The following is a 112,274-nucleotide window of genomic DNA, read 5'->3' on the forward strand; positions in this document are numbered from 1 at the left end:
CCGCGCCCAGGCCCACCGACTTCTCGTCGCCGCTGAACGCGCCGCCGATGGTCAGCGTGGCGCGCTCGCTGATCGCGCGCTGGTAGCCGACCGACAGCGCGCTTTCGCCGCCCTGGAAGCCGATGCCCACGCCGACCCGGTTCTGGGTGCGGATGCCCGCGGCGCTGGTGGCCATGTTGAGCATCGCCGCGCCCATCGCACCTTGGCGGTCGATGCGGCGGTCCTGGTCGGTGAACCGCCGCTCCAGTTCGGTCTGGTAGGCGGCGAAGCTGTCGCTCCAGGCGTTGAAGCGCTGGTCGGTGTACGCGTTGGCCTCGTTCACCGCGCGGGTGGCGGTGGACTCGAGCTGGGCGACATTGACCGCGTCGGTGGCCTGGGTACCGGCCGCGACGTGGGTGACCTGGCGCTCGTTGCCCGCGCTGCCCACCGACACCGTGTTGGCACGGTCGGCGACCGAGCCGTGGCCGAGCGCCACCGAGTTGGCCGCGCTCGCGCTGGCGCCCTCGCCGATCGCGGTCGCGTCAGGCTGGGCGGCCACCGCGCCCTGGCCCATGGCCAGGGCGGTGCCCGCCGCGCTGCCGGCCGGGACCGCGCTGCCCGCTTGCGCCGCGCCGGCGCCCGTGGCCACCGCCGCCGGCCCGGCGGCGGCGCGGCCGTCTCCATGCGCGCGACCGGCATCGCCGGTGCCAAGCCGGCGCCCGGCAGCAGCCGCACCCGTGGCCATGCCGCCGCCCTCGAGCGCGGTGAGGCGGCTGCCGAGCAGGCTGATCTCGGCATCCACCGCACCCAGCGCATCGCCGACGCTGAAGTAGGTGCTGCCCTGGATCATGAACGCCGGCGCGGACACCGTGCCGAACGCCGTCACCTCCGCGCCGCCGCCCAGGACCTGGGCAACGCTGTCGAGCGCGTCGTAGAACTGGCCGCCGTTGGTGGCATCGGTGCTGCCCGACGCGATCCGGCCAGCGGCGACATGGGTGATCTGGCGCTCGCCGCCCGCGCTGCCCACCGACACGGTGCCGGCGCGGTCGGCGACCGATCCCTGGCCCAGCGCCACCGACCCCGCCGCCGCGGCGACCGAATCGGCGCCCAGCGCCACCGCGTCGTCGCCCGAGGCGGTAGACCAAGCACCCAGCGCCGTCGAGTTGAAGCCGGGAGCCCAGGCCGCCGCGCCCAGCGCCGTGGCGTAGTCCCCGCTGGCCTCGGTCGGCAACAGGCCGAAGAAGCTTGCACCGCCTACCGCAACCGCGTTGTAGCCGCTGGCGATGGCGCTGTCGCCCACCGCGACCGACGATTCGCCGCCCGCATCGGCGGCGAAGCCGGCCGACACCGCGTACGGGCCGCTGGCACCTGCGCCGTAGCCCAGCGCGGTCGCCCCGTCGGCGTCCGCCGCGCTGAAAGCGCCAACCGCGGTCGCGGCGCTGGCCGAGGCCGCGCTGCTGTAACCGTAGGCCGTGGCCTGCACGCCATCGGCGGTGGACGCCGCGCCGGTCGCGGTGCTGAACGCGCCGTTGGCCTGCGCGCCGGCGCCGAACGCACTCGCACCGACTTCCGACGCGGTCGTGGTCTGGTCGAGCAGCACCTCGCCCGTGGCCGGATCCTCGTAGTACAGGCTGCCGCCCACCGCCGTCGCGCTGTCGGCCGTCGCCGTCGCGTTGAAGCCCGACGCGGTGGCGTTCTGGCCGTCGGCGTACGCGCCGCTGCCGTAGGCCGAGGCACCCTGGCCGAACGCGTTCGCCGCCTCGCCCGAGGCGGTCGCATACGCGCCTTCGGCGTACGCGCCCACGTCGTCGCCCGGATCGTCGTCGTTGCCCGTGGCCTGGAAGTAGCGGTTGCCCGCGGTCGCCCGCTCCAGCTGCGACAGATTCACCGCGTCGGTCGCTTCGGTGCCCGCGGCCACGTTGGTGATCTGGCGCTCCGCGCCGTCGGCGCCCACCGAGACGGTGTTCTCGCGATCGGCCACCGAGTCGGCACCGAGCGCCACGCTGTTGTCGGCATCCGCGAACGCATTGGGGCCCAGCGCCGTGCTGTAGGCGCCGAACGCGGTGCTGTAGAAGCCCAGCGCCACGCTGTCGGCGCCACTGGCCCAGGCCTGCGCACCCACCGCGGTGGCCTGGTCGGCCTGGGCGTAGGCGAAGTAGCCGGTCGCGGTGGCCTGGTCGCCGTCGGCCTGCGCCAGCGCACCGGCAGCAGTGCTGTAGTCGCCCCAGGCCCCGGCACCGGCGCCGAACGCGGCCGCTTCGGTACCGGTGGCCGCCGCCGGCACCAGGAACCCGAGACCGGGCACGAGGTCGGCATAGCCGCCGACCGCGGTGGCACCCTGGCCGGTCGCGCTCGCATCCACGCCCACTGCGGTGGCGTAGCCGTTGTTCGCCATCGCGCCATAGCCCAGGGCGGTGGCCGCATAACCGGAGGCGTCGCTGAAGCCACCGGCGGCGGTGGCGTAGTTGCCCGCCGCGCCGCTGCTGTAGCCCAGCGCGGTCGACTGCAGCCCATCGGCGGTCGACGCCGCGCCGGTCGCGGTGCTGAACGCGCCGTTGGCCTGCGCGCCGGCGCCGAACGCACTCGCACCGACTTCCGACGCGGTCGTGGTCTGGTCGAGCAGCACCTCGCCCGTGGCCGGATCCTCGTAGTACAGGCTGCCGCCCACCGCCGTCGCGCTGTCGGCCGTCGCCGTCGCGTTGAAGCCCGACGCGGTGGCGTTCTGGCCGTCGGCGTACGCGCCGCTGCCGTAGGCCGAGGCACCCTGGCCGAACGCGTTCGTCGCCTCGCCCGAGGCGGTCGCATACGCACCTTCGGCGTACGCGCCGATGTCGTCGCCCGGATCCCCGTCGTCGCCGGTCGCCTGGAAGTAGCGGTTGCTCGCCGTGGCGTCTTCCAGCTGCGCCAGGTTCACCGCGTCCGTCGCCTCGGTGCCCGCGGCCACGTTGGTGATCTGGCGTTCGGCGCCCGCGCTGCCCACCGACACCGTGTCGTCGCGGTCGGCTTCCGAGTTCACGCCCAGCGCCACGCTGTTGCTCGCGGCGGCGAAGCTGCCCGCGCCCAGCGCCGTGCTGTCCTCGCCCATCGCGGTGCTGAAGTTGCCCAGCGCGGTACTGTTGGTTCCGGTCGCCCAGGCACCGGCGCCGACCGCCGTGGAGTAGTCGCCCGATGCCTCGGCCGGGAACAGTCCGAAGAACGAGCTGCCGCCGATCGCCACGCTTTCGACGCCGCTCGCCGTGGCCGCCTGGCCCACCGCCACGCTGTCGTCGCCCGATGCGATGCTGTCCGCACCCAGCGCCGTGGCGTTGTAGCCCGACGCCGTGCTCCAGCTGCCGACCGAGGTGCTGTTGAAGCCCGATGCCACCGCCTCGCCGCCGATCGCGGTCGAGAAGTTGCCGGTGGCCTGCGACAGCGCACCGAACGCCGACGACTCCGTCCCCGAGGCCACCGCCTCGGCGCCCACCGCCGTCGACACGTCGCCCGTCGCCTCGGCGAACGCTCCCAGCGCGGTGGCCTCGATGCCCTCGGCCGTCGACAGCGCCCCCGACGCGGTCGCGCCGTCGCCGTTGGCCAGCGCACCGGCGCCCGTGGCGGTCGCCGCGAAGCCGTCGGCCACCGCCTCGCCACCCACGGCCACCGCGTACTCGCCGTAGGCCTGGCTCATCGCGCCCACGGCCACCGAGCTGGCCTGTTCGGCCACCGCGTTGAAGCCCACCGCGGTCGCGAACCCGTCCAGCGCGAACGCGCCGCTGCCCAGCGCCGTCGCACCCGTGCCCAGCGCCGTCGCCGACTCGCCCGCGGCGGTCGCGTACTCGCCTTCGACATACGCCTCGTTGTCGGTCCCGCCGCCGCTGGCCTGGAAGTAGCGGCTGGTCTGCTCCGCCACGTCGGCCACGGCGTCGAGCTGCGCCAGGTTCACCGCGTCCGTCGCCTCGGTGCCTGCCGCCACGTGGGTGATCTGGCGCTCGGCACCCACGTCGCCCACGGACACGGTATTGTCGCGATCGGCCTGCGAGCCGGCGCCCAGGGCGACGCTGTTGGCGCCGGTGGCGCCGGCGAGGAAGCCGACGGCGGTCGAGTCTTCACCGCTGGCCAGGCTGCCGCTGCCCAGGGCGCTGGCGCCATCGGCGGTCGCGTAGGCCAGGGTGCCCAGCGACGTCGACTGCACGCCGGTCGCCTCGGCCAGGGTGCCGACCGAGGTCGCGCCCAGACCGGTTGCCCAGGCGCCATTGCCGATCGCGGTGGAAGCGATACCGCTGGCCTCGGTGACCTGCAGGATCAGGCCCGGCCACCCGATCAGCAGGTCGCCGTAGTCGGCGATGCCGCCCACTGCCAGGCCGTAATCGCCGCTGGCCACGCTGCCGTAGCCTACCGCCGTGGCGTAACCGCCGGTCGCCTCACTGAAGGCACCGAGGGCACTGGAAGCAGGCGTGGTCGCCGTGCTGCTGTAGCCGTAGGCGGAGGCCTGCACGCCATCGGCGGTGGACGCCGCGCCGGTCGCGGTGCTGAACGCGCCGTTGGCCTGCGCGCCGGCGCCGAACGCACTCGCGCCGACTTCCGACGCGGTCGTGGTCTGGTCGAGCAGCACCTCGCCCGTGGCCGGATCCTCGTAGTACAGGCTGCCGCCCACCGCCGTCGCGCTGTCCGCGGTCGCGGTCGCGTTGAAGCCCGAGGCGGTCGCGTACTGGCCGTCGGCGTACGCGCCGCTGCCGTAGGCCGAGGCACCCTGGCCGAACGCGTTCGTCGCCTCGCCCGAGGCGGTCGCATACGCGCCTTCGGCGTACGCGCCCACGTCGTCGCCCGGATCGTCGTCGTTGCCCGTGGCCTGGAAGTAGCGGTTGCCCGCGGTCGCCTGCTCCAGCTGCGACAGATTCACCGCGTCGGTCGCTTCGGTGCCCGCGGCCACGTTGGTGATCTGGCGCTCCGCGCCGTCGGCGCCCACCGACACGCTGCCTTCGCGGTCGGCCACCGAGCCCACGCCGATTGCCACGCTGTCGTCCGCGGCGGCGAAGCTGCCCACGCCCAGCGCGGTGCTGTCCTGGCCTGCGGCGGTGCTGAGGTTGCCCAGCGCGGTGCTGTTGGTTCCGGTCGCCCACGCGCCCGCGCCCACCGCAGTGGAGTAATCGCCCGAAGCCTCGGCCGGGAACAGGCCGAAGAACGAGCTGCCGCCCACCGCCACGCTCTCCGCGCCGCTGGCGACCGCCGCCTGTCCCAGCGCCACGCTGTCGTCGCCCGACGCCATGCTGTCGGCGCCCAGCGCCGTGGCGTTGCCGCCCGAGGCCGTGCTCCAGCTGCCCACCGAGGTGGTGTTGAAGCCCGAGGCCTGCGCCTGGCCGCCCACGGCCGTGGCGTAGCTGCCCGAGGCCTCCGACAGCGCGCCGAAGGCCGAGGATTCGAAACCGGTGGCCGCGCTCCCGACGCCCACCGCCGTGGCGTCGTTCGCACCGGCAAGCGCACGCGCGCCATAGGCCGAGGCGCCGTCGCCGTCGGCCACGGCGCCGGCACCGGCCGCCACCGCGCCCTCGCCGTCGACAGTGGCATCGTCGCTGCCGTCGTCGGCGCCGTCGGCCTTGAAGTAGCGGTCGGTGTGTTCGGCGACGGCCGCGACCTCGTCGACCGCCCCCGCCAGCGTGTCCACGGCGCCGGCCAGTTCGCCCACCGAGCCGGCCACCGCGTCGACCTGCCCGACCGTGGCCGCATCGCTCGCGGCGACGCCGTCGGCGACATTGACGATCCTGCGCGTGGCCGGGCCGAGGCCGCCCGCGCCGCCACCGTTGCCCACCGACACGACGCCGGCCTCGGTGGCGCGCGCGCCGTAGCCCAGGGCCACGCTGCCACCCGCCGCGGGGGCAACGTAGGCATTGAAGCCCATCGCCACCGCGCCTTCGGAATGGGCCTGCGCGCCCTGGCCGGCCGCGGTGCTGCGCAGTCCCAGCGCCTGGGTGGCGCTGCCCAGCGCGGTGGACGCGGTGCCCGAGGCCAGCGCGTTGGAGCCGACCGCCGTCGCGTTGGACTGCAGGGCCCGCGCGTTGTTGCCCAACGCGCTGGCGCTGGTGTGGGTCGCGCGCGCCGCGTTGCCGAGCGCGGTGGAGCCGGCGCCGCTGGCGATCGCGCCGTCGCCGCAGGCCAGTGACGCGGTGCCCGTGGCCGCCGCGGTGCCGCAGGCGTCGGCCACGTCCGCCGGCCCCTTCCCGGGCGGCGGCTTGGGCCCGGGCTTGTCCTGGCCGGGCGCGGGCGCATGCGCCGGAGGCCCGTGCCCGTCCCCCGGCTTCTTGCCGCCACCCGGGCCCTGCGCCAGCGCGCCGGCCGATACGGCGAGCGCCGCGGTGGCCACCACCGCCTGCAGCAGGCGCGCGCCCTTGCCCTTACCCCTGGCCCGCGCGTGCTCCGAAGCCACGACCACCTGGCCGCTCGACTGGTTCCAGATCCGGGTGTAGATGCGATTCATCGAAAAGCTCCCTCTTGACGTGAAGTGCGGCGGAATCCGACGGGAAGGCCCGCGGTCGCGCTGCGGCCGGCGGGCCGGTGATCGTCAGGGGAAGGAGGCGGGCGTATCGGAACGCCGACAGACTGGTGCGGGCCCACTTCCCTGTGTGATTCGGTAGCGCGTCCTGAACGCTCCTCGAATGCTTGCGTCTGTGACGATACTCACCGCGGTTGACGAAATTTGTCAATCGCTTCCGACGCAAAGCGTCACTATCTGCCCTGAGCGGGCAACATTCGACCCTACTATCAACAGGTTGCAGGCCAAAGCGGTCGCTGGACCTTCAGACCGGCGTCCAAGTGACCCTTTCCCGGGAATGCTGCATCGCCGCAACGACCCGCCATCGCGCAGGCGCCACCCGCGGCAGGGCGGCTGCGGGCGACGGCGAAGAAGCGTCCAGGACTTCGGGCAGGCGCGGCGTGACCGGAAGGTCGACACCGCGCGCGGGCATGCCCGCGCCGGGGCTCAGCCCACCAGCGCGCGGGCGTTGCGGAACATGCGCATCCAGGGCGATTCGTCCGGCCAGTCGGCCGGTGCCCAGCTGAAGTTGATCCGGCGCAGGGTGCGCTCGGGATGCGGCATCAGGATCGTGACCCGGCCATCGTCGCTGGTGACGCCCGCGATCGCGTCGGTCGAGCCGTTGGGGTTGGCCGGATAGTGCGTCGCCGGCGTGCCGTCGCCGCGGACGTAGCGCAGCGCGACCTGCACCTGCGCGCGGTCGCCCTCGGCGGCGAACGCCGCCCTGCCTTCGCCATGGGCAACCACCACCGGAATCCGCGAACCGGCCATGCCGGCCAGCAGCAGCGACGGTGACGCGGGCACTTCGAGCATGCCCAGGCGGCCCTCGAACTGCTCGCTGCGGTTGCGCAGGAAGCGCGGCCAGTGCGCCGCGCCAGGGATGATGTCGCGCAGCTGCGACAGCATCTGGCAGCCGTTGCACACGCCCAGCGTGAACGTGTCGCGATGCGCGAAGAACGCGGCGAACTGGCCGCGCAGTTCGGCGTGTTCCAGGATCGAAGTGGCCCAGCCGCGGCCCGCGCCGAGCACGTCGCCATAGCTGAAGCCGCCGCAGGCCACCAGTCCGGCGAAGCCGTCCAGGCGCACGCGCCCGGACAGCAGGTCGGTCATGTGCACGTCGACCGCGGTGAATCCGGCGCGGTCGAAGCCGGCCGCCATCTCGACCTGGCTGTTGACGCCCTGCTCGCGCAGGATCGCGACCCTGGGGCGCGCGCCCGAGGCGATGTACGGCGCGGCGACGTCCTCGGCCGGATCGAACGAAAGCACCGGCGCCAGGCCGGGGGCGTCGAACGCGCGCGCGGCCTCGCGTTCCTCGTCGGCGCATTCGGGGTTGTCGCGCAGGCGCTGCATGGCGTGCGACACCGACCACCAGGCGTCGAACAGCTCCTCCCAGCGCCACTCGGCGAGCAGCTGCTCGCCGTGCAGCACGCGGATGCGGCCACTGCCGGTGGGCCGGGCGATGCGCTGCGCGCACTCGACCAGGCCGTGGCGCGCGACCAGGTCGGCGAACTCGGCACGGTCCTTCGCCGCGATCTGCACCACCGCGCCCAGTTCCTCGGAGAACAGCATGCGCAGCGCATCCTCGGCGCGGTCCTCACCCCAGCCATCAAGGTCGACGTCGAGCCCACGGTGCGAGCAGAACGCCATCTCGCACAGGGTGGCGAACGTGCCGCCGTCGGAACGATCGTGGTAGGCGCGCAGCAACCCGGCCTCGCGCGCGTCGCGCACCAGTTCGAAGAAACTGCGCAGGCGCGCCGGGTCGTCGAGGTCGGGGCAGGCCCCGCCGAAGGCGCCGTAGCACTGGGCCAGGATCGAACCGCCCAGGCGCTGTTTGCCCGCGCCCAGGCCGATCAGCCACAGCTCGCTCTCGATCCCGTCCTCCAGCAGTGGCGTGAGCTGCGCGTTCACGTCGGGCACCGGCGCGAACGCGGTCACCACCAGCGACACCGGCGAGACCGACTTGTGCTGGGTGGTCGCGGCCGGATCCTGCCACTGCACCTGCATCGACAGCGAATCCTTGCCGACCGGGATGCTCAGGCCCAGCTCCGGGCACAGCTCCATGCCCACCGCCCGCACCGCGTCGAACAGCTTCGCGTCCTCGCCGGCGTGAGCGGCCGCGGCCATCCAGTTGGCCGACAGCTTGACCCGCTCCAGTGACTCCACCGGCGCGGCGCAGAGGTTGGTGATCGCCTCGCCCACGGCCATGCGCGCGGCGGCGGCGGAGTCGATCAGCGCCAGCGGCGTGCGCTCGCCGATCGCCATCGCCTCGCCGGCGACGCCGTCGTAGCCGGACAGGGTGAGGGCGCAGTCGGCCACCGGCATCTGCCACGGGCCGACCAGCTGGTCGCGCGCGGTCAGGCCACCGACCGCGCGGTCGCCGATCGTGACCAGGAACTGCTTGGCGGCGACGGTGGGATGCGCCAGCACCCGCAGCCCCGCCTCGCGCAGGTCGACCACGTTGGTGTTGAGCATGCGCCAGCGCACCGGCGCCGGGCGCGTCGCGTCGCGGTGCATCTTCGGCGGCTTGCCGAACAGCACGTCCATCGGCAGGTCGATCGGGTGCGGGCCGTCGGCCTGCACGGGTTCCACCCGCGGATCCTGCGCGCCCTGCCCGGCATCGGCCAGGGTGCCGTAGCCGACGGTGAGGCGCTGCTCGGCGGTGGCCACGCCGACCACGGCGAACGGGCAGCGCTCGCGCGCGCACAGCGCCGCGAATTCGGCCAGCCGGTCCTGCGCCACGCCCAGCACGTAGCGCTCCTGCGATTCGTTGCACCACAGCTGCATCGGCGACAGCGACGGGTCGTCACTGGGCACGCGGTCCAGGTCGACCACCCCACCCACGTTCGAATCGTGCAGCAGCTCGGGGATCGCGTTGGACAGGCCGCCCGCGCCAACGTCGTGGATCGAGCGGATCGGGTTGCCGTCGCCCATCGCCACGCAGCGGTCGATCACTTCCTGGCAGCGGCGCTCCATCTCCGGGTTCTCGCGCTGCACCGAGGCGAAATCCAGGTCCTCGGAGCTCTCGCCCGAGGCGACCGAACTGGCCGCCCCGCCACCCAGCCCGATCAGCATCGCCGGGCCACCCAGCACCACCACCGCGTCGCCCGGGCGCAGGGCGAGCTTGGAAACCATCGGCCGGTCCATCGTGCCCAGGCCGCCAGCGAGCATGATCGGCTTGTCGTAGGCGCGCACCGGCTCGCCGTCGTGCTGCAGCTCGAAGCTGCGGAAATAGCCGAGCAGGTTCGGGCGCCCGAACTCGTTGTTGAACGCGGCGCCGCCCAGCGGGCCGTCGAGCATGATCTCCAGTGCCGGCGCCATGCGCGGGTTGAGCGCGCGCGGCGATTCCCATGGCTGCGGCAGGGTCGGGATCCGCAGGTGCGAGACGCTGAAGCCGGTCAGTCCCGCCTTGGGGCGGCCGCCGCGCCCGGTCGCGCCCTCGTCGCGGATCTCGCCGCCCGCGCCCGTGCTGGCACCGGAGAACGGCGAGATCGCGGTCGGGTGGTTGTGGGTCTCGACCTTGATGCAGAACGCGCTTTCGGCCACCGGCTCGCTGCGGTACTCGCCGCTGTGCGGATCCGGCCGGAAGCGCCTGGCCGGATAGCCCTCGACCACCGCGGCGTTGTCGCTGTAGGCCGAGAGCGTGTGCTGCGGCGTGCGCGCGTGGGTGTTGCGGATCATCCGGAACAGCGACAGCGGCTGTTCCTCGCCGTCCACGGTCCAGGACGCGTTGAAGATCTTGTGCCGGCAGTGCTCGGAATTCGCCTGCGCGAACATCATCAGCTCGACGTCGGACGGCTCGCGGCCCAGCGCGCCGAAGCGCTCGCGCAGGTACTCGATCTCGTCGTCGGCCAGCGCCAGGCCCAGGCGCGCGTTCGCCTCCTCCAGCCCGTCGAGCGCGATGCGCTCGACCTCGCCGCGGCGCGGCACCGCGAACAGCCCGGCCGCCTCTTCGTGCGAGCCGAGCAGCGACTGGGTCATCGGATCGTGCAGGTGCCGGGCCAACGCGACCCCGGCGCCCGGGGCCTCGGGCCAGCCGAGCAGGTCGATCCGCATGCCCCGCTCCACCCGCCGCACCGGCTGTCCGGCGCCACGCAGGATGTCGGTGGCCTTGCTCGACCACGGCGAGATCGTGCCCAGGCGCGGCGACACGAACCGGCTCCTGGCACCGGCCTGCGCCGGATGGCGGTCCTGCCCGGCCTCCAGCACGCGCTCCAGGACCCGCCGGTCCGGCGCCGCACCGGGTTCGGGCTCGATCCAGTACACGTGCCAGGCGCCGGCGATCCGGACTTCGGGCGCGATCGACTGCAGGCGGGACTCAAGCCGTTCGCGGCGGAACGGCGACAGGGCCGGCAGGCCCTCGAGGACGATCATGTCCGGACGATACTGGGAGCGGGCCGCCTATTGTAATGGGCTTTGCGGCGCGCCGCCCGGCCCCGGCCGCGGCGGGGGTTCAGCCGCCCCGGTCGGCGTCGGCGGCCTCGGCCGCCTCGACCTGCTGCAGCATCGACAGCAGCGCGTCGGGCGGCAGGTAGCCCGGCATCTGCACCCCGCTCCGGGTGACGATCATCGGGGTGCCGGTCAGGCCCACGCGCTGGCCCAGCTCGTAGTGCCGCGCGACCGGGTTGTCGCAGCTGCGCGGCGGCACCGGCCGCCCGTTCTTGGCGTCGGTAAGCGCCTTGCGGCGGTCGGGGGCGCACCAGACCGCCTCCATCAGGGCGAAGTCGGCGGTGTCCGGGCCCATGCGCGGGAACGCCAGGTACTCGACCGCGATGCCGCGGCGGTTGTACTCGGCGATCTCCTGGTGGAGCTTGCGGCAATAGCCGCATTCGACGTCGGTGAACACCGAGACGGTGTAGCGCGGGTTGGGCGGCGCGAACACGATGCGCTCCTCGTCGGGCACCTCGGCCAGCAGGCGCCGGCGGACCGCGGCCACCCCGGCGCGGCTGACGTCGCGCCGCGCCTCCACGTCGAACAGGCTGCCCTGCAGCAGGTACTTGCCATCGTCGCTGACGTAGAGCGTCTGCCCGGACACGATCACCTCGCGGAAGCCGGCCAGGGGCGCCGGCCCGATCGCGTCGATCTGGATGTCCGGGCTGATCGACTCGATCGCCTGGCGCGCGCGGTCCTCGGGCGTGCCCGGGACCGTGCGGATCTGCCCGACCGGGGCCGCGGCCTCCGCGACGGCGGTCCCTGCCGGCGCCCCGGCCTCGCCGGAGTCCGGGGCCTGGGCGCAAGCCGACAGGCTGGCCACGCACAGCGCGGAGAACAGGAGGCTGGAATGCAGGGACATCGGCTGGGCGCGCGGACGCGTTCGGCGGGTGGGCCCCGATTGTCGCACGAGGCGCCGTCGCGGCCGCCCGCGGGGCGTCCCCGGCGGGCGGCCGTTCAAGTCCGGTAGAACTTGCCGGTGCCCCCGCGTCGTTCAGGCCGCCGGCAGCGCCTGCGCGTGCACACCCGCGACCGCGCGCCCCGACGGATCGGCCATCGCCGCGAAACTGGTGTCCCAGGCGATCGCCGCGGGCGAGGAGCAGGCGATGGACTTGCCGCCTGGCACGGTCTGGGCACAGGCCGGGCCCGGATAGAACTGTTCGAACAGCGCCCGGTAGTAGTACGCCTCCTTGGTCTGCGGCGGGTTGTGCGGGAAGCGCCGCTCGGCCGCCGCCAGCTCCCGGTCCGAGACCTGGGCCTCGGCGTGCGCCTTGAGCCCGTCGATCCAGCCGTAGCCCACGCCGTCGCTGAACTGTTCCTTCTGCCGCCACAGGATCGAGTCGGGCAGGTAGCCGTCGAAGGCCTGGCGCAGCACGCCCTTCTCCATGCGCTGGGCGTCGGCGCGGGCCGGGTCGACCATCTTGTACTTCGCGTCCATGCGCATCGCCACGTCCAGGAACTCGCGGTCCAGGAACGGCACCCGCGGCTCCACGCCCCAGGCCATCATCGACTTGTTGGCGCGCAGGCAGTCGTAGTTGTGCAGGGCGTCGAGCTTGCGCACCAGCTCCTCGTGGAACTCGCGCGGGTTCGGCGCCTTGTGGAAGTACAGGTAGCCGCCGAAGATCTCGTCGCTGCCCTCGCCCGAGAGCACCATCTTCACCCCCATCGCCTTGATCCGCCGCGCCAGCAGGTACATCGGCGTGGAGGCGCGGATGGTAGTGACGTCGTAGGTCTCGATGTGCCGGATCACCTCCGGCAGCGCGTCCAGGCCTTCCTGGAAGGTGTAGGTGAAGCCATGGTGCACGGTGCCGAGCGCTTCGGCCGCGATCTCGGCCGCGGCCAGGTCGGGCGAGCCCTCCAGGCCGATCGCGAACGAGTGCAGGCGCGGCCACCAGGCCTCGCTGCGGTCGTCATCCTCGACCCGGCGCCGGGCGTAGCGGGCGGCCACCGCCGCCACCAGCGACGAATCCAGCCCGCCCGACAGCAGCACGCCATAGGGCACATCGCTCATCAGCTGGCGGTGCACCGCCGCCTCGAACGCCTCGCGCAGCGCGGCCGGGCCGACCTCGACCCCTTCGACCGCCGCGTAATCCCGCCACGGCCGGTCGTAGTAGCGCACCAGCGCGCCGCTGGCCGAGTCGTAGTAGTGGCCCGGCGGGAACTGCGCCACGTCGGCACAGATCGGCGCCAGCGCCTTCATCTCCGAGGCCACGCACAGGCGGCCGGCGCGGTCGTGGCCCCAGTACAGCGGCACCACCCCGATCGGATCGCGCGCCACCAGCGCGCGGCCGCGCCCGGCGTCCCACAGCGCGAACGCGAAGATGCCGTTGAGCCGGTTGAGGAACGAAGCGGGCGCGTCCTCGCGGTAGAGGGCGTTGATCACCTCGCAGTCCGAGCCGGTCTGGAAGGCATAGCCGCCGGCCAGTTCGCTCCGGAGTTCGCGGTGGTTGTAGATCTCGCCGTTGACCGCCAGCACCAAGCCGCCGTCGGCCGAACGCAGCGGCTGCGAACCGCCGGCCGGGTCGACGATCGCCAGCCGCTCGTGGACCAGGATCGCGCCGGCGTCGTGGTGGACACCGCTCCAGTCCGGGCCACGGTGGCGCTGCAACTGCGACAGTTCCAGCGCCTGCCGCCGCAGCGCCTGGACGTCGTCTCCGGGCTGCAGCCCGAACATGCCGAAAATCGAACACATCGATCACGCACTCCTGGTCGGCCCGGCCATCCCGGGCGCACACGAAAAAGGCCCGCACCTTGCGATGCGGGCCTGCATTGGCGGCGTTGTAGGAAGTACTACGCCAGGTTGCAGCCCGCTTCGCGCACGCGATTGTTCGCCGCGCGGTTGCGGTTGCGGACGTTCGCGTTGCGGAAGGACTGCAGGGCCATGGCGCGACGGTACCGCGGCGCGCCCGGGGCTTGCAACAGTTGCAGACACAACCGTCACCAGCGCGGCGGAATACTCGCCGGGGGCCGGTCGCCGGCCCGGGGATCCATCCGGAGGCACGACCTTGAGCGAGACCATGCAGCGGCTGTCGAGAACGTCCCAGGTGGTCGCGATGCTCGCGCGCTACCGGCGCGCCGGCATCCTTACCGGCTTCGACCTCAGCGAGGCGGAGGAAGACCCCGTCGACGGCGAGACCGACGAACTGGCCGAGCGCTTCGTCGCCGACCTCGAGGCGATGGGGCCGGCCTTCGTCAAGCTCGGCCAGGCGCTGTCCACCCGGCCGGACCTGGTCCCGGCCAGCTGGATCACCGCGCTCGAGCGCACCCAGGACGACGCCACGCCGGCGCCGGTCGACGACATCGAGGCGCTGCTGGAGAAGGAGCTGGGCGTGCGCGCCAGCAAGGTGTTCTCCGAGATCGACCCCGAGCCCATGGCCGCCGCGTCGCTGGCCCAGGTGCACCGCGCGGTGCTGCGCGACGGCCGGGTGGTGGCGCTGAAGATCCAGCGCCCGGACGTGGCCTGCGCCTGCCGCGTGGACCTCGACGTGCTGGCGGGCCTGGCCGGCACCGCCGACGCGCTCACCGACGCCGGCCGCCGCATGCGCCTGGCCGACTGGATCGCCGAATTCCGCAAGGCGATGCTCGACGAGCTCGACTACCGGATCGAGGCCGAGAACCTGGAGCGTTTCGCGCGCCACCTCGCCGGCTACGAGCGGCTGCGCGTGCCGCGCCCGCTGTGGGACTACGTCACCCCGCGGCTGCTGGTGATGGAATGGATCGACGGCATCAACGTCACCAGGATCAGCGGTCTGCGGCGCACCGAGGAGGACACCGCCCCGGCGACCGTGGAGCTGCTGCGCGCCTACCTCGACCAGGTGTTCGTGCACGGCGACATCCATGCCGATCCGCATCCCGGCAACGTGCTGCTGTGCCCGGACGGACGCATCGCCCTGATCGACCTGGGCATGGTCGCGACCATCCCGCCGCGCCAGCGCGAGCGGCTGCTCAAGCTGGTGTTCGCCGCGGTCGACAGCCGCGGCGAGGACGTGGCGCGCGAGCTGGTGGCGCTGGGCACGCGGCTGGAGGACTTCGACGAGTCGGCCTGCGTGCGCGAGGTGTCGCAGGTGGTGGCGCGCTATTCCGGCTCCGCCCGCCGCACGTCCGAGGGCCGGATGGTGCTGGAACTGGTGCGCCGCTCCACCGAGTGCGGGCTGCGCACGCCGCCGGAGATCAGCCTGCTGGGCAAGACCCTGCTCAACCTCGAACGCGTCGTCGACGCGCTGGCGCCGGACGTGGACGTGCGCCGCGAGATTGAATCGCACCTGCAGTCGCTGATGCGCGAGCGCCTGCGCCAGTCGCTCTCGCCGACCAACCTCGCCGCCGAGGCGATGGAGCTGCAGGAGCTGGTGCGCGAAGCGCCGCGCAAGCTGTCCGACGCGCTGTCGCTGGTCGCGGCCAACCGCCTGCAGGTGCGCCTGGCGGGCCTGGACGATTCGCGACTGATGGAAAACCTGCAGAAGATCGCCAACCGCATTGCCTCGGCGGTGGTGATCGCCGCCCTGCTGCTGTCCTCGACCCAGCTGATGAGGATGGAGGCGGGCCCGACCCTGCTGGGCTATCCCGCGCTCGCCGTGGTGATGTTCCTGGTCGCCGCGGTGCTGGGCCTGATGCTGGTGGTGAGCGCCATGCGCCACGACCGCCTCGCCCGTCCAGTCGAGCGCACCGGGACCGAATAGCCCCCGCGCCCCTCCCAAGCCCCCTCTCCTGTAGGAGCGGCTTCAGCCGCGACCACCCATCGGGGATGGCGCCACCCGCGCACCTGCACGCAGGCAACATCCGCACCACCGATGACCCTGCGCCACCTGGGCGCCAGAGCCGGACTCACGCTCAAACCATGTTGCGCCGCGGGTTCGACGTCCCTAGACTGGCATCGCACGCACGGCGCCGGAACGCGCCCTTCCCGAAGGCAAATGGAGCTGCCCGTGTGTCCCCACCCCAATGCCGCGGCCCCGGTGGCCGCCCGCCAGGCGCGCCGCATCGCCGTCCGGGGATGACGCTCCGGACGCTTCTTGCCCTGACTACAGGACTGCTCGCCATGACCGCCTGCGTGGACGGGCCACGGGCCGATGCGTCGCACCCGCACTCGCGCCCGGGCAACTTCCCCGTCGTCGAACCGTTCGCCCTGGAGCAGGCGGGCAGCCGGCTCACCGTGGACTTCGAGTTGCCGGAAGCCCCTCGGAACGGCGGGCCCAGACCGGTCTTCATCGGGTTTCGCGCCGTGAACGCGACGTCTGACGGATCTGACGAGATGTTGCGAAACTCGGTCCAGTTGACCGAGTACCTGCATGAGTCAGCGCTGCCCGTCCGCATTCGACTCAGGCGCATCGCCGGTGCCCACGAGGACCCCGTGCTCCTGTACGACATCCACAGGAACATCGCCGACCTCGAAACCCGATATGAGCCCCATCCCGGAGAGATCTTCACCAACCATCCAGCTGCGAGCACCGACAACACACCCCTGATCGATGCCGGCCTGTTCCGGGATGACGAGGTTTATTACGTCCACCAGTTCGCCCAGATCGTTCCGCAACCAGGGACGTATCGCGTGGAGGTGGAGAGCCTGGAGTCACATCCGGTCCTGGAACAGCTGAAGCGGAAGTTGCCGAAGCTGCGTTACGAACTTCTTGTTTCCCACTACTACCCCCGGTGAGTTCCCACAGCCCATAGGCATCGCCCCATGTCCCATGCCCGTGCACGCATCGAACCCACCGGCAAGAACTACATCCTCAGGATCTACGTCGCTGCACCGGGCACGCAGATCCATTCGTACGGCGGCGAACACCCCAGACGCTCGCTGGCCGGACATGTCTTTTACAGCATCAGCGATGGAACAGTAGAGCGTGGGTACGGATTCTCGCCAGTCGAGAGCGGAACAGGCGGACCGGGGCATGTCGTCAGGGACGAGCACCTGGCCTACCGGAGCCCGGCCTACATTCGCACGATGGAAATCACGGAAGTCCAGTACGAGGCGCTCCTCACCTACGGGGAATCGGCTTTGAACAAGGACGAGCGGCACTTCAATCTCCAGTACGCCGGCGCTACCAACAGCTGCATCGACTTCACCTGGGGCACCCTGAACCGCGCTGGCCTGCACCGGGAGATCCAGCTGCCCTTCGGGATCAAGTTGCGCGACAAGGATTACGACGGCGCGCTCAAGCCCCTCGACAACATCCGCGAGTTCCGGCGCATTCCCGACCCGGTCCCCGGCAGCCCCCTCAACCGCGAACAGGAGAACGAACTGCCGGAGAGGAAGCTCTGGCAGCGCCTGATCAGCGTGGAGGAGCCGCAACGCGGTCCATCAGGCGTCGTTACTCAAGAGGGCCGCGTCACCGGTCCGGCGACGCCGTTCACCGACCCGGTCCTCGGGCAGCTGTATGCCGCGCTGCAGGCCAGGGATGGCGAAGCCCTGGACCTGATCGGACGGCAGTTCAACCGCTCCGACGAGGGGATGCGCCTTGCGGAACCGGGCGAACAGCTACACGCCGCCCGGCAGGCCAACGAGCAGGCCGGGCGGCACCAGGGCGACGCGCTGGCCCGGACGTGACCGGTCGCCTCCCCGGCGATCCCAGGGATGAGCATGCACACCACGAACGAACTGGCGGGCGCGAGCGCCGAACTGCGCAGGTCCATCGACTCCAACACCGAGATCGCCAAGGTGCTGCTGGCGCTGCGCACGGACATCTCCGGGCACGCACGCAAGGTCCAGGCGATGCTGGAGCACGATGTCCAGGCCAGGGCGCATTCCGAACAGAGGTTCAGGAACGACGTCCTGCGCATCACGGGGCAGGCCGCCGAGCGCATTGCAAGCGAGGCCTCGGGCGCGCTCAAGCCCCGTCTGGAGGAGCATTCCCATGCCCTGGCGGTCCTGCGCGTGCAGGTCGAACGCATGGGGCGGACTGCGCGGGCATGGACCCTGGCATCGCTCGCCACTCTGGGACTGACGCTGGTGGCATCACTGCTGGTGCTGGGATACGTCAGGCGCGAACTCGCCACCGCCCGGGCACAAGTGCAGCGGTATGACGATGCGATCCCGGTCCTGCGCGCCTTCCACGCATCGGACGCGGTGGTCTGCGGCGACAGGCTCTGCGTGAACGTCGACACCCGCGGTCCGCGCAGCGGCGAACGACGGCAATACTTGCCCGCGCAGGACAGGACGCCGGCCGGCCGGGAGTAACCGCCCTGCCCGCTTGCGCCGGGACGTCGCCCACCCGTCCCTTCGCGTCCGGTGCCGGAACTCAGCCCGCCGGGGCGGATGCCAGGAGCCGCTCGATCAGGGCCAGGTACAGCCCGGGCAGCGCCTCCAGGTCGGCCACGCGCACGTGTTCGTCCACCTGGTGGATGCTGGCGTTGACCGGGCCGACCTCGATGCACTGTGCGCCCAGCGGGGCGATGAAGCGCGCGTCGGAGGTGCCGCCACCGGTGCTCTCCTCGGGCGGGCTGCCGGCGAACGCCGCCAGCACCTCGCGTGCGGCCGCGCGCAGCGGGCCTTCCGGGGTATGGAAGGGCTCGCCGCTGCGGTGCCAGCGCAAGGTGTAGTCCAGGCCGTGGCGCTCGAACAGCGCCGCGACCTCGGCCTCCAGCCGCGGCGCGTCCCAATGCGGGTTGTAGCGCAGGTTGAACACCACCTGCAGTTCGCCCGGGATCACGTTGTTGGCGCCGGTACCGGCGTGGATGTTGCTGACCTGCAGGCTGGTCGGCGGGAAGCTTTCGTAGCCCTGGTCCCACGCCCGCGAACACAGTTCGGCCAGCGCCGGCGCGGCCTCGTGGATGGGGTTGCGCGCCTTGTCCGGATAGGCGACGTGGCCCTGCACGCCGCGCACGGTGAGGGTGCCGGTGAGGCTGCCGCGGCGGCCCACGCGCAGCAGGTCGCCCAGGCGGGCGGTCGAGGAGGGTTCGCCGGTGATGCACCAGTCGATGCGGGTGCCGCGCTGGCGAAAGGTGTCGGCCACCCGGCGCACGCCGTCGATGGCATCGCCCTCCTCGTCCGAGGTCAGCAGCAGGGCGACGGTGCCGGGATGGTCGGGGTGCGCGGCCACGAAGCGTTCGAGCGCGACCACGAACGCGGCCACGCTGCCCTTCATGTCCGCGGCGCCACGGCCGTAGAGCACGCCGTCGCGCACGGTGGGCGCGAAGGGGTCGCTGGTCCAGGCATCGCGCGACCCGGGGGGCACCACGTCGGTATGGCCGAGCAGCACCAGCACCGGGCCGCCGCTGCCGTGGGTGGCCCACAGGTTGTCGACCTCGCCGTAGCGCAGCTGCTCGACCGCGAAGCCGGCCCGCGCCAGGCGCGCCGCGAGCAGGGCCTGGCAGCCCGCGTCGTCGGGGGTGACCGAGGGCCGCGCGATCAGCTCGCTGGCCAGGGCGAGGACGTCACTGGTCTGGGTCATGTCCGGGCATCCGGTCGGGTCGATCGCAGCAACGGTCGCGGGAGGCGCGACCGCGCCCAGCATTCCGCACCGCGCCCGGGATCACAACCGGCGGCAGCGCCGGGCGCATGGCGGCGATCACATTCCGAACCGCTTCTTGAAGCCGTTGTCGCTGAAGCCCTGGCTGACCTCGCCATCCGCGGTCACCACCACCGGCCGCCGGATCAGCTGCGGGTACTCGCGCAGCAGCAGCTTCCACTCCGCATCGCTGGCGGGGGCCTTGCGGTTGTCCGGCAGCTGCCGCCAGGTGGTGGAAGACTTGTTGACCATCGCGGCGAAACCGCCCAGCTTGCCGGCCCACTCGACCAGCGTTTCGGGCGTGGGCTTGTGGTCGCGGTAGTCGACGAACTCGTGGGCGATGCCGAAACGGTCGAGCCACTTCGTCGCCTTGCGGCAGGTATCGCAGTTCTTCAATCCGTACAGGGTGGTCATGATCCGGGCTCCTCCTCGATTCGCTTCCCCGCAGGAGCGGCTTCAGCCGCGACCGCGACCACGGCGGCGCCATGCCTGCCGGGTCGCGGCTGAAGCCGCTCCTGCAAGGGGTCCGGGCTCAGTCGGCCAGGCCGCGCAGCAGTTCGTTGACGCTGGTCTTGCTGCGGGTCCGCTCGTCCACCTGCTTGACGATCACCGCGCAGTACAGCGAGTGCGAACCGTCCTTCGCCGGCAGCTGTCCCGACACCACCACGCTGCCCGGCGGCACGTAGCCGTAGCTGATCTCGCCGGTCATGCGGTTGTAGATGCGGGTGGACTGGCCGAGGAACACGCCCATGCCGATCACGCTGTGGTGACCCACCACCACGCCTTCGACCACCTCCGAGCGCGCGCCGATGAAGCAGTGGTCCTCGATGATCGTCGGGCTGGCCTGCAGCGGCTCGAGTACGCCGCCGATGCCGGCGCCGCCGGACAGGTGCACGTGCCTGCCGATCTGCGCGCAGGAGCCGACCGTGGCCCAGGTATCGACCATGGTGCCCTCGCCTACATGGGCGCCGATGTTGACGAAGCTCGGCATCAGCACCACGTCGCGGCCGAAGTAGGTCCCGCGGCGCGCCACCGCGCCCGGCACCACGCGCACGCCCATCGCGCGGAAACGCTCGGCGTCGAAGCCGGCGAAGCGCGCCTCCACCTTGTCCCAGAACGGCGCCGGCTGCGCATCCACCACGGCCATGTCGTTGACCCGGAAGTACAGCAGCACCGCCTTCTTCAGCCATTCGTTCACCTGCCAGCCGCCGCCGGGCTTCGGCTCGGCCACGCGCAGCTCGCCCGATTCGAGTCCCTGCATGGCCTGCTCGACCGCCGGCCGCAGGGCCTGGACCTCCTCCGCCGACAGCGCCGCGCGGCGCTCCCATGCCTGTTCGATCGCCTGCTGCGTGGCGGCCAGTCCCGCTGCGGTCATGCCTGTTGCTCTCCTTCGATGCCAAGTTGAAGCGCGTCGCGAAGCGCGGCGCACTGGGATTCGTCCAGCGCCCGGTCCTGCCGGTCGCTGACCAGGAACACGTCCTCGGCGCGCGCGCCGAAGGTGGCGATGCGCGCGTCGTGGACGCGGATGCACTGCTCTCGCAGCACCTGGGCGATGTCCGCAAGCAGCCCGGGCCGGTCGGTGCAGACCAGGCTCATCACCGTAAGCCGGCCGTCGGCGCTGGTGTCGAAGTCGACCTGCGGCGCCACCCGGAAGTGGCGCAGGTGGCGCGGCTGCGCTCGCCGCGCGGGACGCACGTCGAGCGAGCCGGCGAGCACGGTGGCCAGCTTGCGCTCGATCGCCGCGGTATCCGGGGCCTGGCGCTGGTCCACCGACAGCACCTGGAAGGTGTCGAAGATCGTGCGCCCCGGCCCGTCGAGCGCGCGGGCACGCTGGATCGCCAGCCCGAGCCGGTCGAGGGTGATGACGATCGCGGCGAACAGCCCGTCGCGGTCGGGCGCGTGCACGAACACTTCCAGCGCCCCGCCGGCCCCGGCCACCCGGCGCACCCGCACCACCCGGGTCCCGGGCGCGGCCTCGCGCAGTGCCAGCACCTGCCACGCCACCTGGTCCGGCCGGGCGCGCAGGAAGCCCGCCTCGGGCATCCTCGCGAACAGCGCGTCGACCCCTTCCACGCCCTCCGCGGCCAGCAGCCCACGGACCTTGTCGCGCGCCTCGGCGATCCGCTCGGCCGCGCCGATCGGATGTTCGAGCCCGCGCCGCAACGCGTAGCGGGTCGCCACGTGCAGGTCCGCCAGCAGGCGGTCCTTCCACGCGTTCCACAGCGCGGGCGAAGTGCCGGCGATGTCGGCGCAGGTGAGCAGGTAGAGGTAGTCCAGCCGCTCCCGGTCCGCCACCTCGACCGCGAAGCGGTGGATCACCGCCGGGTCGGAGATGTCCTGCTTCTGCGCGGTCACCGACATCAACAGGTGCTTGAGCACCAGCCACTCCACCAGCGCGGTGTCGGCGGCCCCGAGCCCGTGCGCCTCGCAGAACTCGCGCGCATCGACCGCCCCCAGTTCGGAGTGGTCGCCGCCGCGGCCCTTGGCAATGTCGTGGAACAGGCCGGCGATCAGCAGCAGTTCGGGCTTGCGCAGCATCGGCCAGACCTCGTGCGCCATCGAGAAGCGCTCGTCGGGGAGGCCGGTGGAGAAGGACGCCAGGTTGCGCAGCACCGCCAGGGTGTGCTGGTCGACCGTGTACACGTGGAACAGGTCGAACTGCATCCGCCCCGAGACGCGGGCGAACGCCGGGATCCAGCGTCCGAGGACGCCCAGCCTGGCCATGCGTTCGATGGTGCGCACCGGGCCCGGGCCGCCCAGCAGGGCGAGGAACTGCTCGCGCAGCGCCTGCGACGCCTCGTGGTAGGCCGGCAACGCATGCAGCGACTCGGCCAGCGCGCGCGCGGTGCGCGAATGCAGGCCCTTGGCCTCGGGGTGGTCGGCCCACAGCGCGAACAGGTGGAACACGCGGGCCATGTCCGCACCGGGCCAGAACTCGTCGCGCGCCACCAGGTAGCCGCGCTTCATCGCGAACTCGGCGTCGAGCGGTACCGCCTCGGCGTCGCCCTCGATCTGTTCCTCGAACCGTTGCAGCAGGCGCTCGCCGATCCGCAGCACGATCGCCGCGCTGCGGTAGAACTGCTGCATCATCCGCTCGACCCGGTCGTTGTCGGCGTCCTCGACGTGCTGCAGCCGCGCCGCCAGCGCCTTCTGGTAGTCGAAGCGCAGACGCTCCTCGCGCTTGCCCGCCACCAGGTGCAGCCCGTAGCGCAGCCGCGCCAGCACCCGCCACTCGCGCTCCAGCGCCGAGTACTCGTCCAGGCCCAGCTGGCCGAGCGGGATCAGCGACTCGATGTCGCGGGTGCCGAACACGCGGCGCGCCATCCAGCGCAGGGTCTGGATGTCGCGCAACCCGCCGGGCCCTTCCTTGATGTTGGGCTCGAGGTTGTCGGCGGTGTCGCCGAAGCGGGCATGGCGCCGGCGCAGCTCCTCGCGCTTGGCGGCGAAGAACGCGCCCGCGGGCCAGACCCGCTCCACCGAGACCGCATCTTCCAGCCGCGCGGCCATCTCCGGCGCCGCCACCAGCGGCCGGGCCTCGATCAGCGAGGTCATCACGGTCACGTCCCCGGCCGCGGCCGCGGTGCACTCGTCGAGCGTGCGCACCGCGTGGCCGACCGGCAGGCCCGCATCCCAGAGCAGCGCGAACAGCCGCGACAGCGCCGCGGTGTCGGCCTCGCACGCCTCCTCGCCCACCACCACCAGCAGGTCGACGTCCGAGCGCGGGAACAGCTCGCCGCGGCCGTAGCCGCCGACCGCGAACAGGGTCAGGTCGGCGTCGGCGGGGATCGTGCGCGCCCAGGCCTGGCGCACCAGCGAGTCGACCGCGATCACCCGGGCCATCAGCAGCCGCTCGATGTCCTCGTCGGCATCGAAACGCCGCGCGAAGCCGGCGTCCTGCGAGCGCAGCGCCTCGGCCGCCGCCGCGGCCCAGGCCGCGTCCCCTTCCGGGTGCGGCGCGACGTCGCTGTCGGGGGCCGCGGTCACGTTCAGAGGTCGTTGTCGTCGCCGGGCAACCGGGTCAGGATCTCGACCCCGTCGCTGGTGACCGCCACCGTGTGCTCCCACTGCGCCGAGAGCTTGCGGTCCTTGGTGACCACGGTCCAGCCGTCCGGGAGCAGGCGGGTGTGGCGCGAGCCCTCGTTGATCATCGGTTCGATGGTGAAGGTCATGCCCGGCTGCAGGACCAGGCCTTCCCCGGGGCGGCCGTAGTGCAGCACCTGCGGGTCCTCGTGGTAGACCTGCCCGATGCCGTGGCCGCAGTATTCGCGCACCACGCTGAAGCGCTCGCCTTCCGCGAACTGCTGGATCGCGTGGCCGATGTCGCCCAGGGTCGCGCCCGGGCGCACCACGCGGATGCCGCGGAACAGCGCCTCGCGGGTGGTCTCCACCAGCCGCCGCGCCATCACCGACGGCGTGCCGACGTAGTACATGCGGCTGGTGTCGCCGTGCCAGCCGTCCTTGATGACGGTGACGTCGATGTTGATGATGTCGCCGTCCTTGAGCACCTTCGACTCGCTCGGGATCCCGTGGCAGATCACGTTGTTGGCCGAGATGCAGGTGGTGCGCGGATAGCCCTTGTAGCCCAGGTTGGCGGGCACGGCCTTCTGCACGTTGACGATGTGGTCGTGGCAGATGCGGTCGAGTTCCAGGGTGGTGACGCCGGGCTTGACGTGTTCGGCCACGACCTGGAGCACCTCGGCGGCCAGGCGGCCGGCGACGCGCATCTTCTCGATCTGCTCGGGGGTCTTGAGCTGGATGGTCATGCCGGCATTATCGCCGAGCCCGGCCGGCCGTGCCGGCGCGCGCCCGGCCGGGCGTCCGGACCTCGCCCACCCGCGGCCGCCCCGGGCGCCTTGCGCCCCCTTGTTTGCCCCGGCCCGGCCCCGCGGGCTATCATTTCCCGGCTGTGCTTCCGGGATCCCGGCGGCCGGCTGCCCACGCCGGGCATCGCGTCGATGGACGCAGGCGAATACACACCCGCTGCAATCCCCCGTGCCGGGGTGCCTCGCGAGAGGTTCGGCCACGGAGGCAGCGGGGAGGCCCAACCCCGGAACCACGCGCCCGTCCCGCGGGCGCCGCCGCCCATCCGATCGACCCGGCGGCCGGTTCCCTCCACCTGGAGTTCCACCCATGCCCCAGATCACCATGCGCCAGATGCTGGAAGCCGGCGTGCATTTCGGCCACCAGACGCGCTACTGGAACCCGAAGATGGCCCCATACATCTTCGGCGCCCGCGGCAAGATCCACATCATCAACCTCGAGAAGACGGTTCCGCTGTTCAACGACGCGATGAACTTCATCTCGGGCATCGCCCAGAAGCGCGGCATCGTGCTGTTCGTGGGCACCAAGCGCAGCGCGCGCGAGGCGATCAAGGAGGAGGCCGAGCGCTGCGGCATGCCGTACATGACCCAGCGCTGGCTGGGCGGCACGCTGACCAACTTCCGCACCGTCAAGCAGTCGGTGGCGCGCCTGAAGGAGCTGGAAGCCGCCGAGACCGACGGCACCTTCGACAAGCTGGTCAAGCACGAGGTGCTGGGCCTGCGCCGCGAGCGCGCCAAGCTCGAGGCTTCGCTGGGCGGCCTGAAGGAACTCAACCGCCTGCCCGACGCGCTGTTCGTGATCGACATCGGCCACGAGGACATCGCGGTCAAGGAAGCGCGCAAGCTCGGCATCCCGGTGGTGGCCGTGGTCGACACCAACTACGACCCCGACCTGGTCGACTACGCGATCCCGGGCAACGACGACGCCATCCGCGCCGTGCAGCTGTACGCTCGCGCCGCCGCCGACGCGGTGCTCGAGGGCAAGGCCGCCGCGCCCAACGCCGCCGTCGTGCGCGAGGACGAGTTCGTCGAGGCCGACGCGCAGCCCGCGCGCCGCGCGCCGAAGAAGGCCGCCCAGGAAGGCGAAGCCGCCGACCAGGCCCAGGCCGCCGGCTGATCCCGGCAACGCGGCCGCGCCCCCGGGCGTGGCCGCCATCGCGGCCGGCAGCCCCTGCCGCCGCCACCAGCCCCCGCGGCGGGCGCCCTGCCCTCCGCCCGAATTCCACGAATCCGAGGTCCCCCGATGGAAATCACCGCATCCATGGTCAAGGAGCTGCGCGAGCGTACCGGCGCCGGCATGATGGAGTGCAAGAAGGCACTCACCGAGAACAACGGCGACATCGACGCCGCCGCCGAGGCGCTGCGCAAGTCGGGCCTGGCCAAGGCCGACAAGAAGGCCGACCGCGTCGCCGCCGAGGGCCGCGTCGCCGCCGCCCAGGCCGCCGGCAAGGCGGTGCTGGTCGAGGTCAACTCCGAGACCGACTTCGTCGCCAAGGACGAGAACTTCGCCAGCTTCACCAGCGCCGTCGCCCAGGCCGCGCTCGAGGCCGCCGACATCGAGGCCCTGAAGGCCGCGAAGCTGCCGTCCGGCGAGACCGTCGAGGAGGCCCGCGCCGCCGTGATCGCCAAGGTCGGCGAGAACGTGCAGGTGCGCCGCATGGCCCGCATCGACAGCGACAACCACGTCGCGGCCTACGTCCACGGCGGCCGCATCGGCGTGCTGCTGGAGCTCAAGGGCGGCGACGCCGAGCTGGCCCGCGGCCTGGCGATGCACGTCGCGGCCATGAACCCGCCGCACAACAAGCAGTCCGACGTGCCGGCCGAGTTCATCGCCAAGGAGAAGGAGATCGAACTGGCCAAGCTGAGCGAGAAGGACCGCGCCAAGCCGGCCGAGATCCTCGAGAAGATCATCGGCGGCAAGATCAGCAAGATCGTCAACGAGGTCAGCCTGTACGGCCAGCCGTACGTGCTCGACACCGACAAGACCGTCGAGGCCGTGCTCAAGGCCGCCGGCGCCGAGGTCATCGGCTTCCAGCGCCTGGCCGTTGGCGAGGGCATCGAGAAGGTGGTGGAGGACTACGCCGCCGAAGTGATGAAGCAGGCCGGCCTGGCCTGACCACGGCCGCCAGCGCCGGACCGGGGAAGCCGCGGGCGACCGCGGCTTCTTCGTGTCCGCACCCCACTGCGCCGGCGCGGCCCGTCCGGCGGGCAAAAGCAAAGCCGCGGCGGAGCGCGGCTTTGCCCATCTTCCGTCGCCTTCGGGCCCGGCCGGAGCCGGGCCCGCCGGGGCGTCAGAAGTCGTACGAGACCGAGAAGCGCACCTCGCGCGGCGCCTGGAACGTGGTCGGCACGCCCCAGGTGCTCAGCGGATAGCTGTCCGGATCGAAATCGAACTCGCCGATCTCGTTGACTTCCAGTTCCGCCGAGTTGTCCAGCACGTTGAACACGTCCACGCCGATCGCCAGGCGGTCCTGGGCCCAGTTCGGCCGGTACTGCAGGCCGAGGTCGAGGCTGAACATCTGCCTGGTCCGGCCCGCGGTGCCGCGCGGCGTCAGCACCCCGCCGCAGTAGAACGCTTCGCTGCCGTACTCGGCCGCGAACGCGTCGGTCGGATGGTTGCCGAAGCAGTTGATCGGGCGGCCGGTCTGCCACAGCACGTTGCCGCTGGCGCGCCACTCGTCGGCGAACTGGTAGGCACCGAACACCTTGATGGTGTGGCGGCGGTCGTTCGGCAGGAAGCCGTGCGCGCCGTCGAGCAGGCCGGGCTGGTCGAACAGGGTGGTCAGGCCGGCGTCGCTCTGGCCGTTGTCCGAGCGCACGTAGCCCTCGTTGTTGCCGTAGCTCTGCGACCAGGTGTAGGAGCCCTGCAGGAACCAGACGCCGTCCCAGCCGCGCTCGAAGGTGACCTCGACCGCGTTGTACTTGCGTACCGAATCGGGATAGCCGAGCTGCTCGGCGGTCAGGAACACGTCCTCGACGATGCCGTCGCCGTCCATGTCGATGCCGACGCGCATGTCCTTGCCCGGGTTGGTGAGGACGTAGTAGTCGAAGCCGCCGGCCTGGAAGTCGTCGTAGCCGTTGGCGGCCGCGTAGGCGTTGAGCGCGGCGTCGATCGCCACGTCCTCGAGCGTGCTCTTGAGGTCACGCCGGATCGCGCGCACGCCCACCGACCACTCCGGGGTCAGCTGGCGCTGGAAGCCCACGATCAGTTCGTCCTGGTACATCGGATCGATGTCCCTGTTCACCAGGCTCGTGGTGTCGTGCAGGGTGCCGTCGCCGTAGATCACGTACGGCTCGCCGTCCCAGTAGCCCGCGGGGTCGATGACCGGGCGGTTGGTCGAAGGATCGAGCGTGCCGTCCCAGTCGTAGACGCGAAGCACGTAGTACTCGTCGCCCGCCATGCGGATGTTGGTGTTGGTGGCCACCGGCAGGTGGTAGCGGCCATAGTTGGCGAAGACCTTGGTCGTGCCCTCGCCGCCCACGTCCCAGCTCAGGCCCAGGCGCGGCGCCCACTGGTCGGTGATCTTGATGAAGCTCTCGCCGGCCTTGTTCTTGTTGTCGAACTGCTCGTTGCGCAGTCCGAGGCTCAGCAGCAGGTTGTCGGTCACCTGCCAGTTGTCCTCGAGGTAGTACGCGTTCGAGGTGGTCTCGAACCCGCCCTCGTTGAGGTAGGCGTACTCGAGCACGAAGCCGTTGCGCAGCTGGTAGTACGCGCCGCCAGGGAACGGGCCGCGTTCGGCGGGGAACACGTCCTCGACCACCGGCCCGGCGCCGGCATAGTAGGTGTTCTCGTAGGCGGTGTTCTGCTCGCGGTCCAGGCCGAAGCGCAGGCGGTGGTCGCCCAGGTGCCAGTCGAAGTCGAGGCGATAGGCCTCGCGTTCGTCCATCGCGTAGGAATCCTGCGAGTACGCGGCGCAGCCGAGGCGGCGCGACGGCGAACTGCGCTGGTCGACCACGTAGTTGCAGGCCTGGCCGCCGTCGGCGTTGAACACCGAGTTCTCGAGCTCGCCCTTGCCGTACAGCGCCGACACGGTGAAGTCGTCGGTCAGGTAGCCGGTGTAGCGGAAGATGTTGGTCTGCCCGCCGGTGCGCTGGGTGCCGCGGCCCTCGAAGGTGCGCGGCACCTCTGCGGTCGGGCTGAACGGCACCACCACCAGGTCGCGGTTCTGCTCGTCCGAGAACCCGGTGTACTCGAGGCGGTGGTCGTCGGTGATGTACCAGTCGAGCTTCACGCCCCAGAACGGGTCGTTGGTCTCATAGTCGTTGGCGGTCGACAGGCCGAAGGTCTTCTGGTCGGTCTGGCGGTATTCGCCCATCGCGTAGAAGAACAGGCGATCCTTGACGATCGGACCGCTCGCGTACAGGTTGACGCGGTAGGCGTCGTACGCGTCGCGGTCGTTGTAGATGTACAGGTTGCCGTCGCGGTCGTACACGGTCGGCTGGTTCTCGCGCAGCGAGTCCGGCGTCCAGATCACGTTGCCGCCGAACTTCCACTCGTTGGTGCCGGACTTGCTGATCGCGTTGATCACGCCGCCGGTCGAGCGGCCGAACTCGGCACCGTAGCCGCCGGTCTTGAGCTGGAACTCGCGGTAGAACTCGAACGGCACCGTGCTGCCGCCCAGGCCGTTGCGGAAGTTGGTGATGTTGAAGCCGTTGAGGTAGTAGGCGTTCTCGCCCACGGTCGCACCGCCGAACGAGGGCAGGTTGCCGAAGGCGGAGTCGCCCTTGGTGGTGCCCGGCGCGAGCAGGGCCACGTCGGTGATGCTGCGGTTGACCGGCAGCCGGTCGATCACCGCCTCGGTGAGGATGGTGGCCGACTCGACCGAGGACAGGTCGATCGGGGACACCGAGGTGCCGCGGACCACGACCGCGTCGAGGGTGGACGCGCCGGCGGCGGAGAAGTTGACCGGGGTGCCAGTGCCGACCGAGACCGACACGCCTTCCTGGACGCTCGTGGTGCCGTCGGGCGAGGTGCGCACCACGCGGTAGGTGCCGGTGGGCAGCGCGCCGATGCGGAAGCTGCCGTCGGCGCCGGCCTGGACTTCACGGGTGAAGCCGGTTTCCGGGCTCTCGACCCGGATGGTGTCGCCGGCCGCCACCCGGCCGGTGATGCTGCCGGAGGTGTTGGACTGCGCAAGCGCCGTGCCCGAAACGCACAGGCCCAGGGCGAGCCAGAGCGCGTTCCGTCGAATCCTCCCCCGCAGGGCACTGTTGCTGTTCCTGCTCATCTGTCGCACTCCAGGTTGTTGATCTGGAAGAAAAACCCAAAAAAAGCGCCCCGGCACCGGCGGCGCACGCTCCCCGTTGTGGGGCCAGTGTTCGCGGACCGGTAAATTTGTGTCAACAGAAAGTTGCAGAAATGCTAACCAGGTCCGGTTCCGGGGATGCCACGGGCAAGGGCCCCGCGGCATCGGCCAGGCCCCGCGATGACCTCTCCCTCCCCCGGGCGGCACGGGTGCAGGGCGCGAAGGGAGGGCCGGCTCCCGGGGGCCGGGGACCGTTACAATTTCCCCGACCTCCTCAAGCACCAGGGCCGAGTCCATGTCGCAACTCCAGTACCGTCGCGTCCTCCTCAAGCTGTCCGGCGAGGCGCTGATGGGAGACGAGGACTACGGCATCGACCCCAAGGTCAGCGGCCGCCTGGCGCAGGAGATCATCGAGGCCCAGCAGGCCGGCGCCGAGGTGGGGGTGGTCATCGGCGGCGGCAACATCTTCCGTGGCGCCGGGCTGGCCGCGGCCGGGATGGACCGGGTGACCGGCGACCAGATGGGCATGCTGGCCACGGTGATCAACGCCCTGGCCATGCAGGACGCGCTCGAGCGGCTCGGCGGCAAGGTCCGGGTGATGAGCGCGCTCAAGATCAACGACGTGTGCGAGGACTACATCCGCCGCCGCGCCATCCGCCACCTCGAGAAGGGCCGGATCGCGATCTTCGCCGCCGGCACCGGCAATCCGTTCTTCACCACCGACTCGGGCGCCGCGCTGCGCGCGATCGAGATCGGCGCCGACCTGCTGCTCAAGGCGACCAAGGTCGACGGCGTCTACGACAAGGACCCGAAGAAGTTCCCCGACGCGGTCCGCTACGACAGCCTGAGCTACGACGAGGTCATCGCCCGCGACCTGCAGGTGATGGACACCGCCGCCTTCGCCCTGTGCCGCGACAGCGAGCTGCCGCTGCGGATCTTCGACATGTCGCAACCGGGCGTGCTGCTGCGCATCCTGCGCGGCGAACCGATCGGCACCCTCGTGCACGCGCGGGGCTGAGCGGCCCCGCCCGGCCGGCTGCGCCGACCGCGGCCGGCCGCCGTCCCGCCTCCGCGCCGCCGCCGGCCCCGTCCGGTGGCGCCGGCAGCGCCTATAATCCCGCAGTTCAACCGCACCAAGCCCCGGAGCCGGCGATGCTCAACGAGATCAAGAACGACGCCCAGACGCGCATGGCCAAGAGCGTCGATGCACTGCGCCACGCCCTGCAGAAGGTGCGCACCGGCCGCGCGTCCACCGCCCTGGTCGACCACATCAAGGTCAACTACTACGGTTCGGACATGCCGCTGTCCCAGGTCGCCAGCGTGGCCGTGTCCGACGCGCGCTCGCTCACCATCACCCCGTGGGAGAAGCAGATGGTGGGCGCGGTGGAGAAGGCGATCCTGGCCTCCGACCTCGGCCTGACCCCGAACACCGCGGGCACCACGATCCGGCTCAACCTGCCCGCCCTGACCGAGGAGCGCCGCCGCGACCTGGCCAAGGTGGTCCACGGCGAGGGCGAGGACGCGAAGGTGGCGATCCGCAACATCCGCCGCGACGCGATCCAGCGGGTCAAGGAGCTGCAGAAGGAGAAGCAGATCTCCGAGGACGACGAGCGCCGCGCCGAGGACGAGATCCAGAAGATCACCGACAAGGCGATCAAGGACGTCGACGAGGTGGTCAAGGCCAAGGAACAGGAGCTGATGGCGGTCTGACCCGGCACCGGACCCGGAATCCGCAGGTGGCGGCCCGTGGACGTCCCGGGCCTGGAAGTTTCCGGATCCGGCCACGGGCGCGGCGCGGGAGGGACCATGCCATTGAGTGACGCCCAGACCGGGGAGCACCCGGCATCCACGCACGCCGCCGGGGCGCAGGATCCGTCCGGCATGCCCCGGCACGTCGCCGTGATCATGGACGGCAACGGCCGCTGGGCCGCGCGCCGCCGCCGCCCGCGCGCGATCGGCCACCGCGCCGGGGCCCGGGCGGTCAACGTGTGCATCGACTACTGCCTGGAGCAGGGCATCCGGGCCCTGACCCTGTTCGCCTTCTCCAGCGAGAACTGGGGCCGGCCGGAGGAAGAGGTCGGCGCGCTGATGAAGCTGTTCCTGGCCGCGCTCGACCGCGAGGTCGAGGAGCTGCACCGGCGCGGGGTCGAGGTGCGCTTCATTGGCGACCGCTCCCGCTTCCCGGCCGACATCCGCGCGCGGATGCAGGCCGCCGAGGCGCTCACCCGCGGCAACCGCCGCCTCGCCCTGACCATCGCCGCCAGCTACGGCGGGCGCCAGGACATCGCCGCCGCCGCGCGTGCGCTGGCCGAGGACGTGGCCGCCGGGCGGCTGCGGCCCGACGAGATCGACGAGGCCACGGTCGGCGCGCGGATCTCCCTGGCCGACCTCCCGCCACCGGACCTGTTCATCCGCACCGGCGGCGACTGCCGGATCAGCAATTTCCTGCTCTGGCAGCTGGCCTACACCGAACTGTGGTTCACGCCCACGCTGTGGCCGGACCTCGACCGGGCCACGCTCGAGGCGGCGGTACGCGACTTCGCCGCCCGCGAACGCCGGTTCGGCTTGACCGGGGAGCAGGTGTCCGGCAGCGTGCCGGGACCGCAACGGAGCACGACTTGACCCGTACCCGCGTCCTGACCGCGCTGCTGATGGCGCCACTGGCGATGGCCGCCGTGCTGCTGCTGCCCACCCCGTGGCTGGTGGCGGCCAGCGCGATCGTGTTCCTCGCCGCCCTGTGGGAGTGGTTCCGGCTGTGCGAGGTCGAGGACACCCTGCAGCGCGCCCTGCTGCTGCTGGCCAACCTGCTGCTGATGGCGGCCCTGGTGTGGGCTTCGCCGACCGGCAGCGGCGGCTCGCTGGTGCTGTTCAAGCTGGTGGCCACCTTCGGCGTGATCTGGTGGTTGCTGGCCATGCTGTGGCTGCGGCACTACGAGTTCGCCTCCGACCACGACACCCACGCGCGGGTGTTCAAGCTCGCCGCCGGCACCCTGGCGGTGGTGCCGGCGTGGTGCGCGCTGGCGGTGATCCACGCCGGCGACCCGTCGGCCACCGGGCTGCGGCTGGTGCCGCAGGGGCACGTCTGGCTGCTGACGGCGCTGATGATCGTCTGGGCCACGGACACCGGCGCCTACTTCGCCGGGCGCCGCTTCGGCGGGCGCTGGTTCGCACGCCGCATGGCGCCGCGGATCAGCCCGAACAAGACCTTCGAGGGCCTGGCCGGCGGGGCCGTGCTGGGCGTGGTGGTGGCGGTGGCGATGGCCCCGCTGGCCGGCGCGACCGCCGCGCAGTTGCCGCTGGTGGCGGTGGCGGCGCTGGGGACGGTGCTGTTCTCGGTGGTCGGCGACCTGTTCGAGAGCCTGCTCAAGCGCCACGTCGGGGCCAAGGACTCCGGGGCCCTGATCCCGGGGCACGGCGGCGTGCTGGACCGGATCGACAGCGTGCTGGCCGCGCTGCCGGCGTTCGCGGTCGCGAAGTTCTGGCTCGGGTTCTGAGCATGGCCGGGGCAGTCGCACGCACCCTCGGCGCGCAACGGCGCCGGACGGACCGGGGTAGCCGCTGATGCAGCGCGTGGCCGTGCTGGGCGCCACCGGGTCGATCGGCGGCTCGGCGCTGGACGTGATCGCCCGCCATCCCGGCGTCATGCGCGCCAGCATCCTGGCCGCCGGCCGCAACGTCGCGGCGCTGGTGGCCCTGTGCGCCACCCATCGCCCGGCGCACGCGGTGATCGGCGACGAGGCCGCCCTGCCAGCGCTGCGCGATGGCCTGCGCGAGGCCGGCTGCGCGACCCGGGCGCACGCGGGCGACGCCGCGCTCGCCGCCCTGGTCGCCGGCGACGACTGCGACACCGTGGTGGCGGCGATCGTCGGCGCCGCGGGCCTGGAATCGACCCTGGCCGCGGCCCGGGCCGGCAAGCGCCTGCTGCTCGCCAACAAGGAATCGCTGGTGCTGGCCGGCGAACTGCTGATGCAGGCCGCCCGCGCCGGCGGCGCCACCATCGTGCCGATCGACAGCGAGCACAACGCGATCTTCCAGTGCCTGCACGGGCGCGACGCGGACGCCCGGGTACGCCGGGTCACGCTCACCGCCTCGGGCGGCCCGTTCCGCGGCCGCAGCCGGGCCGAACTGGCCGGGGTCACCCCGGCCCAGGCGGTGGCGCACCCGAAGTGGTCGATGGGGCCGAAGATCTCGGTCGATTCGGCGACCCTGATGAACAAGGGCCTGGAACTGATCGAGGCCCGCCACCTGTTCGGCCTGCCCGAGGACCGGCTGGAGGTGCTGGTCCATCCGCAGAGCCTGGTCCACTCGCTGGTCGAGTTCATCGACGGCTCGGTGCTGGCCCAGCTGGGCCTGCCGGACATGCGTACCGCGCTCGCGGTCGGCCTGGGCTGGCCGCAGCGCCTCGAATCGGGCGTGGGCGCGCTCGACCTGGCCACCCAGGGACCGCTCGAGTTCGGCCCGCCCGACCTGGAGACCTTCCCCTGCCTGCGCCTGGCGCGCGAGGCGCTGCGCGCCGGCGGCACCGCCCCGGCCACGCTCAACGCCGCCAACGAGGTGGCGGTTTCAGCCTTTCTTCAGGGCCGCATCGGTTTCCTGTCCATCGCCGCCCTGGTGGAGGACGCGCTCGCGGCGATCGCGGTCGAGCCGGCCGCGTCACTGGAAGCGCTGCGCGGCATCGACGCCCGCGCGCGGCGCCACGCCGAACGGGCCATTGCCACGGGTGCCATCCGATGAGCCGCCGCCATGACTGAATTCCTCGCCTCCGCCTGGTGGCTGGTGGTGAGCCTCGGCATCCTGGTCACCATCCACGAGTTCGGCCACTTCTGGGTCGCGCGCCGCTGCGGCGTGCGCGTGCTGCGGTTCTCGATCGGCTTCGGCCGCGCGCTGTGGAGGCGCCTGGGCGCCGACGGCACCGAGTACCGGGTCGCGGCGATCCCGCTGGGCGGCTACGTCAAGATGCTGGACGAGCGCGAGTACGAGGTTCCCGAGGCGGACGCCGGCCAGGCCTTCAACCGGCAGCCGGTGTGGAAGCGGATCGCGATCGTCGCCGCCGGCCCGGCGGCCAACCTGCTGCTGTGCTTCCTGCTGTTGTGGGCGATGTTCGTGGTGGGCCGCCCCGACTACGCGCCGGCGCTGGGGCCGTCGACCGGGATCGCCGCCGAGTCGGGCCTGCGCAACGGCGACCGGGTGGACGCGGTGGACGGGCGTGCGACCGCCACTTGGATGGAACTGCAGATGGCCCTGCTGCCGGCCGCGCTCGACCGCGCCGACGTGCCGCTGCGCGTGACCGGGCCCGACGACGCGCAACGGGAGGTGGTGCTGCAGCTGTCGCGCCTGCCGCCGGACTTCGACCAGCGCCAGGTGCTGCGCAGCATCGGCGTGGTCCCCCGCCATTTCGTGGTCCCGGCCGACATCGGCCGGGTCCTGCCCGACGGCGCCGCCTGGGGGGTGCTGGCCGAGGGCGACCGGATCACCGCGATCGACGGCCGCCCGGTCGAGAGCTTCTCCGACATCGCCCCGCTGGTCCAGGCCCTGGGCGAGCGCGGGGGCGAGGCCATGGTCGAGGTGTCCCGGGACGGCCAGCGGCTGGCCTTCCCGCTGCGGCCGCGGGAGATGGCCGACGCCGACGGCAACCGTCGCTGGGTGCTGGGGATCGAGGCGCCCGGCAGCGTCGAACTGCCGCCCAAGGACGCGGTGCAGCGCTACGGCCCGGTGGCCGCGGTCCCGGCCGCGGCGCGCGAGATGGGCCAGCTGACCGGCCAGCTGCTGGGGATGATCCAGCGCGCCTTCACCGGCCGCCTGGCGCTGGAGAACACGGTCGCCGGGCCCCTGACCATCGCCCGCGCCACCAACGCCTACGCCAGCCAGGGCGTGGCCTGGTACCTGACCATCCTCGCCCTGCTCTCGCTGAGCATCGCGATGCTCAACCTGCTGCCGATCCCGCTCTTGGACGGCGGACACCTGTTGTATTACCTTATCGAGTTGGTCAAAGGCAGTCCGTTAAGCGAACGTGCGATGGCCGCCGGGCAGTATGTCGGCCTGGTGTTGTTGGCCGGTTTGATGGGCCTTGCGTTCTACAACGACATCCTCCAGCTGGTGCGCTGATGCCCGCCTTCCGACCGCCGCTGCGTCAGCAGCGGAGATCTTCCCCAATCCGGACCGATCGATGACGCGTATCCCTGCCCGCCACATGCTCGCACTCGCCCTCGCGACCGTCATCGCGCCATCCTGGGCCCAGCAGGCGGCCGGTCCGCAGGCGCCGCTGGCGGTCCCACCCCAGGCGCCCGCCGCGAGCCCGGGGAGCTTCACCGTCAGCGACATCCGCATCGACGGGCTGCAGCGCATCGGCGCCGGCACGGTGTTCACCTACCTGCCGATCGAGCGCGGCGACACCGTCAACCAGACCCGCGTCGGCGAGGCGATCCGCGCGCTGTACCGCACCGGGTTCTTCGAGGACATCCAGATCGGGCGCCAGGGCGACATCCTGGTGGTCACCGTCACCGAGCGGCCGGCGATCAACCGGCTCACCCTGAGCGGCAACAAGGACATCAAGACCGAGGACCTGACCCGGGGGCTGCGCGACATCGGGCTGGCCGAGGGCGAGACCTTCGACCGGCTGGCCCTGGACCGTGTCACCCAGGAGCTGACCCGGCAGTACAACAACCGCGGCAAGTACAACGTCGAGATCATCCCGACGGTCACCAGCCTCGACCGCAACCGCGTCGACATCGCGATCGAGGTCAAGGAAGGCAAGGCCGCCAAGATCCGGCACATCAACCTGGTCGGCAACGAACTGTTCGACCAGGACGACCTGACCGACAGCTGGGAGTCGGCCGAGAGCAACTGGCTCAGCTGGTACCGCCGCGACGACCAGTACTCGAAGGAGAAGCTCTCCGGCGACCTGGAGAAGCTGCACAACTTCTACCTCGACCGCGGCTACGTCGACTTCAGCATCGACAGCACCCAGGTCTCGATCAGCCCCGACAAGCGCGACATGTACATCACCGCCGGGCTGACCGAGGGCGAGATCTACACCATCTCGTCGATCGAGCTCACCGGCGACACCGTACTGCCCAAGGAAGACCTCGAGCGCCTGGTGATCCTGCAGGAAGGCTCGGTGTTCTCGCGCGCGCTGCTGGAGCTGACCGCCGACTCGATCACCGCCACGCTCGGCAACATCGGCTACGCCTTCGCCCAGGTCAACACGATCCCCGACATCGACCGCGACAACCGCACCGTCGGCATCAAGCTGCAGGTGGTGCCGGGGCCGCGCGTGAACGTGCGCCGGATCGTGTTCCGCGGCAACACCCGCACCTCCGACGAGGTGCTGCGCCGCGAGATGCGCCAGTTCGAGGGCGCGTGGTACTCGCAGGCGGCGATCGACCGCTCCAAGGTCCGCCTGCAGCGCCTGGGCTACTTCGAATCGGGCAGCGTGAACGTCGAATCGGTGCCGGTGCCCGGCAGCAACGACCAGGTCGACGTGGTGTTCAGCGTCACCGAGACCACCTCGGGCAGCTTCGTGTTCGGCCTGGGCTATTCGCAGCTCGCGGGCGTGACCACCTCGGTGCAGCTGTCGCAGAACAACTTCCTGGGCAGCGGCAACCGGGTTTCGGTCGAGGCCCAGCGCAACGTCTACCTGCAGCGCTACTCGTTCTCGTTCCTGAACCCGTACTTCACCGACGAGGGCCTGTCGCTGGGCTACAACCTGTGGTGGCGCGAGTTCGACAACTCGGAGTTCAACACCGCCCAGTTCTCCTCGACCAACGCCGCCGGGCAGGTGTTCTTCGGCCTGCCGATCACCGAGTCGGACACGATCTCGGCGCTGTTCGGCATCGACCGCAACCAGATCTTCGCCTGGCGCGGGTCCTCGCCGCAGTCGATCGTCGACTACATCGACGCGGTCGGCCAGCGCACCTTCCACGCCTGGCGCGCGGAACTGGCCTGGGCGCGCGACTCGCGCAACGACTACCTGCAGCCCACGCGCGGCACCTACCAGCGCGTGTCGCTGGAGACCACGCTGCCCGGCTCGACCGTCGAGTACTACAAGGTCAACTACGAGTTCTCCAAGTACTGGCCGATCAACCGCGCCCTGGTGCTGAACACCCGTTTCGAAGTGGGTTACGGCGACAGCTACGGCGACGACAGGACGCGCGTGTTCTGCCGCTCGCAGGGCTCCCAGCCGTTGCCGCCCCCGGGGCTGCAGGCGGCCGACGCCGGCCCGACCCCGGGCGGCGAGGCCTGCGGCCCCGGCTCGGTGTACGACAAGACCCTGGTCGCCAGCGGGCTGCCGTTCTTCGAGAACTTCTACGCCGGCGGCGCGCGCTCGGTGCGCGGCTTCCGCGACAACACCCTCGGCCCGCGCGAGAGCGCGTTCAACAGCGGCTACCTGCAGCCGATGGGCGGCGCACTCAAGACCGTGGGCTCGCTGGAGATGTTCTTCCCGCAGCTGATCAAGTCGCCGGCCGCGCGCGTCTCCGCGTTCGTGGACGTGGGCAACGTGTTCCGGAACGTGGACGCGTTCGAGAGCAGCGAACTGCGGGCGTCCGCGGGCGTGGCGCTGATGTGGCGCGCGCCGGTGGGCCCGATCTCGATCAGCTACGCCTACCCGCTACGCTCGCAGGACGAGGTGCGCGACGCGAACGGCCGGGTGATCCAGCACGGCGACGAGCTCGAGCGCCTGCAGTTCACCTTCGGCGGCGCGTTCTAGCCCCGGGGCCGATGGCGCGCCGGGCCGTCCAGTTCCGCGCAGGGGATCTCGCCGAGCGTTTCGACCTGGCGCTGCGGGGGGATCCCGGGCGCGTGGTCGAGGGCGTGGGCACGCTCGCGGGGGCCGGGCCGGCCTCCCTGTCCTTCCTCGCCAACCCGCGCTACCGCGGGCAGCTGGCGACGACGGCTGCAGGCCTGGTGGTGATGCGCGAACGCGACGCCGAGGGCTACGCCGGCGACGTGCTCCTGGCCGCGGACCCGTACCTGGCCTTCGCCCGCATCGCCGCCCTGTTCGACCAGACCCCGGCGCACGAGCCGGGTATCCACCCGACCGCGGTGGTCGATCCCGACGCGGTGGTCGACCCGGCGGCGTGGATCGGGCCGCTGGCCTGCATCGGCGCCGGCAGCACGGTCGCAGCCGGCGCGTGGATCGGCCCGGGCTGCGTGGTCGGCGAGGATTGCGAAATCGGCGCCGGCAGCCGCCTGGTGGCGCGGGTGACGCTGGTGCGCCGGGTCCGGCTCGGCCGCCGGGTGCTGGTGCACCCGGGCGCGGTGCTGGGCGCCGACGGCTTTGGCCTGGCCTTCGACCGCGCCGCCGCCGAACCGCACTGGATCAAGGTGCCGCAGCTCGGCGGCGTGCAGGTCGGCGACGACTGCGAGATCGGCGCCAACACCACCATCGACCGCGGCGCGATCGAGGACACCGTGCTCGGGCCCGACGTGCGCCTGGACAACCAGATCCAGATCGCCCACAACGTCCGCGTCGGCGCCCACACCGCCATGGCCGGCTGCGTGGCCGTGGCCGGCAGCACCACGATCGGGCGATACTGCATGATCGGCGGCGCGGCCGGGATCGCGGGCCACCTGGAGATCTGCGACCGCGTGGTCGTCACCGCGATGAGCCTGGTGACCCACTCGATCCGCGAGCCCGGGGAGTATTCTTCCGGCACCCCGCTGATGGACAGCCGCAGCTGGCGCCGCAACGCGGTCCGTTTCAAGCAGCTCGACGCCCTCGCCCGCCGCGTGGGAACGTCGCCAAAGGACACAGGATGAAGCAGCAGGTCACGTTCCCCATCGACATCCCGGGCATCCGCGAGATGCTGCCGCACCGCTACCCGTTCCTGCTGGTCGACCGCGTGGTCGAGGCCGAGCCGGGCAAGCGCGTGCTCTGCTACAAGAACGTCAGCGCCAACGAGCCGTTCTTCACCGGGCATTTCCCCGACCGTCCGGTCATGCCGGGGGTACTGGTGATCGAGGCGATGGCGCAGGCCGGCGGCATCCTGAGCCAGCTCACCCACGGCGGCGGCCTCGAGGGCAGGCTGTCGTACCTGGTCAAGGTGGACAACGCGAAGTTCTCGCGCATGGTGGTACCGGGCGACCGGCTCGACCTGGAGGTCGGGATCAAACGCGAGATCCGCAACATGACCCTGTACTCGGGCGTCGCGCGCGTGGACGGCGAGCAGGTGGCCTGCGCCGAAATCCTGTGTGCCGAGGTGCGCACCTGAGATGGCCACGGACATCCATCCCACCGCGGTCGTGGATCCATCGGCGCGGCTTGGCGAAGGGGTGTCGGTGGGCGCGTTCACCTGGATCGGTCCCGGGGTGGAGATCGGCGACGGCACCACGATCGGGCCGCACTGCAGCGTGCACGGCCCGACCCGGATCGGGCGCGGGAACCGCATCGTCGGCCACGCCGCGATCGGCGGCGATCCGCAGGACAAGAAGTACCGCGGCGAGACCGTGTCGCTGGAGATCGGCGACCGCAACCTGGTGCGCGAGTTCGTCACCTTCAACCGCGGCACCGGCGACGGCGGCGGCGTCACCCGGATCGGCAGCGACAACTGGTTCCTGGCCTACACCCACGTCGCCCACGATTGCGTGGTCGGCAACCACTGCGTGTTCTCCAACAACGCCAGCCTCGCCGGCCACGTCCACGTGGGCGACCACGTGATCCTGAGCGGCTTCGCCGGCGTGCACCAGTTCTGCCGCATCGGCGCCCACGCCTTCATCGGCATGGGCGCGTTCGTCAACGGCGACGTGCCGCCGTTCCTGATGGTGGCCCAGGACAAGTACGCGCGTCCGCGCGGCATCAACGCCGAAGGCCTCAAGCGCCGCGGCTTCGATCCCGCGCGCATCGCCGCCATCCGCCGCGCCTACCGCGCGCTCTACCTGGGCGACGCCAAGCTCGAGGAAGCCCGCGCCGAGCTGGCCGAGATCGCCGCGTCCGGCAGCGAGGACGTGCGGGCGATGCTCGATTTCATCGAGCACGGCGAGCGTCCGCTGCTGCGCTGAAGGCCATGGCCGGCGGCAGCGACGACACGATGATGCGCCACGCGGCGGCGGCCGGCGAGGCTCCGTCCCTTGCGCTGGCCGACGCGCGCCCGCCGCGGATCGCGCTGTGTGCCGGCGAGGCCTCGGGCGACCTGCTCGGCGCCGGGCTGGTGGCTGAACTCGCGGCGCGGTTCCCGGGCGCGGAATTCGCCGGCGTGGGCGGGACGCGGATGCGCGAGGCCGGGGTCGAGACCTGGCACGACGCCTCGGAACTGGCGGTGATGGGCCTGAGTGAGGTGCTGCGCCACCTGCCGCGGCTGCTGGGCCTGCGCCGGCGCCTGCGCCGCCGCCTGCTCGACTGGCGCCCGGACGTGTTCATCGGCATCGACGCGCCCGACTTCAACCTGGGGCTCGAGCGCTGGCTCAAGCGCCGCGGCGTGCGCACCGTGCACTACGTGAGCCCGTCGGTCTGGGCCTGGCGCCAGGGTCGCGCGGCGAAGATCGGACGCAGCGCGGACCTGGTGCTGTGCCTGTTCCCGATGGAGCCGCCGATCTACGCCCGCCACGGCGTGGACGCCCGCTTCGTCGGCCATCCGATGGCCGACGCCATGCCGCTCAACCCCGACCGGCGGCGTGCGCGCGCCGAACTCGGCCTCGACGACGAGGGGCCGGTGCTGGCGGTGCTGCCGGGCTCGCGGCTGGGCGAGATCGAACGCCTGGGCGCGGTGTTCCTCGACGCCGCCGGGCGCGTCGCGCGCGCGGTGCCGGGCCTGCGGATCCTGGTACCGGCGGCCACGCCCGCCTGCGAACAGGCGATCCGGGAACTGCTCGCGGCCGCCCCCCTGCCTCCGGGCAGCGTCCGCCTGCTCGAGGGCCGCGCGCGCGAGGCGATCACCGCCGCCGACGTGGTCCTGCTCGCGTCCGGGACCGCGACCCTGGAAACCATGCTGGCGAAGCGGCCGATGGTGGTCGGCTACCGGATCGCCCCGACCACCTACCGGATCGTGCGTTCGCTGGGCCTGCTCAAGGTGGACCGCTACGCGCTGCCGAACGTGCTCGCCGGCCAGACCATCGCCCCGGAGCTGATGCAGGAGGACTGCACGCCCGAGCGGCTGGCCGGGGCGGTCGTGCAGTGGTTCTCCGACCCGGCGGCGACCGCCGCGCTGGAACCGGTGTACCGCGACCTGCACATCGCCCTGCGCCGCAACGCCTCGGCCACCGCCGCCGAAGCCGTCGCCGGACTGCTGGAGGCGCCGCGGTGAGCTGGCGCGTGGCCGGCGTCGACGAGGCCGGATGCGGGCCGCTGGCCGGACCGGTGGTGGTGGCCGCGGTGATCCTCGATCCGCACCGCCCGATCGACGGCCTCGACGACTCCAAGAAGCTCAGCCCGGCCAGGCGCGAGGCGCTGTACCCGCAGATCATCGCCTCGGCCTACGCGTGGCGGATCGAGTTCGTGCGGGTCGAGGAGATCGATGCGCTCAACATCCTGCAGGCGCGCCTGACCGGCATGCGGCGCGCCCTGTGCGCGCTGGACCCGGCTGCGACGCGCGCCCGCATCGACGGCAACCGCCTGCCGGCGGACCTGCCCTGCCGGGCCGAAGCCGTGGTCGGCGGCGACGCCCAGGATCCGGCGATCATGGCCGCCTCGATCCTGGCCAAGGTCGCCCGCGACCGGGCGATGCTGGAACTGCACGCGCAGTTCCCGCAGTACGGCTTCGACCGGCACAAGGGCTATCCGTCGCCGTCGCACCTGGCGGCCCTGCGCGAGCACGGCCCCTGTCCGCACCACCGGCGCAGCTTCGCCCCGATCGCGCAGCTCGCGCTGTTCTGAGCCCCCAGGTTGGGCGCAACGCGCCGCCGCGTCAGCCCAGCGCGTCGAGCGCCTGTTCAAGGATCCGTTCCGGCGGCGCGTCGATCCCGATCCCGTGCACGTCCGGCTCGCCCTGCGGTGGCTCGAGCGCGGCGAACTGGCTGTCGAGCAACGAGACCGGCATGTAGTGGCCGCTGCGCGCGCGCATCCGCGCCGCGATCAGCTCGCGGTCGCCGTGCAGGAACAGGAAGCGCAGCGGCAGGCCCGCCTCGCGCATCATGTCGCGGTGGCGGCGGCGCAGCCCGGAGAACGCCAGCGCCACGCGTTCCCCGGCGTCCACGCGCCGGCCCAGCTCGGCCACGATCCGCTCGACCCAGGGCTGGCGCATCTCGTCGGTGAGCGCCCGGCCGCTGGCCATGTGCGCGCGCGCCTCCTCGCTGTGGAAGTCGTCGGCGTCGAGGTAGCTCGCGCCCCAGGCGCCGGCCAGCGCACGCGCGAGCGTGGTCTTGCCGCTGCCCGATACGCCCATCACCACGGCCACCTGGACGTCGCTCATCCCACCTCCCCCACCTCCGGCAGCCGCACCTCGACCCGGTAGCGCCGCCCGGCTTCGATGCCGGCCAGGCGCCCGTCGGGCAGCGGCGTCCCGTCCACGTGCACCCGGGTCGCCGCGATGCCGGACTCGCGCCCGATCCGCACGTCGAACTCCGCGCCGCGGAAGCGACGCAGCGCGCGCGCGCGCGACCAGTGCGAGGGCAGCTGCGGGGCGATCCGCAGCCCGTCGCCGTCGCCGCGCAGGCCGAACAGCGATTCCACCGTGCAGCGGTACATCCACGCGGCGGTGCCGGTGTTGAACAGCTGGCTGGACCGCCCCGCGGTGCGCGGGTGCAGGCGCCAGGCGCCGCGGTAGTAGTTGGGCACGAACACCGGCAGCTGGCCGCGGCGGATGCAGTCGTCGGCATCGGGACCGGCCAGCATCGCGCGCAGCGTGCGCCAGGCGCGGTCGGCGTCGCCAACCCGGTAGAGCGCGTGCATCCAGAACGCGGCGGCGTGGTTGTAGATCGCGCCGTTCTCGGCCGAGCCCGGGAACTTCTGGGTCAGCCGGCCCACGTCCTCGCGCATGCCGGTGTAGGGCGGGCCGAGCATGGCCACGCCCCAGGGCGAGGCCAGCTCCGCCTCGACCGCGGCCACCATGCGCGCGCGGCGTTCGTCGTCGGCCGCGCCGCTGAGCAGCGCCCAGCTCTGGGGATTGAGGTAGATCCGGCCTTCCGCGTCGTGGCGGGCGCCGAACACGACCCCGTCGTCGGTGATCCCGCGCGCGTACCAGTCGCCGTCCCAGAGCCACTCGTTGACCGCCGCGTTGAACGCCTGCGCGCCGGCGGCGAACTCGCCCGCCTCGGGGTCGCGGCCGCACCGGCGGCAGATGCCCGCCCACAGGCGCAGCGCGTGCGCGGACGCCAGCGACAGCCAGCCCGAGACCCCGCGACCCTTCCACCCGACCATGTTCATCGGGTCGCACCAGTCGCCCTGGGCGATGTAGCTCAGCCCGCGCCCGTCGCGCTGGACGAGCAGCCAGCGCATCGCCAGGTCGATGCGCTCGGCCACGCTGCGGGTCGTGCCGTCGCGGTCGGCCACCGCGACATCGAGCACGGCGAGGTCGCCGGTCTCGTCGAGGTAGGCTTCCAGGAACACCGGCAGCCACACGCAGTGGTCGGTGTGCGGCACCTGGTTGATGTATTTCAGCTGGGCGCCTTCCACCAGCAGGATGCCATCGGGCATCGCCCCCTCGGGCGCCTGCTGCGACAGCGCGCGCAGCAGCGCCGCGCGCGCCGCCTGCGGGTCGAGATACGCCATGCCCATGTGGTCCTGCAGGTAGTTGCGGGTCTGCGGGTCCGTGGTCAGGCGGTTGCTGTCGCCGTGGTAGAACACCTGGCGCGGCAGCCAGTGGTTGACGAAGGCATCGAACCAGGGATCGGGCGTCTCGACCTCGATGCAACCGCGCGCGGCGGACAGGCGCGCCTGCTGGCCCGAGGCCGCGCGTTCGAAGCCGCCGGCTCCCAGGTGGCGCGCGCGCAGCGCCTTGATGCCGGCGTCGTCGCGCGCGGGGGCGAACACGAAGCGGAACGACTCCTCCGCGCCCGGCAGCAGTTCCAGCGGGTACTGCAGCACCGCGGTCGGCGTTTCGTACAGCGCGTCGCCGCAGGCCAGGCGCGCGCGGGAGACGATCGCGTCCGGGGTCGTGAGCCCGCCCTCGCCCTCGAACGCGGCCTGGTTGGCTTCCCAGGCCGCGGGCGCGCGGTCGTGCAGCAGCACGGTGCGGTCCAGGAAGTCGCGCTGGCGGAACCAGTCCTCGACCTTCTGGTAGGGGGTGACGCTGGTGCACACGATCCCGCCCAGGTCGGCGCGGTAGCGGCCAGCCTGGTTCATCCACGACATGTAGCCGACCGGGAAGTACGGATACAGCGACAGCCGGCGCGCACGTCCGGAGCGGTTGCGCACGCGGATGGTCCACAGCTCGGCGACGTCGTCGGGCGGCAGCGCGACCGACATCGCGACCTCGATCCCGTCGCAGCGCACCGTCCACTCGACGTCGGCGACGCCGACCGAGAACGCGAACGCGTCGGGACGGCGGTTGACCGGCGCGTGCGGCGCCGAGAACAGCAGTCCGGCGTCCTCGTCCTTCACGTAGCAGAACCGGCCCGGGTGGTGCGCATAGGTCGGCTGCTCGGGCTGCATGAAGGTCCTGGCCTCGAGCACCGGTGCGTGCGCGTACTTGGCCGGCTCGGGCTGCATGAACTGGGCGGTGGCATAGCCGCGGCAGCCCAGCTGCAGCAGCATGCGCCGGTTCCACAGGAAGGTGGAGGCATGCGGCATCGCCAGCGGGCTGCGCAGCACGCAGCGGCGGCCGTCGGCTTCGAAGCCGCAGGGAGCGGTCATGCGGCCGCGGCCCGCCTGGCCTCGAGCTCGGCCTGCAGCCGCGCCAGCGTCGCGTCGTCCAGCGGATAGGCGCGCATCACCAGCCCGGCCAGCAGCGCCACCACGCCCGGGATCACCGTCAGCAGCAGGATGATGCCCAGCTGCGAGGCGTCGGACTGGGCCTGGTTGGCCACGTAGCCCATCGCCGCCAGCACCCAGCCGATCACCGCCGAGGCCAGCGCCCCACCGAGCTTCTGCGAGAACGTGGCCGCGGCGAAGGTCATCGCGGTGGCGCGGCGCCCGGTCTTCCACTCGGTGTAGTCGGCGCAGTCGGCGTACATCGAGAACGCCAGCGGCGACTTCGGCCCCAGCAGCACGCCGACCAGGGTATTGAGGACCAGCATGGTCCCGACCTGCCCGCGCGGGACGAAGAACATGCCGCACGAGACCAGGCCCGCTAGGACCATCAGCCACATCATGGCCGCGCGCTTGTCCACGTAGCGCGTCAGCACCGGGGTCAGCGCGGCGCCCGCCGCCAGGCCGATCGAGTACCAGGTCAGGAAGCGCGGGATCAGCTCCGGCCGCTCCACGTAGTACTTGAGGTAGTACACCAGCGAACCGCTGCGCATCACGATCGTCACCATGATCACCAGTGCCAGCACGAACAGCACCAGCCACGGCCGGTTGCCGAGCAGGTCGCCGATGTCCTGGCGCACCGAACTGCGCTGCTGCGGGGGCGGCTGGATCCGCTCGCGGGTGCTGGCGAACACCGCCAGGAACGCCAGGCACGCCACCGCGCCGTACGCGGCAAGGGTCAGCTGCCAGCCGAGGCGTTCGTCGCCCGCGCCCAGGGTCGACACCAGATGCAGGGTGAAGGCGTTGACCATGGTGGTGCCGGCGAAGGCGGCGATGAAGCGGAAGCTCACCAGGGTGGTGCGCTGCTGGCTGTCGGCGGTCATCACCCCGCTCAGCGCCGAGTACGGCATGCTCAGCACCGTGTAGGCCAGCATCATCAGGCTGAAGGTGGCATAGGCCCAGACCAGCTTGCCGCCGGGCCCGAAGTCCGGCACGGTCCAGGTCAGCACCCCGGTGAAGGCCAGCGGCAGTGCGCCGAACAGCAGGTAGGGCCGGAACCGGCCCCAGCGGGTGCGGGTGCGGTCGGCCATCGCGCCCATCAGCGGGTCGGTGACCGCGTCGACCAGCTTGGTGACCAGCATCATGGTGCCCACGGCGGCCGCCGCCAGGCCCATGACGTCGGTGTAGAAGTACATCAGGAAGGCCGAGATGTTGGCCCAGTACAGGTTGAAGCCGAAGTCGCCGATGCCGTAGCCCGCCTTCTCGCGCAGGGTCAGCGCTCCGCCTGGCCGTGTCTTGCCGCGATCGTCCTGCATGGTCCTCCCCGGGGCCGCGTCCGCCTGCGCGGCCGTCCGCCGCACGCTGGAATGGTAGCGCTACCAATGGCGCTCCCAAGAGTGCCGGCAACGGCGCACGAACGCAAACCGCCCGCGGGCCCCGGGCCCGGGCACCATGGCCGCCCCGGCGGGTGTCAAGCCTTGTCCGGGTGCCGCCCGGCACCTACCCTGCCCGGGCCTGCCTGCCGTGGCCACGATGTCCCGTTTCGTCCACCTCCACGTCCACAGCGAGTATTCGCTGGTCGATTCGACGATCCGGATCCCGGATCTCGTGCGCCGCTGCGCCGAGCTCGGGCAGCCGTCGGTGGCGGTGACCGACCGCAACAACCTGTTCGCGCTGGTCAAGTTCTACCGGGCCGCGGAGGCGGCCGGGCTCAAGCCGATCGCCGGCGCCGACGTGATGGTCGCCGAGGGCGACGGGCCGGCCTCGCTGCTGACCCTGCTGTGCCGCGACCACGCCGGCTACCTGTCGCTGTCGCGGCTGTTGACTCGGGCCTGGATGGAGGGCCACCGCCACGACGGCGTGGTGGTGCGGCCCGAATGGCTGGCGGAGGACTCGCAGGGCCTGTTCGCCCTGGCCGGGCGCAACAGCCGGGTCGGCCAGCTGCTGGCCGGCGGCCGCGAGGACCTGGCCGGCGCCGCGCTGGCCGACCTGCAGCGCACCTGGGGCGAACACTGCTTCCTCGAACTCACCCGCTGCGGGCTGGAGGGCGAGGAGCTGTTCAATGCCTTCGCCCTGCACGCCTCGAGCACGCGCTCGATCCCGGTGGTGGCCAGCAACGACGCCCGCTTCCTCGACGCCGACGGCTTCGAGGCCCACGAGGCCCGCGTGTGCATCGCCTCGGGCCGGGTGCTGGACGATCCGCGCCGCCCGCGCGAGTACGCGCCGGCGCAGTACCTGAAGTCGAGCGAGGAGATGGCGGAGCTGTTCGCCGACGTCCCCGACGCGATCGACAACACCATCGCCCTGGCCCAGCGCTGCAACATCGAACTGCGGCTGGGCAAGTACTACCTGCCGGCCTACCCGGTGCCCGAAGGCGAGACCCTGGACACCTGGATCCGGCGCGAGGCCCGCGACGGTCTGGCCCGGCGCCTGGCCCGTGCCCCGCTGGCGCCGGGCCACACTCCCGAGAGCTATGCCGAACGGCTCGAGCGCGAGCTGGACGTGATCGTCTCGATGGGCTTCCCGGGCTACTTCCTGATCGTCTCGGACTTCATCCGCTGGGCCAAGGAGCACGGGATCCCGGTGGGTCCGGGCCGCGGCTCGGGCGCCGGCTCGCTGGTGGCCTGGGCGCTGGAGATCACCGACCTCGACCCGCTGCCCTACGACCTGCTGTTCGAGCGCTTCCTCAACCCCGAGCGCGTGTCGATGCCGGACTTCGACATCGACTTCTGCATGGACCGCCGCGACGAGGTGATCGACTACGTCGCCGGCAAGTACGGCCGCGACCGGGTCAGCCAGATCATCACCTACGGCACCATGGCCGCGAAGGCGGTGCTGCGCGACGCCGGGCGCGTGCTGGGCCATCCCTACGGCTTCGTCGACGGCCTGTCCAAGCTGATCCCGCTGCAGCCGGCCGACCCGCTCTCGCTCGAGGACGCGATCGGCCGCAGCAAGCGCGCGCAGAAGGACGAGCGCTACGTCGTCGCCGAGTTCAAGCAGCGCTACGAGACCGAGGACGAGGTCCGCGACCTGGTCGACCTCGCACTGCAGCTGGAAGACCTGACCCGCAACGCCGGCAAGCACGCCGGTGGCGTGGTGATCGCGCCCTCGCCGCTGTCGGACTTCTGCCCGCTGTTCGCCGAACACGACGAGGGCGGCCGCGGCAAAAACCCGGTCACCCAGTTCGACAAGGACGACGTCGAGGCGGTGGGCCTGGTGAAGTTCGACTTCCTCGGCCTGCGCACGCTCACGATCATCGACTGGGCGGTCAAGGCGATCAACCGCCGCCGCGCGGCCGCCGGCGAGGAACCGCTCGACATCGGCGCGCTGCCGCTCGACGACAGGGCCACCTACGAGCTGTTCGCGCGCGGCGACACGGTCGCGGTGTTCCAGTTCGAGTCGCGCGGCATGCGCGAGCTGCTCAAGCGCGCCAGGCCCGACACCTTCGAGGACATCATCGCGCTGGCGGCGCTGTTCCGGCCCGGCCCGCTGGGTTCGGGCATGGACCGCCAATGGTGCGACCGCAAGCACGGGATCGAGGAGGTCAGCTACCCGCACCCGGCGCTGGAGCCGGTGCTCAAGCCGACCTACGGCGTGATCGTGTACCAGGAACAGGTGATGCAGATCGCCCAGGTCCTGGCCGGCTATTCGCTCGGCGGCGCCGACCTGCTGCGCCGCGCGATGGGCAAGAAGAAGCCCGAGGAGATGGCCAAGGAGCGCGCCAAGTTCGAGGCCGGCGCCGCGGCCAACGGGGTCGACGCGAAGACCGCGACCCAGATCTTCGACCTGATGGAGAAGTTCGCCGAGTACGGCTTCAACAAGTCGCACTCGGCTGCCTACGCGCTGGTCGCCTACCAGACCGCGTGGCTGAAGGTGCACTACCCGGCCGAGTTCATGGCCGCGGTGATGTCCTCGGACATGGACAACACCGACAAGGTGGTCGGCTTCCTCAACGAGGCCAAGGCCATGGGCCTGGCCGTGCTGCCGCCGGACGTGAATTCCTCGGCCTACATGTTCGAGGCGATCGACGGCGACGAGGACGCGCAGGGCCGCCGCACCACGATCCGCTACGGCCTGGGCGCGGTGAAGGGCGTGGGCCGCGGCGCCTGCGAGGCGATCATCGAGGCGCGCGGCGACGGCTACCGCGACCTGTACGACTTCTGCAAGCGGGTCGATTCCTCGCGCCTCAACCGGCGCGCGCTCGAGGCCCTGGTCCAGGCCGGCGCGCTCGATGCGCTCGCGCCCAACCGCGCCTCGCTGATGCTGCAGCTGCCCGAGGTGCTCAAGGCCACCGACCAGATCGCGAAGAACCGCGCCGCGGGCATGTTCGACATGTTCGGCGGCGGCGGCGAGACCGATATCCAGATCGACCTGCCAACCTGCGAGGAATGGCCGCTCAAGCAGAAGCTCGACGGCGAGCGCGAGACCCTGGGCCACTACCTCAGCGGCCATCCGCTCGACCCCTACCGGGAGGAGCTGCGCGCGCTGGTCGGCCACGACCTGGGCCAGCTCGACCAGCTGTGGGCGGCGCGCAGCGAATCCGAATCGCGCGGCTGGCGACCGGAGACCACCGTGGTCGTCGCCGGCCAGGTGCTGTCGATGCGCAAGCGCGGCGATTCGCAGGCCTTCGTGCTGATCGAGGACGGGCGCGGCCGGCTGGAATGCGCGTTCTTCGCCGAGGAGTACGTCGCCAATTCCACCCTGCTCACCCGCGACCGCATCCTGATCATCGAGGGCGGCCTGCGCGAGGACGAATTCAGCGGCGGTTTCTCGCTGCGCGCGCGCCGCTGCTGGGACTTCGAGCAGGTCTGCCAGCAGCACGCCAACGGCCTGGCGCTGCAGCTCGACCTGCGCGTGCCCGGCGCACTCGACCGGGTCGAATCGCTGTTCGCCCAGCACCGCCCCGGCAAGACCCCGCTGCGCTACGACCTGCTGCTGCCCACCGGGGCGGCGGGCAAGCTCGACGTGAACGGCGCGCACGGCATCCGTGTCGCCCCCGACCTGCCTTCCACCCTGCGCAGCCTGCCCGGCGTGCGCCAGGTGAAGCTGTCGCTGGCGCGGCCCTGGGTGCAGTAGCCCGCAGGCCGCACACCCGTCCGGCCGGGAGACCCGCACCGCCGGCCCCGTCGGGGGGCAGGCCAGGGGATGCGCCCGAGCCCGGTGGCGGCGGTCGGCTGCGCGAACGCATCCCGCCCCGGCCCAGGCGGTCCTGGCCCGCGCCCACCTCCTGAACGGGGGACGTGGCGGCCGCGGGGCCGCGCTGCGGCGGGTCCGGGCCGTGCCGGGCCGGGCCGGGCGGTGCATTCCCGGCAGCGAACGCCACCTCCAGGCCACCCGGGGCCGGCTGCCGCGCCCTCCCGGAACGCTGCCCGGGGACTGCACCGGGCCGCCCTGACCCCGCACGCCCGGGTACGGGGCTTTCGGCCCCCGTCGGCTAGACTGTCCGTTTCCCGGCAGTCCAGCCCACCGATGAACCCGAACTACCTCGACTTCGAGCAGCCCATCGCGGACCTTGAGGCCAAGATCCACGAGCTGCGCCAGGCCAGCAACGGCCCGGCGGTGAACATCGACGCCGAGATCAACGCGCTGCAGGACAAGCTGCGCAAGCGCACCGCGTACATCTTCCGCGACCTCAGCCCCTGGCAGGTCTCGCAGCTGGCGCGCCATCCGATGCGCCCGTACACCCTGGACTATGTCCGGGTGATGTGCGACGAGTTCGAGGAGCTGGCCGGCGACCGCGCCTACGCCGACGACCCGGCGATCGTCGGCGGGCTGGGCCGCATCGACGGCCGCCCGGTGGTGATCATCGGCCACCAGAAGGGCCGCGACACCAAGTCGAAGGTGCGCCGCAACTTCGGCATGCCGCGCCCGGAGGGCTACCGCAAGGCCCTGCGGCTGATGAAGCTGGCCGAGCGGTTCAGGCTCCCGCTGCTGACCTTCATCGACACCCCGGGCGCCTACCCCGGCATCGGCGCGGAGGAGCGCGGCCAGTCCGAGGCGATCGCGCGCAACCTGCTGGAGATGGCCGAGCTGCGCACCCCGATCCTGTGCACGGTGATCGGCGAGGGCGGCTCGGGCGGCGCGCTGGCGATCGGCGTCGGCGACCGCACGATCATGCTCGAGTACAGCACCTACTCGGTGATCTCGCCCGAGGGCTGCGCCTCGATCCTGTGGAAGGACGCCGGCAAGGCGCGCGATGCCGCCGAGCAGCTGGGCCTGACCGCGCGCCGGCTGCACGAGCTGGGCCTGGTCGACCGGGTGATGCGCGAGCCGATCGGCGGCGCGCACCGCAACCCGCGCCAGACCGCGATCCGGCTCAAGGCCCTGCTGCTCAACGAACTCGACGCGCTGGCCGACGTGCCGCTGGATGAACTGCTGGAGCGGCGCTATCGCCGGCTGCGCGGCTACGGCGCCTACGCGGCCGCCTGACCCGGCGACGCCGGCGCCAGGCCCGGGCCCGGGGAATCTGGGGAGGGCGAAGACGATGCCCGACCGCCGCAACGGCGCGCAGGCGCGCCCGGGTACCGGCCCGGGCCGGGAGGCGGTGGCGCCATGAGCCGCGTGCCGACGCTCGCGCTGCCACCGCCGCCCGCGCAGGGCCCGTGGCTGGTGGGCTACAGCGGTGGCCTCGATTCGACCGTGCTGCTGCACCGCCTGGCCCGTGAGGACAGCGGCCGGACGCTGCGCGCGATCCACGTCCACCACGGCCTGCAGGCGGGCGCCGACCACTGGGCCGCACACTGCGAACGCACCTGCCGCGCGCTCGGGGTCGCGTTCCAGGTGGTCCGGATCGAGGTGGCGCGCGGGTCCGGCGAGGGCCTGGAAGCGGCTGCGCGGCGCGGCCGCATGGCCGCCTTCGCCCAGGCCCTGGAAGACGGCGGTGTGCTGGCCCTCGCCCACCACCGCGACGACCAGGCCGAAACACTGCTGCTGCGCGCGCTGCGCGCCTCGGGCAGCGACGGGCTCGGCGCCATGCGCCCCTCGCGCCGCTTCGCCCGTGGCTGGCTGTGGCGCCCCTTCCTGGCGCTGCCGCGCCAGGCACTGCTCGACTACGCCCGGGCGCATGGACTGGAATGGATCGAGGATCCGTCCAACGCCAGCGACGCCCACGACCGGAACTACCTGCGGCGGCGGGTGATGCCCCTGCTCCAGGCACGCTGGCCGCAGGCGGCCGCGGCCCTGGCCCGCGCCGCCCAGCTGCAGCGCGAGGCCGTGGACCTGCTCGAAGCCGGCGACCGCGAGGCCCTGGCCCTGGTGCGCGGAGCCGACCCGGCCTGCCTGCACGCCGACCGCCTGGCCGCGCTGCCGCCGGCGCGCCGCGCCCGGGTGCTGCGCCGCTGGATCGACGCCCTCGGCCTGCCGCCGCTGCCCGCCCGCGGGGTGGCCGGCATCGACGCCTGGCTGCGCCAGGCGCCCGCGACCGGCACCGCCGCCTTCGCCTGGCACGGCGCCGTGGTCCGGCTGTGGCGCGGCTTGCTCTGGGCCGGGACCGGGTCGCCCGCGGTGCCCGACGGCCTGCGCCTGGCCTGGGACGGAACCGGCCCGCTGGCCTGGCCCGGCGGCGGCTGCCTGGCGCTGGCGCCGGCGGCGGCTCCCGGCGAGATCCCGGCGCCCGGCGGCTTGCTGCAGGTCCATCCACGCCGCGGCGGCGAACGCATCGTCCTGCCGGGCCGGCGCCACTCGCACGCGCTCAAGCACGTGCTGCAGGAGCTGGGCATCCCGCCCTGGGTGCGCGCGCGGATGCCCCTGCTCTCCGACGCCACCGGCACCCTGCTGGCGGCCGGTGACCTGGTGCTGTCGGCCTCGCTGGACCGCTGGCTGCGCACCAGCGGCCGACGCCTGCGCTGGTCCGGCGCCGGCATCGGCTGACGCGGGCGCCGCGCCCTGGCTTACACTGGACCCATGTCCCGCACCCCCGACAACGACGCCTCGCCGGTCGCCGATTTCGAGGCCTCGCTCGACCAGCTCGAGCAACTGGTGGAGAAGATGGAACAGGGCGACATGAGCCTGGAGGAATCCCTCGCCGCCTACGAGCGCGGCGTGGGCCTCTACCGCCGCTGCCGGGACGCGCTGGAGCAGGCCGAGCTGCGCGTGCGCCTGCTCACCGACCCCGAAGCCCCGGAACGGTCGGAGCCGTTCCCGGGCCTGGCCGATGGCGAGCCCTGACCCCGGCGGCAACGGCGCCCATCCCGCCCTGGCCCGCTGGCGCGCGCGCGTGGACGCGGCGCTGGAATCGGCGCTGGACGGGCTGGAGGGGACCGAGCCGCGCCTGCTCTCGGCCATGCGCCATGCCGTGCTGCTCGGCGGCAAGCGCATGCGCCCGCTGCTGACCTACGCCACCGGCGTGGCCTGCGGCGCGGCCGAGGACGCGCTGGACGCGCCCGCCGCGGCGGTCGAGCTGATGCATGCCTATTCGCTGGTGCACGACGACCTGCCGGCGATGGACGACGACGCCCTGCGCCGCGGCCAGCCGACCGTGCACGTGGCCTACGGCGAAGCGACCGCGATCCTGGCCGGCGACGCGCTGCAGTCGCTGGCATTCGCCACCCTCGCCACGGCCCCGGCCGCCGACGCCGCGCGGGTGGCGATGCTGGCCGAGCTGGCCACCGCCGGCGGCGCGGCCGGCATGTGCGGCGGCCAGGCGCTCGACCTCGCCGCCACCGGTGCCGCGATCCCGCTGCCCGCGCTGGAGCGGCTGCATGCGATGAAGACCGGCGCCCTGCTGCGCGCCGCGGTGCGCCTGGGCGCGATCGCCGCCGGCGCCGACGCCGGCGCGCGCCGGGCGCTGGACACTTTCGCCGGGGCGCTGGGCCTGGCGTTCCAGGTTCGCGACGACCTGCTCGACATCGAGGGCGACAGCGCGACCCTGGGCAAGACCGCCGGCAAGGACGTCGCCCAGGACAAGGCCACCTTTCCGGCCCTGATCGGCGCCGACGCCTCGCGCGCGCGGCTGCGCGAACTCGCCGCGGCGATGGCGCAGGCGCTCCAGGCGGTGCCGGGCGATACCTCGGTGCTCGCGGCCCTGGCCCGGCTGGCGATCGAGCGCGACCGCTGAAGGGCGGCCGCGCCGGACCTCAGAGCAGGCGCAGGGTCAGCGGATAGCGGTAGCTTTCGCCATCGAGCGCGCGCACCGTCGCCACGATGCTGCAGACCAGCCACATCACCGCGATCGCGACCGCGGCCACCACGAGCAGCAGGCCGGCCGGCAGGGTCAGCACCAGGCCCAGGCCCAGGGTGAACACCGTGGCCCCGACCAGCAGCGCGGCGACCACGCACAGGGCGCAGGCGTACAGGAACATGGTGAGGTTGAAGTTGAACGCTTCGCGCGCATGCCCGGCGACGAACGCGCTGTCCCCGCGCTTGGCCAGGTAGACCGCGCCGGCCGCCAGCATGCCGGCGAACCCGGCGGTCCAGCTGGTCAGCAGCGCCAGGGCGAGCGCCGCGGCATGGGCACCGGCGGCCCACTGGCGCTCGCCGAGGGTGGCGTCTTCACGATGCGGCATCGCATGCATGGGGGCTCCTCCCGACCGGAAACCGTCCGGCGTCCCCCCGATCATGCGCCCGCGGGGCGGGATCTCAACCCAACTGATGGCCTGGTGGGCCGCGCCGCAGGCGGACACGCGCGGATCCGGACGCGGCCGCGCCACGTCCGGACCCGTACGGCGTCGCCCCCTACTTGATCAGGCGGATGGCGAACGGATAACGGTACGCCGTGCCCTCGTTGGACTTGATCGCCGCGATGATGATGAACACCAGCGCGGCCAGGCCGATCAGCGCCATCAGCGGCACGGCGACGAGGAAGCCGATGCCCAGGGTCAGGACCCCGACCAGGAACAGCACCAGCATGATCGCGGCCACGGTGATGTTGAAGTTCAACGCTTCCTTGGCCTGGTCGTCCACGAACGGCATGGTCTCGCGCTTCATCAGCCAGATGACCAGCGGCCCGAGGAAGCAGCCGATACTGAACGCCCAGCCGGCGGTCACCAGACCACCGGCCAGTGCCGACAGGTGCGCGAACATCGCCCACTGGCGCTCCTCCGCGGCGATCCCGCCGGCGGCGTCCCCGGCCGACGGCGGCTGGACATTCTGCTCTTCAGACATTGGATTCCCCTCGCGCCCCTGGAACGGTGCAGACGGCGGGCGCGGCCGTGTGCGGTCAAGAGCATAACCGGGTTGGGCGGTCAATCCGACCCCGCCACGGTCATCGCGCCCACCAGGATCGAGCCGGTGCGGATGTGCGAGCGGGGGTCGACGTCGCTGCCGACCGCCTCGATCGCCTGGAACATCCCGCGCAGGTTGCCGGCGATGGTGATCCCGTCCACCGGATGGACGATCTCCCCGCCCCGCACCCGGAACCCGGCGGCGCCGTGCGAATAGTCGCCGGTGACCGGATTCACGCCCTGCCCCATCAGTTCGGTCACCACGATGCCGTCGCCCATGGTCCGCACCAGTTCGTCGAAGCCGCCGGCGTTGGCGGCCACCAGCAGGTTGTGCACGCCGCCGGCGTTGCCGGTGGTCTGCAGGCCCAGGCGCCGGGCCGAATAGCTGCCCAGCACGTAGCGCTGCAGCACGCCGTCGTCCACCAGTGCCGAGGCGCGGGTGGCCACGCCCTCGTCGTCCCAGGCCGCCGAACGCAGGCCGCGGGGCAGGAACGGATCCTCGTGGATCGAGAACCAGGCAGGGAACAGCCGGGTGCCGGCGCTGTCGAGCAGGAAGCTGGCGCGGCGGTACAGCGCGCCTCCAGAGACCGCGCCGAGCAGGTGTCCGACCAGCGATCGCGCCACCTCGGCGCAGAACAGTACCGGGTAGCTGCCGGTCGCCACCGGACGCGGCTGCAGCCGCGCCACGGCGCGCTCGGCCGCACGGCGCCCGACCGCCGCGGGCGGCTCGAGGTCGTCGGCCGCCAGGGCGTAGCTGTACCAGCCGTCGCGCTGCATCGCCTCGCCCCTGCCGGCGATCAGCGCGCAGCCGATGCTGTGGTGGGTGCCGCGCTCGGCGCCGACGAAGCCGTGCGAGTTGGCGTACACCGCCAGCGAGGCACTGCTGCTGACCGACGCGCCGTCGGAATTGGTGATGCGCGCATCGCCCTCGCGCCCGGCAGCCTCGCAGGCCAGGGCGAGGTCCACCGCGCGGTCGGGCTCCAGCGGCCAGGGGTGCCAGTCGTCGAAGTCCGGCCAGCCATCGGACCCCGGACGCGCCATCAGCCCGGCGTCGGCCAGTCCCGCCGCCGGATCGGGCTCGGTGTGGCGCGCGATCGCGCAGGCCTGGGCCACGGTGGCCTCGAGGCTGCCCTCGCGCAAGTCGGCGGTGCTGGCGCTGCCCTTGCGCTGGCCGAAGTACACCGTCACCGCGATGCCGCGGTCGCGGGTGGATTCGACCGTTTCCACCTCGCCCATGCGCACGCTCACGCTCAGGCCGCGCTCCTGCGTGCAGGAGACCTCGGCCTGGTCGGCGCCCTGGGCGCGGCAGGCCTCGAGCAGGCGCAGCGCCAGCCCCTGCAGCTCGTCGAGCCGGGCCTGGCTGTCGTCGGTGGCGGGAACGGCGACGCTGTTCAATGGCTTATCCTGTGGCGATGAGAGGACGGGACGAGGACACCGGCGAATTCCTGGCGCCGAGCCGCAGCCAGCGGCGGCGCGAGGCGCTGGACGTGCTGGCGCTGGCGACCACGCTGGCGGGGCTGGAACCGGGGCGCCTGGCGAAGCTGCCGGTGCCCGGACACCTGCTGCCGCACGTGGCCGAGGCGCGGCGCATCACCTCGCACATCGCCCGCAAGCGCCAGCTCGCGTTCCTGGCCAAGCAGATGCGGCGCGAGGACGACGAGGTGCTGGACGCGATCCGCGACGCGCTCGACGCCGGTGGCGAGGCGGCGAAGCAGGAAACCGCGCTGCTGCACCGCGCCGAACACTGGCGCGAACGCCTGCTCGACGACGGCGACGCGGCGCTGGGCGACCTGCTCGGCGAACATCCGCACGCCGACCGCCAGAAGCTGCGCCAGCTGGTGCGCAACGCGCTCGAGGAGCGCCATCGCAACCGTCCGCCGCGCGCGTACCGGGAACTGTTCCGCGAGATCCGCGATCTGCTGTCCGGCGCGAACGCGGGAGACGGCGTCGCAGACGAGGCGGCCGCGCTCGACGACTGACGCCACCGGCGCCGCGCACACCGCTGGGTGGAGCCCCGGCCGCACCGTGATCAGGCCCGGGTCCCGCCCACGGTGATCTGCGAGACCAGCAGCGACGGCTGGCCCACGCCCACCGGCACGCTCTGGCCGTCCTTGCCGCAGGTGCCCACGCCCTCGTCCAGCGCCAGGTCGTTGCCAACCATCGCCACCCGCTGCATGGTCTCCGGCCCGTTGCCGATCAGGGTCGCGCCCTTGACCGGCGCGGTGATGCGGCCGTCCTCGATCAGGTAGGCCTCGGTCGCCGAGAACACGTATTTGCCGCTGGTGATGTCGACCTGGCCGCCACCGAAGTTCACCGCGTACAGGCCCTTCTTCACCGAGCGGATCATCTCCTCGCGCTCGTGCGGCCCGGGCAGCATGTAGGTGTTGGTCATGCGCGGCATTACCAGGTGCGCGAACGACTCGCGACGGCCGTTGCCGGTCGGTGCCACGCCCATCAGGCGCGCGTTGAGCGTGTCCTGCATGTAGCCGGCGAGCACACCGTCCTCGATCAGCGTGGTGCACTGCGTGGGCGTGCCCTCGTCGTCGATGCTGAGCGAGCCGCGGCGGCCGTCCAGGGTGCCGTCGTCGACGATGGTGACGCCGGGCGCGGCCACGCGCTGGCCCATGCGTCCGGAGTAGGTGCTGGTGCCCTTGCGGTTGAAGTCGCCCTCGAGTCCGTGGCCGACCGCTTCGTGGAGCAGCACGCCCGGCCAGCCGGCGCCGAGCACCACCGGCATGTTGCCGGCCGGCGCGTCCACCGCCTCGAGGTTCACCAGCGCCTGGCGCAACGCCTCGCGGGCGAAGGATTCCGGGCGGCCGTCAGCGAGCAGTTCCTCGTAGGAATAACGCCCGCCATAGCCGGCGTAGCCGCTCTCGCGGCGTCCGTCCTGCTCCACGATCACCTGCACGTTGAGCCGTACCAGGGGGCGCACGTCGGCGGCGAGCACGCCGTCGCTGCGCGCCACCAGCACCGTGTCCACGCCGCCGGTCAGGCTCACCATCACCTGGCGCACGCGCGGATCGGCCGCGCGTACCGCGCGGTCCACGCGCCGCAGCGCCTCGACCTTGGCCGCGCTGTCGAGCGCGTCCACCGGGTCGACCGCCGGGTACAGCGGGCGCGCCCCGCCCACCGCCAGCGCGCGCGGGGCGCTGGAGCCGCCGTCGCGCGCGATCGCCCGCGCCGAGCGCGCCGCTTCGAGCAGCGCCTCGCCGTTGATGTCGTCCGAGTAGGCGAAGCCGGTCTTCTCGCCGCTGATCGCGCGCACGCCCACGCCCTGCTCGATCGAGTGCGCGCCGTCCTTGACGATCCCGTCCTCCACGCTCCAGCTCTCGCGCCGCGAATGCTGGAAATAGATGTCGCCGAAGTCGATGCCGGGCCCGAGCAGGGTGCCGAACATGCGATCGAGACCGGACGGGTCGAGCCCGGCCGGCTGCAGCAGGCGCGACTGGGCCAGGGCGAGGGGGGGTGGGGTGGTATCCATGCGGCAAGTCTGGGGCCTGGCGCGCGGAGCGCAAGCCCGGGGCCCGGCCCGGGGCGTTCAGTGCTCGCTGGATACCGGCCGATCCCGCTTCACGGCGGCCTGCGGGCCGTCGGGATGTTCGACCACCTCCACCCGCGGCTCCTTCCACGGCCCGGTGACCCGGTAGGTCCGCGCGCCCACGCCGCCCAGCGGCTTGCGCAGCACCGCGTTGGCCACCGCGCCCACCGCCGCACCCATCGGCCCCCCGGCGATCGCGCCCACCGCCGGCAGCAGGTTGCCGGTGCGCGGCAGCACTTCGATGGTCTGGTCGTGGGTCTGCGCGCGCAGGTCGCTGCGCCCGCGCATGTGGATGTCGGCCGCCGGACCCTCGATCGCCATGTCGTCGCTGCGGGCCAGGCCGTCGGCGATGCGCACCCGGCCACCGAGCCGGTTGAACGCGAAGCCCCTGGAGAAGAAGTCGCGGAAATCGAGCATCAGCCGCCGCGGCAGTTGGGCGATGCTGAGCAGGCCCAGGACCCGGCCCGCCCCCGGCTCGACCTCGACCAGGCGTCCGTGCTCGATCGCCAGCGACAGCTCGCCCTGCAGCGCGGCCAGCGAGAAGTCGCCCGGGCTGCGCGGCCAGCGCGCGTCGAACTCGAGCCGGCCGACGCCGCCGTCGATGCTCTTGCCGAAGCCCAGGCCCTGCATCAGTTCGCCGAAGTTGCGGCTGTCGGCCGCGGCCCGCAGGTGGGTGGCGCCCGCGGCGCCGCGGCCGGTCCAGCTGCCGCTGATGTCGATCGACTGCCGCTGCGAACGCGCCTGCAGGCGCTCGATCTGCATGCCCCGGTCGGTGCGGCGCGTGCGCAGTTCGACCCGGCCCAGCGACAGTGTCCCGAACCGGAACTCGTCCACGTCCAGCGACAGCGGCGGCACCCGCGCGGGATCCAGCGCGTCGCGATCGTCGGCCGCCGGCGCCGCGGCCCGCGGCCCGGGCGGCGGCAACGGCCAGTACAGGCGCGCGAACTCGCCGCGCACGGCGTCGTCGCGCCCGCGCGGGATCCGCAGGGTGCCCGACAATGCCTGGCCCTCGAACCCCACCTCGGTGGCGGCCCCGGTGTCGCTGGCACGCAGCCGCACGTCGTCGAAGCCCGCGCCCAGCAGCTGCAGCCTCGAGGCCGTCACGTCCACCCCGCGCAGCGCCAGGCCGCGCTCGCCGCCGCCGGTCCCGCCGGCGAGCATGGCCCAGCCGAGCGCGTCAAGCACCTGGGCATGGCCGCTGACCACCAGCCCGGTGGCCGGCGCCGGCTGCTCGACGCGGCCGGTGCCGAGGGCCACGCGCACCCCGGTCCGGCTGCCGGCGCTGCGCGCGCGCAGGCCCAGGCGTCCGCCCAGTTCGACCGCGATCTCGCCCTCGCCCAGCGGCAGCGAGGTGGTGATGGTGGTCGGCAGCGCGGCGGCCGCCGGCTTGGACAGCGGCTCCGGCAGGTCCAGCCCGGTGCCTTCCAGGCGCGAGCGCAGTTGCAGGCGCGCGCCGGTCGCCGCGCCGCGCTGCGCGCGCGGGATCGCCAGTGCCACCTGCCAGCGCGAGCGTCCGCGGATGCGCGGCGCGAGCCAGTCCAGCTGCGGCGCGTGCTGCAGCAGTTCGGCCGCCCCCAGCATGGCGTCCATGTCGGCCTCGAACGCCGACCCCGGATCGCGCACATGGCCGCGACCGGCGCGCAGCGACAGCGTGCCCGGGCGGCCGGCGCGCACCGCGCTCAGGCCGTTGCCGTCGAATCCGTGCTGGTCGTACCGCGCCTTGCCGCGGACCTGTTCGAAGCCGAGCTTCCATCGCGCATCGGCCAGCGCGACCCCGGCCAGGTCGACCTCGCCCCCGATCGCCGGACGCCCGCCCGCGCCCAGCGGCAGCGACATCGCGAACGTGGCCGCAACCGGCCCGCTCGCGGACACGTTGTCGAACGTGTCCTCCACGCCCTCGCGCAGCGGGCTGGCGCGCAGCAGCTCGAGCAGCGGGCCGGCGTCGCCGCGGGTGCGCGCCCGCACCTCCAGCGCCGCGCGCGAGTAGTGCGCCAGGCGCGCCTCCAGGTCCCGCACCTCGACCCCGCCCAGGCGCCCGTGGCCGTGCACGCGGAAGCCGTCGTTCACGAAGGCGACATCAGCCTCGAGCGCCTCCACCGCCGGCCAGTCCGGCTGGAACTTCACCACCGCGCCTTCCAGGCGGGCCTGGGCATGGAACACCCCGGCGCGGTGGCCGTCGTCGAGGGCGCTGAACGGCCAGTGGTCCAGGTCGCCCGCGACCAGCGCGCGCCCGTCGAGCACGCGCCCGTCCACCAGGGCCTCGTCGAGCCAGCGCTGCGCCGCGGCCGGCATCCGGTGCCGCACCCAGAAGCGCTTGGCCACCGGCACCCGCGCCTCGTCGATGGTGGCGGCCAGCGACAGCAGCGGACGCGACCCGTCGTTCTGGAACCAGATCCCGCCGCGCACGTCGGCGGCATAGCCCTCGCCCTCCACCCGCAGCCAGGGCGTGCCCACGCGCATCCCCGCGCCCTCGCGCCAGCCCACGACGTCGCCGCGCAGGGCAACCAGGTGCGGCGCGCCGAAGCCCGGCGGCCAGTCGAAGCGGACCTGCGACTCCGGATCCACCTGGAAGCGGAAGCCGGCGGCATCGCCGTCCAGGGTGCCGGCCAGCCCGGCCAGCCCGGGGGTGTCGCCGACGCTGGCGAAAGCCAGCGCCTGCAGCCGTGCGTGGGCGCGCACGCGCCCGCCGGCATCGCGCGCGATCACCAGCTCGTGGATCTGGACGTCCGGCGCCGCGGCCAGCAGCCAGGCGCGCAGGCGCGGCGGCAGGCGGTCGCCCAGGGCGGCAAAGGCCAGCAGCGGGCCGGCGTCGATGCGCCCCGCGCGCAGGGCCAGGCGCGAGCCGCCGGCGATCACCAGCCCGTCCAGCACCTGGCCGCCGCCATCGCGCGACAGGCGCAGGCGCGGCGCGTCCAGGCGCCAGCCCGCCTCGTCCGCCTGCCAGCGCGCGCGCGTCTCCAGTGCGTCCATGCGCAGCCGCGGCGGGTCCAGGCCGGGTTCGACCGGGGTTCCGCCCAGGACCACGTCGGCCAGCGCCGCGTCCACACTGAGCTGGCTGACCCGTCGCTGCTGCAGCTGCAGCCACAGCTGGGCACGGCCACGCCCGGCCTCCACCTGCGCCCCCGAATGCCGCAGCAGCGGCGTCCAGGCGGCGAGATCGGCATCGACGATCGCCGCGTGCGCGCGCCCGCCGCCGCTGCCCCGGTCCAGGTCCAGCGCCAGCTGCAGCGGCGCCGCCTCCTCGCGGATCCATGCGCGCGCCGCCGCGCGCACGCGGCCGGCATCCACCTGCAGGCGCAGGTCGATCCTCGCCAGGGTGGCCTGGAGCCCGAGCGACGGCGCGTCGATCGCCAGCCGGCCGCCGATCACCTGCAGTTCGCCCAGCGGCTCGAGCACGTCGAACGGGTCGCCGCCGCCCTGCTCCTGGCCGGGCAGCCCGCGCACCTGCCAGCGGCCGTCCTCGGCACGCTGCAGTTCCAGCTGCAGTCCGCGCAGGCGCAGCTCGGTGAACGAACGTCCGGGCAGCAGTCCCGCGTACTGCGCGACCAGGATCTCCGCCTCGCCGATCCGCACCGCGCCGGCTCCTTCGCCGATGCGCAGCCCGTCGACCCGCAGCAGCGGGCCGCGCCGGGTCCACTCGGTCTCCAACCGGTCGAAGGCCACCGGGCGCCCGGCGCGTTCGCCCAGCCAGGCCGCCACCCGGTCGGGATGGCGCTCGGCCAGCGGCAGCAGGCGGCTGACCGCGCCCACCACCAGGGCCGTGAGCACCAGCAGCAGGGCAGCGGCGTACCACGCGCCGCGGCGCGCGAGCCGCAGGCGGCGGCGCAGCGGCGTGGTCACGCCGGCCGCGCCCCGCGCAGGGCGTCAGAGCAGGACGACATCGTACTGTTCCTGCAGGTACTGCTCGTCGGCCTGGAAGCGGATCGACTTGCCGAGGAACTCCTCGAGCTCGGCCACCGCGGTCGATTCCTCCTCGGTGATGCGCGCCACCACCTTGGGCGAGGCGATCACCAGCAGCCGTTCGGCGTCGAACTGGCGCACCGCGCGCACGATCTCGCGGAAGATCTCGTAGGTCACGGTCTCGGGCGTGCGCACCATGCCGCGGCCGCCGCAGGCCTCGCAGGTCTCGCTGAGCTGGCGCTGCAGGCTCTCGACCGTGCGCTTGCGGGTCATCTCCACCAGGCCCAGCGGCGAGAAGTCGTAGACCGTGGTCTTGGCGTGGTCCTTGGCCAGCGACTTCTCCAGCGTGCGCAGCACCTGGCGGCGGTGCTCCTCGTCGACCATGTCGATGAAGTCGATGATGATGATCCCGCCCAGGTTGCGCAGCCGCAGCTGCCGCGCCACCGCCTGCGCGGCCTCCAGGTTGGTGCGGTACACCGTCTCCTCGAGGTTGCGCTGGCCCAGGAACGAACCGGTGTTCACGTCGACCGTGGTCATCGCCTCGGTCTGGTCGATCACCAGGTAGCCGCCAGACTTGAGCGGCACCTCCTTGTCGAGGGCGCGCTGGATCTCATCCTCGACCCCGTACAGGTCGAAGATCGGCCGGTTGCCGGTGTAGAGCTCGATCCGCTCGGCCAGCACCGGCATGTACTTCGCCACGAAGGCCTGCAGCCGCTCGTAGGTCTCGCGCGAATCGACCTTCACCTTCTCCACGTCCTTGCGGATCAGGTCGCGCACCGCGCGCAGCGGCAGGCTCAGGTCCTCGTAGATGCAGGTCTGCACCGGCGCCTCGCGCGAGCGCTTGTCGACGATGTTCCAGACCCGCGAGAGGTAGGCCAGGTCCTCGGCCAGAGCCTCGGGGGGCTGCCCCTCGGCGTTGGTGCGCACGATGTAGCCCAGCCCGGCGTCGGGCGGCGCGAGCTCGGCCACCAGCGACTTCAGGCGCGCGCGCTCGGTCTCGTCCTCGATCCGCGCCGACACGCCGACCACCCGCGACTGCGGCAGCAGCACCAGGTAGCGCGAGGGAATGCTCAGCTGGGTGGTCAGGCGCGCGCCCTTGCTGCCGATCGGGTCCTTGACCACCTGTACGATCACTTCCTGGCCGTCGCGCAGCAGCTCGGTCACCGGGCGCACCGGCACCGGCACCGGCGGCAGGGCTTCGTCCTCGACCTCGGGCTGGCTCGGCCGGACCACGTCGTTGGCGTGCAGGAACGCGGTGCGCTCCAGGCCGATGTCGACGAACGCCGCCTGCATCCCGGGCATCACCCGCTGCACCCGGCCCTTGTAGATGTTGCCCACCACGCCGCGGCGCCAGCCGCGCTCGATGTGCAGCTCCTGCAGCATGCCGTTCTCGACGACCGCCACGCGGGTCTCGCGCGGGGTGACGTTGACCAGGATCTCCTCGGACATCAGTCCGTCCCCCCGGGCCGGAAGCCCGTCCGCAGCCCGAACTCGTGCAGCAGCAGCATGGTGTCGTGCAGCGGCAGGCCCATCACCCCGGAGAAGCTGCCGTCCAGGCGGGTGACGAAGCGCTCGGCGCCGCCCTGGATGGCGTAGCCGCCGGCGCGGCCCATGGGCTCGCCGCCGGCCACGTAGGCGGCGACCTGGCCGTCGTCGAGCGCCGCGAAGGTGACCCGCGAGCGCGACAGCCGCTGCGCCTCGCGGCCGGCCGAAACCAGGCTGACCGCCGTGAGCACCTCGTGGGTGCGGCCGGACAGGCGCCGCAGCATGCCGGCGGCGTCGGCCGCGTCGGCAGGCTTGCCGAACACCTCGTCGTCCAGCACCACCTCGGTATCCGCGCCCAGGACCAGGGCGCCGGGCACGCCGGCCACGGCCAGCAGCCCGGCCCCGGCCTTCTCGCGCGCCATCCGGCGCACGTAGTCCTCGGCCGGCTCGCCGGGCGCGCGCGCTTCGCGGATGTCCACGTCGATCGTGCCGAAGGCGACGCCCAGGCGCGCGAGCAGCGCGCGGCGGCGCGGCGATTTGGAGGCCAGGTGCAGCATTCCACAAGGATACCCGCGGGTGCCCGCCCCCCAGCCGGCGCGGGCCGGCCAACCCCGTTCAGGCTCACGGGCCGTTCACCGGAACCTGACGACCCTTCCCCCAGCACTCCCCGGAGACCACCATGTTGCGCATTGCCGCCACCCGCCTCCTGCTCGCGGCCAGCCTGGCCGCAGGATCCCTCGCGATGACCAGTGCCCATGCCCGGACCGGCGACCCGCCGGCCGTCCCCGCCGACGGCACCCTGCTGTCGGTGTCGGCCCGCGCCGAGGCCAGCCGCGTGCCCGACGTGGCCAGCCTCTCGACCGGCGTGGTCACCCAGGCCGCCGACGCCAATGCCGCGCTGAAGGCGAACTCGGCGCAGATGGCCAAGGTCGTGGCCGCGATCCGCGCCGCCGGCATCGCCGAGCGCGACATCCAGACCAGCGGCATCAGCGTCCACCCGCAGTACCGCTACGGCGACAACCAGCCGCCCACGATCACCGGCTACCAGGCCAGCAACACCGTCTCGATCAAGGTGCGCGACATCGCCCGCCTGGGCGAGGTGCTCGACGCGCTGGTGGCCAGCGGCGCCAACCAGGTCAACGGCCCCAGCTTCGAGATCGACCGGCCCGAGGCGGTCTACGACGAGGCCCGACGGGACGCGCTGGAGCTGGCGCGGGCGCGGGCGGAAATGTACGCGAAGTCGCTCGGCATGCGGGTGCGCCGCATCGTGAGCATCAGCGAGGGCGGCGGCTTGCAGCCGCCGGTGCCGATGATGAAGGCGATGGCCATGGACGCGCGGATGGAGTCGGCGCCGGTCGCGCCAGGCGAAACCACGCTCTCGGCGAGCCTGGACGTCGTGTTCGAACTGGGGAACTGACATGCCCAAGGATCCGCGCAAGCCCGACGACCGCTCCGGCTACCGCGAAAAGCTGCCGCGCGACGGCAGCGAGGCCCGCGAACCGGGCGCGAAGAAGCAGCCCAACCCGGACGCCGGCGGCCTCGACCGGGAACCGGAGCAGGACGGGACCAACGACGGGGACCGCTGAGCCGGGCCCCGGCGCGGGACCGCGTCTCAGGCGCGGTGGTAGGGATGGTTGGCGAGCATGGCCGCGGCGCGGTAGAGCTGCTCGGCCAGCACCAGCCGCACCAGCATGTGCGGCAGGGTCAGCGGTCCGAGCGACCAGCGCTCGTCCGCCCGCGCCAGCACCTCCTGCGCGTGGCCCTCCGGGCCGCCGACGAGGAAGGCCAGGTCGCGGCCCTGCCCGCGCCAGTGCTCCAGGCGCCGGGCCAGGCCCTCCGACGAATGCATCCGTCCTTGCACGTCGAGCGCGACCACGTGCGTGCCGCGCGGCAGCGCCGCCAGCACGCGCGCGCCCTCTTCCTGCACGGCGCGCGCCGGATCGCGACCCTTGCCGCGCGGGCCGGGTTCGATCTCGACCAGTTCCAGCGGCAGCCAGTGCGAAAGCCGCTTGCGGTATTCGGCGAAGCCATCGGACACCCAGGCCGGCGGGCGCTCGCCCACGGCGACGAGCCTGGCCTTCATCGGGAAAGGTCGGCGACCCGGGGCGCGGCGGGCGCGCAGCGTGCGCGGTCGTCGGCGCGACGCGCGACGGCCACCACGCGCTTCAGGCCCCGTCGGCGTCGCCCGGCGCCGCGGGCGGCTCGTCGCCGACAGTCCACAGCCGCTCGAGCGCGTAGAACTCGCGCACCCGCGGCAGCATGACGTGCACGACCACGTCGCCGAGGTCGACCAGCACCCACTCGGCTTCGCGCTCGCCCTCGATCCCGAGCGGCTGGCAGTCGAGCCGCTTGGCATGGCGGACGACCTCTTCGGCGATCGACTTCACGTGCCGGGTCGAGGTGCCGGACGCGATCACCATGTAGTCGCAGACGCTGGTCCGGCCGCGCACGTCGATCTGGGTGACGTCCTTGGCCTTGAGCTCGTCCACCGCGGCGTGGACCGCCTTCAGCAGCACGTCGGCGGCCGGCGGCGGATTCGGAAGACGGGTCTTGATGACGTGCGCGGAGGAACTGGTCAAGGCGGCGGCTCGGGGAACTGGCGGGGATTATAACGGGCACCCGGTCACGGGACCGTCACGCCGTACAGGCCGTGGCGGCGGATGTGCTCGGCCACGGCGGCCGGAAGCCATGCGCGCCAGTCGCCGCCCGAGGCGAGGGCCCGGCGCACTTGGGTGGCCGAACCCGGATGCAGGGGCTGGTGCAGGCGCAGCACGCGGCCGGCCGGGGTTCCGGCCAGGTCGGCCGGGTCGCGGGTCCACCGGCCCTCGAGGCAGTCGGCCAGCGGCGGCGGCAGGCGGGCGTCGAGATCGCTGCCCTCGCGCTCGGCGACGACCAGGTGGGCGAGGCCCGGCAGTTCGCGCCAGGCGTGCCAGTCGGGCAGTCCGAGCAGGCTGTCGGCGCCGAGCAGCAGCGCGATCGGCGCCTGCGCGCCCCCCTCGCGGCGCAGCTCGCGCAAGGTGTCGACGGTGTAGCTGGGGCCCTCCCGGCGCAGTTCGCGCGCGTCCAGCGCCAGGCCGGGCTCGCCGGCGATCGCCAGCGCGACCATGCGCGCCCGGTGCGCCGCGTCGGCGCCGGGCGGCGCGCGGTGCGGCGGATCGGCCGCCGGCGTCAGGTGCACCGTGGCGCGGAGCGCGTCGCGCGCGGCACGGGCGATCGCCAGGTGGCCGAGGTGGACCGGGTCGAAGGTGCCGCCGTACACGACGTGCACGGGGCCGGCGCCCGCCTGCGCCGTCGCTGCCTGTCCGCTGCCGTGGGAACCCATCGCCGGCGGCCGTCAGGACAGCAGCGCGGCCGCTTTGGGCTCGGCGACCGCGACCAGCAGCCGCTCCAGCGCGAGCCAGGCATCGCCCGGCTCCTCGCCCAGGCGAACCCGGCCCTTGGCGATGCGGTCCACGCCGCCGGCCATGGCCACGAAGCGTTCCCAGCGCGGGGCCGGGTGCCGGCCGAGCGCACGCCGGTACACGGCCTGCTTGGAGTCCCACACCCGCTGCGCCCTGAACTCGGCGGCGAGGTTGCCGCCGCGCGCCTGCACCCGGGCCAGCGCCGCGACCCGGTTGAGCTCCATCACCACCATGCCCATCAGCGCCGGCACCGCCTCGCCCTCCGCGCGCAGGCCGGCGAGCATGCGCGTGGCCTGGGCGGCGTTCCCGTTCAGCGCGGCGTCGACCAGACGGAACACGTCGAACCGCGCCGCGTCGGCCACCAGCGACTCCATGCGCGCCGCGTCCAGCGGCGCGCCGTCCGCCAGCAGGGCCAGCTTGTCCACTTCCTGCGCGGCCGCCAGCAGGTTGCCCTGGACCCGCTCGGCCAGGCGCTGCACGGCGCCGTGGTCGGCGCGCACGCCGCGCTGGCGCAGGCGCGATTCGAGCCAGCGCTCGAGCTCGTGCGGGCGCACCAGCGGCGCATGCACGAAGTGGCCGGCGCGGGCGATCGCCTCGCTCCATTTTCCTGCGTGCTTCTGGCTCCAGTCGCCGGCGGTGACCAGGAGCACCACGTCCTCGGGCGGCTGCGCGCAGTAGCCCGAGAGCACCTCGGCGCCCTCCTTGCCGGGCCGGCCGCCGGGCAGCCGCAGTTCCAGCAGCCGCCGGGCGCTGAACAGGCTTGGGGCGCGGAAGCTCTGTTCCAGCGAACTCCAGGCGAAATCCCGCCCGTCGGCGTCGAACACCTCGCGCTCGCCATAGCCGTTGGCGCGGGCGTGGGCGCGGATCGCGTCGGCGGCCTCGAGCACCAGCAGCGGCTCGGGTCCGGCCACCAGGTAGACCGGGCGCAGCGGCTCGGCGGCGAGCTGGGCGGCGAGCCGGTCGGGCTTCAGTTCCATCCGCAGGCCACGCTCACCGGGCGCTGCGCGACTCGCGGGTGGCCGCGTCGATCCGGCGCAGGATCGCCGCGGACATCTCGCGCTGCATCTCGCGCCCGAGCAGCTCGCTCTCGCTGTCCGAGCCGGTAGCGTCGGTCGGGACCCGGATGTAGTCGCGCGACATTTCCACCGCCTGCTGCGGCACGATCTCGTTGCCGTCGGCATCGACCAGCGCGAACACCACCGCATAGCGCAGCGTGTATTCCTGGGCGCGCCCGAACTGGTCCAGGCTCAGCGGGGTCGAATCCCAGCGCTCGGAGCGCAGCGCCAGCGTCGCGACCCGCTCGCTGGAGCGGGCATCCACCAGCCGGGCCCCGGCACGCTCGAGCGAGCGTTCCAGCGACTGCGCCAGCGGGCTGTAGTCGTCGCGCGAGGTGACCCGGATCGCGCTGACCCCTTCGGGCAGCACCAGCGCCTCGCGCAGGCGGAATCCGCAGGCGGACAGCACCAGGGCAAGCAGGACCACGGTCAGGGCACGGATCATGACCGAAGTCTGGAGGAGGCCGCCGGCCCCGGCAAGCGCGCCGGGGCGCCGCGTTCAGCCGGCGACGACATTGACGATCTTGCCCGGCACCACGATCACCTTGCGCACCGACAGGCCCTTGAGGAAGGCCTGCACGTTCGGCTCGGCCAGGGCCTGGGCCTCGATCGCCTCCCGGGTCGCGTCCACCGCCACCTCGATGGTGCCGCGCAGCTTGCCGTTGACCTGCACCGCCAGCGTCACCGCCTCGCGCTGCAGCGCGGCCGGGTCGGGCTGCGGGAACGGCACGTCCTCGAGCAGGGTTTCCGGATGGCCCAGCACCTGCCACAGGGCGTGGCAGGCGTGCGGTGTGATCGGGTTGAGCAGGAGCACCATCGACTCCAGCGCTTCCTGGCGCAGCGCATGGCCGTTGTCCGAAGCGTCGTCGAACCTGGCCACCGCGTTGAGCAGCTCCATCACCGCCGCGATCGCGGTGTTGAAGGCGTGGCGGCGGCCGTAGTCGTCACCGACCTTCTGGATCGTCTCGTGCAGCTGGCGGCGCAACGCCTTCTGCGCCGGCGTCGCGGATGCCGGGTCGAACCGTCCGGCCGGTCCGCCCTGCGCGTGGCGATGCACCTGCGCCCACAGCCGGCGCAGGAACCGGGCCATGCCCTCGACGCCGGCCTCGTTCCACTCCAGCGACAGCTCCGGCGGCGAGGCGAACATCGAGAACAGGCGCACGGTGTCGGCGCCGTAGCGGTCGATCATCGCCTGCGGGTCGACGCCGTTGTTCTTCGACTTCGACATCTTCTCGACGCCGCCGACCATCACCGGGTGGCCGTCGGCCTTGAGCGTGGCCCCGACCACGCGCCCCTTCTCGTCGCGTTCGACCTCCACGTCGGCCGGGTTGAACCACTCGCGCGCGCCGTTGGGGTGCTCGCGGTAGTAGGTCTCGGCGATCACCATGCCCTGGGTGAGCAGGTTGGTGGCCGGCTCGTCGCTGTCGACCAGGCCCTGGTCGCGCAGCAGCTTGTGGTAGAAGCGGAAGTACAGCAGGTGCAGGATCGCGTGCTCGATGCCGCCGATGTACTGGTCCACCGGGGTCCAGTACCTGGCCCGCTCGTCGACCATGTCGGCCGCGCCCGGCGAGGTGTAGCGCGCGTAGTACCAGCTCGACTCCATGAAGGTGTCGAAGGTGTCGGTCTCGCGCTCGGCCGGCTTGCCGCACTCGGGGCAGGTGGTCTTGCGCCACTGCGGATCGCTCTTGATCGGCGAGTGCACGACGCCCGGGTTGGCGAAGGCGTCGGCGACGTCCTCGGGCAGCACCACCGGCAGCTGGTCCTCGGGCACCGGCACCGCGCCGCAGTCGGGGCAGTAGATCACCGGGATCGGGCAGCCCCAGTAGCGCTGGCGGCTCACGCCCCAGTCGCGCAGGCGGAAGTTGACCTTGCGCCGGCCGCTGCCCGCGGCCTCGAAGCGCTCGGCCAGGGCGTTGAACACGGCATCGAAGTCCATGCCGTTGTACTCGCCCGAATTGATCAGGAAGCCGCGTTCGGTGAAGGCCTCGCGCTGTTCGATGCCGTCGAGGTACTCGCGCACCACGGCGACCGCGGCGTCGATCTCGACCACGTCGATCGGGCCGTGCCCGCCCAGCGCCACGGACATCGGGTCGTCGACGTCGGCCACGTGCGAGGCGATCTCGGCCAGCGCGTCGCGCACCGCCGCCGGCACCACCACCGGGCGCACCGGCAGGCCGTAGGCCTTGGCGAACTCCCAGTCGCGCTGGTCGTGCGCCGGCACCGCCATGACCGCGCCGGTGCCGTAGCCCATCAGCACGAAGTTGGCGACGTAGATCGGCACGTCCTCGCCGGTGATCGGGTGGATGGCCCACTGCCCGGTGGCCATGCCGCGCTTGTCCTGCGCCTCCAGGTCGGCCTCGGACACGCCACCGCGCTTGAGCTCGTCGAGGAACGCGGCCAGCTCGGGGTTGTGCTTCGCCGCCTTGAGCGCCAGCGGGTGCTCGCCGGCGATCGAGATGAAGGTCACGCCCATGAGCGTGTCCGGGCGCGTGGTGTAGACGGTGAGCGGCTCGTCCTCGCCGTCCACGCGGAACTGGATCTCCAGGCCCTCGCTGCGGCCGATCCAGTTGCGCTGCATCGTCTTGACCGACTCCGGCCAGCCATCGAGCGTGTCCAGGCCGTCGAGCAGTTCCTGGGCGTAATCGGTGATCCGCAGGAACCACTGCGGGATCTCGCGCTTCTCCACCAGCGCGCCCGAGCGCCAGCCGCGGCCCTCGATCACCTGTTCGTTGGCCAGCACGGTCTGGTCGACCGGATCCCAGTTCACCACCGAGTTCTTGCGGTAGGCCAGGCCCTTCTTCATCAGGCGCACGAACATGCGCTGCTCGTGCACGTAGTAGTCGGGCGAGCAGGTGGCAAACTCGCGCGACCAGTCGATCGCGTAGCCCAGCGACTTGAGCTGGTCGCGCATGTGCTCGATGTTGGCGTAGGTCCACTTCGCCGGCGCGGTGCCGTTCCTGATCGCGGCGTTCTCGGCCGGCAGGCCGAACGCGTCCCAGCCCATCGGCTGCAGCACGTTGTGGCCGGTCATGCGCTTGTACCGGCTGATCACGTCGCCGATGGTGTAGTTGCGCACGTGGCCCATGTGCAGCGCGCCCGACGGGTACGGCAGCATCGACAGGCAGAAGAACTTGGGCCGGTCCGGCCGCTCGACCACCTCGTAGGCGCGGGTGGCGTCCCAGAACCGGCGCGCCGCGGCCTCGACGCGGGCGGGCTGGTAGGCGGTGGGATCGGGACTGGAAAGATCCTGGGACACGGCTTCGGCACAGCGACGAGGGGACCGGCAAGCCTACCGCAGCGGGGCGCATCCCGTCATGGGCGGCGCCCGGCCGCCGGCCCGCGGGACCGGTGGCCGGGACCGCGCGGCCGGGCGGTATGGTTCAATCGGCCACCTCCGTCACCGCCCGATGTCGCCCATGCGCCGCCTGCTCTGCCTCGCCCTGCTTGCCTGCACCGCGCCCGCCCTCGCCGCCGAACCCGTCACCCTGCACTGCGAGCGCCTGTTCGACGCCCGCGCGGGCCGGATGCTCGGCGCGCACACGATCACCGTCGAGGACGGCCGCATCCGCACGGTGCAGCCGGGCCGGATCGCGCCCGCGGACGGCGGCCGGGCCATCGACCTGTCCGGCCGCAGCTGCCTGCCCGGCTGGACCGACCTGCACGTGCACCTGGGCAGCCAGTCGGGCCCGCAGAGCTATTCCGAAGGGTTCCGGCTCGATCCGGTCGACTACGCCCTGCGCGCGGTCGGCTACGCCGGCAAGACCCTGCGCGCCGGGTTCACCAGCGTGCGCGACCTCGGCGGCGAGGTGGCGCCGCATCTGCGCGACGCGATCAACCAGGGCCTGGTGGAGGGGCCGCGGATCTTCGCCGCCGGCAAGTCGATCGCCACCACCGGCGGCCACGCCGATCCCACCAACGGCTGGAACTCGATGCTCTCGCACCTGGTCGGCCCGCCGGGGCCGACCGAAGGGGTGATCAATTCGGTCGACGACGCGCGCCAGGCCGTGCGCCAGCGCTACAAGGACGGCAGCGACGTCATCAAGATCACCGCCACCGGCGGCGTGCTCAGCTACGCCAGGTCCGGCGACGCGCCGCAGTTCACCCTCGACGAGATCCGCGCGGTGGTCGAGACCGCGAAGGACTACGGCTACACCGTCGCCGCCCACGCCCATGGCGAGGAAGGCATGAAGCGCGCGGTGGTGGCCGGCGTCACCAGCATCGAGCACGGCACCCACATGAGCGACGAGGTGATGCGGCTGATGAAGCGACACGGCACCTGGTACGTGCCGACCATCTACGCCGGGCGCTTCGTCGCCGACAAGGCGAAGGAACCGGGCTACTTCCCCGAGATCGTGCGGCCCAAGGCGGCCGCCATCGGCGCGCGCATCCAGCAGACCGCCGGCCGCGCCTGGGAGGCGGGCGTGAAGATCGCCTTCGGCACCGACCAGGGCGTCGGCCCGCACGGCGACAACGCGCGCGAATTCATCTACATGGTCGAGGCCGGGATCCCGGCGGCCTATGCGCTGCAGGCGGCGACGATCCACGCCGCCACCGTGCTCGGCGTCGACGACCAGGGCGTGCTCGAGGCCGGCAAGCGCGCCGACATCATCGCCCTGCCCGGCGACCCGGTGGCCGACATCAACGCAGTGCTCGGCGTGGACTTCGTGATGAAGGACGGGCGCGTGTACGCGCAGCCATGAGGCCCGGGGCCGCGCGGGAGCAGCGATGAACCTGGAGTGGCTGGGCTACCTGGCGGCCGTGCTCACCACGCTGGCCTTCGTCCCGCAGGCGGTGAAGACGATCCGCAGCCGCGACACCAGCGGCATCTCGCTCGGAATGTACGTGGTGTTCATCGTCGGCATCGTGTGCTGGTTCTGCTACGGGATCGTGCTCGGCTCCTGGCCGATGATCCTGGCCAACGCGGTGACGTTCGTGCTCGCGGCGGTGATCCTGGTGCTGAAACTGCGCCACGGATAGCGCGGCGCGCGGGTTCAGGGATGCAGCGGTCCGGCGGCCCGCCACATCCAGCCGAACCAGGCGGCGAAGGCCAGCCGCTGGCTGGCGCCGGCGCCGAGCAGCTCCGGCGCCAGGACCGCCAGCCCCGGGACCAGCAGCCACGCCGCCACCGTCGCCGCGCGCAGCGCGCGCACGCCGCCGGCCACCAGCGTGGCGCCGGCGACGAAGCTGATCCACCACAGCATCCACGCCGAGGCATGCAGGCGGCTCGCGGCCGCGTCCAGGTCCGCCGGGTCGAGCGGCAGCGCTCCCTGCGCGGCCCAGGCCAGGGCCGAACACAGCAGCATCGCGGCGCCCAGCCGCGGCGCCAGGCCGGTCCCGGGCAGGCGCGCGCGCAGCCGCCAGGCCAGCACCGCCAGCAGCAGCCCCGGCAAGCCGAACAGCAGCAGGTTGTAGCCGCCGGCGCGCGGCACGCCGATCGCACCCGGCAGCGCCAGCGGATGCCACAGGTGCGAATAGCCCTCGAGCAACGCCCCGGCGACGATGGCGGTGCACGCGGCAAGGGCCGCCGCGGTCGCGGCCAGCGCGCGATCGGGCCGGCTCACTTTCCCTGCCACCGGAACACGTCCTCCACCCCCACGCCGAAGGCGCGGGCGATCCGGAACGCAAGTTCGAGCGAGGGCGCATAGCGCCCGGCCTCAAGCGCGATGATCGTCTGCCGCGCCACCCCGCAGGCCTCCGCCAGCGCCTGCTGGGTCATCGCGCCATGCTCGGAACGCAACCGGCGCAGCCGGTTGCCGATCGGAGTGGGGCGCGGCGTGGCCGGCGCGCGCGCAGTGCCTGTTCCGGAGGACTTCATGTAACCTGCACGTTACATCGGCGCCGGACCGTGTCAACGCCTCCGGCCACGGCTTGGAATCCCGGGCCCGCGCCGCCATCCTGCCCTTCCCCCTTTCCGGAGCCGCCCATGCCCGCCGAGCCCGCCGCGCACGTCTTCGACGCCACGACCGCCACCTTCGAGGCCGAGGTCCTGCAGAAGTCGCTCGAGGTGCCGGTGCTGGTGGATTTCTGGGCGGAGTGGTGCGGGCCCTGCCGGACCCTGGGGCCGGTCCTGGAAAAGCTGGCGGCCGAGTACGGCGGCGCCTTCCTGCTGGCCAAGGTAGACACCGAGAAGGAACCGCAGATCGCGGCCGCGTTCCAGATCCGCTCGATCCCGACCGTGTTCCTGGTCAAGGGCGGGCAGCTGGTGGACGGCTTCCAGGGCGCGCTCCCGGAAGGCCAGCTGCGCGAGTTCCTGCGCCACCACGGCATCGAGCCGGCGCAGGCGGCGGAGGCGGACGCGGCGGTTGAATCGGCGCCGGCCGATCCGGCGGCCGAGGTCGTGCGCCTGCGCGCCGCGGTCGAGGCCGAGCCGGACAAGGACGAGCTCAAGCTCGACCTGGCCCTGGCCCTGCTCCAGACCGGCGCGGCGCAGGAGGCCGAGCGCCTGCTCGACGCCCTGCCCGCCAACCTCGCCACCGACGATCGCGCAGTGAAGGCGCGCGCACGGCTGGGCTTCGCCGCCCTGCTCGCCGACGCGCCGCCGGCGGCCGAACTGGAGGCGGCGGTGGCGGCCGATCCCGACGACCTGCGCGCGCGCCACCTGCTGGGCGTGCACCGGATCGTGGCGGGCGACGCCGAAGCCGGCCTGGAGCAGTTCATCGAGATGCTGCAGCGCGACCGCCACTTCGACGACGGCCTGCCGCGCAAGGCCCTGATCGACGCCTTCCAGGTGGTGGAGGACGCCGCCCTGGTCGGCCGCTTCCGGCGGCGCATGGCCTCGCTGCTGCTGGTCTGAGCGCGCTGGCCGCAGGCCTGCGCCCGGGCCGCGCCGGGCGCCATACCAGTGCGTATGGTAAGCTGGGGTGCCCCCGCCCCGCATCGCCCCCGCGCATGACGCGTTACCCCTGGCTGTTCCGCCACCTGCTCAACCTGTGGCCGCCGTTCCTGGCGGCCGGCATCCACGTCACCCGGCTGGCGCCGGACTGGCGCAGCGCGCGCGTGGAGCTGCGCATGCGGCCCTGGAACCGTAACTACGTCGGCACCCATTTCGGCGGCAGCCTGTTCGCCATGACCGATCCGTTCCACATGCTGCTGGCCCTGCAGTCGCTCGGGCGCGGGTACATCGTCTGGGATCGCGCCGCGCAGATCGAATTCCTCAAGCCCGGTCGCGGGGTGGTGGCGGCGGAGTTCCACCTCGACGACGCCGTGCTGGAACGGATGCGGGCCGCGACCGCCGGCGGCGACAAGTACCTGCACTGGTTCGAGGTCGACGTGCGCGACGCGCACGGCGACGTGGTCGCGCGCGTGCGCAAGCAGCTGTACGTGCGCCGCAAGCGCCCCTGAGCGGCGACGCACGCGCCACTTCACCCGGGGCGGTCGCCGCTGTGTATGCTCCTGCTCGACAGGGGGAATCGATGACCGCACGGCCGAACCAGCCCGCGCCAGGACCGCTGCCCGAAGTGCCGGGACACCGCGTGCTGCGCGTCGTCGGCGAAGGCGGCATGTCGACCATCTACCTCGGCCTCCAGCTCTCGCTCGGTCGCGAGGTGGCGATCAAGGTGATGCGGCCCGAGGCGCTCGCCGACGAGGTCGGCCGGCGCCGGTTCGAGAACGAGGCCCGCACCATCGCCCGGCTCGAGCACCCGCATATCGTCGGCATCCACGAAGTGGGACGCACCGCCGACGGCCTGCCCTGGTACTCGATGCCCTGGCTGCCGCGCGGCCACGTCGGCCAGCGCGACCTCAGCGACGACCCCGGGCGCGTGCGCGAGGTCCTGCGCGCGCTGCTGTCGGCGCTGGCCTACGCCCACGCCCGCGGCGTGGTCCACCGCGACGTCAAGGCCGAGAACGTGCTGTTCGACGAAGCCGACCGGCCGCTGCTGGCCGACTTCGGCATCGCCCTGCGCCGCGGCCACGGCACCCGTGTCACGATGACCGGGCTGGCGGTGGGCAGCACCGCATACATGGCGCCGGAGCAGGCGCGCGGCGAGCAGGTCGACCCTCGCGCCGACCTCTACAGCGTCGGCGTGCTGGCCTGGGAAATGCTGGTCGGCGGACTGCCCTACCGCGCCGATGACGCGCTGTCGATGGCGATCCTGCATGCGCAGAGCCCGGTGCCGCGGCTGCCGCCGGCGCTGCGCCACTGGCAGCGGTTCTTCGACCGCGCGCTCGCGAAATCGCCACGCAAGCGCTTCGCCGACGCCGCGCAGATGCTCGAGGCACTCGAGCGCATCCCGCTCGGAGGGCCGCGCCGCGTCGATCCGCGGCAGTGGTTGGCCGGGGTCGCCGCCGGCCTGCGCCGGGCACCGGCCACGGCCTGGGTCGCGCTGGGGCTGGTCGCCGCAGCCGCCCTCGGCCTGGGCCTGCAATGGAGCCGGTCGCCCGATGCCCCCGCCGCCGCGACCGCCGACGCTCCCGCGCCGGCCGGTGCGTCGCTGCCGCCGGCGGCGCTGGAGGCCCTCGAGGCACCGTCGATGCACGCGGCCGCACCGCTGTCGGCCGCCGACCGCTGGCTGGAGCAGGCGCGCGCGCAGCTGGGCGACGGGCGCCTGGTGCTGCCCCCGGGCGAGAACGCCAGCCACAGCGTGCTGCAGGCGATCCAGGCCGACCCGACCCATCCGCAGCTCGCCGCCACCGGCGCCGACGTGCTGCAGGCGCTGGGCGATGCGACCGCGCAGGCGATCGCCGGCGACCGCGACCCCGGCGCGCTGCTGCGGGCCGCGGGCCGCATCGTCGACGCCGGCGTGGCCGGGGACGCCGCGCACGCGGCCTGGCGTCGCCGCGTCGGCGCGGCGATGGAGCAGCGGATCGCGGCGGCGGCGGCGCGCGTCGATCGCGCCACCGCCCTGGCCGTGGTCGAGCAGGCACGCGCCGCACGCCTGCCCGAGGCAACGGTCCGGACGCTGCAGGCGCAGGCCGGCCGGATCCCGGACCTGCAGGGACGCGACCCGGGCGACCTCGAGGGCATGCAGGTCCTGGAAGGCACGGCGCGGCCGCTGGCCGCCTTCCTGCGCCCGGTCTCGCGCGCCGAATACGAACGGTTCGCCAATGCCACCGGCCGCACCGCCACCCGTTGCCGCGAACGCGCCTCGCTGCTGCGCATGGTGGCGCCGCGCGACTGGATGCGCCCGGGCTTCGAGCAGGGCCCGGGCGATCCGGTGGTATGCGTCTCGGTGGCCGACGCGGAGGCCTACGCCCAGTGGCTGGGCCGGCGCGACGGCCGCCGCTACCGCCTGCCGACCGTGGCCGAGGCGGCCCGCCTCCCGGCCGCGCCGGGCCGGCCGCTCTCGGAGTGGCGCGCAGACTGCGGCGCCGACTGCGACCAGCGCCGGGCCACCGGCGCCAGCTGGCGCAGCGAGGACAGCGCGCGGCTGCTCGAGGCCGGGCGCGGCTACGACGACGTGGCGTTCCGCCTGGTGCGCGAGTTGTAGCGCCGCCGGCCCGGTAAGATCCCCCGCATGTCCCCCGCCCCGACCCTGGCGCTGCGCCTGCAACGCCTGTTCCTGTCCGGACTGCTGACCCTGCTGCCGATCTGGCTGACCTGGGTGGTGGTCAAGTTCGTCTTCGTCCTGCTCTCGGACATCAGCCGGTCGTGGGTCGGCCCGGTGTCGCAGCGCATCGCCGCGCGGGCACCCGATACGCTGGGCTGGATCAACGCCGGCTCGGTGCAGGCCACCATCGGCATGGCCGCCACCCTGGTGCTGATCCTGGCGGTGGGCTGGCTGGCCCGGCGCGTGGTCGGCCAGCGCCTGCTGCGCTGGATCGAGGCGTTGGTCGAGCGCATCCCGCTGGCCAACATCATCTATTCGAGCGCGCGCAAGCTGCTCGACATCCTGCAGACCAAGCCCGACGGCACCCAGCGCGTGGTCCTGATCGACTTCCCCCACGACCAGATGAAGTCGGTGGGCTTCGTCACGCGCGTGATCCGCGAGCACGGGACGGGGCGGGAACTGGCCGCGGTGTACGTCCCGACCACGCCCAACCCCACCTCGGGCTACCTGGAGATCGTGCCGGTCGAGAAGATCACGCCCACCGACTGGACCGTCGACCAGGCGATGAGCTTCATCATCAGCGGCGGCGCGGTGGCGCCCGACTCCATTCCCTTCGCCCCGCCGCCGCAGGGGGAACCGCGCAACGGATGAACACGCCCCGCCCGCTCGACGACCGCGCCACCCGCCTGTTCATCGCGCTGGCGGCGTTCTTCTGTGTCAACGCGGTGCTGGCGGAATTCATCGGGGTCAAGATCTTCGCGCTCGAGGACACCCTCGGCATCGCCCCGCTGGAATGGAACCTGTTCGGCCAGGCCGGCTCGCTGAGCTTTACCGCGGGCACCCTGCTGTGGCCGGTGGTGTTCGTGTTCACCGACGTGATCAACGAGTACTTCGGCCGCCGCGGCGTGACCATGATCTCCTGGATCGCGGTGGCGCTGATCGTGTACGGATTCGTGTTCGCCTTCATCGCGATCGCCCTGGCGCCGGCCGGGTGGTGGGTGGAGGCCGCCCGGCCGCAGGGCGTGCCCGATTACCAGGCCGCGTTCGCCGCGGTGTTCGGCCAGGGGCTGTGGACGATCGCCGGCTCGGTGGTCGCGTTCCTGGTCGGCCAGCTGATCGACGTCTCCGTGTTCCACCGCATCCGGCGCGCCACCGGCGAACGCATGGTCTGGCTGCGCGCCACCGGCTCGACCGCGGTCTCGCAGCTGGTGGACAGCTTCGTGGTGATCTGGATCGCGTTCGTACTCGGTCCGCAGCAGTGGCCGACCTCGCTGTTCCTGGCGGTGAGCAGCGTCAACTACGCCTGGAAGATGCTGGCCGCGATCGCGCTGATCCCGCTGCTGTACCTGATGCGCCGCGCCATCGCGGCGTACCTGGGGCCGGAACGCGCGCGGGAACTGCGCGCGGCCGCGGCCGGCGCCTGAGCGGCCGTCCTCCGGCCGGACGCCACGCGCGGCAGAGGCGGCGCCGCGGCCCGGCGCCACCGCATCGGTAACGGGCGCCGGGTGGGCGCGCGCGACACCCCTGGCGCGACGCACCCACCCGGACCCGGGCTCAGTACATGAGGCGCAGGGTCACGCCGTAGGTCCGCGGCGCGCCGAGGAACGCGTTCCAGGAACCGGTCTGGATCGGCGCGTCGAAGCCCACCTGGCTGTAGGTTTCGTCGGTGAGGTTGCGGCCCCACAGCTCCACCGCCCAGCGCCGGTCGCGCGATCCGAGCACCACCCGCGCGTCGACCACGGTGTAGGCGTCCTGCAGCTTCTGCGGGTCGAGGTCGGAGCCGGTGTTGTGCTCGCCGGTATAGCGCGCGCCGAGGTACACGCGCGCCAGCATGCGGTCGGCGAAGTCCCACTCGTAGGTCAGCGACGCGTTGGCCTGCCAGCGCGGCATGAAGCCCGGGGTGGCGCCGGGCAGCAGCACCAGGTCGGCGTCGGGCAGCAGGTCGTCGCCGAACTGCGCGTCGAGCCAGGTCGCGCCGCCCTGCACCGACAGGCCGTCGACCGGCGTCTGCCACATCAGGTCGAGGTCCAGGCCGCGGCTCTTGAGCTCCGGGATCGAGCGCACCACGTAGCTGGTGCCGAGGAAGCTGTTGAGCTGGAAGTCGGTGAAGGTCTGCTGGAACAGCGAGGCGTTGAGCAGGAGGTTGCCGCCGGCCAGGGTCGACTTCAGGCCCAGCTCGTAGCTGTCGACGAACTCGCCGGGGAACGAGGTGTCGTCGACCGGGGTGATACCCGCACCACCCGACGACAGGCCGTTGGACGACTGCACGCGGTCGAGGTTGAAGCCGCCGGCCTTGTAGCCGCGCGCCGCCGACACGTAGGTCATCAGCGCCTCGCTCCAGCGGTAGGACACCCGCAGCGACCCGGACCATTCCTTCTCGTCGCGCTCCTGCCAGGTGTCGCGGCCGTGGTGCATCACGTTGCTCCACGGCAGGCACATGTAGCCGATCACCGTCGGCACCAGGTCGGCGATGTAGGGCCCCGGCACGCCGCGGCCGGCCAGCGCCGCCCCGACCTGGGCCGGGTTGAGCAGGCCGTTGGCGCAGCCGATGCCGCCGTTGGGGTTGCTCAGCTGCGAACGCAGCTGCTTGCGCTCGTCGGTGTAGCGCGCGCCGATGGTGACGTCGAGCGCGTCGGTGGCGTGCCAGACGTTGTTGGTGAACAGCGCCATGCTGCGCGCGTTCTGCTCGAAATGGTCGTGGCTGCCGCCGCCGACGAAGGTGGTGCCGTAGGGCCGCCCGGCCGCCTGGGACAGGAACAGGAACGGGTTGCTGGTATCCACCAGCCCCGGCGGGAACGCCGCGGCGATGTTGCTCAGCAGCGCGATCGACAGGTAGGGCTCGTAGGCGCTGCCCATGGTGATGCTGTCGTTGCGCACCAGGTCCTCGTCCGCGTAGAAGGCGCCCACCATCCAGTCCACCTTGTCGGTCGAGCCGGTCAGGCGCAGCTCCTGGCTGAAGGTCTCGAAGCCGACGTCGTTCTCGCCGGCGCCGTAGTGGCGGACCCAGATCGGCGCCGTGGTGAAGTCGAGGTCGCCGGAGTTGAGGTTGATCCAGTCGCGCATCGCGGTGATCGAGGTCAGGGTGGCCTCGCCCAGCCACGGCGTGTCCCAGTCGACCTGTACCGACCAGCCCTTGTCCTCCACCGACTGGCGGGTGATGTCGTTGCTGTAGGCCAGGCGCCGCGAGGGATCCGGAACCGGGATGACGCCCTCGCCCCCGGCCAGCGCGTCGACGATGTCCGCGGTCGGTCCGCGCGTCGTGGTCACCGAGGCGCAGCATTCCTCGCTGCGGCTGGCGTAGTCGGCGATCATGCGGATGCGCAGGCCGTCGGTCGGCTCGAGCAGCAGCTGGCCGCGCAGGCCGTGGAAGTCGAGGTTGTTGTCCTCGCGGCTGGTGCGCGGCCCGGCGCCGGTCTCGACGTCGAGGAAGCCGTCGCGCCAGCGCTTGACGCCGTAAAGGCTGAAGGCGGCGGTGTCGCTGAGCGCGTCGTTGTAGCTGGCCGCGACGCCGAACAGGCCGTAGTTGCCGGCGGTGACCTCGGCTTCGACGCTCTGGTTGTAGGACGGCGCCCGGGTGACCACGTTGACCAGCCCGGCCGAGGTGTTCTTGCCGAACACCGTGCCTTGCGGCCCCTTGAGTACTTCCACCCGCTCGACCGGGCCGAGGTCGCCGAAGCCGACGCCGTTGCGCGGCCGGTAGACGCCGTCGATCACCACGCCCACCGACGATTCCAGGCCCGGGTTGTCGCCGACCGTGCCGATGCCGCGCAGCCGCACCGTGGTCTGGCTTTCCGACGCGGTGCTGGTGACGCTCATTCCCGAGACCAGGTGCTGGAGTTCCTTGATGTCGCGCGCGCCCGCGTCCTGCAGCAGCTGCTCGGACAGCACGCTCAGGGTGATCGGCACATCCTGCAGCGCCTCCTCGCGCTTCTGCGCGGTGACGATCAGGGTGTCGAGCGTGGCCGCCCGCTCGCCGGATGCGGGTGGCGGGGCCTGGCCGCCGTCCTCCTGCAGGGCGTCGTCCGCGAGCGCGGTCGTGGCGAAACCGCACAGCGCGAGCGCCACCGAGGCGGCGAGCAAGTTGCGATGGATCGTGTTGCCGTTCATGGGTCTACCCTCCCGTAATCCTGCGTTGGGCCCTCGTCGGCCGTCGCCCCCTGCGACGGCCCGGAAGCCTCGAATGTGCACCTGTCCTGCGTGTCGCTCCTTCCTCCCGCGTCCCCTGCATACTCCCCTCCCTTTCGCTGGCCGCCCGTCCGCCGCCGCATGCGCGCGACGCCGGGCCGCCGGTGTCCCGCCTACGCCGCCTCGACCCGCGCGAGCGCCTGCAGCGCGTGCAGGTGCTCGTCGGTCGTGCCCATGCGCAGCTCGAACGCCAGCAGCCGCCGGAAGCAGTGGCTGACGTCGAGCTCGTCGGTCATGCCCATGCCGCCGTGCAGCTGGACCGCCTCCTGGCCGACCCGGCGCGCCGCCTGGCCGACCACGACCTTGGCGCCCGAGACCGCCTCCCGGCGCGCGGCCGGATCGCCGCCCTCGCAGGCGGACGTGGCCAGGTAGGTCATCGAACGCGCCTGTTCGACCTGCATGTACATGTCGGCCATGCGGTGCTGCAGCGCCTGGAAGCGCCCGATCGGCGTGCCGAACTGGACCCGGTCGCGGGCGTACTGCACGGTCGTGGCCAGGGCGCGGTCGAGCACGCCCAGCGCATCGGCGCACAGCGCCGCGAGTCCCAGGTCGAGCGCCTCGTCGAGCGCCGCGGACGCCTCGCCGCCCAGCCGTGCGTCCGCCGGGAGGCGCAGGTCGAACTCGATATCGGCGGCGCGCTGGCCGTCGACCGTGCGCAGCGGCCGCAGCTGCACGCCCGCGGCCTCGCGCTCGACCAGGAACACGCCGGATCCGTCCTGCGTCCACGCGCTCACCAGCAACCAGCGCGCCATTGGCGCGTGGTACACGCGGGCCTTGCGTCCACGCAGGCGCCAGCCGTCGCCATCGGCCTCGGCAGTGGTGGCGCGCGGCTCGAACCAGCCGCCGTCCTCGTCGTGGGCCAGCACCGCGACCGCCTCGCCCGACGCCAGCGCCTCGAGCAGCGTCGCCCGCCGCTCGCCCTGCGCCAGCAGCGAGATCACGCGCGTGGCCAGCACCGCGCTGGAATGGAAGGGTTCCAGCAGCAGGCCGGCGCCCGTCGCCTGCGAGACCAGCATCGTGCCGACCGGTCCGGCGCCGATGCCTCCATCGGCCTCGTCGATGTCGAGCGCGAGCAGCCCCAGGTCGGCCAGCGCGCGCCAGGTGTCGGCCGACCAGCCTTCCTCGCCGGCGATGGTCTTCGCGCGGTGCTCGAGTGGGTAGTCGGACGCGAGATAGCGCCGGATCGAGTCCTGCAGCATCTGCTGTTCTTCGGTGAAGGAGAAATCCATCGTGTCGTTGCCTCAGAGTTGCAGGACCATCTGCGCGATGATGTTGCGCTGGATCTCGTTGGATCCGCCGTAGATGCTCAGCTTGCGCAGGTTCATGTACTGGCCGACGGCGCGCGGCACGTCCTCGCCGTCGCCCTCGTATTCCAGCGCGCGCGCGCCCAGCGCCTCGACCTGCAGTTCGGTGATGCGCTGCAGGATCTCGGTGCCGCGGATCTTGAGCATCGAGGCTTCCGGCCCCGGCGCCTGCTGGCGCGCCTCGGCGAAGATCACGCGCAGGTTGGTCACCTCCAGCGCGCGCAGCTCCAGCGCCACCTGGGCGATGCGCGCGGCGAACACGGGGTCCTCGGCCAGCGGCCGGCCGTCGCGCACGGCTTCGGCGGCCATGCGCCGCAGCCGCGCCAGCTCGCGCCGGCTGGCGCCGATGCCGGCGATGTTGGTGCGCTCGTGGCCGAGCAGGAACTTGGCGCAGGTCCAGCCCGCGTTCTCCTCGCCCACCAGGTTCCCGACCGGCACGCGCACGTTGTCGAAGAACACCTCGTTGACCTCGTACGTGCCGTCGAGCAGGCGCGTGGGCTGCAGGCGGATGCCGGGCGTGCGCATGTCGATCAGCAGGAAGCTGATGCCGCGCTGCGGCTTGGCGTCCGGGTCGGTGCGCACCAGGCAGAAGATCCAGTCGGCGTGCTGGCCGAGCGTGTTCCAGGCCTTCTGCCCGTTGACCACGTAGTGGTCGCCGTCGCGCTCGGCGCGGGTCTTGAGCGAGGCCAGGTCCGAGCCGCTGCCCGGCTCCGAGTAGCCCTGGCACCACCAGTGGCTGCCGTCGAGGATGCGCGGCAGGAAGCGCTGCTGCTGCTCCGGCGTGCCGTAGCGCATGATCACCGGCGCCACCATCTTCAGGCCGAACGGCAGCTGGATCGGCGCGTCGGCCGCGGCGCATTCGATCTCGAACAGGAACTGGCGGGTCTTGTCCCAGCCGGTGCCGCCGAACTCGCGCGGCCACATCACCGCGCCCCAGCCGTGCGCGTGCAGGATCTTCTGCCAGCGGCGGATGTCGTCGGCGACCTGGCTCTCGTCGCCGCGGCGCACGCGGCCCTGGATGTCGTCGGGGAGGTGGGCGGCGACGAAGGCGCGCACCTCGTCGCGGAATGCGAGTTCTTCGGGACTGAAGTTCAGGTCCATGGAGGCTCCGGTGGCTCAGGGCGCGTGCAGCGCGTCGAGGATCTGGCGCCGCAGCTGCGGCAGCGCGGCATAGGGATCGGGCGGCGGCGCGTGCGCGAGCAGGGCCTCGTGGCGCGCGCGCACGGCGTCGAGCGCCTGCGGGTGCGGCAGGATCCAGAAGCGGCGCTCGGCGATGGCCTCGAAGGTCAGCCGTGCGACGTCCGCGGCGGTGGTCCTGGCCGAGGACACCGCCTTGTCCACCAGCGCCTGGCCCACGGCGGCGGCGCGGGTGCGGGTGCGCACGGCACGCGGATCGCGGTTGCGGTCGGCCCTGGCGATCCCGGTGCCGACCCACGACGGGCACAGCACCGAGCAACCCACGCGGTCGCCGACCAGGGACAGGTCCTGGTACAACGTTTCCGACAGCGACACCACGGCGTGCTTGGCGACGTTGTACGGCCCGGTCAACGGCGGATCCACCAGCCCCGCGACCGAGGCGGTGTTGACCACGTGGCCGCGGTAGCCGGGATCGCCCGCCGCCGCCTCCAGCATGCGCGGGACGAAGGCGCGCACGCCGTGGATCGTGCCCCACAGGTTCACGCCGAGCACCCACTCCCAGTCCTGGACGCTGGCTTCCCAGACCATCCCGGTGGTGCCGACCCCGGCATTGTTGAACAGCAGGTGGACCGCGCCGAAGCGCGCCCAGGCGTCGTGCGCCAGGGTCTGCAGGGCGTGGCCATCGGCGACGTCCAGGCGTCGCTGCATCACCGTGGTGCCCCCGGCCTCGAGCGCGGCCGCGGTCTCGGCGAGCGCGTCGGCCTGCACGTCCACCAGCACCACCGCCATGCCGGCCCCGGCCGCCACCCGCGCGAACTCGCGGCCGAAGCCCGACCCGGCGCCGGTGATCACCGCCACCTTGCCGCGCAGGTCGCCCATGGCCATGGCCGCGCTCATACCGCCGTGTACCCGCCGTCGACGGCCAGCACCTGGCCGGTGATGTGCGCGCCGGCGTCGGAGGCGAACAGCAGCGCGGCGCCCTTGAGGTCGTCGTCGCCGCCGAGCCGGCGCAGCGGCGCGTGGCCCATCAGCGCGTCCTCGCCCAGAGCGCCGATCACCCCCTGGCTCATCTTCGAGGGGAAGAATCCGGGCGCGATGGCATTGACGGTGATGCCGCGGCCGCCCCACTCCGCCGCCAGCGCGCGGGTCAGGTTGACCACCGCGCCCTTGGACGCGTTGTAGGCGGCGGTCTTGAGCAGGGCGCCGGCGTTGCCGCGCAGGCCCGCGACCGAGGCGATGTTGACGATGCGCCCGCTGCCGCGCGGCAGCATGGCCCGCCGCGCCACCTGCTGCGACAGCGCGAACAGGGCGCGCACGTTGAGGTTGAACACCTTGTCCCAGGCCTCGAGCGGGTAGTCCTCGGCCGGCGCGCCCCAGGTCGCCCCGGCGTTGTTGACCAGCACGTCGATGCCACCGAACGCGGCCAGCGTCGCCTCGACCAGGGCCTCCGCCGCGCCGTCCCCGGCCAGGTCCACGGCGCTGGCCTCGGCCCGGATGCCGCGGCCGCGCAGGTGCGCCAGCGCCTCGTCAAGCTCGTGCCGCTTGCGCGCGGCGATCATCACCGCGGCGCCGAAGTCGCCCAGCGCCTCGGCGATCTGCAGTCCGAGGCCGCGCGAGCCGCCGGTGACGAGGGCGATGCGTCCGTCGAGATCGAACAGGTGGCGGTGGCCGGTCATGCTGCGCTCCCTCAGAACCATTCGTCGCGCATGGCCAGCGCGGTGTCGTCGTTGTCGGCCAGGCGGTCGAGCCACGCATCCACGCGCGGCAGCTCCCAGCGCATGAACCAGCGCGCCGCCTGGCGCTTGCCGCGGGCGAAGCCGTCGTCGCGGCCGCCCAGCGCCAGCACCTGGTCCAGCCACACCCAGGCCACGGTGACGTGGCCGAAGGCCTCGAGGTAGGCACTGGCATTGGCCAGGCGCGCGACCGGGTCATCGACCCGCAGCAGCGCAGCGGTGACCTCGCGCAGCCGCGCCAGGCGCGCTGCCAGCGCGTCCGCCAGCTCCGCGCAGCCACCGCCGGCGGCGCGCGACAGCGTGGCCTCGACCATCCGCACGTAGGCCTCGAACGCAGCGCCGTCGTGCATCGCGACCTTGCGCCCCAGCAGGTCGATGCCCTGGATGCCGTGGGTGCCTTCGTGGATGGCATTGAGCCGGTTGTCGCGCCACAACTGCTCGACGCGGTAGTCGCGGGTGTAGCCGTAGCCCCCATGCACCTGGATGGCGAGGTCGTTGCCGGCCAGGCACCACTGCGAGGGCCAGCTCTTCACCACCGGGGTCAGGAGGTCGAGCAGGCGCTGCTTCGATGCGGCCGCTTCGCCGTCGCCCGCCTCGCGCGCGATGCGCTGCTCGTCGACCAGGCGCGCGCAGGCGAGCACGAGGCCCAGCCCGCCCTCGGCGTAGCACTTCTGCGCCAGCAGCATGCGCCGCACGTCGGCGTGCGCGACCAGCGGCACCTGCGGCTGCGACGCATCCTTGCCCGCCGGGCCCGGCAGCCGCCCCTGCGGCCGGTTGCGCGCGTAGTCGAGCGCGTGCAGGTAGGCCGTGTAGCCCAACGCAGCCGCGCCGAGCCCCACGCCGATGCGCGCCTCGTTCATCAGGTGGAACATGCAGGCCAGGCCGTCGCCCGGCTTGCCGACGAGGTAGCCCACCGCGCCGGCGCGGCCCTGCGGCCGGAACCTGCCCTCGCCGAAGTTGAGCGCGCAGTTGACCGTGGCCCGGTAGCCGAGCTTGTGGTTGATCCCGGCGAGGCTGACGTCGTTGCGCTCTCCGCCCTCGTCCGCGGTCAGCGTGCGCGGCACGATGAACAGCGAGATGCCGCGGGTGCCCTGCGGCAGGCGCCCGTCCGCGTCCGGCACCTTGGCCAGCACCAGGTGGACGATGTTGCCGAGGATCGTGTGCTCGCCCCCGGAGATCCACATCTTGCGGCCGGACAGCCGGTACCGGGGCCCGAGCGGCGTGTCGCGCTCGTACTCGGCGCGGGTGGTGATGTCCGAGAGCGACGAACCGGCCTGCGGCTCGGACAGGCACATGGTGCCGGTCCATTCCCCGCGCAGCTGCGGCAGCGCGAACGCCTCCACCTGCGCCGGGCTTCCGTGGGCCAGCAGCAGCGAGGCATTGCCGGCGGTGAGCATCGGATAGGCGCAGGCGCCGATGTTCGCGGCCGACAGCCAGGCCTGCGCCGCCTTCTCCACCAGCACCGGCAGCTGCAGGCCGCCGACCGCGTCGTCCTGGGTGGCGGCGACCAGGCCGCTGGCCGCCAGCGCACGCACGGCTTCGACCACCGCGTCGGGCAGGCGCACCGCTTCGCCGTCGAACCCGGGCTCCTCGCGGTCGGAGAGCGCATGGCACGGCAGGAGCACGTCCCCGCCCAGCCGCTCACAGCTGTCGATCACCGCGTCGAAGGTCTCGCGCGAGTGCGCGGCGAAGCGCGGCGCCGACAGCAGCGACTCGGCGTGCAGCCAGTCGTAGAGCTGGAAGCACAGGTCCTCGCGCGAGAGCAGCAGGGCCGTCATCGGCTCAGGCCACCTCGAACAGGCCGGCCGCGCCCTGGCCGCCGCCGACGCACATGGTGACCACCACGTACTTCACGCCGCGCCGCCGGCCTTCGATCAGCGCATGGCCGACCAGGCGCGCGCCGCTGACGCCGTAGGGATGGCCGACCGCGATCGCGCCGCCGTTGACGTTGAGCCGCTCGTGCGGGATGCCGAGCCGGTCCATGCAGTACAGCACCTGCACGGCGAAGGCCTCGTTGAGTTCCCACAGGCCGATGTCCTCGACCGTGAGCCCGGCGCGCTGCAGCAGCTTGGGCACCGCGAACACCGGGCCGATGCCCATCTCGTCGGCCTCGCAGCCGGCGACCGCGTAGCCGCGGAAGATGCCCAGTGGGCGGATCCCGCGGCGCGCCGCCTCGGCGGCCGACATCAGCACGCTGGCCGAGGCGCCATCGGAAAACTGGCTGGCGTTGCCGGCCGAGATCACGCCGCCGGGCAGCGCCGTGCGGATCTTCGACACGCCTTCATAGGTGGTGTCGGCGCGCACGCCCTCGTCGGCCGAGAGCGTGACCTCGCGCGTGCCCATCGCCCTGGTCGCCGGGTCCACCACCGCCTGGCGCACGGTGATCGGCACGATCTCCTCGTCGAACAGCCCGGCGGCCTGCGCGGCGGCGGCACGCCGCTGGCTTTCCACCCCGTAGCGGTCCTGGCGCTCGCGGTCGATGCCGTAGCGCCTGGCCACGTTCTCCGCGGTCTGCAGCATCGGCATGTAGATCGCCGGGTGGTGGCGGCGCATCCAGGTGTCTTCCAGCATGTGCTGGTTGATCGTGTTCTGCACCGTGGAGATGCACTCCACGCCGCCGGCCACGAACACGCCCGGCTCGCCGGCGACGATCCGCTGCGCCGTCTGCGCGATCGCCTGCAGGCCCGAGGCGCAGAAGCGGTTGACGGTCGCGCCGGGCACGCTGGACGGCAGGCCGGCGCGCAGCGCGATCTGGCGCGCGATGTTGCTGCCGGTAGCGCCCTCGGGCCAGGCGCAGCCCATGACCACGTCCTCGACCTCGGCCGGGTCCACTCCGGCGCGCTCGACCGCGTGGCGCACCACGTGTCCGCCCACGGTGGCGCCGTGGCTGAGGTTGAGCGCGCCCTTCCAGCTCTTGGCCAGGCCGGTGCGCGCGGTGGAGACGATGACGGCTTCGTTCATGGCGTGACTCATGCGGCGGCGGCGCGCGGGCGCGCGACCGGATCGTTGAAGGAACGGCCGGACCCGGCCAGCTCGACCAGCAGCGGCGCCGGCTCCCAGGTCTCGCCGCGATGGCCGCGGGCGTAACGGCGCATCGCCGCCAGCACGTTGTAGAGGCCCACCTGGTCGGCATGGAACATCGGCCCCCCGCGCCAGGCCGGGAAGCCGTAGCCGTAGAGGTAGACAACGTCAATGTCGGACGCGCGCGCGGCGATGCCCTCTTCGAGGATGCGCGCGCCTTCGTTGACCAGGGCGTAGACCAGGCGCTCGACGATCTCCCGGTCGGAGATCTCGCGGCGGGTGATCCCCAGCGCCTTCGACTGCTCGAGGATCATCGCCTCGACTTCGGCGGACGGATGCGGGGTGCGATCGCCGGGCTGGTAGTCGTACCAGCCCTTGCCGGTCTTCTGGCCGAAGCGGCCCATCTCGCACAGCAGGTCCGCGTTCTTCGCGTAGACCATGTCCGGCCGCTCGACGTAGCGGCGCTTGCGGATCGCCCAGGCGATGTCGTTGCCGGCCAGGTCGCCCATCCGGAACGGCCCCATGGCGAAGCCGAAGGCCTCCATCGCCCGGTCGACCTGCTGCGGCAGCGCACCCTCCTCGAGCAGGAAGGTCGCCTGGCGCGCGTACTGCTCGATCATGCGGTTGCCGATGAAGCCGTCGCACACGCCCGAGACCACGGCGGTCTTGCGGATGGTCTTCGCCACCGCCATGGCGGTGGCCAGCACGTCCCTGACCGTCTTCGCGCCGCGCACCACCTCGAGCAGGCGCATCACGTTCGCCGGGCTGAAGAAGTGCAGGCCGAGCACGTCCTGCGGGCGGCGGGTGAAGGCGGCGATGCGGTCGACGTCGAGCGAGGAGGTGTTGGTGGCGAGAATGGCGCCCTCCTTCGCGACCGCGTCGAGCTTCCCGAACACGGCCTGCTTGACCGCGTACTCCTCGTAGACGGCTTCGATCAGCAGGTCGGCGTCGGCCAGCGCGGCATAGTCGAGCGTGGGCGTGAGCAGGCCCATGCGCTGCTCGACCTGCGCGGCCGTGATCCGGCCCTTCTTCGCGCTGCCCTCGTAGTTGCGGCGGATGGCGGCGATGCCGCGGTCGAGCGCCTCCTGCGAGGTCTCCAGGATCGCCACCGGGATGCCGGCGTTGAGGAAGTTCATGGCGATGCCGCCGCCCATGGTGCCGGCGCCGACGATGCCCACACGCGCCACCGGGCGCGGCTTCACGTCCGGGCCGACGTCGTCGATCCGGCTGGCGGCGCGTTCGCCGAAGAAGGCGTGCCGCAGCGCGCGCGACTCGGGCGAGTTGATCAGCACGGTGAAACCCTCGCGCTCGACCGCGATGCCTTCCTCGAACGGGCGCAGCGAAGCGGCGACCGCATCCACGCAGCGCGGCGGCGCCGGGTAGTGCCTGGACGCCGCGGCCACGCCCATGCGCGCCCAGGCGAGGAAGGCCTGCGCGTCGTCGTGCTCGACCTGGCGGTCGCGCAGGCGTGGATGCGCGGCGCCGGCCGCGATCCGCCCGCGCAGCAGGGCGACCGCGGCCTCGACCGCGTCGCCCTCGACCAGTGCGTCGAACAGTCCGCTCCCGTCGAGCCGCTCGGCGGCCACCGGGACGCCGGACACGATCATGTTCAGCGCGGTTTCCAGCCCCACCGCGCGCGGCAGCCGCTGGGTGCCGCCGGCGCCGGGCAGGATGCCGATCTTGACCTCGGGCAGGCCGACCTCGGTGCCGCGGCGGGCCACGCGGTAGTGCGCGGCCAGCGCCAGCTCGAGCCCGCCGCCGAGCGCGGTGCCGTTGATGGCCGCGCAGACCGGCTTGGCGCTCGACTCCACCGCGGCGATCACGTCGTGCAGGTTGGGCGCCTGTTCGGCGCGCGGGGTGTTGAACTCCTTGATGTCGGCCCCGCCGGAGAAGAAGCGCCCGCCGCCGGTGACGACGACGCCGTGGATCGCGTCGTCGGCGTTGGCGGCGTCCAGCGCCTCGGCCAGGCCGCGGCGCACGTCCAGGCCGAGGCCGTTGACCGGCGGGTTGTCGAAGGTGACGACGGCGATGCCGTCGCGCAGTGTCGTGGTTACGGCCATGTCGTTGTCAGCACCGTGGCATGTGGAAAGGGGAAGGGTTCATGGCGTGGCTCCCGCGCGCAGGGCGAAGCCCCAGCCGAGCTCGGCGAGCATCGGCACCTGCGCGGCGAAGCGCGCCGCCTGTGGATCGGTCGCCATGCCGGCGCGCGCGCGCGCGCCGACGCCCTGCAGGATCGCGGCCAGGCGGAACAGGTTGTAGGCCAGGCAGAAGTCCCAGTGCTCGCCGGCGCGCAAGCCCGTGCGGCGCTCGTACTCGCGCACGTAGGACTGCTCGCCGGGGATCCCGAGCGCGTCGAGGTCGAGCCCGCCCAGCCCGGCGAGGAACCCGGGCACGATGTGCCAGGTCATCACGTGGTAGCCGAAGTCGGCCAGCGGGTGCCCGAGGGTGGACAGCTCCCAGTCCAGCACCGCCCGCAGCCGCGGCTCGCCGCGGGCGAAGACCAGGTTGTCGATGCGGAAGTCGCCGTGCACCAGCGCGACCGGCTCGTCGTCCTCGCGCGGCGCCGCGCCGGGCAGCCACGCGATCAGCTTCTCCATCGCCGGGATGTCGCCGTCGCGGCTGGCGAGGTACTGGCGCGTCCAGCGGTCGATCTGGCGCGCGAAGTACCGGCCGGGACGCCCGAAGTCGCGCAGCCCGAGCGCGTCGACGTCGAGCTGGTGCAGCGCCGCGATCGCAGCGAGCATCGCGTCGTAGCGGGCTGCGCGCCCTTGCGCGGGCAGCTCCGGCAACGCCGGATCGCGGAAGATCTCGCCATCGACGAAGTCCATGACGTAGAAGCCGGCGCCGACGATCGACTCGTCCTCGCACAGCACGTGCACCGCCGGCACCGGGACGGCACTGCCAGCCAGCGCCTGCTGGACGCGGAATTCCCGCTCGATCGCATGCGCCGACGGCAGCAGTAGCTCGCGCGGGCCGGGCCGCGCGCGCAGCACGCAGTCGCGCGCGGCCGTGCGCAGGCGCCAGCCCGGGTTGGAGCGGCCGCCGGCAAGGCGCTCGACCTGCAGCTCGCCGTCGAAACCGTCGAGATGGCCGCGCAGCCAGGCCTGCAGCCGCGCGACATTCGCCTCCACCGCGGGAAAGGCGCCGCTCATGCCTGCGCCCTCACCAGCACGCCGTCGCGCAGCACCGGCACCACGTCGCAGGTGTCGCAGGCGGCGGCATGCGCGATTTCCGCCTCCAGCCCCGCGCCGGCCACGATGCGCCCGACCCGCGACGTCGACAGCGCCCGGCCCGGGTCGATGCCCATGCTGGCGAACTCCGCCGCCAGCGCCGCGTCGGTGGGCGCGTAGTCGCCGGCGGCCCGCAGCGCACGCGCCAGATGGCCGGCGCCGATGAAGTCCTCGAGGCTGAACCGCCCCAGCGAGCCCGCGCACAGCAGCAGCACCGGCTGCCCCGGATGGCGCGCGACGACGTGCCGCGCCAGCGCGGTGGCATTGCCCAGCGCGCCTGCGTAAACGGCCGCGGCGCCGGCACACGCCGCGATGGCGCGGGTGCCATTGGTGGTGAGGTAGACCAGGTCCCCGCCGCGGACCAGGTGCAGGGCCAGCGCCAGCGGGGTGGCCGGCGCGTGCCCGGGCAGGGTACGCGCCATGTACTCGCCGGCGATGACGACGCCGGGGCGGCGCGCGGCCGCGGCACGCGCGTCGCCGTCGTCGCGCGCCGGATACACCGCGGCGGCGCCCGCGCCCAGCGCGTGCACGATGGTCGAGGTGGCGAACAGCACGTCGATCACGACCACGACCCGCCCCGCCAGCCGCGCCGGGTCGACATCCTCCCGGCGGACGAGCACATGAAGCGACGGCGCGGAGCTGGCGGTCGGCATCCCTTTTAATTCCGTATAATGGAACTTAATTCTGTATTTCGGAACCACTCTAGACGGGTGCGTACGCCCATGCAACAGCCGGAGATGCCGCATCGCAGCAAGGATCCACGTACGGACAGGCGGGTTGCGTCCTGCGGAAAGCACGCATAGGATCGATGCACTTTATGGAATATCGTTCCATCAGGCGAAACTTATGGACCTGACGCCCTCCCCCCGAAGCCGCGAACTCGAGCGCCGGCTGCACGACTTCCTGCAGCGCCGGGTGTGGCCGAACGAGGCGGCCTACGAGGAGGAGGCGGCCCGTGCCCGCGCCGCCGGCAATCCCTGGCAGCCGAGCACACTCATCGCCCGGCTCCAGGCAGAAGCCCGCGCCGAAGGCCTGTGGAACCTGTTCCTGCCCGACTCGCCGCGCGCCCCCGAGGGCCTGTCCAACCTCGACTACGCGCCGCTGTGCGAACTGATGGGACGGGTGCACTGGGCGCCCGAGGTGTTCAACTGCAGCGCGCCCGACACCGGCAACATGGAGGTGCTGGCCCGCTACGGCACCGAGGAGCAGCAGGCGCGCTGGCTCGACCCTCTCCTCGACGGCCGCATCCGCTCCGCCTTCCTGATGACCGAGCCGGACGTGGCCTCGTCCGACGCCACCAACCTCGAGTGCGCGATCCGGCGCGACGGCGACGACTACGTCATCAACGGGCGCAAGTGGTACGCCTCGGGCGCGGGCGATCCGCGCTGCGCGGTCTACATCGTCATGGGAATCTCCAACCCCGGCGCGGACCGCCACCACCGCCACTCGATGATCCTGGTCCCGGCCGACGCGCCCGGGATCACCGTCGAGCGCGCGATGGACGTGTACGGCTACGACGACGCGCCGCACGGGCACATGCAGGTCGCCCTGCAGGAGGTGCGCGTGCCGGCCTCGAACCTGCTGCTCGGCGAGGGCCGCGGCTTCGAGATCGCGCAGGGCCGCCTCGGCCCGGGCCGGATCCACCACTGCATGCGCGCGATCGGCGTGGGCGAGCGCGCGCTCGAGGCGATGTGCCGCCGGCTCGCGTCGCGGCGCGCGTTCGGGCGGGCGCTGGCCGAACACTCGGTCTGGCGCGAACGCATCGCGCGCTCGCGCTGCCTGCTCGACCAGGCGCGGCTGATGGTGATGCGCGCCGCGCGCATGATGGACACCGTGGGCAACAAGGCCGCGCGCACCGAGATCGCGATGATCAAGGTGATCGCGCCACAGGCGGTCGAACAGGTGATCGACTGGGCGGTGCAGGCGCACGGCGCCGCGGGCGTCAGCCAGGACAGCTTCCTCGCCAAGGCCTGGGCGCATACCCGCACCCTGCGCCTGGCCGACGGCCCGGACGAGGTGCACCACGAGACCATTGCCCGCCTCGAGCTGGGCAAGTACCGCGGGGAGGCGGCCTGACATGGGCAACCCAAGGCGCGATCCGAAGTCGCTGGCCCAGGCCGAGGGCGGCCCGCCGCTGGTCAACTCGGTGGTGCGCGCGTTCTCGATCCTGCGTTGCTTCGAACACGGCCGGGGGAACCCCGACGGCCGCTACCTCGGCAACCAGGACATCGCCCGGCGCACGAAGCTGCCCAAGGCCACCGTCTCGCGGCTCACCCAGACCCTGGCCGCCCTGGGCTACCTGGAGTACGCGCCGTCGCGCGAGAAGTACGCGCTCGGGCCCGCGGTGCTGGGCCTCGGCCACGCCTACATGGCCGGCCACGACGTGATCGACATCGCCCAGCCGCTGATGCAGGAACTGGCCGACTACACCCAGGCGGCGGTGATGCTCGCCGTGCCCGAGGGGCTGCGCATGCTGCTGCTCGAAGTCTGCCAGGGCGACGCGATGTTCAACCTGCGGCTGGAGAAGGGCGCGCGCGTGCCCCACGGCACCACCGCGCTGGGCCGCGCCGACCTCGCCGCGCGTCCGCGCGAGGTGTTCGAGCAACGCCTGGCCGAACTCGAGCGCACCGTGCCGCCCGAGGCATGGCCGAAGATCCGCGCCGGCATCGAGCGCGCGCGCAAGGACTACGAGACCTACGGCTTCGTGTTCTCGCTGGGCGACTGGAACCCGGACGTGTTCGCGGTGGGCGTGCCGATGGTCTCGGCCGACGGCACCCGCCATTTCGCCTTCAATATCAGCGGCCGGGTGTCGGTGATGACGCGCGAGAAGCTGGTGCAGGACTTCGGGCCCCGGCTGGTCGCGCTGCGCAACCGCGTGTACGAGGCCACCGAGGGACGTTTCTAGCAACGGGGAGGAAGCGGGACATGAGAGCCGTCGTCTGCGACGCATGGGGGCCACCCGAATCACTGCGCATCGGCGAACTGCCCCTGCCCGAACCGGGGCCCGGCCAGGTGCGGGTGCGCGTGCACGCGGCCGCGGCGAACTACCCGGATGCGCTGATGGTGGCCGGCAAGTACCAGTTCCGGCCCGAGCTGCCCTTCGCCCCGGGCCTGGAGTTCTCCGGCGTGGTGAGCGCGGTCGGCGACGGCGTGGACACGCTGCACCCCGGCGACAAGGTGGTCGGCACTGCCACCCACGGCGCCTTCGCCGAGGAAGTGGTGGCCGAGGCCGGCCATCTCGTGGCGCTGCCCGCCGACACCGGCGACGAAGCGCTGGCCGTGGCCGCCAGCTTCCTGCTCACCTACGGCACCTCCTGGCATGCGCTCAAGGACCGTGCGCAGGCGAAGGCCGGCGAGACCCTGCTGGTGCTCGGCGCCGGCGGCGGCGTCGGCCTGGCCGCGGTGGAGCTGGGCAAGCGCATGGGCCTGCGCGTGATCGCCGCGGCCTCCACCCAGGCCAAGCGCGAGGCGGCGCGCTCGCGCGGCGCCGACGCGACCGTCGACCCGGGCGCCGGGGACTTCCGCGACCAGGTGCGCGCACACGCCGGCAAGGCCGGCGTGGACATCGTCTACGACCCGGTGGGCGGCGCACTCACCGAGACCGCGCTGCGCACCCTGGCCTGGGGCGGCCGCCACCTCGTGGTCGGCTTCGCCGCGGGCGAGATCCCGAAAGTCCCGGCCAACCTGCTGCTGCTCAAGGGCACCGCGCTGCTGGGCGTGTTCTGGGGCGACTTCGTGCGGCGCGAACCCGCGGCCAGCGCCGCCAACACCCGCCAGCTGCTGCAGTGGCTGCGCGAAGGCGCGCTGCAGCCGCTGGTGTCGCGGCGCTATCCCCTCTCGCAGGCGCCGGCCGCGCTCTCCGCCCTGCTCTCCCGCGAGGCGGTGGGCAAGCTGCTGGTCCTGCCGCAGCTGGCCGACTGAGCCTCCGGCCAGCGACCCATCCAGGAGCCGACCATGCAACGTTCCCCGCACTGGCCGCCCGGCCTGCCCCACCACCTCGAACTGCCGCAGACCTCGCTGTACGACAACCTCGCGGTCAGCGCGCGCCGCTACCCGCGCAAGCCGGCGACGATCTACTACGGCCGCGCGCTCGAATACGCCGAGCTCGACGCCCAGGCGAACGCGCTCGCCGGCTACCTGCAGCAGCGCTGCGGCGTGGCGCGGGGCGACCGCGTCGCGCTGTTCATGCAGAACTGCCCGCAGTTCATCATCGCCTTCCATGCCATCCTGCGCGCCGACGCGGTGGTGGTGCCGGTCAACTGCATGAACCGGCTCGAGGAAGTGCGGCACATCGTCCGCGACAGCGGCGCGCGCGTGGCCGTGCTGGCGCAGGAACTCGCGGCCGAGATGCTGCCGCTGCGCGGCGAGCACCTCGACCACGCCGTCCTCGCCAGCTACTGCGACTATGCCGATCCGGACACCGACCTGCCCGTGCCCGACGTGGTCGCGCAGCCGCGCGAGCGCCTCGACGGCACCGTCGCCTGGGCGGACGCCCTGGGCGAACGCCTGGCGCCCTCGCCACACCTGGCCGGACCGGACGACCTCGCGGTGATGCCCTACACCTCCGGCACCACCGGCCATCCGAAGGGCTGCCTGCACACGCACCGCACGGTGATGCACACCACCGTGGCCGGGCCGGAGTGGTGCTTCGCCCCCAAGGACACCGTGGTGCTGGCGAACCTGCCGATGTTCCACGTCACCGGCATGCAGAACGGCGTGACCACGCCGGTCTGGCGCGGCAACACCATCGTGGTGATGACGCGCTGGGACAAGGCCTGCGCGGCCAGGCTGATCGAGCGCCACCGCTGCGGCTCCTGGACCGCGATCCCGACCATGCTGATGGATTTCCTGCACCAGGACCTGTCGGCCTTCGACCTGTCCTCGATGCACATCCTGACCGGCGGCGGCGCGGCGATGCCCAAGGCGGTCGCCGAGCGCATCCGCCAGCTGTGGGGCATCGACTACGTGGAAGGCTACGGCCTGTCGGAAACGATGGCCCCGACCCATCTCAACCCCGTGCACCGGCCCAAGCCGCAATGCCTGGGCCTGCCGATCTTCGACGTCGATTCGCGCGTGGTCGATCCGCAGTCCTTCGAGGAACTCCCGCCGGGCGAGGTCGGCGAGATCGTCTCCCACGGCCCGCAGGTGATGCTGGGCTACCACGGCCGTCCCGCCGACGATCCGGAGACCTTCGTCGAGATCGACGGCAAGCGCTTCCTGCGCACCGGCGACCTGGCCTACGTCGACGACGAGGGCTACTTCTTCATGGTCGACCGGCTCAAACGCATGATCAACGCGTCGGGCTACAAGATCTGGCCGGCCGAGGTCGAGGCCATGCTCTACGGCCATCCCGCGGTGCAGGAGGCCTGCGTGATCGCCGTGCGCGATGCGCACCGCGGCGAAAGCGCCAAGGCGGTGATCGTGCCGCGCGAAGGCCATGAGGTGACGCCCGGGGACATCATCGAATGGGCGCGTGGCCGCATGGCGGCCTACAAGGTGCCGCACGAGGTCGAGTTCCGCACCTCGCTGCCGCGCAGCGCCACCGGCAAGGTGCAGTGGCGGGCCCTGCAGGAAGCCGAAGACGGGCGGGCGCGGTGAGCGGCGCGCAGCGGCCGCCGGTCGTCGAGAACAGCGGCTGGCGCTGGGGGCCGTTCACCTTCCGCCTGCCGTTCCTGCACACGCGCCCGCACTGGCCGGAGATCGCGCAGGGCCTGCTGGTCGCCACCGCCACCGGCCTGGCCCTGGTGCCGATCCTCGTCGGCTATTTCGGCATGTCGTTCGAGGAGGCCATCGCCGCCTCGCTGCTGGTCAGCACCCTGATCGTCATCGCGCTGTGGGTGTTCGGCGAACCCTACGCGCCGGGCTGGACCACGCCGGCGCTGCCCCTGGTGCTGGCCTTCGTGCTGCCACGCTACGACACGCCGGACCTGCGCTTCCAGGCGATGACCGCCATGTCGCTGTCGTTCGCCGTGCTGGTGTTCGTGCTCGGCATCACCCGCGCCGGACCGCGCCTGATCGCCTGGCTGCCGCCGACGCTGCGCGCCACCATCCTGATCGGTTCGGCGCTGGCCGCGTTCCGGCAGGTGTTCGTGACCGACGCGCCGCGCTTCCTGCACCAGCAGCCGATGTCGATCCTGCTGGCCTGCGCGATCTGCCTGGTCGTCGTGTTCTCCGCGCCGCTGCAGCGGCTGCAGGGTCGCCTGCCGTGGCTGCGCCACCTGGTCGCGCTGGGCCTGCTGCCCGGCTTCCTGGCCGCCGCCATCGTGGGACCGCTGGTGGGCGAAGTGAGCTACGACGTGCAGTGGGGCTGGATGCTGCCTCCGGTGGGCGACGCGCTGGCGAAGATGTCGCCCTTCGCCATCGGCTGGCCGCCCCTGTCGATGTACCTGGACGTGCTGCCGCTGGTCCTGCTGACGTACGTGATCACCTTCGGCGACTGGGTCACCGCCGAAGCGGTCATCCGCGACGCGCAGCCCGCGCGTCCGGACGATCCGATCCGCATCGACGCGCGCCGCTCGCACCTGACCCTGGCCGTGCGCAACGCCGCCGCGGGCCTGGTCGCGCCGTTCTTCACCACCCAGGGCGCGCTGTGGGCAGGGGTGCACGTGGTGGTGGTGTCGCGCTGGCGGCAGGGACCGCAGGCCATGCGCGACCTGCACAGCGGGCTGATCTCCTACTTCATGATGGGCCTGCCGGTGATCTACTTCGTGCTGCCGCTGCTGACCGGGCTGCAGCCGCTGCTGGGGGTCGCACTGGCCATCACCCTGGTCACCACCGGCTTCGCCTGCGCCTATATCGGCATGGGCATCCCGCGCAGCAACGCCGAGCGCGGCAGCGCGGTGCTGGGCGGCGTGGCCCTGTCGCTGTTCGATCCCTGGATCGCGCTGGCCGCGGCGCTGGCCTGCTGGTGGCTGCTGGTGGGCCGCGAGCAGAAGCCGGCGACGGCCACCGCCGGCGCGGAGGAACACGCATGAGCACGCGCGCCGGCTACCGCCACTTCCTGTCCATCCCCACCCGCTGGAAGGACAACGACGTCTACGGCCACGTCAACAACGTCGAGTACTACAGCTACTTCGACACCGTGATCAACACTTACCTGATCACGGTCGGCGGCCTCGACATCCACCGCGGCGCGGCGATCGGCCTGTGCGCCGAATCGCATTGCCGCTTCCTGCGCGAGATCGCGTTCCCGGGCAGCGTCGATGCCGGTCTGCGCGTGGAGAAGCTGGGCAACAGCAGCGTGCGCTACGGCATCGGCCTGTTCCGCGCCGGCGAGGACGCGCTTGCCGCCGAAGGCTGGTTCGTGCACGTATTCGTCGACCGCGAGACCCGGCGCAGCACGCCGATCCCGGACCGCATCCGCGCGGCCCTCGCACCGCTGGTGGTGGAGGCGGCGCCATGACCACGATGCGCGCCGCGGTGCTGCGCACGATGGGCGCGCCGGCCCCGTATGCGCAGTCGCGCCCGCTCGCGATCGAAACCGTGCGGCTGCAGCCGCCGGGGCGGGGCGAGGTACGCGTGCGCGTGCGCGCCGCGGGCCTGTGCCATTCCGACCTGTCGGTGATCGACGGCTCGCGCCCGCGCCCCATGCCGATGCTGCTCGGGCACGAGGCCACCGGCGAGGTGGTCGAACTGGGCGACGGCGTCTCCGGCCTGCGGGTGGGCGACCAGGTCGTGTTCTCGTTCGTGCCGATGTGCGGGCACTGCGGTCCGTGCGCCTGCGGCCGCCCGGTCCTGTGCGAACCCGGCGCGGCCGCCAACGCCGCCGGCACCCTGCTCGACGGCGACGTGCGGCTGCGCGACGCGCACGACGCGCCGCTGCACCACCACCTGGGCGTGTCCGGATTCGCCGAGTACGCCGTGGTGTCCGAACGTTCCGCGGTGCGCATCGATCCGGACCTGCCGCCCTCCATCGCCGCCCTGTTCGGCTGCGCGGTGATGACCGGCGTCGGCGCGGTGGTGAACACCGCCGGGGTGCGCCCGGGCGAATCGGTGGCGGTGTTCGGGCTCGGCGGCGTCGGCCTGTCGGCGGTGCTGGGCGCCGCCGCCTGCTCGGCCTGGCCGCTGGTCGCGGTCGACGTGGTGCCGGAGAAGCTGGCCCTGGCGCGCGAACTGGGCGCAAGCCACTGCATCGACGCGCGCGAGGGCGACGTGGCCGCGCAGGTGCGCGAGGCGACCGGCGGCGGCGTCGACCACGCGCTCGAGACCGCGGGCAGCGAGCGCGTGCTCGCCGCCGCCTACGCCGCCACCCGCCGCGGCGGCTGCACGATCACCGTCGGCCTGCCCGCGCCCGACCGCATGTTCAGCGTGCCGGCGGTGGGCCTGGTCGCCGAGGAACGCACGGTCAAAGGCTCGTACATGGGTTCGGCGGTGCCCCGCCGCGACATCCCGCGCTACGTGGCCCTGCATCGCGCCGGCCGGCTGCCGGTCGAGCGGCTTCTCACCCACACGCTGGCGCTCGACGACATCAATGCCGGCTTCGACCGGCTCGCCCGCGGCGAGGCGATCCGCCAGGTGGTGCTGTTCGACTGAACGGCGCGGCGGGCGTGCGGCCGCGCATTGCGCGCCGCGGTCGATGGACTCAGCCCTCCAGCCCCAGCGCCGCGCGCAGCGCCTGGCGGTAGCGACGGCCGGACGCGAGCCGGGTGCCGTCGCGCAGGCGCAGGCGGTACTGCCCGGCACCGAGCGGCTCGACCTGCTCGACCAGGTCGATGCGCACCGCGCGCGAGCGGTGCACGCGCACGAAGCGCGCCGGGTCCAGGCGATCGAGCAGCGCGGCCAGCGGCTGGCGCAGCAGCAGGCTGCGACCAGGGAGCACAAGCTCGACGTAGTTGCCCTGTGCCACCAGCATGCTGATCTCGTCGACCGCCACCACGCGCAGGCGCGGCCCGTCCGGGACCGCGAGGCGGGAGAGGTAGCCGCCGGCCGCCGGGGCGGGTTCACGCAGGGGCGCCGAGGGTGGCGGCACCGGCGCCATCCGTGCACGCACCCGCTCGACCGCCTCGCGCAGGCGCACCGGCGACAGCGGCTTGACCAGGTAATCGACCGCATCCACCGCGAACGCCTCGAGCGCGCGTTCGCCGTATGCGCTCACCACCACCACCCGCGGCCGCGCCGGCGCCGGCATCCGCTCCAGCAGCTCGAATCCGTCGAGCCCGGGCATGCGCACATCCAGGAACACGACGTCCGGCCGCACCTGCGCCAGCCCGGACAGCGCCGCGGCGCCGTCGCGATAACTGCCCACCACCTCCACGCCGCCCAGGTCGCCGAGCATGCGTTCGAGCCGCCGCCGGGCCAGCGGCTCGTCGTCGACGATGGCCGCACGCAACGAGGTCATGCCGCGACCTCGCGCGCGGGCGCGCACGGGACCACGACCCGTGCGGTGGTGCCGCCGAGCGCATTGGGCAGCAGCTGCAGGGAGGCTTCTGTGCCGTGCAGCTGCTGCAGCCTCGCGCGCAGGTTGGCCAGGCCGTGGCCGGGGCGCGCCTCCGGATCAGGCCCGCCGCCGTCGTCGCACACCGCCAGGTGCAGGGCGGGGCCCTCGCGCCGCGCCTCGACGACCAGGCGCCCGGGGCCTGTGCGCCGCGCCAGCGCGTGCACGATCGCGTTCTCGGCCAGCGGCTGCAGCAGCAGCGGCGGTACCCGCACGTCGCCCACGTCGTCCCCGATCCGCCATTCCACCCGCAGGCGGTCGCCCAGGCGCAGCGACTCGATGTCGAGGTAGTGGCGCAGCAGCGCCAGTTCCTCGCGCAGCGGCACCTGCGGCGTGGCCTGGCGCTCGAGGCTGCTGCGCAGCAGCGCGCCGAGCGCCACCAGCATCCGGTCGGCGGCATCCGGATCCAGGTGCACGACCTCGGCGATGGAGTTGAGTGCGTTGAACATGAAGTGCGGATTGAGCTGCGAGGCCAGCAGCTGCAGGCGCGCGCCGGCCAGGTCGGCCTCCAGCCGCGCGGCCCGGCGCTCGCGCTCGCGCGCCCGCGCCGCGTACAGCCAGGCGTGGCACGCACCGACCATCAGCCACAGCAGCAGCAGGTTGTTGGCCAGGCTCGCGGCGAGCACCGTGGCGACCGCCGGCTGCCCGTGGTACCAGCCGACCCACGGGTTGAGCGCCAGCACCGCCAGCGCGCGCAACACCACGATCGCCAGCACCAGGGCGAAGGTCGCCGGCAGGTGCTGCGCGAGCCGACCGCGCTCGAGCGGGAAACGCTGCACGCCCCACAGCAGCAGCAGGGTCAGCGGGATCCACAGCCAGGCCGAGGCGAAGCCGATCGTGGCCGCGCGCCCGAGCGGCATCACCTGGCCGTCGGCGCCTTCCATGCTCAGTGCCTGGCTGGTGGAGGCCACGCCGTACAGCGTCCACCAGGCGGTCACCAGCAGCAGCGTGGGCCAGGGACGCAAGCGCATATGCACGCCATGCTGGAACGGGCCGGCTGCGTCCGCAAGCGCTGCGGTGGCGTTCGCCCCACGATCCGGACGCTTCGTCACAAGGGCGTTGCGTCGTGCGCGCCGATGGCGCCTGCTTGGGCCCACCGTCGCCGGAGCAACGCCATGATCCGATCCGATGCCCTGACCGCCGGACTGCTCGCCGCCGCACTCACCACCGCGCTCGCCGCGGCCTGCGCGCACGCGCGCGGCGGCCCCTCCCCGACCCCTTCTCCTTCTCCCGTTCCCTCCCCTGCGTCGCCCTCCCCTCACGCGCCGCCCTGCCCGCCGACCGAGGTGTTCGCCCCCGGCACCATTTCCCTTCCCGACAGCTGGCAGTGGCGGCTGAACTTCAATCCGCTGCTCACCGAGGCGTACTGGTCGCACAGCGAAGGCTGGTGGCCCGGCACGCGCGAGCGCGCCGAGATCCGCACCTCGCGCCGCCTGCCGGGCGGCCGCTGGTCCACGCCGGCCGTGGTGCCGTTCTCGGGCACGTACGCCGACATGGATCCGTTCGTGACCCCGCTCGGGACGGCGATGTTCTTCTCGTCCATGCGCCCGGTGCACGGCCGGCCCCGGCAGGACATGGACCTGTGGATGGTGCGCCGCACCGCGCACGGGTGGAGCGAGCCGGTGCACCTCGGCGACCAGGTCAACGCCGAGGGCTACGACGAGCTGTATCCGAGCGCGGACCTGCTCGGCAACCTGTACTTCGCCCGGGTCAAGGCACCGGAGCCCGGCGGGGACGTGCAGATCTGGCGCAGCCGCCCGCGGCGCGACGGCAGCTACGGTCCGCCGGAACCGCTGGGCCCGGGCGTGAACACGCCCGAGCGCTGGGAATTCAATCCGGAGATCTCGCCCGACGGCCGAACCCTGCTGTTCGTGCGCCTGGACCGCGACGACGACGGCCTCGAGGACGTCGGCCATGGCTGGGGCGACCTCTACGTCAGCCGCCAGGTCCACGGCGTGTTCACCGAAGCGGTGAACCTGGGCCCGTGCGTGAACACGGCCGCCGACGAGTACCACCCCACCGTGCTGTGGGCGCGCGGCGAACTCTACTTCGCCCGCAGCGCCGACGGCGTTCCCGGGAACTTCCACCGCACCCGGCTGCGCCTGCCGCGCTGAGCGCGCGGAACGCGGGCACCAGAAAGGCCGGCCCCCCGCGGGGACCGGCCTTTCCGTTTCCAGCCGGGGCTCAGGCGCGGGTGTCGCGGCGCCGGCTGCCGCCCCGCGCCGGGCGCGAGCCCGGCTTGCCGGCATGCGCGTGCGCACCCTGCCCCCCGGGCTTGCCGTGGCCGCGCTGGCCGGGCTTGCGCGACGGACGCTGGCCGCCGCCGGGCTTGCCGCCGCCATTGCGGCGACCCGGCTGGGTGGAGTCGAGGCGCAGCGGCTGTGACGGCGCGTAGCCGGGCACGTCCTCCATCTCGATCCCCGCCTTGAGCAGGCGCTGGATCTGCCGCAGCAGCGCGGCCTCGTCCGGCGACACCAGCGACAGCGCCTCGCCGCTGGCGCCGTTGCGGCCAGTGCGGCCGATGCGGTGCACGTAGTCCTCGGCCACCATCGGCAGGTCGTGGTTGATCACCAGCGGCAGGCTCGGGATGTCGAGGCCGCGCGCGGCCACGTCGGTGGCGACCAGGATCCGCGCCTTGCCGGACTTGAACTGGTCCAGCGCCTTCTGCCGCTGCGCCTGGCTCTTGTTGCCGTGGATCGCCAGCGCCGGCAACCCGGCCTTGCCAAGCTGTTCGGCCAGGCGGTTGCAGCCGTGCTTGGTCTTGCCGAACACCAGCACCTGGTCGGCGTGGCGCCGCGACAGGATCTCGACCAGCAGGTCGCGCTTGCGCGAGGCGTCGACCGGATGCACCCGGTGGACGATGGTGTCGGCGATGGTGTTCTGCGCGGCGACCTGCACTTCGGCCGGGTTCTTGAGCAGCTCCATCGCCAGGGCGCGGATGCGCGGCTCGAAGGTGGCCGAGAACATCATCGTCTGGCGCTGCTGCGGGACGCGCGCGAGCACGCGCTTGATCGAGGGCAGGAAGCCCATGTCGAGCATGCGGTCGGCCTCGTCGAGCACCAGCAGTTCGACCGCGTCGAGCTTGGCGTGGCCGGAGTCGAGGTGGTCGAGCAGGCGGCCCGGGCAAGCGACGAGGACGTCGACGCCGCGGCGCAGGTTGTCGATCTGCGGCTGCATGCCCACGCCGCCGAAGACCATGGTGACGTTCACGCGCAGGTGGCGGCCGTAGGCCTTGAGGCTGTCGGCGACCTGCACCGCCAGCTCGCGGGTCGGCACCAGCACCAGGGCGCGCGGCTTGCGCGGTCCCTTGGCGGGCGTGTCCCTGGCCAGCTGCTGTAGCAGCGGCAGGCCGAAGGCGGCGGTCTTGCCGGTGCCGGTCTGGGCGGCGCCCAGCAGGTCGCGGCCCTGCAGGGCGAAGGGAATGGCCTGGGCCTGGATCGGCGTGGGCGTGGTGTAGCCCGTCTCGGAGAGGGCGCGCAGCAGCGCGGGCGAAAGCCCCAGCGCGGCGAAGGGGGTGGTGTCAGGCGTCATGTGGGATTTGCTCCTCGGCAGCCGCGCCCCGCCGCGCCGTGCGGCCACCAACGTGGGCACGGGCATCGATCGAGGCCTTCGGCTGGCTTGCCCGGAACCATCCAGATCCGCGTTGCGGGCAATGATTGGCGGCGTCCGGAGGCTTCCGGGGCCGTGTCTGCGCGACGAAAGACGTGCGGGAGAGGCGCCGCCGGGGAGTCCCCGGGGCCGGCCTGCCAGGATCGTGGCCTGCACTGGTGCAGGTGGGCAGCCGTGTTGCAAACGCCGTCATTGTAGCGGTCGCGCCCCGGGACCGCCATCCCGCCGGCAGGCGGGGCCCGGGCCGGTGGAAAGCCGGTCGCCGGCTGTGACACCCTTGCCGGCGAACCCGCCCCGCGAGCGCCGCATGTCCTTCCGACCGACCCCGCCGAGTCCCGGAACCGTCCTCGCCCGCCTGCTGCTGGCCAGCGTGTTCATCGTGATGGGGGCCTGGCGCCTGTGGGCCGCCTACCAGGGCGCGTCCGCCAGCGGCGCCACCCTGACCTTCAGCGCGGCCGAACTGGTGCTCGGCGTGCTGGTGGCGGCGGGCTGGAGAGTGCGCGGGCTCGCGCTGGCATGCGCCGCCCTGCTGGTGGCCGATGCGGTGCTCAACCACCCGTTCTGGGGCCTGGCCGAGCCGGCCCGCAGCGCGCAGCTGCTGCACTTCATGAAGAACGCCGGCCTGGTCGGCGGCTTCCTGCTGCTGTCGCAGGCCACGCCCGGGCGACGGCGCTGACGCCATGGCGGCCGGCGCGGGCGGCGACACCCTGCTGGTTGGCGCCGTCGCCCTGCTCGGCGCGGCGGTGGTCTTCGTGCCGCTGTTCCGGCGGCTCGGGCTGGGCTCGGTGCTCGGCTACCTGGCCGCGGGCATCACCATCGGGCCGTTCGGCCTGGGCTGGTTCTCGCATCCGCAGGCGATCCTGCACTTCGCCGAACTGGGCGTGGTGATGTTCCTGTTCGTGGTCGGGCTGGAGATGCGCCCGTCCCAGCTGTGGAACCTGCGACGGCAGATCTTCGGCCTTGGCGCACTGCAGATCGGCTTCGCCGGCGCAGCGCTCACCGGAGTACTGTGGCTGCTCGGCCTCGCGCCGCAGGCCGCGTTCATCGGCGGCGCGGGCTTCGTGATGACCTCGACCGCGATCGTGATGCAGGTGTTGGGCGAACGCGGCGACATCGCGCTGCCGCGCGGACAGCGCATGGTGTCGATCCTGCTGTTCGAAGACCTGCTGATCGTGCCGCTGCTGGCGCTGGTGGCGGTGATGTCGCACGCGCCCGCGGATCCGGACGCGCCCTCGGGGCTGGTGGCCGTGGGCATCGCCGCGGCCGCGCTGCTCGGCCTGGTGGTGGCGGGGCTGTACCTGCTCAATCCGCTGTTCCGGCTGCTGGCGGCGGCCAAGGCGCGGGAGGTGATGACCGCCGCGGCATTGCTCGTGGTGCTGGGTGCGGCGGTGCTGATGGAGATGGGCGGGCTGTCGATGGCCATGGGCGCCTTCCTGGCCGGCGTGCTGCTGTCCGGGTCCACGTTCCGGCACCAGATCGAGGCGGACATCGAACCGTTCCGCGGCATCCTGCTGGGGCTGTTCTTCCTCGCCGTGGGCATGTCGCTGGACCTGGCGGTGGTCCGCGACGGCTGGACCCTGGTGCTGCTGGCGGTGCCGGCGCTGATGCTGGCCAAGGCCGCGTGCATCTACGTGGTCGCGCGGCTGCTGCGCAGCAGCCACCGCGACGCGCTCGACCGCGCGGTGCTGATGGCGCAGGGCGGCGAGTTCGCCTTCGTGCTGTACGCGGCTGCGGAGGCCGCGGGCGTGATCGACGGACCGACCAGCGACGGCCTGACCGCGACCGTGGTGCTGTCGATGGTGCTGACCCCGCTGGCCACCCTCGCCGTGCGGCCGCTGCTGCGCGAGACCACCCCCCCGTCACTCGACGGGGTGGACGTGGCCGGCGGCCAGACCGGCAGCGTGCTGATCATCGGCTTCGGCCGCTTCGGCCAGGTGATGAGCCAGTCGCTGCTGGCGCGCGATGTCGACGTGACCATCATCGACAACGACATCGACATGATCCGCAGCGCGTCGGAGTTCGGCTTCAAGGTGTACTACGGCGACGGCCGCCGGCTCGACGTGCTGCGCGCCTCGGGCGCGGGGACGGCGCGTGCGCTGGCGGTGTGCGTGAACGACCGCGCCGCCGCCAACCGGATCGTGGAACTGGCGCGGCGGCACTTCCCGCAGGCCAAGCTGCTGGTGCGCGCCTACGACCGCCAGCATGCGCTGCAGCTGGTCAAGGCCGGGGTCGACGTGCAGGTGCGCGAGACCTTCGGCTCGGCCGTGGCCTTCGGCGAGGCGGCCCTGCGCGCGCTCGGCGTGCCCGCCGACGAGGCCGCGGCGATCTCCACCCAGATCCGCAAGCTCGACGCCGAGCGCTTCGAGATGGAAGTGGCCAGCAACGATTCGCGCGCCGGCGCGCGGCTGGTCATCGGCAATCGGCGCCAGGGCGGCGCGCCAGCGCCGAAGCCGACGCCGTTCGTGCCGCCCAAGCGGCCCTCCGTGGCGCTCAACGCCGGCGCCGAGCAGGCGGCGACCCCGCAGGCGCCGACGCAGGACCCGGCGGGCAAGCCGCCGGCCTGAGCGCTCAGACCTCGACCGCCGTCCCGGGCCGCGCCAGCGTCACCTCGCCCGCGCCGCGGCGGCGCAGCTCGCGCGCGAGCGGCTCGCGCGCGCGGTCCTCGCCATGCACCAGCACCACCGGGGGGTTGCCCTCGAAGTGCCCGTACCAGGCCAGCAGCCCGGACTGGTCGGTATGCGCCGACAGGCCGCCGATGGTGTGGACCTGCGCGTTGACCCGGTACTCCTCGCCGTGGATGCGCACGGTCGATGCGCCGTCCACCAGCCGGCGGCCGAGCGTGCCTTCGGCCTGGTAGCCGACGAACACCACGTGGGTGGCGCGGCGCTCGATGTTGTGGCGGAAGTGGTGCAGGATCCGGCCGCCGTTGGCCATGCCGCTGCCGGCGATCACGATCGCGCCGTTCTCGATCCGGTTGATCGCCATCGAGGCCTCGGTGCTGTCGGTCAGGTGCAGGTTCGGCAGGGTGAACGGATTGGGGCGGCGCTTCCAGACCTCGCGCGCCTCCTCGTCGAACAGCGTGCGGTGGCGGTCGTAGACCGCGACCACCTTCGCCGCCATCGGGCTGTCGAGGAAGATGCGCCAGCGCGAGATCTGCCATTCGTCCCAGTAGCGCGCGAACCAGTACAGCAGCTCCTGCGAGCGGCCCACGGCGAAGGCCGGGATCAGCACCTTGCCGCGCGCGTTCCACGCCTGCTCGAGCAGGTCGCCGAACTCGTGGATGGTGTCGAGCCGGTCGCGGTGGTTGCGGTCGCCGTAGGTGGACTCCATCAGCACCAGGTCGGCGTCGCGGACCGGTTCGGGGTCGCGCAGGATCGGCGTGCCGTGCGGACCGAGGTCGCCCGAGTACACCAGCTTGCGGCCCTCCGCCCACAGTTCGACGATCGAGGAACCGAGGATGTGGCCGGCGTCGCGGAACGCGATCTCCACCCCCGGCGCGATCGCTGTGCGCGCGCCGTAGCGCAGCGGGCGCACCAGGTCGAGCACGTCGTGCACGTCCTCGCGGGTGAACAGCGGCATCGCCTCGGGTTCGCCCGGACGGCGCTTGCGGTTCTCGCGCTCGGCGTCGCTCTCGGCCAGCGAGGCGGCGTCGAGCAGCATCACCGGCAGCAGGTCGGCGCCGGCGTCCTGGATGTAGATCGGGCCGCGGAAGCCCTGCCAGACCAGGCGCGGGATGCGGCCGACGTGGTCGATGTGGGCGTGGCTGACGACCAGCGCGTCGATCGAGGCCGGGTCGAACGGGAACGGCTCGAAGTTGCGCGCCTCCATCTCGCGGCCGCCCTGGATCATCCCGCAGTCGAGCAGGATCCGCCGGCCCGCGGCCTCGACCAGGTGCATCGAACCGGTCACCTCGCCCGCCGCGCCGTGGAAATGGACCCGCATGCCGTGCCTCCACCCTGGACAGGTCCCGATTTTGCCTGCGCGCGCGCGTTCCCGCAGCCGGGCCGCCGCGGGCGCCTATGACCTCCGACACCCTTCCCGGACAGGACGCAGGCGTACAGTGCGGCGCACAACCGGCCACGGCCACCGCCGTGGCCGCCGCTTCCGCCGCTCCACGGAGAATTCCATGCGTGCACCCGCACCCCGCCTGCTGCTCCTGTCCCTCGCCGTCACCCTCGCGGTGACCGCCTGCGGCAGGGACCAGGCCCCCGCCACCGATTCCACCGCCGCGCAGCCGTCCTTCGTCCTCGACGAGGCCAGCCTGCCGCCGGTCAACCGCTTCCAGCCGTCCGACCTCGACGACACGATCAACGCCTGCGTCGACTTCGCCGGCTACGTGAACGCAAAGTTCCTCGCGGCCAACCCGGTGCCGGCCGACCGCACCAACTGGGGCGCGTTCGAGATGCTCGACGAGCGCTCCACCGCGGTCCAGCACCAGCTCGCGCAGCACGCGGCCAGCCTCGAGGATGCGACCGGCGTCGAAAAGCTGGTGGGTGATTTCTGGGCCACCGGCATGGACGAGGCGAAGATCAACGCCCAGGGCATCGAGCCGCTGAAGGACGAACTGGCCGCGATCGACGCGCTCTCCGACACCGCCGGTCTCGTCGACTGGCTGCAGCGCACCGCCGCCAGGGGCCAGGGCTTCCTGCTCGGCGTCGCGGCGATGCCCGACTTCCAGGATTCCTCGATCAACATCGCCGTCACCGGCCAGGGCGGGCTGGGCCTGCCCGACACGCCCTACTACACCGACGACAAGCACGCGGCGATCCGCGAGGCCTACGTCGCCCACATCGCCAGGGTGCTGGAGCTGTCCGGCGTGCCGGCCGACGAAGCCGCACGGCAGGCCAGGGACGTGATGGCGTTCGAGACCCGCCTGGCCAAGGTGTCGAAGTCGCGCGCCGAGTTCTCGCGCGACGTGTCGCTGTACTACAACCCGATGCAGGTGGCCGACGCCGACAAGCTGACCCCGAACTTCCCGTGGACGAAGTTCTTCGAGGTCCAGGGCATTGAGCAGCCGAAGCTGTTCTCGGTCTCGGTCCCCGACTTCTTCCGCGAAGTGGACGCGATGCTGGTGGACGTGCCGGTCGAGCAGTGGAAGAGCTACCTGCGCTTCCACGTGGTCGACAACGCCTCGCCGTACCTGTCCGACGAGTTCGTGCAGCAGCACTTCGAGTTCCACAACAAGACCCTGAGCGGCCAGAAGGAAATCAAGCCGCGCTGGAAGCGGGTGCTCGCCACGATCAACAACCAGATCGACGAGGCCATGGGCCAGATGTACGTCAAGGTCGCGTTCCCGCCCGAGTCCAAGGAGCGGATGGAAGCGCTGGTCGCCAACCTCGGCGAGGCCCTGAAGGAGCGGATCCAGAACCTGGAGTGGATGAGCGACGAAACCAAGGCCAAGGCGCTGGAAAAGCAGGCCGCGTTCACCACCAAGATCGGCTACCCCGACAAGTGGCGCGACTGGAGCGGCCTGGAGACCAGCCGCGACAGCTACCTGGACAACGTGCTGGCGGCGCAGGAGTTCAACTATCGCTGGATGATCAACAAGATCGGCAAGCCGGTGGACCGCACCGAATGGGCGATGCCGCCGCAGATGGTCAACGCCTACTACAACCCGCTGCAGAACGAGATCGTGTTCCCGGCCGCGATCCTGCAGCCGCCGTTCTTCGATCCCGAGGCGACCGACGAGATGAACTACGGCGGCATCGGCGCGGTGATCGGCCACGAGATGAGCCACGGCTACGACGACCAGGGCAGCCGCTTCGGGCCGACCGGCAAGTTCGAGAACTGGTGGACCGAGGCCGACGCGGCCGCGTTCAAGGAACGCACCGCCAAGCTGATCGCCCAGTTCGACGCCTACAAGCTCCCCGATGGCCGCACGCTCAACGGCACCCATACCCTTGGCGAGAACATCGGCGACCTCGGCGGCCTGGCCACGGCCTACGACGCGATGAAGAAGGCCACGCAGGGCCAGCCCGACCCGATGACCGACGGCCTGACCCGCGACCAGCGCTTCTTCCTGAACTGGGCCACGGTCTGGCGCCGCAACTTCACCCCGGAGGAGCTGAGCAAGCGCCTGGTGACCGACGAGCACGCCCTGGCGCAGTTCCGCGCCATCGGCGCCCCGTCCAACCTGCCCGCGTTCGCCGAGGCGTTCAACTGCAAGCCCGGCGACCCGATGGTGCGCGACGGCGACGACCGCGTGATCATCTGGTAATCCGGCGCAACCGCGCCATACGGAAAAAGCCCGGCGAACGCCGGGCTTTTTCTTGGTTCTTCTCCCAACTGAGGGGAGAGAGGCGCACGGCCGACCCGGCAGAATTGTTGTTCTCGAGGCAACAAAACGGGGCCGGCCGTGGCCGAAGTGGATTGTATGTCCCAGCTGGGTGGCTGGAAGG

85 protein-coding genes and 1 pseudogene (1 of these 86 cut by a window edge) are annotated in these 112,274 nt (G+C 72.5%); 44 read left to right on the top strand and 42 right to left on the bottom strand.

The window, feature by feature from the left end; genetic code table 11:
* The 4 genes and pseudogenes from FQY79_RS03040 to asnB all read right to left on the bottom strand — a co-directional run.
* Positions 1 to 6,415: pseudogene (locus FQY79_RS03040) on the bottom strand (ESPR-type extended signal peptide-containing protein) (its annotated part extends 14 nt beyond the left edge of the window); the annotation flags it as partial.
* 513 nt (positions 6,416 to 6,928) lie between these two features.
* Positions 6,929 to 10,852: a phosphoribosylformylglycinamidine synthase gene (gene purL, locus FQY79_RS03045; RefSeq protein ID WP_146310604.1), complete on the bottom strand. Its 3,924-nt coding sequence runs from the start codon at positions 10,850 to 10,852 to the stop codon at positions 6,929 to 6,931.
* A gap of 79 nt (positions 10,853 to 10,931) precedes the next feature.
* Positions 10,932 to 11,771 (bottom strand): DsbC family protein, encoded by an 840-nt coding sequence (locus FQY79_RS03050; protein ID WP_146310606.1) that lies wholly within the window; start codon positions 11,769 to 11,771, stop codon positions 10,932 to 10,934.
* A 132-nt stretch (positions 11,772 to 11,903) separates the two neighbouring features.
* Positions 11,904 to 13,601, bottom strand: a complete 1,698-nt coding sequence (gene asnB / locus FQY79_RS03055; RefSeq protein ID WP_146310608.1) for an asparagine synthase B — start codon at positions 13,599 to 13,601, stop codon at positions 11,904 to 11,906.
* A gap of 325 nt (positions 13,602 to 13,926) precedes the next feature.
* On the opposite strand from asnB, the gene FQY79_RS03060 reads away from it, so the two are divergent.
* The 4 genes from FQY79_RS03060 (at position 13,927) to FQY79_RS15545 (ending at position 18,083) form a co-directional block, all read left to right on the top strand.
* Positions 13,927 to 15,585, top strand: a complete 1,659-nt coding sequence (locus FQY79_RS03060) for an ABC1 kinase family protein (protein WP_146310853.1) — start codon at positions 13,927 to 13,929, stop codon at positions 15,583 to 15,585.
* 359 nt (positions 15,586 to 15,944) lie between these two features.
* Positions 15,945 to 16,559 carry a DUF5625 family protein gene (locus tag FQY79_RS03065; RefSeq protein ID WP_146310610.1) on the top strand — a complete coding sequence of 205 codons (615 nt, stop codon included), beginning with the start codon at positions 15,945 to 15,947 and terminating at the stop codon, positions 16,557 to 16,559.
* 27 nt (positions 16,560 to 16,586) lie between these two features.
* Positions 16,587 to 17,453 carry a hypothetical protein gene (locus tag FQY79_RS03070; RefSeq protein WP_146310612.1) on the top strand — a complete coding sequence of 289 codons (867 nt, stop codon included), beginning with the start codon at positions 16,587 to 16,589 and terminating at the stop codon, positions 17,451 to 17,453.
* Between the two features lie 27 nt (positions 17,454 to 17,480).
* Positions 17,481 to 18,083, top strand: coding sequence for a hypothetical protein (locus FQY79_RS15545; RefSeq protein WP_246122974.1), 603 nt, complete (start codon positions 17,481 to 17,483; stop codon positions 18,081 to 18,083).
* A 61-nt stretch (positions 18,084 to 18,144) separates the two neighbouring features.
* On the opposite strand, the gene dapE is transcribed toward FQY79_RS15545, so the two are convergent.
* The 5 genes from dapE to map all read right to left on the bottom strand — a co-directional run bounded on the left by dapE (position 18,145) and on the right by map (position 24,116).
* Entirely contained in the window at positions 18,145 to 19,296 is a 1,152-nt protein-coding gene (dapE, locus tag FQY79_RS03080) for a succinyl-diaminopimelate desuccinylase (protein WP_146310614.1), read from the bottom strand.
* 117 nt (positions 19,297 to 19,413) lie between these two features.
* Positions 19,414 to 19,767: an arsenate reductase gene (locus FQY79_RS03085; protein WP_146310616.1), complete on the bottom strand. Its 354-nt coding sequence runs from the start codon at positions 19,765 to 19,767 to the stop codon at positions 19,414 to 19,416.
* Between the two features lie 118 nt (positions 19,768 to 19,885).
* Positions 19,886 to 20,728: a 2,3,4,5-tetrahydropyridine-2,6-dicarboxylate N-succinyltransferase gene (gene dapD, locus FQY79_RS03090; protein WP_425463168.1), complete on the bottom strand. Its 843-nt coding sequence runs from the start codon at positions 20,726 to 20,728 to the stop codon at positions 19,886 to 19,888.
* Positions 20,725 to 23,337, bottom strand: a complete 2,613-nt coding sequence (gene glnD / locus FQY79_RS15550; RefSeq protein ID WP_146310618.1) for a [protein-PII] uridylyltransferase — start codon at positions 23,335 to 23,337, stop codon at positions 20,725 to 20,727. The genes dapD and glnD overlap by 4 nt, the downstream gene beginning before the upstream one ends.
* 2 nt (positions 23,338 to 23,339) lie before the next feature.
* Positions 23,340 to 24,116, bottom strand: a complete 777-nt coding sequence (gene map / locus FQY79_RS03100; RefSeq protein ID WP_146310619.1) for a type I methionyl aminopeptidase — start codon at positions 24,114 to 24,116, stop codon at positions 23,340 to 23,342.
* A 367-nt stretch (positions 24,117 to 24,483) separates the two neighbouring features.
* On the opposite strand from map, the gene rpsB reads away from it, so the two are divergent.
* Together rpsB and tsf are read left to right on the top strand one after the other, a co-directional pair.
* Positions 24,484 to 25,290 (top strand): 30S ribosomal protein S2, encoded by an 807-nt coding sequence (gene rpsB / locus FQY79_RS03105; protein ID WP_146310621.1) that lies wholly within the window; start codon positions 24,484 to 24,486, stop codon positions 25,288 to 25,290.
* A 126-nt stretch (positions 25,291 to 25,416) separates the two neighbouring features.
* Positions 25,417 to 26,289, top strand: a complete 873-nt coding sequence (gene tsf / locus FQY79_RS03110; protein WP_146310623.1) for a translation elongation factor Ts — start codon at positions 25,417 to 25,419, stop codon at positions 26,287 to 26,289.
* Between the two features lie 175 nt (positions 26,290 to 26,464).
* On the opposite strand, the gene FQY79_RS03115 is transcribed toward tsf, so the two are convergent.
* Positions 26,465 to 29,401, bottom strand: coding sequence for a TonB-dependent receptor (locus tag FQY79_RS03115; protein ID WP_186759717.1), 2,937 nt, complete (start codon positions 29,399 to 29,401; stop codon positions 26,465 to 26,467).
* Between the two features lie 313 nt (positions 29,402 to 29,714).
* Between FQY79_RS03115 and pyrH the strand changes: the two genes are divergently transcribed.
* The 12 genes from pyrH to FQY79_RS03175 all read left to right on the top strand — a co-directional run bounded on the left by pyrH (position 29,715) and on the right by FQY79_RS03175 (position 42,227).
* Positions 29,715 to 30,437, top strand: coding sequence for a UMP kinase (pyrH, locus tag FQY79_RS03120; protein ID WP_146310628.1), 723 nt, complete (start codon positions 29,715 to 29,717; stop codon positions 30,435 to 30,437).
* 134 nt (positions 30,438 to 30,571) lie between these two features.
* The gene (frr, locus tag FQY79_RS03125; protein ID WP_146310630.1) at positions 30,572 to 31,129 is read left to right on the top strand and encodes a ribosome recycling factor; all 558 of its coding nucleotides are present in this window, start codon (positions 30,572 to 30,574) and stop codon (positions 31,127 to 31,129) included.
* A gap of 171 nt (positions 31,130 to 31,300) precedes the next feature.
* A complete protein-coding gene (gene uppS / locus FQY79_RS03130) occupies positions 31,301 to 32,041 on the top strand; it encodes a polyprenyl diphosphate synthase (RefSeq protein ID WP_146310632.1) in 741 nt (246 codons plus the stop codon).
* Positions 32,038 to 32,913, top strand: coding sequence for a phosphatidate cytidylyltransferase (locus tag FQY79_RS03135; RefSeq protein ID WP_146310634.1), 876 nt, complete (start codon positions 32,038 to 32,040; stop codon positions 32,911 to 32,913). Before uppS ends, FQY79_RS03135 begins: the two co-directional genes overlap by 4 nt.
* A 67-nt stretch (positions 32,914 to 32,980) precedes the next feature.
* Positions 32,981 to 34,153: a 1-deoxy-D-xylulose-5-phosphate reductoisomerase gene (gene dxr, locus FQY79_RS03140; protein ID WP_146310636.1), complete on the top strand. Its 1,173-nt coding sequence runs from the start codon at positions 32,981 to 32,983 to the stop codon at positions 34,151 to 34,153.
* 9 nt (positions 34,154 to 34,162) lie between these two features.
* Positions 34,163 to 35,524 carry an RIP metalloprotease RseP gene (rseP, locus tag FQY79_RS03145; protein ID WP_146310638.1) on the top strand — a complete coding sequence of 454 codons (1,362 nt, stop codon included), beginning with the start codon at positions 34,163 to 34,165 and terminating at the stop codon, positions 35,522 to 35,524.
* Between the two features lie 61 nt (positions 35,525 to 35,585).
* Positions 35,586 to 38,126: an outer membrane protein assembly factor BamA gene (gene bamA / locus FQY79_RS03150; RefSeq protein ID WP_146310640.1), complete on the top strand. Its 2,541-nt coding sequence runs from the start codon at positions 35,586 to 35,588 to the stop codon at positions 38,124 to 38,126.
* Between the two features lie 11 nt (positions 38,127 to 38,137).
* The gene (gene lpxD, locus FQY79_RS03155; RefSeq protein WP_146310642.1) at positions 38,138 to 39,178 is read left to right on the top strand and encodes a UDP-3-O-(3-hydroxymyristoyl)glucosamine N-acyltransferase; all 1,041 of its coding nucleotides are present in this window, start codon (positions 38,138 to 38,140) and stop codon (positions 39,176 to 39,178) included.
* Complete coding sequence (gene fabZ, locus FQY79_RS03160; RefSeq protein ID WP_146310644.1) at positions 39,175 to 39,630, top strand: 3-hydroxyacyl-ACP dehydratase FabZ; 456 nt, start codon at positions 39,175 to 39,177, stop codon at positions 39,628 to 39,630. Before lpxD ends, fabZ begins: the two co-directional genes overlap by 4 nt.
* 1 nt (position 39,631) lies before the next feature.
* Positions 39,632 to 40,417, top strand: a complete 786-nt coding sequence (gene lpxA, locus FQY79_RS03165; protein ID WP_146310646.1) for an acyl-ACP--UDP-N-acetylglucosamine O-acyltransferase — start codon at positions 39,632 to 39,634, stop codon at positions 40,415 to 40,417.
* 5 nt (positions 40,418 to 40,422) lie between these two features.
* Positions 40,423 to 41,658 (top strand): lipid-A-disaccharide synthase, encoded by a 1,236-nt coding sequence (gene lpxB, locus FQY79_RS03170; protein WP_146310648.1) that lies wholly within the window; start codon positions 40,423 to 40,425, stop codon positions 41,656 to 41,658.
* Positions 41,655 to 42,227 (top strand): ribonuclease HII, encoded by a 573-nt coding sequence (locus tag FQY79_RS03175; RefSeq protein WP_146310650.1) that lies wholly within the window; start codon positions 41,655 to 41,657, stop codon positions 42,225 to 42,227. The genes lpxB and FQY79_RS03175 overlap by 4 nt, the downstream gene beginning before the upstream one ends.
* A 31-nt stretch (positions 42,228 to 42,258) precedes the next feature.
* Here the strand turns inward: FQY79_RS03175 and FQY79_RS03180 are convergent, their stop codons facing one another.
* From FQY79_RS03180 to FQY79_RS03190, 3 genes are read right to left on the bottom strand one after another with little or no spacing between them, the layout of a single operon-like run.
* Positions 42,259 to 42,762: a gluconokinase gene (locus tag FQY79_RS03180; protein ID WP_146310652.1), complete on the bottom strand. Its 504-nt coding sequence runs from the start codon at positions 42,760 to 42,762 to the stop codon at positions 42,259 to 42,261.
* The gene (locus FQY79_RS03185; RefSeq protein WP_146310654.1) at positions 42,759 to 45,143 is read right to left on the bottom strand and encodes a GH36-type glycosyl hydrolase domain-containing protein; all 2,385 of its coding nucleotides are present in this window, start codon (positions 45,141 to 45,143) and stop codon (positions 42,759 to 42,761) included. The genes FQY79_RS03180 and FQY79_RS03185 overlap by 4 nt, the downstream gene beginning before the upstream one ends.
* Positions 45,140 to 46,513 carry an MFS transporter gene (locus FQY79_RS03190; RefSeq protein ID WP_146310656.1) on the bottom strand — a complete coding sequence of 458 codons (1,374 nt, stop codon included), beginning with the start codon at positions 46,511 to 46,513 and terminating at the stop codon, positions 45,140 to 45,142. Before FQY79_RS03190 ends, FQY79_RS03185 begins: the two co-directional genes overlap by 4 nt.
* 217 nt (positions 46,514 to 46,730) lie before the next feature.
* Here FQY79_RS03190 and dnaE point away from each other — a divergent pair, with 217 nt between their 5' ends.
* The 5 genes from dnaE (at position 46,731) to ispA (ending at position 54,252) form a co-directional block, all read left to right on the top strand.
* On the top strand, positions 46,731 to 50,273 hold the full coding sequence (dnaE, locus tag FQY79_RS03195) for a DNA polymerase III subunit alpha (RefSeq protein WP_146310658.1): 3,543 nt from the start codon (positions 46,731 to 46,733) through the stop codon (positions 50,271 to 50,273).
* Between the two features lie 393 nt (positions 50,274 to 50,666).
* Complete coding sequence (locus FQY79_RS03200) at positions 50,667 to 51,626, top strand: acetyl-CoA carboxylase carboxyltransferase subunit alpha (RefSeq protein WP_146310660.1); 960 nt, start codon at positions 50,667 to 50,669, stop codon at positions 51,624 to 51,626.
* Positions 51,627 to 51,749: 123 nt separating this feature from the next.
* Entirely contained in the window at positions 51,750 to 53,066 is a 1,317-nt protein-coding gene (gene tilS / locus FQY79_RS03205; RefSeq protein ID WP_146310662.1) for a tRNA lysidine(34) synthetase TilS, read from the top strand.
* A 33-nt stretch (positions 53,067 to 53,099) separates the two neighbouring features.
* Positions 53,100 to 53,363, top strand: a complete 264-nt coding sequence (locus FQY79_RS03210; RefSeq protein ID WP_146310664.1) for an exodeoxyribonuclease VII small subunit — start codon at positions 53,100 to 53,102, stop codon at positions 53,361 to 53,363.
* On the top strand, positions 53,350 to 54,252 hold the full coding sequence (gene ispA, locus FQY79_RS03215; RefSeq protein WP_146310666.1) for a (2E,6E)-farnesyl diphosphate synthase: 903 nt from the start codon (positions 53,350 to 53,352) through the stop codon (positions 54,250 to 54,252). The genes FQY79_RS03210 and ispA overlap by 14 nt, the downstream gene beginning before the upstream one ends.
* A gap of 19 nt (positions 54,253 to 54,271) precedes the next feature.
* Here the strand turns inward: ispA and FQY79_RS03220 are convergent, their stop codons facing one another.
* The 3 genes from FQY79_RS03220 to pmbA form a co-directional block, all read right to left on the bottom strand.
* Positions 54,272 to 54,709: a DUF4870 domain-containing protein gene (locus FQY79_RS03220; RefSeq protein ID WP_186759719.1), complete on the bottom strand. Its 438-nt coding sequence runs from the start codon at positions 54,707 to 54,709 to the stop codon at positions 54,272 to 54,274.
* Between the two features lie 160 nt (positions 54,710 to 54,869).
* A complete protein-coding gene (locus FQY79_RS03225) occupies positions 54,870 to 55,298 on the bottom strand; it encodes a DUF4870 domain-containing protein (protein ID WP_146310670.1) in 429 nt (142 codons plus the stop codon).
* A gap of 80 nt (positions 55,299 to 55,378) precedes the next feature.
* Positions 55,379 to 56,752 carry a metalloprotease PmbA gene (gene pmbA, locus FQY79_RS03230; protein WP_146310672.1) on the bottom strand — a complete coding sequence of 458 codons (1,374 nt, stop codon included), beginning with the start codon at positions 56,750 to 56,752 and terminating at the stop codon, positions 55,379 to 55,381.
* 17 nt (positions 56,753 to 56,769) lie between these two features.
* Between pmbA and yjgA the strand changes: the two genes are divergently transcribed.
* Positions 56,770 to 57,336 (top strand): ribosome biogenesis factor YjgA, encoded by a 567-nt coding sequence (gene yjgA / locus FQY79_RS03235; protein WP_146310674.1) that lies wholly within the window; start codon positions 56,770 to 56,772, stop codon positions 57,334 to 57,336.
* Positions 57,337 to 57,386: 50 nt separating this feature from the next.
* Here the strand turns inward: yjgA and tldD are convergent, their stop codons facing one another.
* The 4 genes from tldD to FQY79_RS03255 are packed head-to-tail and all read right to left on the bottom strand — an operon-like array spanning position 57,387 to position 64,837.
* Positions 57,387 to 58,838 carry a metalloprotease TldD gene (tldD, locus tag FQY79_RS03240; protein ID WP_146310675.1) on the bottom strand — a complete coding sequence of 484 codons (1,452 nt, stop codon included), beginning with the start codon at positions 58,836 to 58,838 and terminating at the stop codon, positions 57,387 to 57,389.
* Between the two features lie 57 nt (positions 58,839 to 58,895).
* Positions 58,896 to 62,735, bottom strand: coding sequence for a YhdP family protein (locus FQY79_RS03245; protein WP_146310677.1), 3,840 nt, complete (start codon positions 62,733 to 62,735; stop codon positions 58,896 to 58,898).
* A 24-nt stretch (positions 62,736 to 62,759) separates the two neighbouring features.
* The gene (rng, locus tag FQY79_RS03250; RefSeq protein ID WP_146310679.1) at positions 62,760 to 64,244 is read right to left on the bottom strand and encodes a ribonuclease G; all 1,485 of its coding nucleotides are present in this window, start codon (positions 64,242 to 64,244) and stop codon (positions 62,760 to 62,762) included.
* Positions 64,244 to 64,837, bottom strand: coding sequence for a Maf family protein (locus tag FQY79_RS03255; RefSeq protein WP_146310681.1), 594 nt, complete (start codon positions 64,835 to 64,837; stop codon positions 64,244 to 64,246). The genes rng and FQY79_RS03255 overlap by 1 nt, the downstream gene beginning before the upstream one ends.
* Positions 64,838 to 64,962: 125 nt before the next feature.
* Here FQY79_RS03255 and FQY79_RS03260 point away from each other — a divergent pair, with 125 nt between their 5' ends.
* Positions 64,963 to 65,697 (top strand): SIMPL domain-containing protein, encoded by a 735-nt coding sequence (locus tag FQY79_RS03260; protein ID WP_425463175.1) that lies wholly within the window; start codon positions 64,963 to 64,965, stop codon positions 65,695 to 65,697.
* A 1-nt stretch (position 65,698) separates the two neighbouring features.
* Positions 65,699 to 65,866, top strand: a complete 168-nt coding sequence (locus FQY79_RS15315; RefSeq protein ID WP_186759721.1) for a hypothetical protein — start codon at positions 65,699 to 65,701, stop codon at positions 65,864 to 65,866.
* 26 nt (positions 65,867 to 65,892) lie between these two features.
* Here the strand turns inward: FQY79_RS15315 and rlmH are convergent, their stop codons facing one another.
* The 6 genes from rlmH to leuS form a co-directional block, all read right to left on the bottom strand.
* Positions 65,893 to 66,363, bottom strand: coding sequence for a 23S rRNA (pseudouridine(1915)-N(3))-methyltransferase RlmH (rlmH, locus tag FQY79_RS03265; RefSeq protein WP_146310685.1), 471 nt, complete (start codon positions 66,361 to 66,363; stop codon positions 65,893 to 65,895).
* 82 nt (positions 66,364 to 66,445) lie between these two features.
* Positions 66,446 to 66,859 carry a ribosome silencing factor gene (gene rsfS, locus FQY79_RS03270; protein WP_146310687.1) on the bottom strand — a complete coding sequence of 138 codons (414 nt, stop codon included), beginning with the start codon at positions 66,857 to 66,859 and terminating at the stop codon, positions 66,446 to 66,448.
* A gap of 44 nt (positions 66,860 to 66,903) precedes the next feature.
* Positions 66,904 to 67,602, bottom strand: coding sequence for a nicotinate-nucleotide adenylyltransferase (gene nadD, locus FQY79_RS03275; RefSeq protein ID WP_146310689.1), 699 nt, complete (start codon positions 67,600 to 67,602; stop codon positions 66,904 to 66,906).
* A gap of 12 nt (positions 67,603 to 67,614) precedes the next feature.
* Entirely contained in the window at positions 67,615 to 68,658 is a 1,044-nt protein-coding gene (holA, locus tag FQY79_RS03280; RefSeq protein ID WP_146310691.1) for a DNA polymerase III subunit delta, read from the bottom strand.
* Between the two features lie 13 nt (positions 68,659 to 68,671).
* Positions 68,672 to 69,181 carry an LPS-assembly lipoprotein LptE gene (locus FQY79_RS03285; RefSeq protein ID WP_146310693.1) on the bottom strand — a complete coding sequence of 170 codons (510 nt, stop codon included), beginning with the start codon at positions 69,179 to 69,181 and terminating at the stop codon, positions 68,672 to 68,674.
* A gap of 54 nt (positions 69,182 to 69,235) precedes the next feature.
* The gene (gene leuS, locus FQY79_RS03290; RefSeq protein WP_146310695.1) at positions 69,236 to 71,992 is read right to left on the bottom strand and encodes a leucine--tRNA ligase; all 2,757 of its coding nucleotides are present in this window, start codon (positions 71,990 to 71,992) and stop codon (positions 69,236 to 69,238) included.
* Between the two features lie 160 nt (positions 71,993 to 72,152).
* Here leuS and FQY79_RS03295 point away from each other — a divergent pair, with 160 nt between their 5' ends.
* Positions 72,153 to 73,436 carry a metal-dependent hydrolase family protein gene (locus FQY79_RS03295; RefSeq protein WP_146310697.1) on the top strand — a complete coding sequence of 428 codons (1,284 nt, stop codon included), beginning with the start codon at positions 72,153 to 72,155 and terminating at the stop codon, positions 73,434 to 73,436.
* A 25-nt stretch (positions 73,437 to 73,461) separates the two neighbouring features.
* Positions 73,462 to 73,713 (top strand): SemiSWEET transporter, encoded by a 252-nt coding sequence (locus FQY79_RS03300; RefSeq protein ID WP_146310699.1) that lies wholly within the window; start codon positions 73,462 to 73,464, stop codon positions 73,711 to 73,713.
* 14 nt (positions 73,714 to 73,727) lie between these two features.
* Here FQY79_RS03300 and FQY79_RS03305 read toward each other — a convergent pair whose 3' ends face one another.
* Positions 73,728 to 74,297, bottom strand: coding sequence for a DUF998 domain-containing protein (locus FQY79_RS03305; protein ID WP_246122976.1), 570 nt, complete (start codon positions 74,295 to 74,297; stop codon positions 73,728 to 73,730).
* Positions 74,294 to 74,551, bottom strand: a complete 258-nt coding sequence (locus FQY79_RS03310) for a helix-turn-helix transcriptional regulator (protein ID WP_146310701.1) — start codon at positions 74,549 to 74,551, stop codon at positions 74,294 to 74,296. The genes FQY79_RS03305 and FQY79_RS03310 overlap by 4 nt, the downstream gene beginning before the upstream one ends.
* A 108-nt stretch (positions 74,552 to 74,659) precedes the next feature.
* On the opposite strand from FQY79_RS03310, the gene trxA reads away from it, so the two are divergent.
* The 5 genes from trxA (at position 74,660) to FQY79_RS03335 (ending at position 79,648) form a co-directional block, all read left to right on the top strand.
* A complete protein-coding gene (trxA, locus tag FQY79_RS03315; protein WP_146310703.1) occupies positions 74,660 to 75,529 on the top strand; it encodes a thioredoxin in 870 nt (289 codons plus the stop codon).
* 95 nt (positions 75,530 to 75,624) lie between these two features.
* The gene (locus tag FQY79_RS03320) at positions 75,625 to 76,077 is read left to right on the top strand and encodes a DUF4442 domain-containing protein (protein WP_146310705.1); all 453 of its coding nucleotides are present in this window, start codon (positions 75,625 to 75,627) and stop codon (positions 76,075 to 76,077) included.
* Between the two features lie 71 nt (positions 76,078 to 76,148).
* Entirely contained in the window at positions 76,149 to 78,164 is a 2,016-nt protein-coding gene (locus tag FQY79_RS03325) for a bifunctional serine/threonine-protein kinase/formylglycine-generating enzyme family protein (RefSeq protein WP_146310707.1), read from the top strand.
* Between the two features lie 27 nt (positions 78,165 to 78,191).
* On the top strand, positions 78,192 to 78,875 hold the full coding sequence (locus FQY79_RS03330; protein ID WP_146310709.1) for a DUF502 domain-containing protein: 684 nt from the start codon (positions 78,192 to 78,194) through the stop codon (positions 78,873 to 78,875).
* Complete coding sequence (locus FQY79_RS03335) at positions 78,872 to 79,648, top strand: queuosine precursor transporter (protein WP_146310711.1); 777 nt, start codon at positions 78,872 to 78,874, stop codon at positions 79,646 to 79,648. The genes FQY79_RS03330 and FQY79_RS03335 overlap by 4 nt, the downstream gene beginning before the upstream one ends.
* A 130-nt stretch (positions 79,649 to 79,778) precedes the next feature.
* Here the strand turns inward: FQY79_RS03335 and FQY79_RS03340 are convergent, their stop codons facing one another.
* The 10 genes from FQY79_RS03340 to FQY79_RS03385 form a co-directional block, all read right to left on the bottom strand.
* Positions 79,779 to 82,331, bottom strand: a complete 2,553-nt coding sequence (locus tag FQY79_RS03340) for a TonB-dependent receptor (protein ID WP_146310713.1) — start codon at positions 82,329 to 82,331, stop codon at positions 79,779 to 79,781.
* A gap of 191 nt (positions 82,332 to 82,522) precedes the next feature.
* Entirely contained in the window at positions 82,523 to 83,638 is a 1,116-nt protein-coding gene (locus tag FQY79_RS03345) for an acyl-CoA dehydrogenase family protein (protein WP_146310715.1), read from the bottom strand.
* A gap of 12 nt (positions 83,639 to 83,650) precedes the next feature.
* On the bottom strand, positions 83,651 to 84,814 hold the full coding sequence (locus FQY79_RS03350) for an acyl-CoA dehydrogenase family protein (RefSeq protein ID WP_146310717.1): 1,164 nt from the start codon (positions 84,812 to 84,814) through the stop codon (positions 83,651 to 83,653).
* Between the two features lie 15 nt (positions 84,815 to 84,829).
* Positions 84,830 to 85,735 carry an SDR family NAD(P)-dependent oxidoreductase gene (locus FQY79_RS03355; protein ID WP_222434234.1) on the bottom strand — a complete coding sequence of 302 codons (906 nt, stop codon included), beginning with the start codon at positions 85,733 to 85,735 and terminating at the stop codon, positions 84,830 to 84,832.
* An 8-nt stretch (positions 85,736 to 85,743) separates the two neighbouring features.
* Entirely contained in the window at positions 85,744 to 86,526 is a 783-nt protein-coding gene (locus tag FQY79_RS03360) for an SDR family oxidoreductase (RefSeq protein WP_146310719.1), read from the bottom strand.
* 11 nt (positions 86,527 to 86,537) lie between these two features.
* Positions 86,538 to 88,361, bottom strand: a complete 1,824-nt coding sequence (locus FQY79_RS03365; protein ID WP_146310721.1) for an acyl-CoA dehydrogenase family protein — start codon at positions 88,359 to 88,361, stop codon at positions 86,538 to 86,540.
* 4 nt (positions 88,362 to 88,365) lie between these two features.
* Positions 88,366 to 89,544, bottom strand: a complete 1,179-nt coding sequence (locus FQY79_RS03370) for an acetyl-CoA C-acyltransferase (RefSeq protein WP_146310723.1) — start codon at positions 89,542 to 89,544, stop codon at positions 88,366 to 88,368.
* A gap of 8 nt (positions 89,545 to 89,552) precedes the next feature.
* On the bottom strand, positions 89,553 to 91,664 hold the full coding sequence (locus tag FQY79_RS03375) for a 3-hydroxyacyl-CoA dehydrogenase NAD-binding domain-containing protein (protein ID WP_146310725.1): 2,112 nt from the start codon (positions 91,662 to 91,664) through the stop codon (positions 89,553 to 89,555).
* 39 nt (positions 91,665 to 91,703) lie between these two features.
* Entirely contained in the window at positions 91,704 to 92,756 is a 1,053-nt protein-coding gene (locus FQY79_RS03380; RefSeq protein WP_146310727.1) for a phosphotransferase family protein, read from the bottom strand.
* Positions 92,753 to 93,487: a 2-phosphosulfolactate phosphatase gene (locus tag FQY79_RS03385; protein WP_186759724.1), complete on the bottom strand. Its 735-nt coding sequence runs from the start codon at positions 93,485 to 93,487 to the stop codon at positions 92,753 to 92,755. Before FQY79_RS03385 ends, FQY79_RS03380 begins: the two co-directional genes overlap by 4 nt.
* A gap of 193 nt (positions 93,488 to 93,680) precedes the next feature.
* On the opposite strand from FQY79_RS03385, the gene FQY79_RS03390 reads away from it, so the two are divergent.
* The 7 genes from FQY79_RS03390 to FQY79_RS03420 are packed head-to-tail and all read left to right on the top strand — an operon-like array spanning position 93,681 to position 101,366.
* A complete protein-coding gene (locus FQY79_RS03390; protein ID WP_146310731.1) occupies positions 93,681 to 94,910 on the top strand; it encodes an acyl-CoA dehydrogenase family protein in 1,230 nt (409 codons plus the stop codon).
* Between the two features lies 1 nt (position 94,911).
* Entirely contained in the window at positions 94,912 to 95,739 is an 828-nt protein-coding gene (locus FQY79_RS03395) for an IclR family transcriptional regulator (protein ID WP_146310733.1), read from the top strand.
* 20 nt (positions 95,740 to 95,759) lie between these two features.
* Complete coding sequence (locus tag FQY79_RS03400) at positions 95,760 to 96,755, top strand: NADPH:quinone oxidoreductase family protein (protein WP_146310735.1); 996 nt, start codon at positions 95,760 to 95,762, stop codon at positions 96,753 to 96,755.
* Positions 96,756 to 96,788: 33 nt separating this feature from the next.
* On the top strand, positions 96,789 to 98,432 hold the full coding sequence (locus tag FQY79_RS03405) for a long-chain fatty acid--CoA ligase (protein ID WP_146310737.1): 1,644 nt from the start codon (positions 96,789 to 96,791) through the stop codon (positions 98,430 to 98,432).
* Positions 98,429 to 99,808, top strand: coding sequence for a hypothetical protein (locus FQY79_RS03410; protein WP_146310739.1), 1,380 nt, complete (start codon positions 98,429 to 98,431; stop codon positions 99,806 to 99,808). The genes FQY79_RS03405 and FQY79_RS03410 overlap by 4 nt, the downstream gene beginning before the upstream one ends.
* The gene (locus FQY79_RS03415) at positions 99,805 to 100,236 is read left to right on the top strand and encodes an acyl-CoA thioesterase (protein ID WP_146310741.1); all 432 of its coding nucleotides are present in this window, start codon (positions 99,805 to 99,807) and stop codon (positions 100,234 to 100,236) included. Before FQY79_RS03410 ends, FQY79_RS03415 begins: the two co-directional genes overlap by 4 nt.
* The gene (locus FQY79_RS03420) at positions 100,233 to 101,366 is read left to right on the top strand and encodes a zinc-dependent alcohol dehydrogenase family protein (protein WP_146310743.1); all 1,134 of its coding nucleotides are present in this window, start codon (positions 100,233 to 100,235) and stop codon (positions 101,364 to 101,366) included. Before FQY79_RS03415 ends, FQY79_RS03420 begins: the two co-directional genes overlap by 4 nt.
* Before the next feature lie 49 nt (positions 101,367 to 101,415).
* On the opposite strand, the gene FQY79_RS03425 is transcribed toward FQY79_RS03420, so the two are convergent.
* Both FQY79_RS03425 and FQY79_RS15320 read right to left on the bottom strand, forming a co-directional pair.
* A complete protein-coding gene (locus FQY79_RS03425; protein ID WP_146310745.1) occupies positions 101,416 to 102,171 on the bottom strand; it encodes a LytR/AlgR family response regulator transcription factor in 756 nt (251 codons plus the stop codon).
* A complete protein-coding gene (locus tag FQY79_RS15320) occupies positions 102,168 to 103,238 on the bottom strand; it encodes a sensor histidine kinase (RefSeq protein ID WP_186759726.1) in 1,071 nt (356 codons plus the stop codon). The genes FQY79_RS03425 and FQY79_RS15320 overlap by 4 nt, the downstream gene beginning before the upstream one ends.
* Positions 103,239 to 103,382: 144 nt before the next feature.
* On the opposite strand from FQY79_RS15320, the gene FQY79_RS15325 reads away from it, so the two are divergent.
* Positions 103,383 to 104,381 carry a PD40 domain-containing protein gene (locus tag FQY79_RS15325; RefSeq protein ID WP_186759728.1) on the top strand — a complete coding sequence of 333 codons (999 nt, stop codon included), beginning with the start codon at positions 103,383 to 103,385 and terminating at the stop codon, positions 104,379 to 104,381.
* Positions 104,382 to 104,451: 70 nt separating this feature from the next.
* Here FQY79_RS15325 and FQY79_RS03435 read toward each other — a convergent pair whose 3' ends face one another.
* On the bottom strand, positions 104,452 to 105,798 hold the full coding sequence (locus FQY79_RS03435; RefSeq protein WP_146310749.1) for a DEAD/DEAH box helicase: 1,347 nt from the start codon (positions 105,796 to 105,798) through the stop codon (positions 104,452 to 104,454).
* Positions 105,799 to 106,183: 385 nt separating this feature from the next.
* Between FQY79_RS03435 and FQY79_RS03440 the strand changes: the two genes are divergently transcribed.
* Both FQY79_RS03440 and FQY79_RS03445 read left to right on the top strand, forming a co-directional pair.
* Positions 106,184 to 106,552: a hypothetical protein gene (locus FQY79_RS03440; RefSeq protein WP_146310751.1), complete on the top strand. Its 369-nt coding sequence runs from the start codon at positions 106,184 to 106,186 to the stop codon at positions 106,550 to 106,552.
* A gap of 4 nt (positions 106,553 to 106,556) precedes the next feature.
* The gene (locus FQY79_RS03445; protein WP_146310753.1) at positions 106,557 to 108,440 is read left to right on the top strand and encodes a monovalent cation:proton antiporter-2 (CPA2) family protein; all 1,884 of its coding nucleotides are present in this window, start codon (positions 106,557 to 106,559) and stop codon (positions 108,438 to 108,440) included.
* Between the two features lie 4 nt (positions 108,441 to 108,444).
* On the opposite strand, the gene FQY79_RS03450 is transcribed toward FQY79_RS03445, so the two are convergent.
* The gene (locus FQY79_RS03450) at positions 108,445 to 109,818 is read right to left on the bottom strand and encodes an MBL fold metallo-hydrolase RNA specificity domain-containing protein (protein WP_146310755.1); all 1,374 of its coding nucleotides are present in this window, start codon (positions 109,816 to 109,818) and stop codon (positions 108,445 to 108,447) included.
* 208 nt (positions 109,819 to 110,026) lie between these two features.
* On the opposite strand from FQY79_RS03450, the gene FQY79_RS03455 reads away from it, so the two are divergent.
* Entirely contained in the window at positions 110,027 to 112,093 is a 2,067-nt protein-coding gene (locus FQY79_RS03455; protein WP_186759734.1) for a M13 family metallopeptidase, read from the top strand.
* Positions 112,094 to 112,274 lie beyond the last annotated feature (181 nt).

The organism is Luteimonas wenzhouensis (genome assembly GCF_007859305.1).
Lineage (GTDB): Bacteria > Pseudomonadota > Gammaproteobacteria > Xanthomonadales > Xanthomonadaceae > Luteimonas > Luteimonas wenzhouensis.

Coding starts and splice junctions, on each gene's coding strand:
- purL (WP_146310604.1), bottom strand. CDS start 10,852: ATGATCGTCCTCGAGGGCCTGCCGGCCCTGTCGCCGTTCCGCCGCGAA.
- FQY79_RS03050 (WP_146310606.1), bottom strand. CDS start 11,771: ATGTCCCTGCATTCCAGCCTCCTGTTCTCCGCGCTGTGCGTGGCCAGC.
- asnB (WP_146310608.1), bottom strand. CDS start 13,601: ATGTGTTCGATTTTCGGCATGTTCGGGCTGCAGCCCGGAGACGACGTC.
- FQY79_RS03060 (WP_146310853.1), top strand. CDS start 13,927: ATGCAGCGGCTGTCGAGAACGTCCCAGGTGGTCGCGATGCTCGCGCGC.
- FQY79_RS03065 (WP_146310610.1), top strand. CDS start 15,945: ATGACCGCCTGCGTGGACGGGCCACGGGCCGATGCGTCGCACCCGCAC.
- FQY79_RS03070 (WP_146310612.1), top strand. CDS start 16,587: ATGTCCCATGCCCGTGCACGCATCGAACCCACCGGCAAGAACTACATC.
- FQY79_RS15545 (WP_246122974.1), top strand. CDS start 17,481: ATGAGCATGCACACCACGAACGAACTGGCGGGCGCGAGCGCCGAACTG.
- dapE (WP_146310614.1), bottom strand. CDS start 19,296: ATGACCCAGACCAGTGACGTCCTCGCCCTGGCCAGCGAGCTGATCGCG.
- FQY79_RS03085 (WP_146310616.1), bottom strand. CDS start 19,767: ATGACCACCCTGTACGGATTGAAGAACTGCGATACCTGCCGCAAGGCG.
- dapD (WP_425463168.1), bottom strand. CDS start 20,728: ATGACCGCAGCGGGACTGGCCGCCACGCAGCAGGCGATCGAACAGGCA.
- map (WP_146310619.1), bottom strand. CDS start 24,116: ATGACCATCCAGCTCAAGACCCCCGAGCAGATCGAGAAGATGCGCGTC.
- rpsB (WP_146310621.1), top strand. CDS start 24,484: ATGCCCCAGATCACCATGCGCCAGATGCTGGAAGCCGGCGTGCATTTC.
- tsf (WP_146310623.1), top strand. CDS start 25,417: ATGGAAATCACCGCATCCATGGTCAAGGAGCTGCGCGAGCGTACCGGC.
- FQY79_RS03115 (WP_186759717.1), bottom strand. CDS start 29,401: ATGAGCAGGAACAGCAACAGTGCCCTGCGGGGGAGGATTCGACGGAAC.
- pyrH (WP_146310628.1), top strand. CDS start 29,715: ATGTCGCAACTCCAGTACCGTCGCGTCCTCCTCAAGCTGTCCGGCGAG.
- frr (WP_146310630.1), top strand. CDS start 30,572: ATGCTCAACGAGATCAAGAACGACGCCCAGACGCGCATGGCCAAGAGC.
- uppS (WP_146310632.1), top strand. CDS start 31,301: ATGCCCCGGCACGTCGCCGTGATCATGGACGGCAACGGCCGCTGGGCC.
- dxr (WP_146310636.1), top strand. CDS start 32,981: ATGCAGCGCGTGGCCGTGCTGGGCGCCACCGGGTCGATCGGCGGCTCG.
- rseP (WP_146310638.1), top strand. CDS start 34,163: ATGACTGAATTCCTCGCCTCCGCCTGGTGGCTGGTGGTGAGCCTCGGC.
- bamA (WP_146310640.1), top strand. CDS start 35,586: ATGACGCGTATCCCTGCCCGCCACATGCTCGCACTCGCCCTCGCGACC.
- lpxD (WP_146310642.1), top strand. CDS start 38,138: ATGGCGCGCCGGGCCGTCCAGTTCCGCGCAGGGGATCTCGCCGAGCGT.
- fabZ (WP_146310644.1), top strand. CDS start 39,175: ATGAAGCAGCAGGTCACGTTCCCCATCGACATCCCGGGCATCCGCGAG.
- lpxA (WP_146310646.1), top strand. CDS start 39,632: ATGGCCACGGACATCCATCCCACCGCGGTCGTGGATCCATCGGCGCGG.
- lpxB (WP_146310648.1), top strand. CDS start 40,423: ATGGCCGGCGGCAGCGACGACACGATGATGCGCCACGCGGCGGCGGCC.
- FQY79_RS03180 (WP_146310652.1), bottom strand. CDS start 42,762: ATGAGCGACGTCCAGGTGGCCGTGGTGATGGGCGTATCGGGCAGCGGC.
- FQY79_RS03185 (WP_146310654.1), bottom strand. CDS start 45,143: ATGACCGCTCCCTGCGGCTTCGAAGCCGACGGCCGCCGCTGCGTGCTG.
- FQY79_RS03190 (WP_146310656.1), bottom strand. CDS start 46,513: ATGCAGGACGATCGCGGCAAGACACGGCCAGGCGGAGCGCTGACCCTG.
- dnaE (WP_146310658.1), top strand. CDS start 46,731: ATGTCCCGTTTCGTCCACCTCCACGTCCACAGCGAGTATTCGCTGGTC.
- FQY79_RS03200 (WP_146310660.1), top strand. CDS start 50,667: ATGAACCCGAACTACCTCGACTTCGAGCAGCCCATCGCGGACCTTGAG.
- tilS (WP_146310662.1), top strand. CDS start 51,750: ATGAGCCGCGTGCCGACGCTCGCGCTGCCACCGCCGCCCGCGCAGGGC.
- FQY79_RS03210 (WP_146310664.1), top strand. CDS start 53,100: ATGTCCCGCACCCCCGACAACGACGCCTCGCCGGTCGCCGATTTCGAG.
- ispA (WP_146310666.1), top strand. CDS start 53,350: ATGGCGAGCCCTGACCCCGGCGGCAACGGCGCCCATCCCGCCCTGGCC.
- FQY79_RS03220 (WP_186759719.1), bottom strand. CDS start 54,709: ATGCATGCGATGCCGCATCGTGAAGACGCCACCCTCGGCGAGCGCCAG.
- FQY79_RS03225 (WP_146310670.1), bottom strand. CDS start 55,298: ATGTCTGAAGAGCAGAATGTCCAGCCGCCGTCGGCCGGGGACGCCGCC.
- yjgA (WP_146310674.1), top strand. CDS start 56,770: ATGAGAGGACGGGACGAGGACACCGGCGAATTCCTGGCGCCGAGCCGC.
- tldD (WP_146310675.1), bottom strand. CDS start 58,838: ATGGATACCACCCCACCCCCCCTCGCCCTGGCCCAGTCGCGCCTGCTG.
- rng (WP_146310679.1), bottom strand. CDS start 64,244: ATGTCCGAGGAGATCCTGGTCAACGTCACCCCGCGCGAGACCCGCGTG.
- FQY79_RS03255 (WP_146310681.1), bottom strand. CDS start 64,837: ATGCTGCACCTGGCCTCCAAATCGCCGCGCCGCCGCGCGCTGCTCGCG.
- FQY79_RS15315 (WP_186759721.1), top strand. CDS start 65,699: ATGCCCAAGGATCCGCGCAAGCCCGACGACCGCTCCGGCTACCGCGAA.
- rlmH (WP_146310685.1), bottom strand. CDS start 66,363: ATGAAGGCCAGGCTCGTCGCCGTGGGCGAGCGCCCGCCGGCCTGGGTG.
- nadD (WP_146310689.1), bottom strand. CDS start 67,602: ATGGGTTCCCACGGCAGCGGACAGGCAGCGACGGCGCAGGCGGGCGCC.
- holA (WP_146310691.1), bottom strand. CDS start 68,658: ATGGAACTGAAGCCCGACCGGCTCGCCGCCCAGCTCGCCGCCGAGCCG.
- FQY79_RS03285 (WP_146310693.1), bottom strand. CDS start 69,181: ATGATCCGTGCCCTGACCGTGGTCCTGCTTGCCCTGGTGCTGTCCGCC.
- FQY79_RS03295 (WP_146310697.1), top strand. CDS start 72,153: ATGCGCCGCCTGCTCTGCCTCGCCCTGCTTGCCTGCACCGCGCCCGCC.
- FQY79_RS03300 (WP_146310699.1), top strand. CDS start 73,462: ATGAACCTGGAGTGGCTGGGCTACCTGGCGGCCGTGCTCACCACGCTG.
- FQY79_RS03310 (WP_146310701.1), bottom strand. CDS start 74,551: ATGAAGTCCTCCGGAACAGGCACTGCGCGCGCGCCGGCCACGCCGCGC.
- trxA (WP_146310703.1), top strand. CDS start 74,660: ATGCCCGCCGAGCCCGCCGCGCACGTCTTCGACGCCACGACCGCCACC.
- FQY79_RS03320 (WP_146310705.1), top strand. CDS start 75,625: ATGACGCGTTACCCCTGGCTGTTCCGCCACCTGCTCAACCTGTGGCCG.
- FQY79_RS03325 (WP_146310707.1), top strand. CDS start 76,149: ATGACCGCACGGCCGAACCAGCCCGCGCCAGGACCGCTGCCCGAAGTG.
- FQY79_RS03330 (WP_146310709.1), top strand. CDS start 78,192: ATGTCCCCCGCCCCGACCCTGGCGCTGCGCCTGCAACGCCTGTTCCTG.
- FQY79_RS03335 (WP_146310711.1), top strand. CDS start 78,872: ATGAACACGCCCCGCCCGCTCGACGACCGCGCCACCCGCCTGTTCATC.
- FQY79_RS03340 (WP_146310713.1), bottom strand. CDS start 82,331: ATGAACGGCAACACGATCCATCGCAACTTGCTCGCCGCCTCGGTGGCG.
- FQY79_RS03345 (WP_146310715.1), bottom strand. CDS start 83,638: ATGGATTTCTCCTTCACCGAAGAACAGCAGATGCTGCAGGACTCGATC.
- FQY79_RS03350 (WP_146310717.1), bottom strand. CDS start 84,814: ATGGACCTGAACTTCAGTCCCGAAGAACTCGCATTCCGCGACGAGGTG.
- FQY79_RS03355 (WP_222434234.1), bottom strand. CDS start 85,735: ATGGCCATGGGCGACCTGCGCGGCAAGGTGGCGGTGATCACCGGCGCC.
- FQY79_RS03360 (WP_146310719.1), bottom strand. CDS start 86,526: ATGACCGGCCACCGCCACCTGTTCGATCTCGACGGACGCATCGCCCTC.
- FQY79_RS03365 (WP_146310721.1), bottom strand. CDS start 88,361: ATGACGGCCCTGCTGCTCTCGCGCGAGGACCTGTGCTTCCAGCTCTAC.
- FQY79_RS03370 (WP_146310723.1), bottom strand. CDS start 89,544: ATGAACGAAGCCGTCATCGTCTCCACCGCGCGCACCGGCCTGGCCAAG.
- FQY79_RS03375 (WP_146310725.1), bottom strand. CDS start 91,664: ATGGCCGTAACCACGACACTGCGCGACGGCATCGCCGTCGTCACCTTC.
- FQY79_RS03380 (WP_146310727.1), bottom strand. CDS start 92,756: ATGAGCGGCGCCTTTCCCGCGGTGGAGGCGAATGTCGCGCGGCTGCAG.
- FQY79_RS03385 (WP_186759724.1), bottom strand. CDS start 93,487: ATGCCGACCGCCAGCTCCGCGCCGTCGCTTCATGTGCTCGTCCGCCGG.
- FQY79_RS03390 (WP_146310731.1), top strand. CDS start 93,681: ATGGACCTGACGCCCTCCCCCCGAAGCCGCGAACTCGAGCGCCGGCTG.
- FQY79_RS03395 (WP_146310733.1), top strand. CDS start 94,912: ATGGGCAACCCAAGGCGCGATCCGAAGTCGCTGGCCCAGGCCGAGGGC.
- FQY79_RS03400 (WP_146310735.1), top strand. CDS start 95,760: ATGAGAGCCGTCGTCTGCGACGCATGGGGGCCACCCGAATCACTGCGC.
- FQY79_RS03405 (WP_146310737.1), top strand. CDS start 96,789: ATGCAACGTTCCCCGCACTGGCCGCCCGGCCTGCCCCACCACCTCGAA.
- FQY79_RS03415 (WP_146310741.1), top strand. CDS start 99,805: ATGAGCACGCGCGCCGGCTACCGCCACTTCCTGTCCATCCCCACCCGC.
- FQY79_RS03420 (WP_146310743.1), top strand. CDS start 100,233: ATGACCACGATGCGCGCCGCGGTGCTGCGCACGATGGGCGCGCCGGCC.
- FQY79_RS03425 (WP_146310745.1), bottom strand. CDS start 102,171: ATGACCTCGTTGCGTGCGGCCATCGTCGACGACGAGCCGCTGGCCCGG.
- FQY79_RS15320 (WP_186759726.1), bottom strand. CDS start 103,238: ATGCGCTTGCGTCCCTGGCCCACGCTGCTGCTGGTGACCGCCTGGTGG.
- FQY79_RS15325 (WP_186759728.1), top strand. CDS start 103,383: ATGATCCGATCCGATGCCCTGACCGCCGGACTGCTCGCCGCCGCACTC.
- FQY79_RS03435 (WP_146310749.1), bottom strand. CDS start 105,798: ATGACGCCTGACACCACCCCCTTCGCCGCGCTGGGGCTTTCGCCCGCG.
- FQY79_RS03440 (WP_146310751.1), top strand. CDS start 106,184: ATGTCCTTCCGACCGACCCCGCCGAGTCCCGGAACCGTCCTCGCCCGC.
- FQY79_RS03445 (WP_146310753.1), top strand. CDS start 106,557: ATGGCGGCCGGCGCGGGCGGCGACACCCTGCTGGTTGGCGCCGTCGCC.
- FQY79_RS03450 (WP_146310755.1), bottom strand. CDS start 109,818: ATGCGGGTCCATTTCCACGGCGCGGCGGGCGAGGTGACCGGTTCGATG.